The 113374-nt window shown below is 51.2% G+C and carries 113 protein-coding genes, 1 tRNA gene and 1 riboswitch (2 of these 115 only partly in view); of the genes, 63 read left to right on the forward strand and 51 right to left on the reverse strand.

The window, feature by feature from the left end:
• Positions 1-398, reverse strand: the 5' portion of a protein-coding gene (locus QWY82_RS04560; RefSeq protein WP_290260302.1) for an alpha/beta hydrolase. It extends 262 nt beyond the left edge of the window; 398 of the gene's 660 nt are visible here — the first part of the coding sequence; it begins with the start codon at positions 396-398; its stop codon lies off the left edge, out of view.
• Positions 399-435: 37 nt separating this feature from the next.
• Here QWY82_RS04560 and QWY82_RS04565 point away from each other — a divergent pair, with 37 nt between their 5' ends.
• From QWY82_RS04565 to QWY82_RS04595, 7 genes are all read left to right on the forward strand, one after another.
• The gene (locus QWY82_RS04565) at positions 436-1596 is read left to right on the forward strand and encodes a methyltransferase (protein WP_290260305.1); all 1161 of its coding nucleotides are present in this window, start codon (positions 436-438) and stop codon (positions 1594-1596) included.
• Positions 1597-1651: 55 nt separating this feature from the next.
• Positions 1652-2386, forward strand: coding sequence for a hypothetical protein (locus QWY82_RS04570; protein WP_290260307.1), 735 nt, complete (start codon positions 1652-1654; stop codon positions 2384-2386).
• 102 nt (positions 2387-2488) lie between these two features.
• On the forward strand, positions 2489-2803 hold the full coding sequence (locus tag QWY82_RS04575) for a hypothetical protein (RefSeq protein WP_290260309.1): 315 nt from the start codon (positions 2489-2491) through the stop codon (positions 2801-2803).
• A gap of 19 nt (positions 2804-2822) precedes the next feature.
• Complete coding sequence (locus tag QWY82_RS04580) at positions 2823-3512, forward strand: helix-turn-helix transcriptional regulator (protein ID WP_290260311.1); 690 nt, start codon at positions 2823-2825, stop codon at positions 3510-3512.
• A gap of 126 nt (positions 3513-3638) precedes the next feature.
• Positions 3639-4025, forward strand: coding sequence for an MAPEG family protein (locus tag QWY82_RS04585; RefSeq protein WP_290260313.1), 387 nt, complete (start codon positions 3639-3641; stop codon positions 4023-4025).
• Positions 4026-4051: 26 nt separating this feature from the next.
• On the forward strand, positions 4052-4588 hold the full coding sequence (locus tag QWY82_RS04590; RefSeq protein ID WP_290260315.1) for a DUF2058 domain-containing protein: 537 nt from the start codon (positions 4052-4054) through the stop codon (positions 4586-4588).
• A 5-nt stretch (positions 4589-4593) separates the two neighbouring features.
• Positions 4594-5142, forward strand: coding sequence for a DUF1415 domain-containing protein (locus QWY82_RS04595; RefSeq protein WP_290260316.1), 549 nt, complete (start codon positions 4594-4596; stop codon positions 5140-5142).
• Between the two features lie 2 nt (positions 5143-5144).
• Here QWY82_RS04595 and QWY82_RS04600 read toward each other — a convergent pair whose 3' ends face one another.
• Entirely contained in the window at positions 5145-5846 is a 702-nt protein-coding gene (locus tag QWY82_RS04600; protein ID WP_290260318.1) for a tRNA-uridine aminocarboxypropyltransferase, read from the reverse strand.
• Between the two features lie 80 nt (positions 5847-5926).
• Here QWY82_RS04600 and QWY82_RS04605 point away from each other — a divergent pair, with 80 nt between their 5' ends.
• Positions 5927-6817, forward strand: coding sequence for a DMT family transporter (locus QWY82_RS04605; protein ID WP_290260320.1), 891 nt, complete (start codon positions 5927-5929; stop codon positions 6815-6817).
• A 59-nt stretch (positions 6818-6876) separates the two neighbouring features.
• A complete protein-coding gene (locus QWY82_RS04610) occupies positions 6877-7593 on the forward strand; it encodes a ZIP family metal transporter (protein ID WP_290260321.1) in 717 nt (238 codons plus the stop codon).
• 13 nt (positions 7594-7606) lie between these two features.
• On the opposite strand, the gene QWY82_RS04615 is transcribed toward QWY82_RS04610, so the two are convergent.
• The 9 genes from QWY82_RS04615 to pgi all read right to left on the reverse strand — a co-directional run bounded on the left by QWY82_RS04615 (position 7607) and on the right by pgi (position 13437).
• Positions 7607-8542 (reverse strand): DMT family transporter, encoded by a 936-nt coding sequence (locus QWY82_RS04615; protein WP_290260323.1) that lies wholly within the window; start codon positions 8540-8542, stop codon positions 7607-7609.
• 57 nt (positions 8543-8599) lie between these two features.
• Positions 8600-8938, reverse strand: coding sequence for a tRNA-binding protein (locus QWY82_RS04620; protein WP_290260325.1), 339 nt, complete (start codon positions 8936-8938; stop codon positions 8600-8602).
• A 56-nt stretch (positions 8939-8994) separates the two neighbouring features.
• A complete protein-coding gene (locus QWY82_RS04625; RefSeq protein ID WP_290260327.1) occupies positions 8995-9216 on the reverse strand; it encodes a penicillin-binding protein in 222 nt (73 codons plus the stop codon).
• Between the two features lie 73 nt (positions 9217-9289).
• On the reverse strand, positions 9290-9448 hold the full coding sequence (locus tag QWY82_RS04630; protein WP_290260328.1) for a YqaE/Pmp3 family membrane protein: 159 nt from the start codon (positions 9446-9448) through the stop codon (positions 9290-9292).
• A gap of 91 nt (positions 9449-9539) precedes the next feature.
• Positions 9540-9764: a DUF2798 domain-containing protein gene (locus tag QWY82_RS04635; RefSeq protein WP_494338150.1), complete on the reverse strand. Its 225-nt coding sequence runs from the start codon at positions 9762-9764 to the stop codon at positions 9540-9542.
• Between the two features lie 52 nt (positions 9765-9816).
• Complete coding sequence (locus QWY82_RS04640; RefSeq protein WP_290260330.1) at positions 9817-10290, reverse strand: hypothetical protein; 474 nt, start codon at positions 10288-10290, stop codon at positions 9817-9819.
• Between the two features lie 144 nt (positions 10291-10434).
• The gene (locus QWY82_RS04645; protein WP_290260332.1) at positions 10435-10812 is read right to left on the reverse strand and encodes a VOC family protein; all 378 of its coding nucleotides are present in this window, start codon (positions 10810-10812) and stop codon (positions 10435-10437) included.
• 176 nt (positions 10813-10988) lie between these two features.
• Positions 10989-11741, reverse strand: coding sequence for an SDR family oxidoreductase (locus QWY82_RS04650; protein ID WP_290260334.1), 753 nt, complete (start codon positions 11739-11741; stop codon positions 10989-10991).
• A 34-nt stretch (positions 11742-11775) separates the two neighbouring features.
• Positions 11776-13437: a glucose-6-phosphate isomerase gene (gene pgi, locus QWY82_RS04655; protein WP_290260335.1), complete on the reverse strand. Its 1662-nt coding sequence runs from the start codon at positions 13435-13437 to the stop codon at positions 11776-11778.
• Positions 13438-13662: 225 nt separating this feature from the next.
• Between pgi and QWY82_RS04660 the strand changes: the two genes are divergently transcribed.
• On the forward strand, positions 13663-14478 hold the full coding sequence (locus tag QWY82_RS04660; RefSeq protein ID WP_290260336.1) for a mechanosensitive ion channel family protein: 816 nt from the start codon (positions 13663-13665) through the stop codon (positions 14476-14478).
• 151 nt (positions 14479-14629) lie between these two features.
• On the opposite strand, the gene QWY82_RS04665 is transcribed toward QWY82_RS04660, so the two are convergent.
• Positions 14630-15169 carry a carboxymuconolactone decarboxylase family protein gene (locus tag QWY82_RS04665; RefSeq protein ID WP_290260337.1) on the reverse strand — a complete coding sequence of 180 codons (540 nt, stop codon included), beginning with the start codon at positions 15167-15169 and terminating at the stop codon, positions 14630-14632.
• Between the two features lie 148 nt (positions 15170-15317).
• Between QWY82_RS04665 and QWY82_RS04670 the strand changes: the two genes are divergently transcribed.
• The 3 genes from QWY82_RS04670 (at position 15318) to QWY82_RS04680 (ending at position 17037) form a co-directional block, all read left to right on the forward strand.
• Positions 15318-16223 carry an AraC family transcriptional regulator gene (locus QWY82_RS04670; protein WP_290260338.1) on the forward strand — a complete coding sequence of 302 codons (906 nt, stop codon included), beginning with the start codon at positions 15318-15320 and terminating at the stop codon, positions 16221-16223.
• A 115-nt stretch (positions 16224-16338) separates the two neighbouring features.
• Positions 16339-16713 carry a PH domain-containing protein gene (locus QWY82_RS04675; protein ID WP_290260339.1) on the forward strand — a complete coding sequence of 125 codons (375 nt, stop codon included), beginning with the start codon at positions 16339-16341 and terminating at the stop codon, positions 16711-16713.
• Between the two features lie 15 nt (positions 16714-16728).
• Entirely contained in the window at positions 16729-17037 is a 309-nt protein-coding gene (locus QWY82_RS04680; RefSeq protein ID WP_290260340.1) for a hypothetical protein, read from the forward strand.
• Between the two features lie 324 nt (positions 17038-17361).
• Here QWY82_RS04680 and QWY82_RS04685 read toward each other — a convergent pair whose 3' ends face one another.
• The 9 genes from QWY82_RS04685 to QWY82_RS04725 all read right to left on the reverse strand — a co-directional run bounded on the left by QWY82_RS04685 (position 17362) and on the right by QWY82_RS04725 (position 24715).
• Complete coding sequence (locus QWY82_RS04685; protein WP_290260341.1) at positions 17362-18219, reverse strand: aminotransferase class IV; 858 nt, start codon at positions 18217-18219, stop codon at positions 17362-17364.
• Positions 18220-18338: 119 nt separating this feature from the next.
• Entirely contained in the window at positions 18339-19190 is an 852-nt protein-coding gene (locus QWY82_RS04690) for a DUF4392 domain-containing protein (RefSeq protein ID WP_290260342.1), read from the reverse strand.
• Positions 19187-20131, reverse strand: a complete 945-nt coding sequence (locus QWY82_RS04695) for a 5-oxoprolinase subunit C family protein (protein WP_290260345.1) — start codon at positions 20129-20131, stop codon at positions 19187-19189. Before QWY82_RS04695 ends, QWY82_RS04690 begins: the two co-directional genes overlap by 4 nt.
• Positions 20128-20841 (reverse strand): 5-oxoprolinase subunit PxpB, encoded by a 714-nt coding sequence (gene pxpB / locus QWY82_RS04700; protein ID WP_290260347.1) that lies wholly within the window; start codon positions 20839-20841, stop codon positions 20128-20130. The genes QWY82_RS04695 and pxpB overlap by 4 nt, the downstream gene beginning before the upstream one ends.
• Before the next feature lie 14 nt (positions 20842-20855).
• Complete coding sequence (locus QWY82_RS04705) at positions 20856-21590, reverse strand: 5-oxoprolinase subunit PxpA (RefSeq protein WP_290260350.1); 735 nt, start codon at positions 21588-21590, stop codon at positions 20856-20858.
• Positions 21591-21616: 26 nt separating this feature from the next.
• On the reverse strand, positions 21617-22420 hold the full coding sequence (locus QWY82_RS04710; protein ID WP_290260352.1) for a putative hydro-lyase: 804 nt from the start codon (positions 22418-22420) through the stop codon (positions 21617-21619).
• Positions 22421-22687: 267 nt separating this feature from the next.
• Positions 22688-23815 (reverse strand): sterol desaturase family protein, encoded by a 1128-nt coding sequence (locus QWY82_RS04715; RefSeq protein WP_290260353.1) that lies wholly within the window; start codon positions 23813-23815, stop codon positions 22688-22690.
• 35 nt (positions 23816-23850) lie between these two features.
• A complete protein-coding gene (locus QWY82_RS04720) occupies positions 23851-24432 on the reverse strand; it encodes a hypothetical protein (protein WP_290260355.1) in 582 nt (193 codons plus the stop codon).
• A 97-nt stretch (positions 24433-24529) separates the two neighbouring features.
• Positions 24530-24715 (reverse strand): CPXCG motif-containing cysteine-rich protein, encoded by a 186-nt coding sequence (locus tag QWY82_RS04725; protein WP_290260356.1) that lies wholly within the window; start codon positions 24713-24715, stop codon positions 24530-24532.
• A 49-nt stretch (positions 24716-24764) separates the two neighbouring features.
• On the opposite strand from QWY82_RS04725, the gene QWY82_RS04730 reads away from it, so the two are divergent.
• The 7 genes from QWY82_RS04730 to QWY82_RS04760 all read left to right on the forward strand — a co-directional run bounded on the left by QWY82_RS04730 (position 24765) and on the right by QWY82_RS04760 (position 32157).
• Complete coding sequence (locus QWY82_RS04730) at positions 24765-25805, forward strand: S66 peptidase family protein (protein ID WP_290260358.1); 1041 nt, start codon at positions 24765-24767, stop codon at positions 25803-25805.
• Positions 25806-25889: 84 nt separating this feature from the next.
• Entirely contained in the window at positions 25890-27287 is a 1398-nt protein-coding gene (locus QWY82_RS04735; RefSeq protein WP_290260360.1) for a Na+/H+ antiporter NhaC family protein, read from the forward strand.
• A gap of 30 nt (positions 27288-27317) precedes the next feature.
• Positions 27318-29249 (forward strand): aminotransferase class I/II-fold pyridoxal phosphate-dependent enzyme, encoded by a 1932-nt coding sequence (locus QWY82_RS04740; protein ID WP_290260362.1) that lies wholly within the window; start codon positions 27318-27320, stop codon positions 29247-29249.
• 423 nt (positions 29250-29672) lie between these two features.
• Positions 29673-30128, forward strand: coding sequence for a hypothetical protein (locus QWY82_RS04745; protein WP_290260364.1), 456 nt, complete (start codon positions 29673-29675; stop codon positions 30126-30128).
• 105 nt (positions 30129-30233) lie between these two features.
• Positions 30234-30650: a hypothetical protein gene (locus QWY82_RS04750; protein ID WP_290260366.1), complete on the forward strand. Its 417-nt coding sequence runs from the start codon at positions 30234-30236 to the stop codon at positions 30648-30650.
• A gap of 124 nt (positions 30651-30774) precedes the next feature.
• A complete protein-coding gene (locus tag QWY82_RS04755) occupies positions 30775-31236 on the forward strand; it encodes an ankyrin repeat domain-containing protein (protein ID WP_290260368.1) in 462 nt (153 codons plus the stop codon).
• A gap of 24 nt (positions 31237-31260) precedes the next feature.
• Positions 31261-32157, forward strand: coding sequence for an alpha/beta hydrolase family protein (locus tag QWY82_RS04760; RefSeq protein WP_290260370.1), 897 nt, complete (start codon positions 31261-31263; stop codon positions 32155-32157).
• Positions 32158-33381: 1224 nt separating this feature from the next.
• Here the strand turns inward: QWY82_RS04760 and QWY82_RS04765 are convergent.
• A tRNA-Arg gene (locus QWY82_RS04765) sits at positions 33382-33458 on the reverse strand.
• 386 nt (positions 33459-33844) lie between these two features.
• On the opposite strand from QWY82_RS04765, the gene QWY82_RS04770 reads away from it, so the two are divergent.
• The gene (locus QWY82_RS04770) at positions 33845-34258 is read left to right on the forward strand and encodes a c-type cytochrome (RefSeq protein WP_380736120.1); all 414 of its coding nucleotides are present in this window, start codon (positions 33845-33847) and stop codon (positions 34256-34258) included.
• 58 nt (positions 34259-34316) lie between these two features.
• Here QWY82_RS04770 and QWY82_RS04775 read toward each other — a convergent pair whose 3' ends face one another.
• The 11 genes from QWY82_RS04775 to argH form a co-directional block, all read right to left on the reverse strand.
• Positions 34317-34613 (reverse strand): winged helix-turn-helix domain-containing protein, encoded by a 297-nt coding sequence (locus QWY82_RS04775; protein WP_290260372.1) that lies wholly within the window; start codon positions 34611-34613, stop codon positions 34317-34319.
• A gap of 9 nt (positions 34614-34622) precedes the next feature.
• Positions 34623-35360 (reverse strand): HAD family hydrolase, encoded by a 738-nt coding sequence (locus tag QWY82_RS04780; RefSeq protein WP_290260374.1) that lies wholly within the window; start codon positions 35358-35360, stop codon positions 34623-34625.
• Between the two features lie 99 nt (positions 35361-35459).
• On the reverse strand, positions 35460-36431 hold the full coding sequence (gene xerC / locus QWY82_RS04785) for a tyrosine recombinase XerC (protein WP_290260376.1): 972 nt from the start codon (positions 36429-36431) through the stop codon (positions 35460-35462).
• 14 nt (positions 36432-36445) lie between these two features.
• Positions 36446-37117 carry a DUF484 family protein gene (locus tag QWY82_RS04790; protein ID WP_290260378.1) on the reverse strand — a complete coding sequence of 224 codons (672 nt, stop codon included), beginning with the start codon at positions 37115-37117 and terminating at the stop codon, positions 36446-36448.
• 18 nt (positions 37118-37135) lie between these two features.
• Positions 37136-37966, reverse strand: a complete 831-nt coding sequence (gene dapF / locus QWY82_RS04795; RefSeq protein ID WP_290260380.1) for a diaminopimelate epimerase — start codon at positions 37964-37966, stop codon at positions 37136-37138.
• A gap of 36 nt (positions 37967-38002) precedes the next feature.
• Positions 38003-39247, reverse strand: a complete 1245-nt coding sequence (gene lysA / locus QWY82_RS04800; RefSeq protein ID WP_290260381.1) for a diaminopimelate decarboxylase — start codon at positions 39245-39247, stop codon at positions 38003-38005.
• Between the two features lie 10 nt (positions 39248-39257).
• A complete protein-coding gene (gene lptM, locus QWY82_RS04805) occupies positions 39258-39386 on the reverse strand; it encodes an LPS translocon maturation chaperone LptM (RefSeq protein ID WP_290260383.1) in 129 nt (42 codons plus the stop codon).
• 91 nt (positions 39387-39477) lie between these two features.
• Positions 39478-42285 (reverse strand): class I adenylate cyclase, encoded by a 2808-nt coding sequence (locus QWY82_RS04810; protein WP_290260385.1) that lies wholly within the window; start codon positions 42283-42285, stop codon positions 39478-39480.
• Between the two features lie 22 nt (positions 42286-42307).
• Positions 42308-44953 carry a hybrid sensor histidine kinase/response regulator gene (locus QWY82_RS04815; RefSeq protein WP_290260387.1) on the reverse strand — a complete coding sequence of 882 codons (2646 nt, stop codon included), beginning with the start codon at positions 44951-44953 and terminating at the stop codon, positions 42308-42310.
• Between the two features lie 146 nt (positions 44954-45099).
• Positions 45100-48552 (reverse strand): response regulator, encoded by a 3453-nt coding sequence (locus QWY82_RS04820; RefSeq protein WP_290260389.1) that lies wholly within the window; start codon positions 48550-48552, stop codon positions 45100-45102.
• 295 nt (positions 48553-48847) lie between these two features.
• On the reverse strand, positions 48848-50242 hold the full coding sequence (gene argH, locus QWY82_RS04825; RefSeq protein WP_290260390.1) for an argininosuccinate lyase: 1395 nt from the start codon (positions 50240-50242) through the stop codon (positions 48848-48850).
• 271 nt (positions 50243-50513) lie between these two features.
• Here argH and QWY82_RS04830 point away from each other — a divergent pair, with 271 nt between their 5' ends.
• The 7 genes from QWY82_RS04830 (at position 50514) to QWY82_RS04860 (ending at position 57501) form a co-directional block, all read left to right on the forward strand.
• Entirely contained in the window at positions 50514-51542 is a 1029-nt protein-coding gene (locus tag QWY82_RS04830) for a sensor histidine kinase (RefSeq protein WP_290260393.1), read from the forward strand.
• Positions 51543-52277: a LytR/AlgR family response regulator transcription factor gene (locus QWY82_RS04835; RefSeq protein ID WP_290260394.1), complete on the forward strand. Its 735-nt coding sequence runs from the start codon at positions 51543-51545 to the stop codon at positions 52275-52277.
• 90 nt (positions 52278-52367) lie between these two features.
• Entirely contained in the window at positions 52368-53297 is a 930-nt protein-coding gene (gene hemC, locus QWY82_RS04840) for a hydroxymethylbilane synthase (protein WP_290260397.1), read from the forward strand.
• Positions 53294-54082 (forward strand): uroporphyrinogen-III synthase, encoded by a 789-nt coding sequence (locus QWY82_RS04845; protein ID WP_290260399.1) that lies wholly within the window; start codon positions 53294-53296, stop codon positions 54080-54082. The genes hemC and QWY82_RS04845 overlap by 4 nt, the downstream gene beginning before the upstream one ends.
• Before the next feature lie 29 nt (positions 54083-54111).
• Positions 54112-55257, forward strand: coding sequence for a uroporphyrinogen-III C-methyltransferase (locus QWY82_RS04850; RefSeq protein WP_290260401.1), 1146 nt, complete (start codon positions 54112-54114; stop codon positions 55255-55257).
• Positions 55254-56498 (forward strand): heme biosynthesis HemY N-terminal domain-containing protein, encoded by a 1245-nt coding sequence (locus tag QWY82_RS04855; RefSeq protein ID WP_290260402.1) that lies wholly within the window; start codon positions 55254-55256, stop codon positions 56496-56498. Before QWY82_RS04850 ends, QWY82_RS04855 begins: the two co-directional genes overlap by 4 nt.
• Positions 56499-56589: 91 nt before the next feature.
• Entirely contained in the window at positions 56590-57501 is a 912-nt protein-coding gene (locus tag QWY82_RS04860) for a hypothetical protein (protein ID WP_290260404.1), read from the forward strand.
• Positions 57502-57527: 26 nt separating this feature from the next.
• Here the strand turns inward: QWY82_RS04860 and znuB are convergent, their stop codons facing one another.
• The 3 genes from znuB to QWY82_RS04875 are packed head-to-tail and all read right to left on the reverse strand — an operon-like array spanning position 57528 to position 59605.
• Complete coding sequence (gene znuB / locus QWY82_RS04865) at positions 57528-58310, reverse strand: zinc ABC transporter permease subunit ZnuB (protein WP_290260406.1); 783 nt, start codon at positions 58308-58310, stop codon at positions 57528-57530.
• Complete coding sequence (gene znuC / locus QWY82_RS04870; RefSeq protein WP_290260408.1) at positions 58303-59103, reverse strand: zinc ABC transporter ATP-binding protein ZnuC; 801 nt, start codon at positions 59101-59103, stop codon at positions 58303-58305. Before znuC ends, znuB begins: the two co-directional genes overlap by 8 nt.
• Complete coding sequence (locus QWY82_RS04875; RefSeq protein ID WP_290260410.1) at positions 59096-59605, reverse strand: Fur family transcriptional regulator; 510 nt, start codon at positions 59603-59605, stop codon at positions 59096-59098. Before QWY82_RS04875 ends, znuC begins: the two co-directional genes overlap by 8 nt.
• A 68-nt stretch (positions 59606-59673) precedes the next feature.
• Here QWY82_RS04875 and QWY82_RS04880 point away from each other — a divergent pair, with 68 nt between their 5' ends.
• Positions 59674-60561: a metal ABC transporter solute-binding protein, Zn/Mn family gene (locus tag QWY82_RS04880; RefSeq protein ID WP_290260412.1), complete on the forward strand. Its 888-nt coding sequence runs from the start codon at positions 59674-59676 to the stop codon at positions 60559-60561.
• A gap of 424 nt (positions 60562-60985) precedes the next feature.
• Here QWY82_RS04880 and QWY82_RS04885 read toward each other — a convergent pair whose 3' ends face one another.
• Positions 60986-61240 (reverse strand): hypothetical protein, encoded by a 255-nt coding sequence (locus QWY82_RS04885; protein ID WP_290260414.1) that lies wholly within the window; start codon positions 61238-61240, stop codon positions 60986-60988.
• 338 nt (positions 61241-61578) lie between these two features.
• On the opposite strand from QWY82_RS04885, the gene polA reads away from it, so the two are divergent.
• The 3 genes from polA to QWY82_RS04900 all read left to right on the forward strand — a co-directional run bounded on the left by polA (position 61579) and on the right by QWY82_RS04900 (position 66325).
• The gene (gene polA, locus QWY82_RS04890) at positions 61579-64347 is read left to right on the forward strand and encodes a DNA polymerase I (protein ID WP_290260416.1); all 2769 of its coding nucleotides are present in this window, start codon (positions 61579-61581) and stop codon (positions 64345-64347) included.
• Positions 64348-64626: 279 nt separating this feature from the next.
• The gene (locus QWY82_RS04895; RefSeq protein WP_290259239.1) at positions 64627-65643 is read left to right on the forward strand and encodes an IS110 family RNA-guided transposase; all 1017 of its coding nucleotides are present in this window, start codon (positions 64627-64629) and stop codon (positions 65641-65643) included.
• A gap of 505 nt (positions 65644-66148) precedes the next feature.
• Positions 66149-66325: a hemin uptake protein HemP gene (locus QWY82_RS04900; RefSeq protein WP_290260418.1), complete on the forward strand. Its 177-nt coding sequence runs from the start codon at positions 66149-66151 to the stop codon at positions 66323-66325.
• Between the two features lie 924 nt (positions 66326-67249).
• Here the strand turns inward: QWY82_RS04900 and yihA are convergent.
• On the reverse strand, positions 67250-67879 hold the full coding sequence (gene yihA / locus QWY82_RS04905; protein WP_290260420.1) for a ribosome biogenesis GTP-binding protein YihA/YsxC: 630 nt from the start codon (positions 67877-67879) through the stop codon (positions 67250-67252).
• A 149-nt stretch (positions 67880-68028) separates the two neighbouring features.
• Between yihA and QWY82_RS04910 the strand changes: the two genes are divergently transcribed.
• The 4 genes from QWY82_RS04910 to QWY82_RS04925 all read left to right on the forward strand — a co-directional run bounded on the left by QWY82_RS04910 (position 68029) and on the right by QWY82_RS04925 (position 72394).
• Positions 68029-68679: a c-type cytochrome gene (locus QWY82_RS04910; protein WP_290260421.1), complete on the forward strand. Its 651-nt coding sequence runs from the start codon at positions 68029-68031 to the stop codon at positions 68677-68679.
• Positions 68680-68851: 172 nt separating this feature from the next.
• On the forward strand, positions 68852-69490 hold the full coding sequence (locus QWY82_RS04915; RefSeq protein WP_290260423.1) for a thiol:disulfide interchange protein DsbA/DsbL: 639 nt from the start codon (positions 68852-68854) through the stop codon (positions 69488-69490).
• 97 nt (positions 69491-69587) lie between these two features.
• Complete coding sequence (locus tag QWY82_RS04920; RefSeq protein ID WP_290260425.1) at positions 69588-71450, forward strand: GGDEF domain-containing protein; 1863 nt, start codon at positions 69588-69590, stop codon at positions 71448-71450.
• 71 nt (positions 71451-71521) lie between these two features.
• The gene (locus QWY82_RS04925) at positions 71522-72394 is read left to right on the forward strand and encodes an SMP-30/gluconolactonase/LRE family protein (RefSeq protein ID WP_290260427.1); all 873 of its coding nucleotides are present in this window, start codon (positions 71522-71524) and stop codon (positions 72392-72394) included.
• Between the two features lie 17 nt (positions 72395-72411).
• Here the strand turns inward: QWY82_RS04925 and QWY82_RS04930 are convergent, their stop codons facing one another.
• On the reverse strand, positions 72412-73428 hold the full coding sequence (locus tag QWY82_RS04930; RefSeq protein ID WP_290260428.1) for an AraC family transcriptional regulator: 1017 nt from the start codon (positions 73426-73428) through the stop codon (positions 72412-72414).
• A 152-nt stretch (positions 73429-73580) separates the two neighbouring features.
• Here QWY82_RS04930 and QWY82_RS04935 point away from each other — a divergent pair, with 152 nt between their 5' ends.
• From QWY82_RS04935 to QWY82_RS05010, 16 genes are all read left to right on the forward strand, one after another.
• Entirely contained in the window at positions 73581-75194 is a 1614-nt protein-coding gene (locus QWY82_RS04935) for a GMC family oxidoreductase (protein ID WP_290260429.1), read from the forward strand.
• Positions 75195-75265: 71 nt separating this feature from the next.
• On the forward strand, positions 75266-75919 hold the full coding sequence (locus tag QWY82_RS04940) for a DUF3313 family protein (protein ID WP_290260430.1): 654 nt from the start codon (positions 75266-75268) through the stop codon (positions 75917-75919).
• A 117-nt stretch (positions 75920-76036) separates the two neighbouring features.
• Entirely contained in the window at positions 76037-76615 is a 579-nt protein-coding gene (locus tag QWY82_RS04945) for a hypothetical protein (protein WP_290260431.1), read from the forward strand.
• Positions 76616-76708: 93 nt separating this feature from the next.
• A riboswitch (TPP riboswitch) is annotated at positions 76709-76806 on the forward strand.
• A gap of 87 nt (positions 76807-76893) precedes the next feature.
• Positions 76894-77703: a bifunctional hydroxymethylpyrimidine kinase/phosphomethylpyrimidine kinase gene (gene thiD, locus QWY82_RS04950; RefSeq protein WP_290260432.1), complete on the forward strand. Its 810-nt coding sequence runs from the start codon at positions 76894-76896 to the stop codon at positions 77701-77703.
• 12 nt (positions 77704-77715) lie between these two features.
• On the forward strand, positions 77716-79644 hold the full coding sequence (gene thiC, locus QWY82_RS04955) for a phosphomethylpyrimidine synthase ThiC (RefSeq protein ID WP_290260433.1): 1929 nt from the start codon (positions 77716-77718) through the stop codon (positions 79642-79644).
• A gap of 73 nt (positions 79645-79717) precedes the next feature.
• Positions 79718-80335, forward strand: a complete 618-nt coding sequence (locus QWY82_RS04960) for an NUDIX domain-containing protein (RefSeq protein WP_290260434.1) — start codon at positions 79718-79720, stop codon at positions 80333-80335.
• Positions 80336-80409: 74 nt separating this feature from the next.
• Positions 80410-80880, forward strand: a complete 471-nt coding sequence (locus tag QWY82_RS04965) for a DUF1249 domain-containing protein (protein ID WP_290260435.1) — start codon at positions 80410-80412, stop codon at positions 80878-80880.
• Between the two features lie 38 nt (positions 80881-80918).
• Positions 80919-81731, forward strand: coding sequence for a 3',5'-cyclic-AMP phosphodiesterase (gene cpdA, locus QWY82_RS04970; protein ID WP_290260436.1), 813 nt, complete (start codon positions 80919-80921; stop codon positions 81729-81731).
• Positions 81731-82303 carry a YqiA/YcfP family alpha/beta fold hydrolase gene (locus tag QWY82_RS04975; protein WP_290260437.1) on the forward strand — a complete coding sequence of 191 codons (573 nt, stop codon included), beginning with the start codon at positions 81731-81733 and terminating at the stop codon, positions 82301-82303. Before cpdA ends, QWY82_RS04975 begins: the two co-directional genes overlap by 1 nt.
• An 18-nt stretch (positions 82304-82321) precedes the next feature.
• Positions 82322-83386, forward strand: coding sequence for a phospholipase A (locus QWY82_RS04980; protein ID WP_290260438.1), 1065 nt, complete (start codon positions 82322-82324; stop codon positions 83384-83386).
• A gap of 145 nt (positions 83387-83531) precedes the next feature.
• Positions 83532-85418: a DNA topoisomerase IV subunit B gene (gene parE / locus QWY82_RS04985; protein WP_290260439.1), complete on the forward strand. Its 1887-nt coding sequence runs from the start codon at positions 83532-83534 to the stop codon at positions 85416-85418.
• Between the two features lie 22 nt (positions 85419-85440).
• A complete protein-coding gene (locus tag QWY82_RS04990; RefSeq protein ID WP_290260440.1) occupies positions 85441-86037 on the forward strand; it encodes a DUF4136 domain-containing protein in 597 nt (198 codons plus the stop codon).
• Between the two features lie 51 nt (positions 86038-86088).
• On the forward strand, positions 86089-86736 hold the full coding sequence (locus QWY82_RS04995; RefSeq protein WP_290260441.1) for an MBL fold metallo-hydrolase: 648 nt from the start codon (positions 86089-86091) through the stop codon (positions 86734-86736).
• The gene (locus tag QWY82_RS05000; RefSeq protein WP_290260442.1) at positions 86737-87174 is read left to right on the forward strand and encodes a hotdog fold thioesterase; all 438 of its coding nucleotides are present in this window, start codon (positions 86737-86739) and stop codon (positions 87172-87174) included.
• Positions 87171-87890, forward strand: coding sequence for a M48 family metallopeptidase (locus QWY82_RS05005; RefSeq protein WP_290260443.1), 720 nt, complete (start codon positions 87171-87173; stop codon positions 87888-87890). Before QWY82_RS05000 ends, QWY82_RS05005 begins: the two co-directional genes overlap by 4 nt.
• Before the next feature lie 85 nt (positions 87891-87975).
• On the forward strand, positions 87976-88338 hold the full coding sequence (locus QWY82_RS05010) for a DUF2750 domain-containing protein (protein WP_290260444.1): 363 nt from the start codon (positions 87976-87978) through the stop codon (positions 88336-88338).
• A 109-nt stretch (positions 88339-88447) separates the two neighbouring features.
• Here QWY82_RS05010 and QWY82_RS05015 read toward each other — a convergent pair whose 3' ends face one another.
• The 7 genes from QWY82_RS05015 to mnmH form a co-directional block, all read right to left on the reverse strand.
• On the reverse strand, positions 88448-88930 hold the full coding sequence (locus tag QWY82_RS05015) for a hypothetical protein (protein WP_290260445.1): 483 nt from the start codon (positions 88928-88930) through the stop codon (positions 88448-88450).
• A gap of 126 nt (positions 88931-89056) precedes the next feature.
• Positions 89057-91291 (reverse strand): selenide, water dikinase SelD, encoded by a 2235-nt coding sequence (selD, locus tag QWY82_RS05020; RefSeq protein WP_290260446.1) that lies wholly within the window; start codon positions 91289-91291, stop codon positions 89057-89059.
• 76 nt (positions 91292-91367) lie between these two features.
• On the reverse strand, positions 91368-91661 hold the full coding sequence (locus QWY82_RS05025) for a hypothetical protein (protein WP_290260447.1): 294 nt from the start codon (positions 91659-91661) through the stop codon (positions 91368-91370).
• Between the two features lie 240 nt (positions 91662-91901).
• A complete protein-coding gene (locus QWY82_RS05030; protein ID WP_290260448.1) occupies positions 91902-93383 on the reverse strand; it encodes a PhnE/PtxC family ABC transporter permease in 1482 nt (493 codons plus the stop codon).
• Between the two features lies 1 nt (position 93384).
• Entirely contained in the window at positions 93385-94053 is a 669-nt protein-coding gene (locus tag QWY82_RS05035) for an ATP-binding cassette domain-containing protein (RefSeq protein ID WP_290260449.1), read from the reverse strand.
• A gap of 4 nt (positions 94054-94057) precedes the next feature.
• Positions 94058-94927 (reverse strand): putative selenate ABC transporter substrate-binding protein, encoded by an 870-nt coding sequence (locus QWY82_RS05040; RefSeq protein WP_290260450.1) that lies wholly within the window; start codon positions 94925-94927, stop codon positions 94058-94060.
• A gap of 47 nt (positions 94928-94974) precedes the next feature.
• On the reverse strand, positions 94975-96108 hold the full coding sequence (gene mnmH, locus QWY82_RS05045) for a tRNA 2-selenouridine(34) synthase MnmH (protein ID WP_290260451.1): 1134 nt from the start codon (positions 96106-96108) through the stop codon (positions 94975-94977).
• Between the two features lie 210 nt (positions 96109-96318).
• On the opposite strand from mnmH, the gene ppc reads away from it, so the two are divergent.
• On the forward strand, positions 96319-98934 hold the full coding sequence (gene ppc, locus QWY82_RS05050) for a phosphoenolpyruvate carboxylase (protein ID WP_290260452.1): 2616 nt from the start codon (positions 96319-96321) through the stop codon (positions 98932-98934).
• Between the two features lie 672 nt (positions 98935-99606).
• Here ppc and gss read toward each other — a convergent pair.
• The gene (gene gss, locus QWY82_RS05055; protein ID WP_290260453.1) at positions 99607-101499 is read right to left on the reverse strand and encodes a bifunctional glutathionylspermidine amidase/synthase; all 1893 of its coding nucleotides are present in this window, start codon (positions 101497-101499) and stop codon (positions 99607-99609) included.
• A 324-nt stretch (positions 101500-101823) separates the two neighbouring features.
• On the opposite strand from gss, the gene QWY82_RS05060 reads away from it, so the two are divergent.
• From QWY82_RS05060 to QWY82_RS05100, 9 genes are all read left to right on the forward strand, one after another.
• Positions 101824-102726: a cation diffusion facilitator family transporter gene (locus QWY82_RS05060; RefSeq protein WP_290260454.1), complete on the forward strand. Its 903-nt coding sequence runs from the start codon at positions 101824-101826 to the stop codon at positions 102724-102726.
• 1575 nt (positions 102727-104301) lie between these two features.
• A complete protein-coding gene (locus QWY82_RS05065) occupies positions 104302-105234 on the forward strand; it encodes a hypothetical protein (protein WP_290260455.1) in 933 nt (310 codons plus the stop codon).
• A 63-nt stretch (positions 105235-105297) separates the two neighbouring features.
• Positions 105298-106869, forward strand: coding sequence for a GmrSD restriction endonuclease domain-containing protein (locus QWY82_RS05070; protein ID WP_290260456.1), 1572 nt, complete (start codon positions 105298-105300; stop codon positions 106867-106869).
• A gap of 301 nt (positions 106870-107170) precedes the next feature.
• On the forward strand, positions 107171-107647 hold the full coding sequence (locus QWY82_RS05075) for a hypothetical protein (protein WP_290260457.1): 477 nt from the start codon (positions 107171-107173) through the stop codon (positions 107645-107647).
• The gene (locus QWY82_RS05080) at positions 107644-107874 is read left to right on the forward strand and encodes a hypothetical protein (protein ID WP_290260458.1); all 231 of its coding nucleotides are present in this window, start codon (positions 107644-107646) and stop codon (positions 107872-107874) included. The genes QWY82_RS05075 and QWY82_RS05080 overlap by 4 nt, the downstream gene beginning before the upstream one ends.
• A 148-nt stretch (positions 107875-108022) precedes the next feature.
• Positions 108023-108268 carry a DUF2164 domain-containing protein gene (locus QWY82_RS05085; protein ID WP_290260459.1) on the forward strand — a complete coding sequence of 82 codons (246 nt, stop codon included), beginning with the start codon at positions 108023-108025 and terminating at the stop codon, positions 108266-108268.
• 108 nt (positions 108269-108376) lie between these two features.
• Positions 108377-108613, forward strand: coding sequence for a DUF3303 domain-containing protein (locus QWY82_RS05090; protein WP_290260460.1), 237 nt, complete (start codon positions 108377-108379; stop codon positions 108611-108613).
• 157 nt (positions 108614-108770) lie between these two features.
• A complete protein-coding gene (locus QWY82_RS05095) occupies positions 108771-109121 on the forward strand; it encodes a hypothetical protein (protein WP_290260461.1) in 351 nt (116 codons plus the stop codon).
• Positions 109122-109209: 88 nt separating this feature from the next.
• On the forward strand, positions 109210-109482 hold the full coding sequence (locus QWY82_RS05100) for a hypothetical protein (RefSeq protein WP_290260462.1): 273 nt from the start codon (positions 109210-109212) through the stop codon (positions 109480-109482).
• Positions 109483-109797: 315 nt separating this feature from the next.
• Here the strand turns inward: QWY82_RS05100 and QWY82_RS05105 are convergent, their stop codons facing one another.
• The 4 genes from QWY82_RS05105 to pyk form a co-directional block, all read right to left on the reverse strand.
• On the reverse strand, positions 109798-110124 hold the full coding sequence (locus QWY82_RS05105; protein WP_290260463.1) for an AzlD domain-containing protein: 327 nt from the start codon (positions 110122-110124) through the stop codon (positions 109798-109800).
• Complete coding sequence (locus QWY82_RS05110; RefSeq protein WP_290260464.1) at positions 110121-110822, reverse strand: AzlC family ABC transporter permease; 702 nt, start codon at positions 110820-110822, stop codon at positions 110121-110123. The genes QWY82_RS05105 and QWY82_RS05110 overlap by 4 nt, the downstream gene beginning before the upstream one ends.
• A 99-nt stretch (positions 110823-110921) precedes the next feature.
• Positions 110922-111494: a glutathione S-transferase family protein gene (locus tag QWY82_RS05115; protein ID WP_290260465.1), complete on the reverse strand. Its 573-nt coding sequence runs from the start codon at positions 111492-111494 to the stop codon at positions 110922-110924.
• A gap of 125 nt (positions 111495-111619) precedes the next feature.
• Positions 111620-113035, reverse strand: coding sequence for a pyruvate kinase (gene pyk, locus QWY82_RS05120; protein ID WP_290260466.1), 1416 nt, complete (start codon positions 113033-113035; stop codon positions 111620-111622).
• Between the two features lie 116 nt (positions 113036-113151).
• Between pyk and QWY82_RS05125 the strand changes: the two genes are divergently transcribed.
• On the forward strand, positions 113152-113374 hold the beginning of the coding sequence (locus QWY82_RS05125) for a tRNA/rRNA methyltransferase (RefSeq protein ID WP_290260467.1). The gene runs 452 nt beyond the window's last position; 223 of the gene's 675 nt are visible here — the first part of the coding sequence; it begins with the start codon at positions 113152-113154; the stop codon falls past the right edge of the window.

Consider the following 113374-nt stretch of genomic DNA (forward strand, 5'->3'; position numbering starts at 1 on the left):
GGTTGCTGAAAGCTAAGGCCGCAGTGATAAACCACCGCGCCGCCTTGGGAAAAGCCGGCCAGAATAATGCGTTGGCTGGGAATGCCGCGGCTAATTTCTCGCTCGATAAGTGCGCTAATGGCGTCACTCGATCGTTGAATTTGAGCCTCGTCAATCTTACGCTCGAAATCCATTTCTAAAATATCGTACCAAGCTGGCATCACATAGCCGCCGTTGATGGTGACGGGAATTTCCGGTGCGTGGGGGAAAATAAACCGGATTGCCAGACTAGCGGGTAGCTGCAAATGGGGCACTAAGGATTCAAAATCATGGCCGCTAGCGCCCAGTCCATGTAACCAAATAACCGCTGCATTGGGCTTTTCACCGGTTTCTACCGTAATGTGAGGCAGATAATTCATTTATACTGTCCTGAGTTTCTTCAAAAAGATGATCAACATGGTTAATGATAACGGCTTTTCCACTAGCTTTGGAGCATTTACGCTCTCGCGCTGGTCTCGCACGAATACGCCCAGCGAACAAAATCTACAGGCCTGGGATGCGGCAGACGAGTTGTTGCTCGAGCATTTGGCGCAAGTCAGCTTGCCAGAGAGTGCCAGGGTGTTGATTCTCAATGATCAATCTGGTGCTTTAGTGACGACTTTGGCGGCTGCAAAGGCGCCCGGCTGTAGTGTGCAGTTTGCTACGGATTCTTATCTTTCAACTCAGGCTGCGCAAAAAAATGTAACTGCCAACGGTGGCGACGTTACGCAAGTCACTTGGCTTAATAGTCTCGATCGGGCACAGGGTTCAATAGATGTGCTTTTGATTAAGCTACCGAAGAACCTGAGTCTGTTGGAGGATCAGCTCTATCGCTATCGCGATCAGTTAAACCCGCATACAAAAATTATAGCCGCCGGCATGGTTAAGCATATGGCAGCGGGTGTATTTAAGCTCTTCGAAGATATTCTTGGGGCAACGAAAACCTCGCTGGCCAAAAAGAAGGCGCGGTTAATTTTTTGCGAACTCGATAAAACCCAGTGGTTGCCAGCACCAGATCTGAATACACACTATGTGTTGGAAAATACCAATTATCAAATTACCAACTATCCCAATGTGTTTTCCCGCGAATCGCTGGATATTGGCACCCGATTTTTCTTGCAGCATTTTCCGAAAAAAATGCAGGTTGAAAAAATTGCGGATATCGGTTGTGGCAATGGCATTCTCGGCTTAGTGGCAACGGGCAAGTACCCAGAGGCGACTGTCGATTTTTACGATGAGTCCTACATGGCTGTGGCCTGTGCCGAGCAAAACTTTACCCGTGCCTGGCCGGATAGAATGGCAAGCTTTCGCACCGATGACGGCATGTCAAATGCATTGCCCGATAGTTACCAGTTGATAGTGTGTAATCCACCCTTTCATCAACACAATGTGGTTGGTGATTTCGTTGCTCTGCAAATGTTTCGCGATGCGAAATCAGCCTTGCAGCAGGGCGGTGAGTTCTGGCTGGTGGGCAATCGCCATTTGCCCTACAAGGACCACATCAAGCATCTCTTTGGTAACAGTATGGTGGTGGCGAGCAACCAAAAATTTGTGGTGTTAAAGGCGATTAAACGTTGAGAGATAACATATAAGCAGCTGTTAAGGACCAGAAAAATGTGTGGAGTTTGATGTTATGAAGCCCTGCCCTAAGTGCCAGTATATACGCCAAGCCAAAGATGCATCGGTACACCCGGATATTTGCCCCGCCTGTGGTATCGCCATGAATAAATGGCGGCCGCGGCCAATTGTAAATGACGACAGTGATGCCGTTATTGTGCCGGAACAACGGACGAGCCTGCGCGAGCATTTTATGCAGTTACCGAATCGTGTGGATAGCGGCAGCTTGTGGGGGCGGGGCGTTATTTGGTTGGGTTTAAGCTGTTGGGCCTTTTGGTTCTTGTTCAATGGCATTGACTGGCAGGTGATCGGCGGCTCGTTTATGCACAATATCAACCTGCCTTTTCATGAGTTTGGCCACGTTTTATTTATGCCTTTTGGTCGATTTATGGCCATTTTGGGTGGCAGCTTGTTTCAAATTTTGTTGCCGCTGGGTTTATGTATCGGTTTTAGTTTTTTTCACAATGACAACTTTGCTGCCAGCGTCACGCTTTGGTGGTGTGGCCAAAGCTTCGTCGATCTTGCCCCCTATATTGCCGATGCTGAATACCGACTCTTGCCCTTAGTTGGCGGTGGCGGTGAGGAGTCTCATGATTGGGGCAATCTCCTAACCTGGATGAACATGGTGGATTCGGCCCATACCATCGCCCGCGCCAGTTTTGTCATCGGTGGTGTGATTATGATGCTTGCGCTGGCCTGGGGTTTTCAATTGCTGCGTAAACAAAAAGCACTCGAAGCTCAAGGCTACTGACATAACGCTGTCAGTAGGGCAGTAGTAAGATGGCCTCACAAGTGCGCACTTGTTCCATTTATCAATCGCGCGAAAACCGCGTGCTCACACAAGGACAAGGTCATGAGTGATGTTATTGAAATAGTACAGTTTGAAACCAAAAAAGGCGTTCAAGCCACAGATTTTATCCGTGCAGCCGAGCCCATCGGTAGCTGGGTGATGGCGCAACCTGGCTTTCGCTATCGAAGCCTATCGCAAGATGAACAGGGGCTATGGCGCGACGTGGTGTATTGGAGCTCTATGGAAAATGCTAAAAAAGCGAGTGATGCTTTCATGCGCGATAATGCGCAATCTGACTTTATGGTGATGATTGAGGAATCGAGCCTAGTCATGAACCATAGCCGCGTTATGCAATCCCAAATGGCGGAATGTAGTTAGCCTTAGGCTATATCCTGTTATGAGAAAAGCTGAGCGCCTGTTTCAAATTATTACCTTATTGCGAGGCAGGCGCACAGTGATTACCGCTGAGCAGTTGGCGCTGGTGCTGGAAATATCCACTCGTACCCTGTATCGAGATATACAGGCATTACAACTCTCGGGTGTTCCCATCGAAGGCGAGGCCGGTGTTGGCTATCGGTTGCGGGCTGGTTTTGATTTACCGCCGCTGATGTTCACATCGGATGAAATGTTAGCGCTACTCGTGGGCGCGCGCATGGTGCGAGCTTTTACCGATCGGGAATTGGCGCAAGCCGCTGAAGCGGCGGAAATTAAGATCCGAGCAATACTGCCAGACAAGCTCATTCAGCGCGCCAATCAGCAACCCTACTGTATCCCCATTGTTGGCGAGGATGATCACTTTCGGTGTATACACCTCATTCTGCGCAATGGCTGCGAACAAAAACGCGCAGTGACTATCGACTACCTTAGCCTTAAATCAGCTAACACCCAGCGCTGTGTCTATCCCCTAGCGATTATTGGCTGGCGGCAAAGCTGGATGTTGTTGGCTTGGTGTGAGTTGCGCCAAGCCTATCGCAATTTTCGTATGGACCGGATAACACAGGCTAGCTTGCTCGATCAGACCTTTAGCACGGGGCCTGAACTCAGTTTGCGGCATTATCTACGCTCCGAGTTGCAAATGGATCATTGAGCCTAGCCGCACAATGTATTGAACGAGAGGGTAGCTGGCGAGCTTGCACCAAGGCGTGTTTCCGCACCAAGCGAATAAGCCCAAAAAGCTGTTATTCTTGTACTTCAGACTTATCTGGAGCGCCTTATGTCCATCGCTATTATTTGCCTCATTGCTGCTGCCGCACTTATTTATGTCACTAAAATCCCGGTCGCCATTGCTATGGCCAAGCTGGACGGAAATTACGATAATAGCCACCCGCGAGCCCAACAGAGTCGGTTAACGGGTTTTGGCGCCCGGGCTATGGGTGCGCACCAGAATGCCATAGAGGCATTTCCGCTATTTGCCGCTGGTGTGCTGGTGGCACTATGGGCCAACGCGCCTCAAGCGTCGGTGGATAATCTCTGTATTGTGTTTATTGCTGCACGTGTTATTTACATGTGCCTGTACTGGTTAAATTGGGACAAGTTGCGTTCTACCATCTGGGCTATTGGTCTAATGTGCAGCTTTTGGTTAATGGCCCTAGCGCTTTAACGTCACCTCTTATTTTTGGAACGACTATGACTTCGCTACAAGATCAACTGCTAAAAGCAGGCCTTATCGACGGCAAAAAAGCTAAGCAAATTGGCAAAGATAAACGCAAGCAAAACAAAGTGGCGAAAAAGTCTTCTCAGCCTCAGGTGGATGAAACCAAGTTAGCGGTAGAGCAAGCGCGCGCTGAAAAGGTCGCCAAAGATCGCGAGTTAAATGCCGAGAGAAATGCCCTAGCCCAACAAAAGGCCATTGCCGCGCAAATCAAGCAGTTGATTGCCAACAACAAGCAGCCAAAAGGCGGCGGCGATATTGCGTATAATTTTACCTTTGAGAAAAAGATTAAGAAGATCTACGTCTCGGCCGAGGTGCAATCGCATCTCATCGCCGGGCGATTGGTGATTGCCGGTATAGACGATAAATTTGAATTGGTGCCGCGGGTGATTGCCGAAAAAATTACCGAGCGCAACCCCGCTATGATCATTCAGCCGCCGGTGCAAAGTGAGCCGGATTTAGAAGATGATCCCTATGCGGACTATAAAATCCCCGATGACCTCATGTGGTAACACCTGTGAATAACACGCAAAGCCCCGTGATTACGGCAACGCAACAATGGTTAGCCGATGTGGTTATTGGTTTGAATCTATGCCCGTTTGCGCGCAAGCCGCAGCGCGCGAACCTCATTAGATTTACCGAGAGCCGTGCCAGCTCCGAACAGGCGTTGTTGGCCGAATTGCTAACCGAGCTGGAATACCTAGATGCAACCCACGCCGAACAACTAGAAACCACGCTCTTGATTATTCCAAATTTTTTACAGGACTTTGTCGATTACAATCAATTTCTTGATTTGGCCGATTGGTTATTAGAGCGTCATGATTACGAGGGTGTCTATCAATTGGCCACCTTTCATCCGCATTATCAATTTGCCGGCACGCGCGCCGACGACGCGGAAAATCTCACCAATCGTGCGCCCTACCCAATACTACATTTAATTCGCGAAGACAGCATCGAGCGAGTATTGGAGAACTATCCAGACCCTGAGGCGATACCGGAGAACAATATTCGGGCAGTGCAAAGTTTAACGCCTGAGCAGCGTAAAAAGTTATTTCCCTATGTGTAATGCTACAGAGTGAATGAGTCCACGGCTCTATTCTGTCGCATGGCGGCGTAGTGCAGGTTAAACACGGAAAAATAATCGAACAATAACTGGCTTGAGGCTAGTTGATTGGATATGGCCAAGGCTAAGGCGGCTGCCTCTGCAGTGCATAAATAATTATCAAATGCCGCTATTCTGCTCGAGTAGCGCGCTCTTTCCGCAGGGTCCAAATTCAGCGCCGGAATAGTCTGCAACCAAGGGCTGAGGTTGAACATGCGTCGGCCTTGCTTCCAGGTACCGTCTAATAAAATAAACGTCAGTAGTTTATTGCTCGCAGGCGGTTCGCTATAGACCTCGCGCCCCTCGCTTTCATCCGCGGGAAATATAATACAGCACTGCCGCTCTGGATCTTGCAGCAGGGTTAAGAGTGCTTGTGGCGGCGTGAGTCTGTCCCAACAAAACGCGTGAGTTTGTTTTGGGAAACAATCGGCAATCAGCCTGCCTGTGTTGGTTGGTTTAAACAATTCATCGCGGTGCAAAATAAGCACGAATTCGGCGTCAATCTGGCCCTCAGGGCGAAAAGTACAGATGCAGTGTGAGCTCTTCAACTGACAGCGCGTGCAGCGTATGGCGAGAATCCCTCTGGCCTTGTAGTCGCGAGTCGATGTCGCCATGACCTCGGCGCGCAAGCTCTGGTAGGCATTCATTGGTGCTATGGTTGATGACATAAATAAAGCTATTGGGTTGGAAACGGCATTGTAACCAGAGGCCGTGGTATGCTGCCAGCTCAAAACCAGCTGAGTAAACTATGGGCATTCGTATATTACTGATGACGGCCTTGGCGTTAGGTTTCTTTGCCGCTAATTCCGTGCTTTGTCGTATGGCGCTGGGCGATGGAAATAGCGACCCTTATGCCTTTACGATTTTGCGTTTGACTTCCGGCGCACTAACGTTGCTTGTTCTCTATGCTGGGTTGCAATATCGCTCGGCTAAAAAGCAAGGCGCTGTCAATTTATGGCAAGCAACAGTTGGTGCGGGAAGTTGGTGCGGCGGGTTGAGCCTATTTGTTTATGCGCTGTGCTTTTCATGGGCTTATCTCGAGCTCGAAACCGGTACGGGTGCGTTACTACTGTTTGGTGCAGTGCAAATCACGCTGATTATCTCGACTCTCTGGCGCGGCAATAGGTTGCGCCCGCAGGAATGGGTGGGTCTCTTGATGGCGTTTAGTGGCTTGGTTTATTTGATGTGGCCAAATTTACAAACGCCCGCTTGGAAGGCGTTGGTGGCAATGACTTTGTCCGGATTGGCATGGGGCCTCTACACACTAGTTGGCCAAAAGACCCGCTTGCCTCTTGTCGCTACCATGGGCAATTTTATTCGCAGCTTAGCTTTTTGTGCATTGCTTGTAGCCATTGCATTTGCGCACATGCAAATAAGCCCTAAAGGCATTTACTTGGCGCTTCTATCGGGTGCGCTTGCCTCCGGCCTTGGCTATGCCATTTGGTACAGCGCATTGGCCGGTTTGTCGGCAATACAGGCTGGTGTGGTACAACTTCTAGTGCCCATTTTAGCGGCTATAGGCGGCGCTCTATTCGTGTTCGAACCTATTGAGCTGAGATTGATCATCGCCTCAATCTGGGTGCTGGGGGGCATATTTTTTGTTTTGATGGCAAAAACTAAAATGAAGAGCATCGTCTAGCGTAAAAGCTGTAAAAAATAGTAAACATTATAAAAGGACGAATAGTTAAAGGAGATTCAATGGACACCACGCTGTTGACGTTGCTCGGGATGAGTTTGGCAGCAGGCATCGCGATGCCGATAGGGGCCATAGCGGCGCGCTTTGAACATATCCAAGCGCAATGGTTGGAATCTGAATTTCGCCACGGTGTTATCGCATTCGGTGGCGGTGCACTATTGAGTGCTGTGGCACTGATTCTGGTGCCGGAGGGAATGGCCGAGGTAAGCAGCTCCACTGCCGCAACCTGTTTGTTGTTAGGCGGGCTTTTATTGATGGGGCTAGAGCGTTGGCTCGATAAACATAAAACTTCTGCCGGTCAAATGTTGGCCATGATGTCGGATTTTATTCCAGAATCTATTGCCTTGGGCGCGATGATTGCGATGGGTGGTGAAGGCGTCGCGCTATTAGTATTGCTTATGGCACTGCAAAATTTACCGGAAGGCTTTAACGCCTACCGCGAGTTAAAGGAACACTCGAATCTTTCGGCTCAAACAATCATTACCTTATTCTCTATCATGGCCTTGTCCGGTCCGTTGGCGGCTTGGATGGGCTACACCCTGCTCGCCGATCAAGCAACGACACTAGCCGTCATTATGCTGGTTGCGGCCGGTGGTATTCTCTACTCAGTTTTTAGCGACATAGCTCCACAGGCAAAGTTGGAAAATCATCGCTTGCCGCCTATGGGGGCGGTGCTGGGCTTTACCGTTGGCGTGGTGGGGCAAATGCTTATTCAGTGATTGAGCCACTGGCTTAGCGCCGTTGGTATTTAACCAACAACACTAGGCCAGCTATTAATATCACTAGGCCGATCAGCGCCGAATGAGTGGGGAAACCTGCGTTCAAAAACAACATGCCGCCCGCGAGTGCGAAAATAACTTCTCCTGCCTGGGTTGCATCTATGGCGGCAAGCTCTGAGGTATTGGTCGCCTTTTGCCGCGCGTGCAAGAAAATCCCGGTTGCGATAACACCCGATAGCAGTGCTACAAGTCCGGTATTGAAAACCTGCGATAGACTAGGTGCTGGCGGTTGAATGAAGCTGCCGACGATTAGCCATAGCGGTACCGAGCCTAGTGACAGTAGAAAGACTTTTACTAGAGCGTTATCGAGCAAAGGAGAGTCAATTTTCGGAATTCTAGGGTTCTGCCCGCGCTTCGCTTCCCACACCATTTGATTACCGAGTGGATAGCAAAAGGCGGCGATGAGTACGGGTACGCCGCCAGATAAAAGAGTGGCGATATCTATATGTTCCGTATGGGAAAGATTGACCAGGCAAACACCGGTAAAAATGAAGCCGGAAAATAGCCATACTCGCCTAGGAATTTTATTGCCGAAAAACCAGTAGACAAACAGACTGGCTACTACGGTAAATTGCCAGGTAGCGGTGACAACCCAGGCTGGAGAAAAGTCGGCGGCATAGCAGATCAACAGATAGAATAAGCCAAACCCGAGACTGCCACTCAAGAGCCAAAAAGCCCAATGTTGTCGAAACAGTGCAATGAGCTCCAAAAATTGGCGCGTGCCGCCTTGATAAAACAACCAGGCTGAAAGAAAAATAACGGTAAAGAAATAGCGTAGAGAGGCCGACCAAAACCAATGGCCGCCAGCAAGGCTCATCACCTCGTTGAGAATAAAGGTGCTGCTAAAAAAGGCGGCGGCTAACAGCCCTAATAAAATTAATCTAAGCACTTTGTTGGCGGCCTACAACAAAGCGCGAAAAGTGTCGGAACAGATTTTCAATGAGGCTCAAGCGAGTCTAGTGCCATTCGGAACCGCGCCGTCTGGCACCGCTAAAACGACGGCGCCGTCTTCGCGGTGAAAGCCGGTTACTAAGCACTCGGACATTATTGGGCCAATTTGTTTGGCGGGAAAATTAACCACGGCCATTACCTGTTTGCCGAGCAAGTTATCTTTGCTATAGATGGTAGTGATTTGAGCGCTCGATTTTTTGATGCCGATACTCGAACCGAAATCAACGTGCAAAATATAGGCAGGCCTCTTTGCTTTAGGAAAATCCTGTACCTCAACAATAGTGCCGATGCGCAACTCAACCTTTTCGAAATCTTGCCAGCTGATGGTATCCATAGCGCTTCCGCCTAGTGTTGGGACTGTTTGCCAAGTATTGGTTCAGCTATTAAGCATTAGTAGCTGGAATTGGGTGTGCTTTCTGGGTTTATCTCGCCGTAAACCTCTTCTGGGTCTACATCATTCAGGAGCAGAACCTCTCGTACCGCTTCAATGTGTTCGAGTACTGACTCAGCGCGGTCACCGTATTCATATTTAGTCACTTCAATAGCCTTGGGCATATAGGTAAAGGCAATTTTAAGCGCATTCAGAGCGGAATCTGAAATTCTTTCCGACATAGTATCTCGCCTGATTTTTTGTAAATCACATCAGTTGCTGCGTTTATAACGATTCAACTAAATGTATAGGTTGTTAGCGCGTAATTAACCAAAGTGCATGCAAAATGCCGGGTAGGTAGAAAAATAAACACAGCACGATATTGATAATAAGATCCTTACCGGCTTTATGCTTTAGAAATACGGCAAGTGGTGGTAGCAGGATGGCGATTAAAATCAGAACAAGCTTGTTCATCGTAGTTCCTAAAAGTAGAAGTGATTACTTAATATCCTAAATGTCAAGACAAACTAGGCGCAACATCTGATTCTGTCAAGCTCAACACCAATCAGTCTTCAACCACCCAAGCCACCAGTCGCCGCACTAGGGGTGAAACCGCAATTACGGCAGGAAAAGCGATAACAAAAGCAAAGGCCCAAGCCTTTAGCCAAATGAGAAGGATATTATGCACCAAGCCTACATTAAACAAGCTGATAACGAATGACATTAGGCAGGACATCAATAGCGCCATGAAAAACGAGAAGACGTAGGGGGTAAATCGCTTAGGAATCAATATAGTTACTCGTAAAAGAGAGGGAATATTATCGTCAGTTAACCGGACGGACTTAAAAGCCTGTTGGGCTTAATGCGCGGCGTAAATCCAGTGCCGTTAGTTCACAAAACTCTGAAAGTTCATTTACCACGCCGAGTCGAATAGCCGCAGCGGCATTGGTGTCTTTTAGGGCGATGATGTCAGCTTCAAGAAAACTGCGCAGTTGATGGACTTCATTGGCGTGACTAGCTAATTGGTCCAAGCTGTCTGATTCTGCGCTGGCGCTAATAACCAATTGATTGGCGATTTCTAGGTGGGCTAACGATACTTTCAACTTAGTTAAAACTTTGACAGTTTCTGTTTCGTAGTCAGGTTTCTCTAGGGCTGTGTTGATAGCCGCATCTGCGCTCCTAATGGCGCTAGCCAAAGTGGGTGCAAGTAGCTCTGCTAAGGGAGATGGCTTTAGTGTCGCAGTTTCTACTTTTGGGTTGCAGGCACAAAGTAGTGTGAGAAGTGCCGCCATGCCCAGGCTAGTAAAATATTTCATATGAATTTATGGTTTGAGTTAATGGTAAAGAACTACAAAAATTTCATCGGGTTGCTGAGTCTAGCGATAGCGTTGGTACACTGTCGTTAGATTCAACGGCCAGTGGCTTATCCAGCCACAATCTTGGCTGGAAATTGTGTTAATTTACTTCTGCGAATGCAAGCCAAAAATGTTTCCTTCTGTATCCACCGCCAGCGTACAGAAACCATATTCACCGATAGACATTTTCGATTGCTGAATCTTTCCGCCCGCAGGCTGAACTTTGGCTTCTTCTGTCGCACAATCATCGCAAGAAAAGTACACAATGGTGCTATTCCCGCCAGCTGGGAATCCATCCATTTTTACAAGCGCACCTGAGGCGCCGTAGCTTTCGAAATCCGATGCGAAAGACCACATGTCTATATTTGAGTCGGTCGGGTCACTGAGTTGTACCAATTCTACGCCAAAGACTTTTTGGTAAAAGGCTTTGGCGCGGTTAATGTCGTTAACGTAGATTTCAAACCAGCCTATGGGGTTGTTCATTGCCTAGTCCTTTATTCTGCGGAGGGGAGACACAGTATAGTATTGGAGAATTTTTTTGCCGAACACAGGGCGCAGCTATGAACGATCCAATAATAGGGTGTGCCTGGTTAGGGTTGAGTTAGGTACAGTGGTGGATATAGAAGAGAAATTAAGCAATAAATACGATGCCCCTCTTCTTATAAGCCACCAGCGGCGTCGATAAAACTGCCAGTTACGTATGAAGCCTGTTCCGATGCTAGCCAAAAAATCGCCAGCGCCACCTCTTCAGGCTGGCCGCCTCTTAGCATTGGTATGTTTGATTTCAGGCGTGTGACACGATCGGCCTCGCCGCCGGATGCATGCATATCGGTATAAATAAGCGCAGGGCGAACCCCGTTAACCCTTATGCCCTCGCTGGCAACTTCTAGCGCAAGACCTCTCGTCAGCGTATCGACAGCGCCCTTGGACGCAGCATAATCAATATATTCATTAGGCGAGCCCGTTCTAGCAGCGAGTGAAGAAACATTGACGATAGCGCCGCCCGTGCCGCCGTGGCGGCTAGACATTCGCTTAACGGCTTCTTTGCAGCACAGAAAGCAACTCAATAGATTGGTTCGCAGCACATGACTAAATCGCGCTTCAGAAATATCTTCCAGCCTGCACTGGGTGCTCAATATCGCCGCATTGTTGACTAAAACGGTAATGCGGCCTAGTTCGGCGTCAATTCTACCAAAGAGTTTGCTAACATCCTCTGCGTTTGACACATCCGCTTTAACGCTTATGCAGCGACCGCCCCGCTGCACAATATGCTGTTCAATCTGTTCTGCCGCGGCGCTATTCGATAAATAGTTGATGCATACCGCGTAGCCGCGTTCGGCAAATAACATCGCAGTTGCGGCGCCTATGCCTCGGCTAGCGCCGGTAATCAGAGCGATTTTTTGAGCTGTCATTTAGCTGCCTTTCGTCTCCTGTTAGCAATAGGGTTCAACTTGCTTGCGGGTTTGCCGATTTATACAGTGCTATTAACGCATTGGTGGACGGATCGAATTTTTCGATGTCCGCCTGTGTAACTAATGCTGGGTGAATTTCACTGCACAGTTGCTTGCCTAACTCGACGCCCCATTGATCAAATGCGTTGATTCCCCAGATAACCGATTGTACGAAGACTTTATGTTCGTAAAGTGCAATCAGTGCGCCGAGGGTTTCCGGGTTCAGGCTATTAACAACGAGGGTGTTGCTGGGTCTGTTGCCGGGCATGACCTTATGGTGTGCGAGTTGTTTTGCTTCGGCAGCGCTGTAACCCATGGCCTTGAACTCCGCCGCTGCTTGCGTTTCATTTTTTCCGAGCATGAGTGCCCGGCTTTGGCTTAAGCAGTTGGCAAAGAGTTGTGAGTGGTGTTGGCCTAAAGGGTTATGGGAGGTGAGTGAAACAATGAAATCCGCCGGCACAAAGCGGGTGCCTTGGTGTAACAGTTGGTGAAAAGAATGTTGGCCATTGGTGCCCACCTCGCCCCAAATCACCGGGCCTGTGTGGTGCTCTAAATAGCCGCCATGTAAGTAGGCGCCTTTGCCGTTGCTTTCCATATCGAGCTGTTGAATATATTTCGTAAAGGCATTGAGATAGTGGTCGTAGGCTAAGATCGCCTGTGACTCAGCGCCCCAAAAATTGATATACCAAACCCCCAGCATGGCCATGATCACTGGCATATTTTCTGTAAGGGGTGCGCTGGCAAAGTGTTCGTCCATAGCTGCGGCGCCGGCGCGCAAGGCATTAAAATGATCCATGCCGCAGGCGAGGGCAATGGGCAAGCCGATAGCAGACCAAAGTGAATAGCGACCACCCACCCAATCCCACATGGGGAAGATATTGTTGGCATCTATGCCGAAGGCCTTTACCTTTTCAAGGTTCACACTAACGGCAACAAAATGTTTTGCTACGGCGGCCTCATCCGCTAGGCTCGATAGCAACCATTGGCGAGCGGAATTGGCATTGGTGAGTGTTTCGGTGGTGGTAAAGGTTTTTGACGCCACAATAAACAAGGTGCGCGCTGGGCTTAATTCTTTTAGCGTTTCGCTCAGGTCGGAGGCATCCACATTGGAGACAAAGTGCACGCGTAGACCTGGCTTATGAAAGGGCGTTAATGCCTGAGTAACCATGTTTGGGCCCAGGTCTGAGCCGCCTATGCCGATGTTCACCACATCGGTGATGGTCTCGCCCGTGAAGCCTTGCCATTGCCCCGAATGCACGGCAGCTACGAACTCCGTCATTTGCGCGATCACGGCATCAACGTCGCGCAGATGTTCGGGCAGTTCACCTAGCTGCGAGCGCAGCGCCACGTGCAGCACTTGGCGTTTCTCGGTGCTGTTAATGGTTTCACCCCGGTACATGGCCTTGACCCGCTCAGCTAGGCCGCGCTCTTTGGCTAGTTGGGCAAGGAGCGTCAGGCCGACATCATCTATGCGGTTCTTGGCGAAATCTAGGTGGATGCCTGCAGCTTTTAAACTGTATTTTTCAGCCCGCGCTGAATCCTGTGTAAATAAATCTGCGATGGGTTGATTTGAGATGGCCTTTTGATGAGCGGCGAGCGCCGACCAGCTCGGTGCCTGATTAGGGGCCTTTGCATCGGGGTTGGTTGAATTTGTCATGGGCTCTCCCTTTTGGCCTGCTAAACTCTGTGACTTATTTAACGTATAAGAAAATGTTGTGCTTGTGGATATTTATCAAGCCTAGCCAGTGAGTGGCACCTGATTGATGGTACCCGATTAATAGTACCCGATTAATAGTACCCGAGATGTTCGCCGCAAACAGCAAGGCGTGTGATTATTTAATACAATCGGCTTTTCGATCATGACAGAGGCAAGGGAACGACCATGGAAAGTGAACTCGAACAGATGACAGAAGTCTATAAAATGGCGACTGAGTTTTTAGTGAACTACAGCTTTCAGATCATTGGCGCCGTTATCATTCTGCTAATCGGGCTTTTCGTCGCCAGTAAAATTGGCAAGATAGTCCAGCGCTTGTGTTTGGCAAAAAATATTGATGTCACGCTAAGTCATTTTATTGGCAGCACGGTCAAGATTATTGTGATTGCCATGGTGGCCATTGTAGCGCTAGGTAAGCTCGGTATCAGTGTGACGCCGTTTGTGGCGGCCATAGGCGCATTAACCTTTGGTATATCGCTGGCTGCGCAGGGCTTAATTGCCAACTACGGCGCGGGTTTCAACATTATTATTGGCCGTCCCTTTGTGGTTGGCGATACCATTTCCGTTTGTGGCGTGAGTGGCCAAGTGACGCAAGTGAAACTGGGTTTAACCAAATTGGTAAATGAAGACAATATCACCATCACAATTCCCAACAAGCATATCATTGGCGAAATATTGCACAATTCAAACGCCTATACCTTGGTGGAGGCGTCGGTGGGCATCGCCTATGGCTCTGATCTAGACGCCGCATTAGCTGTGATTGACGCGGCGATCAAAAGCGTAAACACCATGCCCGAAGACATAAGCCCCCTAGTTGGCATAGAGAGTTTTGGCGATAGCAGTGTCAATATTGGCTATCGTTACAAGGTGCACACGGAAAAATTATTTCTATCGAAATTTGCTGTGAATAAAGCGATTTTTGCTGCGCTTAAGCAACACAATATTGAAATACCCTTCCCACAGCGCGAAGTGAAAATGTTGTAAACGCCTGTGAGCGAGGAAAACCAGATAGGAAGGATAGGAAGATCGAAGGGATAGGAAGATAAATAGGTAGACAGCTAAGCAGGCAAAACCTTAAAAAAAGGCGCTGAGTTTACTCGGCGCCTTTTTCGTTGAGTCCGCTCGACCTTATGTCTTACAACATAGCTACCAACTCGGGGTTAGCCTCTGGCTTAGCAAGGTGATTTGCGTAATTGCTTAACGTTTTAATGGTGACAATTAATATCAGATCATACACATTGCGTTTGCTGAAACCCGCAGCATAAAAAGCGCTAAGTTGCTCATCTTTGAGCCAGCCGCGCTGGTCGACAATGGCCTTCACTAAGTCGACTAACGCTCTATCCTTTGCGTCTTCAATGGTCGCCCCTTCGGTGATGGCCGTTATGGTTTGCGCCTTAGCCTTATGCATTTTGGCAAAAGCGCCATGTGCCACAGTGCAGAAATCACACTGGTTATACACACTCACGGCGAGCAACGCGACTTGTTGTTGGGGCGCGCTTAAGTCGGTTTTATCCAGTAAGTCGGTTAGGTAGGCGTAGGCATCAATGGTGTAGGGCGCCTCAGCCATGTAGCCGAATAAGTTAGGCACGAAGCCGTACTTAGCTTTGACGCCGGTCAGGACGGCTTTTGCATCGCCTTCGGCTGTTTCTGGGGTATAGAGGGTAAATGCGTTCATGCTGTTCTCCTATTACTTGGGGTTTGCGCGCTAGAGGCTGGGCGGTTGCAGCTGTCTAGGCGATCGCGCTATTGCAGGAGGGAATTTACGCTCTATAATTCGGACTATGAATGCTTATTAAGTCAGTTATCTTGCTAGAAAGTACATCATGCATCCTTTTTGTGATTTTGTTCGTCTGCTAAGGCTAAACGTCAGTATCTACCACAACGCCAAGGTGTGTGGCGCTTGGCATTTAAAGGCACATAACCTCGGTGCCACCTGTTTTCATATCGTTACCCTAGGTGAGTGTTTACTCTCGATACCGGGTCATCTGGACAAAGCCCTGTTAACAGCTGGGGATCTGGTGATTTTTCCGCGTGAATTTGATCATGTCATGGAGCCGATCAGCGTGGATGAGGGGATTAGCCCTGTGCCCCAGTGTCATGTCGCCTATGGCGATGGCCGTATCGGCACAGGGGTTTTGTGTGCTGAGGTGAGGTTATTTCACTTATATCGCGATCAATTACTGGATGCCCTGCCGCCTTATCTGTTGATACGCAATGATGAGCGCGCGCCGTGGCTGGCCGCTATAACGGGTTTGATAGTAGCCGAGAGCCGGCGCATAGACACGGCGCCGCCGGTCATTAGCAGCGTTGTGATTGATCGCTTATCGGAGCTGTTGTTCACCTATGCCTTGCGTGATCATCTAACCCAGACCGAACAGCCGCTAGGCTTTTTGGGTTTATATGCCCACCCGCAATTGAGTAAGGCCATCGCGGCAGTACATGCAGACCCGGCTTATCGCTGGGGCTTGGACAGCCTTGCTCAGCTCAGCGGTATGTCGCGCACCAGCTTTGCTGAGCACTTTAAATCGGTGAGTGGTTGGACGTTGAATCGATATCTGACCTGGTGGCGTATGCAGCTGGCCTGGGAGCAGTTGCACGCTGGGCAGAAAGTGCAGGTAGTGGCAGAGGCGGTGGGTTACCAGTCAGAGGCAGCTTTCTCTCGCGTATTCAGCAAGCAGTTTGGCGTGTCGGCGGGGCAGGTGCGGCGCGGTGAGATTGCTATTGCATAAGTTGCATAAGTTGCCTTTTCCGCAGGCCTGCCTTAGTGTGGCTCTTCAAGCAAGCGGGGCGGAATAACGCAGCGCTGTAGACCTATATTTTTGCTTTCTATTTTAAGGAATTATCATGAGTGACGCTCCCGCGCCGGGCACTAAATTTTCTGCTCATCCCGCCATGTTTAAGGCTCGCCCCTTTAGCTTCATTCTCTGCCTGTTGTTGTGCGCCGTTGGCGTGGGTATCTTGATATTAATGGTGTGGTACGTGAAGTGTAAATCCACCAAGCTGGAAATTGTCGATAATGAAGTGGTGCTTGAGCGCGGGCTGATGAGTAAAGAGCGTATTGAACTAGGCATCGCTAGTATTCGCTCGGTGCGCGTTTACCAGAGTTTCTTAAATCGCATTACGGGTGTTGGAAAAATAACGGTATTTACCGCAGGCGATAACCCTGAATTTGAAGTTGACGGTATTCCAGAGCCGAACAAATTTCGCGAGTTAACCTGATAGGCGCCTATTGTTATGACATCAGATATCAAAGACAAAAATGAAGCCAGAAAATTACTCATTTTTATTGTCATTATACTTTTTGCTGTTGCTGCAGCGCTATTTTTTATGGTGCCGATGATCAGTGATTTTGTGCAAACAGAATTGGAGCCGGGTGTTGGTGTTAAACAATCGGCAATTATTTCTTTTTTTATAACAGTTATCACGCTCGCGTTTTTTGCTATTACCGCAGGCGATGGCTTACTCGGCGAGCTGCAATTTATGCTGGCGGGTTTTTTTGCGTTCTTCGGCGTGCTGTGGTTTTTAATTGCTTGGGTTTTTTAAAGGCAGGGCAAGGCCACTGCTGTCCCACAAAAACGATATGACCATCATTAGGCTTTAAGCCTCACAATAGATGCGACATCTCGGCGTATACTTGGACATGAGTTTGGTGCCCGCACTAGCGACACGACGTGAATACATCCATGTAGTCTCAACACCCGCATCCATGCGGGTGACGGTCGCTAGTACGGGCACCAAACTCTCCCGCGACATAACTGTGGGACAGCAGTGGGGCAAGGCGGTAACAGCTAACAGTTTACAGGAAAAGCTGATCGGCTTTTGATTTGTCCTGTAAACTGTAAACTTACCATCCTGTAAGCTTCAATCTTAATAATCGTAACGATGGGCTTCAAAGGCTTTTTGGGCTTTTAACCACACGTCGCCAATTTGGCCAGTGCCCACAGCTTTGCCATCCACGCTAATGACGGGGGCCACTTCTTTAGAGGAGCTGGTGATCCACACTTCATCGGCCGCAGCCACTTCTTTCATGGTGACCACACGCTCTTCGACCTTAATGTCGGTGTACTTGCGCAAAATATCCAGCAACATTAAGCGGGTGATGCCCGGCAGTATTTGTGTGTCTAACGGCGGCGTGATGACCACGCCATTTTTTACAATAAAGGCATTGCAAGCACTGGCTTCGGTGAGTTCGTTGTTGGCGTTGTACAAAATGGTTTCGTTATTGCCCTCGGCGTAACCCTTTTGGAAGTGCATGACATTGCCAAGCAGCGCGGTTGACTTGATGTGACAACGACGCCAGCGTAAATCTTCCGTGGAGGAAACTTTGTAGCCTTTGGCTTTGGATTTGTCGGCCACCGGTGGTTGAGCAATTTCGAAGGTAAAGGCAAACAGCGTTGGTTCTACACCCTCTGGGTAAGCGTGGTAGCGCTTGGTATCGGCACCGCGGCTCACGTGTAAATAAATACCTAAATTGCCGTTGCCGTTTTTTGCCATGAGTTGCTGGCACAGGTCTTTCCACTGCGCGTGATCCCAATCGAAACCAATTTCAATGAGCGCCATGCCCTCTTGCATGCGATCGATATGCGGCCCAAAACCCACCAGCTTGCCGCCGTAAGAGGGAATGACCTCATAAATACCATCGCCAAACAAAAAGCCGCGATCTAAGGGCGAGATGCGCGCTTGGTCGAGGGGTAAATATTCACCGTTTAAATAGCAGATGGACATGATGTATTCCTATGATTCCAATAAAATTTTGTAGCTTGTAGCTTGTAGCTTGTAGCTTGTAGCTTGTAGCTTGTAGCTTGTAGCTTGTAGGGGGCGGCCATCCGCCTTGCAGCCTGTAGCTAGATAAACCCCGTCACCTTGCGCAGGTCTGCAATCAACTGCAAACCAATTTCAGGTGCGAGTCCGTCTTCGGTTAATTCATTTTTACGGGTGACGCCATCCACGCTGTTGCCGGCGGATAAGTATTCCAATATGGCAACCATGTCGATGTGGGCCAGTAAATCTTCTTTTCTGTGCCAACCTAAAAGTGCAATCAAACCGTGCGCGGCCCAGTTGGAAACGTCGGCTATGACTAGCTCGCTGACTTTGGTAGCAGCCGGAATTATGTCGAGCTTGGATAAAAAGTCGAAGACATTGCCCATGCCAATTTCATTGCCGCCATCGCCGATACCAATGGAGGGGCAGTTGGCCAATTCGATAAAGGTATCGAAGCGCGCCGTACCGGCGGAAATATCCTCGCCGCGCATGTTGTGGTAGTGACCGTTTTTCGCAAGCCCTGGGCGTTCAATGGCAATAATGAGCGACGGCTTGAGCTTATCGAGTGCGGCTAAAACCTTGGCTTCGTGCGCCTGTAAATCATCGGGTTTACCGACCGAAATTTCATGTACACGGTATTTTTTTGCCAGTTCAGTCGATAGCGGTTTGCCACACACTAACACCGGCGTTAAGCCAATGCGCGCCAAGGTATCGTACAGCGCGATGGCGCCCACGGGGCCGTCGGTTTCGAAGGTGCCCACCACCGGAAAACCGGTGGCTATGAGTACCGTGCCGGCAGCCTGCTGAATCAGTTGCACGGCGCGCTCGCAGTAGCCTGCGGTGAGTGCAGGCTGCAAGTCTTTCATGCCGCGCGGGTTGCGTCGCACCAACATATCTTCGATGGCTTGCGACAGAGTTAAAGCGTGATCGGTCATGGTGTGCCTTTGGTGAGCGCTTGTTGTTCGCGCCTGCGTTGTTCGAGTAGAAGTTCGGCTTGCGCTTGGTATATGTCCATAGCTTCAAAGTGTAGATTGGCGCCGGGCATTAGCTGGCCGAGTTTGTATAAATCGCCGCTAAATACCGCGCCTAATTTTGGGTAGCCGCCGATGGTTTGGCGATCGTGTAATAACACAATGGGCTGGCCATCGGCCGGCACTTGTATGGCACCTAAACAAATGCCTTCCGAGACGATGCCGCCAATTTCGCATTTAATGGCAGGCCCGGTTAAGCGATAACCCATGCGGTTGCACTGGTTGCTCACCTCGTAGCTGTTGCTGAAAAATAACGCCTTTTGCGCGGCGCTGAAATGCTGTTCTTGGTAACCCAAAATAACTCGCACGCTGATGTTCGAGGCGAAGGTTGGTTGGGCCTCTAGCGCTAAATACTGGTCGTCTATCGTGTTTACGGCTTGGCCCAACGCGAGCTGATCGCCGGCGGCTAAGGCCTTGCCATTCAGCCCGCCAATGCCTTCGCGCACCACGGTGGCGGTGCTGCCAAATTGTGGCTCGATATCGAAGCCGCCGGCCACCGCTAGATAGCAGCGCGCGCCCGCTGTGGCAAAGCCGAGCTTTATCTTGTCGCCGGTTCTAACGCTGTGGGTTGCCCAGAGCGGCTTGCTTTGGCCATTGATGGTTAGTGGCATATTGGCACCGGTAACCGCGAGGCTGGTGTTGGCAAGCGCCTCTAATTCTAGGCCGCCCACGCTGGCTTCAATCAGCGTCGTGTTATTCGGGTTCTGGCATAGGCGGTTGGCCCAGTAAAAACTGATCTCATCGAGTGGGCCGCCGGTGGTTAAACCTAGGCCGTGTTGGCCGAGGCGCCCGGCGTCCATGAGAAGGCTTAAAAAGCCGGGCTGGATAACCTTTAAGGCGCTCATAGTTTGCCGCCTAAGGCTAGGTATTCGGCCTCGTCAATGGCATAGAACTGCACCAAATCGCCACTCTGCACGGGCATGGTGGGCGTGGCCGTTGGCTTGAACATGGGCGTGGGGCAGCGGCCAATGAGGTTCCAGCCGCCGGGTGACTCGGCCGGGTAAACCGCGGTTTGGCGGTCGGCAATGGCAACGGCGCCCTTGGGTACTTTGGTGCGCGGGGTGCTCAAGCGCGGCGCGGCGATGCGTTCATCCACCTCGCCAAGATAGGCAAAACCGGGGGCGAAACCGATGGCGTAAACCCGGTAAGTGCTGGCTGTGTGAATCTCGATGACCTCAGCAATACTCAACTTGGCGCGCTCGGCTAAGTTGGCTAAGTCTGGCCCAGAGGCCTCGCTGTAGTAAACCGGCAGGCGCACGATTTGATCGCTACTCTGGTGGCTTTCGGTGTTTTGGGTGGCACAGGCACGTAGGGTTTGCTTCACCGCCAGCGGATCTGTGGTTAAGGGGTTAAAGACCACCAGCAGCGATGAATAAGACGGCACTAGGTCTATCAGCCAAGCCGGTGCCGCGCGCTTGAGCTGCGCGGTAAGCGCCGCCACTTGGCTGGCGGCGGCTTCGCTGATGCTGTGGGCGAAGTAGACGATGACCGCGTTGCTACCGGCAATGCAGATGTCTAAAGGTTGTGGCTGATCCGCAGCCGTGGGCTTGGTCATGTGATTGGCGGCCTCTAGTCTTGCAGCAGCGCGCGGATGTCGGCGATAGCCGCTACACCTTCGGAATTGTCGCCGTGTACGCACAGGGTGTCGACGACCAAGGTCAGGGTGTGCCCGCTCACCGTGGTGATGGTGCCGTGATTTTTGAGCTGTTGTACTTGGGCGAGCATTTTAGCTTTGCTGTGTACGGCGCCAGGTCTGGTGCGCGACAACAGTTTGCCATCGTCGGCGTAACAGCGGTCGGCAAAGGCCTCGAAATACAGTTCTATACCAAGGCGCTCGGCTTCGGCGCGGTGCTCGTCGGCCTGCGGTGTGGCCTGCAGCATTAAGCGCATCGGGCGATAGTAGCTTGCAACGGCTTCCATCATGGTTTCGCGCACCAGTGGGTTGGCCATCATGTCGTTGTATAACGCGCCGTGCGGCTTTACGTATTCCACTTGCTGACCGGTGCTCTGCGCCATGCCATCGAGGGCGGATAACTGATACAGCACCAAGGTGCGCATTTCATCAACCGAACAATTCATCGAGCGACGGCCGAAACCGACCAGATCTGGGTAGCTCGGGTGGGCGCCAATCATCACCCGATTATCGGCGGCGAGCTTCAAGGTTTTGCTCATGATCAGCGGGTCGCCGGCGTGAAAGCCGCAGGCGATATTGGCTTGGTCGATATGGGGCATAACCTGCTCGTCCATACCCATGGTCCAAGAGCCGAAGCTCTCGCCTAAATCGCAATTAAGTAGCAGTGTCATAGCGCTTCCAAGAATGTGGCTTGGCCTTAAAGAATGGCAAGCTTGGCGTTAGGAATGTCGGTTACCAGCATACAGCCGGGGCTGTGGGTAATACAAAAATCCGGTTTGGCCTGCATGATGGCGGCTTGAGGGGTGACGCCACAGGCGGTAAATACCGGTACCTCGCCGAGTTTAAAGGTGACGGCGTCGCCGTAGTCTGGTTGGTTGATGAGCCTGATACCAATGGCCGAGGGCTCGCCGAAATGCACCGGTGCGCCGTGCACCGAGGGGAAGCGCGAGCATATTTGAATCATGCGAATGGCATCGGCCGGCACAAAGGGGCGCATGCTCACCACCATGTTGCCGTGGAAGCGGCCGGCTGGCGCGCAGGCGATGTTGGTGTTGTACATGGGCACGTTCTTATTTTCGCTGATGTTGCGAATTTCTAATCCGTCGGCCACCAGTGCCTCTTCGAAGGAAAAGGAGCAGCCAATGAGAAAGGTGACTAGGTCATCGCGCCAGTGCTGGCTGATATCGGCCACTTCTTCAACCAGCTCACCCTTGCGCCAGATGCGGTAGCGGGGCAGGTCGGTGCGGATGTCGATATCTTGCCCAGCGCTGTCCATCATCGGGTTGCCCGGGGTATCGCTAACGGCTACCAAGGGGCAGGGCTTAGGGTTTTTTTGGCAAAACTGCAGAAACTCCATGGCCCAGTCTTTTGGCAATATGGCCAAATTACACTGCACAAAGCCGGGCGCTTGGCCGGAGGTATTGGCGTTGAACTGGTTGCTGCGAATGGCGGCGCGCAGCGCTTGTGGGTCTTTGAATATTTGAGTCACGGGTTGTGTCATAAGCCTATTCGTTGGTTAGCTGAAACAATTGAAACAGACGCTAGCCCTATAGCGTAGAGCCAGTGGCGCCTTTCGTACATGACCAGATTGGGTATCTGACCCCTAGGTGTGTTCGAGACCAGCCCCACGGGGGCTAAAGCCTTATGCAGGCTAGTTGCCAATATGCCTGAAATAACGCCGACATTGAAAGCGCATTTGTGGCGGGCGGCTGGATAAGGTAATGGGGGAGTAGCAAGGCGCAGCAGCGCTGGCCTTGCTCGCAAGCGCTTAAACGTCTTTGCGAAAGGGGTAAAAGAACTGGCCAAAAAAGGTGCGCGGCAAGCGCTTGGTGGTGCCGTATTCCGCTGGCCAGTGCTCAGTGGGCATGTGATAGGTGCCAAACAGTCGATCAAACAGCGGCGTGTGGGCGCTGTAGTTAGTGTCTATGGCTGGTTGCTCCGAGCTGTGATGCCAGTGGTGGTATTGCGGCGTCACCAATAGATACTTCAGCGGCCCAAACGGTATACCTAGGTTGCAATGAATGACGATGGCTTGCAGCGCAGCAAAGGTGACGTATAAATCCAGCGCGGCTTTATCGGGCCCGAGCAAATACAAGGGGATCATAGCCAGCGAGCGCTCGATAAAGGTTTGTACCACGTGGCTGCGCGACCCGGCCAGCCAGTCCATGGTTTCCACCGAATGGTGCACAGCATGAAAGGGCCACAGCCTCGGCACTTCGTGAAACAGGCGGTGCTCCCAATACAAGACAAAATCGGCACAGATAATTAACAGCACAAGTTGCGCCATCAGCGGCAGGCCTTGTACGGCGGCCTGCACTTCGGCATTGGCGGCAAAGTGGAAGTGGCTAACCACGTAATTGCCCACCAATATCACCGCCGAAATGAGCAGGTGATTAAAGCAAAAATAGAAAAAGTCCAAGCCCCACTCGTCGCGCAAGATGACTTGCTCTTTGTACTTGGGAAAGAGTTTTTCCAAGCTGGTAAAAATAACAGTGGAGCCTAAAAACGCGAGAATAAGCCAATCGATACCCAGCGATAGCGGCTTAGGCTCAACCGGCCCCACCGGAATCATATAGCCGCCGAGGGCGAAGCTGGCGCCCGTTAGCGCTATGCCCACGGCACCCATGCGCTTGCGTTTATTAATCAGGAAGGTCACAGCGCCAAAAAACAGTGAAAAATACATGCCGTACTTGAGCACATCTTGCAGAGCTCTAGCATCGTAGGCGGCGCGCAACTCGGTGGTGGTGAGGTAAGAGGGAAACAGGTAGGCCAATACCGCCGCGAGGCTCAGGGCGCCTAAAAAGATCGAGGCATAACCGCTGATGCGACCATCGCCAATGGCAAAGGCTTTGTTTGGGTTGGGGGTGACCTCGCGGGTTTTGTACTGATATTCCATATCAACGGCTTCCTAGGTAGCGCGGCAAAAGAGCGCTATTTTAAACCCACAACTAATTTGTCGTCGACGATTCGATAGTAGGGCACGTACATGTCCGGCACCTCGCGGTTTTGCGCCCGGCCAAACAGGTTAAATACCAATTTGTCTTGCCAGAATTCATCCAGACTTTGCGAGCACTTAAAGCCGCCTTGCACCACCTTGTCTTCGTTCATGAAGGCTTGGTTGATGTAGTGGAAGGAGGCGCAGGGCACGATGGCGTTGTACCATTTTTGGTAGCCGAACATTAAGTAGCCCTGGTTGCGATCGAACACAAATACCTTGTAGCTAAAGGTATCGCGGCCGGTGCGCTCGGGTGGGTCTACTACGTCTTTGCTCTTGTAAATGGACGAGTCCTCTTGGTCGGCGAGCAAGCTAGGGTTGGGCTGCACGATTAACACTTGCTGGCCGTGCCAGTCGGCGTAGTAGGGTTTGTCCACCTGAATATCGGCGAGTGGAATTTCTAATTCGTAGTGATCGGTGCCGCTAAAAATGGCGACGGCGATGGCGATGAGGGCAATCACCAGCGCCAGGCTGAGCACAATGAGGGCTGGGCTTTTGTGGGATGTTTGCGCGGTCAACGTAATAAATTCCAAGCGATTAGGGGTTAAGACGAACGAGGTTGGGATAATCCACCGTTAAAGGGTGCAATAGCCAGAAAATTCTCAGCCTTTGCGCTCAGCTCTCGTTCTCGTGTGCCAAGTAGAGTGAAAAGCCCTGTGCATGCACCTGCAGGCTGACATTGATCGGGCGACAGCAGACTTCACAATCTTCGATGTATTCCTGATCGCCCTCGCTAATGTCCACCAATAAAGTGATAGGCTCTGCGCAGTAGGGGCAATATTGATGCGACTCCGCCAGCATTGGCGCTCACTCCTTCACCTGTAACGTCGATGAAACCCGAGGATAACACATGCATAGGCGCGCTCTGTTCAAGCTAGCTTTAGCCGCCGGCGCTGTCGGTGCCAGCGGCTGGGCCGGAGCGAAGACAACACCAGCCCTGCTTAAACCCAAGGCCCTGCGCGCCGGTATGACGGTAGGTTTAGTGGCGCCCGCCAGCCCTGCGCCGGAGCGAGACGAGGTGCATTTCGGCTTAGATATTATTCGCTCGCTCGGTTTTAACGCGCAAGCGGGCAAGCATGTGTTTGAGAAAAACCAATACTTGGCGGGCTCAGATGAACAGCGCGCCGCCGATATCAACAGCTTCTTTGCCGACCCCTCAGTAGATGCCATTTTCTGCCTGCGCGGTGGCTACGGCTCGGCTCGATTGTTGCCGTTACTCGACTACCGGCGCATCGCGCAGAACCCGAAGGTGTTACTTGGCTATTCCGATATTACCGCGCTGTTAAATGGGCTTCAGCGCCAGACTGGGCTAGTGACCTTTCACGGCCCCGTGGCGGCACACGGGCTGACCGATTACAGCGTCGCGGAATTTCAAAAAGTGCTGCAACCGGCCCGTTTCACCGAGCCCTTGGTTATCGGTGCGGCGCCGGAATTTGAACCGCGCCCTGGTCGTTTAGATAAAGCCAATAGGCTGACGGTGATTCGGGGCGGCAAAGCGTCTGGGCGTTTGGTGGGCGGTAACTTAACCGTGCTGACCAGCTTGCTGGGCACACCCTTCGAACCAGAGGTGAAGGGCGCGATATTATTTTTAGAAGACATAGGCGAGGAGCCCTATCGCCTAGACAGGATGCTGACCCAGTGGTGGTTGGCCGGTAAGCTGCAGCAGCTTAATGGCATTGTGTTCGGCAAGTTCACCGAGGCGAAGGCCAGCGGCAACAGCTTTAGCATCGAGGACGTGTTGCGCTCGCGCTGTGAAGCTTTGGCAATTCCGGTGCTGCGTGGCACCATGATCGGCCATGTGGCGGACCAAACCACCGTGCCGTTAGGCGTTTTGGCAGAGTTGGATGCCGATGCCGGGCGTTTAACTTTACTAGAATCGGCAGTTAGTTAGCGCTAACTCCCTGAGCTGGCAGGCCAACCCTTGGCCCATCAGCCAGTGTTCACTCCACAATAATAAATGCATGCAGGAAATTTTATGACCGACCCAAGCTGGCTTTCGCTCTTGCCGCCGTTCCTCGCCATCGGTTTAGCGCTGGCGACACGACAGGTGTACTTGGCCCTATTCGCCGGTATTTGGCTGGGTTATTTCTTACTCAATGATGTCAACTTACTGGCTGCCTTGGCGCAAGCTATCGAGGCCTCCATTGCGGTGCTGGCCAGCCCCGGCGATGCCCGGGTGGTGGTGTTTACCCTGGTGGTGGGCGCTTTTATCCTCACCCTTGAGCGCAGTGGTGCGGTGACCGGTTTAGTTGCTTGGCTCGAGCGCGCGCGCTGGGTGAATAATGGCAAGCGCGCCCAGTGGCTGAGCTGGTGTATCGGTGTGGTCATCTTTATTGAATCTAATATCACCGTCTTGGTAGCCGGCACCGTGGCGCGACCCTTGTTCGATCGCTACAAAATTGCCCGGGAAAAGCTCGCCTACATCATCGATTCAACCTCCGCACCTATTTGTATTTTGATCCCGCTAAATGCCTGGGGCGCGTTTAATTTGGGCTTGCTTGAAGGCCTGGGGGTGGAAGATCCGCTGCAAGTGCTGCTAGCCAGCATCCCGTTGAATTTGTATGCCATTAGCGCCGTGGCGTTGGCCGCCTTTACCATTGCCCGCAACTACAACCCAGGGCCCATGGCCGAGGCCCAAGCGCGGGTCGAACGCGGTGAGTTAGTGGGCTTAGACGTGGTGGCCGCACCAGATCCAGCCGCCGCGCAAGCCCAGCCGCGAGCCGCCAATATGTTGGTGCCGGTGCTGACCCTAGTGTTGGCCATGCCCATAGGCTTATGGCTTACCGGCAATGGCAACCTGCTCGCCGGCTCAGGTTCCACCGCGGTGCTTTGGGCCAGCCTGTTGGCATTAATGGTCATTTCGGTGATGGCCTTGGTGCAGCGCCAGACCAATCTGGAAAAACTGTCGCACACTTGGCTCGAAGGTGCGGGGCGGATGTTGCCTATTGCTGTCGTGCTGGTGCTGGCACTGGCCTTGGGCACGGTAGCCAAGGCACTGGGAACGGGCGTTTATGTTGCCGGCTTGGTGGGCGATACGATTCCCGTGGCGCTGTTGCCCGCAGTGATCTTCTTGATTGCTGGGGTTATCGCCTTTTCTGTGGGTTCTAGTTGGGGCACCTTTTCGATCATGATGCCCATTGCCATACCCGTCGCCGTGGCGCTTGGGGCCGAGCCGGCGCTGTTTGTGGCGGCGGTGCTCTCGGGCGGTATTTTCGGCGATCACGCCTCACCCATTTCCGATACCACCATTGTTTCCAGCCTCGCCGCAGGCACCGAACATATCGACCACGTAAAAACCCAACTACCCTATGCGGGGCAGGCGGGGCTAATCAGTACTGTGGGTTTTGTGCTGCTGGGCGTCCTGATGCTGTGATTTTACGGTTGTAACCAAGAGGAAAGAGATATGGCGATTTGCCGCGTGGTACTGGTAACGGAAGAAACGAGCTTTGGTAACCGTTGGGTGAGCGAGCTCAAACAAGTGGCCGAGGCCGATACCAGTTCGCCCATTCGCCTGCGCTTCTCGCACTGCAAAGCCGAGCAGTTAAAGGAACAATTGTATAAAGGAGCAACGCAAATCATCGCCTTGGACGAAGGCAGCTTGGGCGAGGCGCACCTAGACGAATGTTACGACCTGGTGCGCGCCACCCGCGCTGAAATTGACTGCATTCTCATCACCACCAGTAAAATGCCCGATGAAGACGCCGATTTTGAAGGCGTGATCTCCCGTGCCGAATCTAACTACGGCGTGGTCTATCGCACCCTGCGGCGGGAACTGTTTGAGCGCACGGCAACGCCCTTTGCCGATGCGCTAAAAGAATATGTGTACGCGGCCAAAGACTCTTGGCACACCCCCGGCCACTCCAGCGGCGATAGCCTCAGCTCCAGCCCCTGGGTGGTGGATTTCTACCGCTTCATGGGCGAGCACATGTTCAACACCGACCTGTCGGTGAGCGTGAAAAATCTCGACTCCCTTATGGAGCCCGTGAGCGTGATACGCCAAGCGCAAAATTTAGCGGCGAAAACCTTTGGTGCGCGCCACACTTATTACGTCACCAATGGCACGTCCACCTCAAATAAAGTGGTGCTGCAATACTTAATGCGCCATGGCGATAAAGTCATCGTCGACCGAAACTGCCATAAGTCTGTACACCACGCCATGATCATGAGTGGCTCGGTGCCGGTGTATTTGGAATCTTCCGTTAATCAAACCTATGGCGTTTACGGCCCCGTCTCGAAAGCAAAAATTTTCGCCGCCATCGACGCCAACCCGGAATCGCGGTTGTTGATTTTAACCTCATGCACTTACGATGGTTTACGCTACGATCTAAAACCGATTATTGATTACGCGCACGAGCACGATATTCAAGTGCTGATTGATGAAGCTTGGTACGCGCACGGCAATTTCCACCCGGAACTGCGGCCCACGGCGTTAGAGTGTGGCGCCGATTTTGTCACCCATTCAACCCACAAAATGCTGTCGGCATTTTCGCAGGCCAGCATGATTCACATCGGCAATCAGGTAAAAGATTTCGATGCGCCGCGGTTTCGCGAAGACTTAAACATGCACACCTCAACCAGCCCGCAGTACGGCATGATTGCAAGTCTAGATGTGGCGCGCAAACAAATGAGTATCGAAGGCTTCGAAGTGCTGTCGCGCACGCTAAATTTCGCGCAGGAAATTCGCGACTATGTGGAGCAGCACACGCCGTTTAAATCTTTAGGCGCGCAAGACCTGTGCGATAAAGAAGTAAAAGATGACAACATCAAACTCGACACCACCAAGGTGACCATCGACGTTGGCTGTGCCGGTTTATCGGCGCCGAAAGTGCAAACCGAATTATTTAACGACTTCGGTATTCAGGTGGAGAAAAATACCCATAACACCATTACGTTGCTCGTCACCATTGGCACTACCGAAAGTAAAGTGCTGCGCCTGAAGCAGGCGCTGCACAAGCTATCGCAATCCGCACCGGGAAAGCCAATACAATACAAACACCAATCCATTCCCGCACTTAGCGCCATCCGCGTACTACCGCGCACCGCCTATTTTGGCGACGGCGAAAAATTATTGCTCAGCGCCGATGCCGGCAAGTCCGCCTTAGTGGGCCGTGTAGTGTGCGATGAAATCGTGCCCTATCCACCGGGTATCCCCTTGGTAGTGCCGGGACAAGAACTGAGCGCTGAAATCCTAGCCGCCATTGCGAACTATGTGTTCGAGCGTAAAGATTTAGAAATGCACGGCATTCAAACCTTAAACGGCCAGCCCCACATTCGCGTGATGAAAAAAGAGGCGGAGGAAAAGGGTAAGGCAGAGTTGGCTCAGCTACGGGCGTAAATAACGCTTGAGGTCATTTGTTAAATCGCGGTTATATACGCCTACATAGTTGTAGGCGTTTTTGTTTGTAAAACAGACAAAAATTTAGGTGCCACACCAAAATTCCGTTTCAGAGAAATCAATGGGATTTTGTACAGTAAACTAGTAGTTTTCAGAAAAATTGGCTCGAAAACAAACCGTGCCGGCACGGTTTCCACCCACCGCGAAAAATAACCCTAGGTAAAACAATGAGTTACGTATCTAGAAAAAAGGATACTGAGACCACGTGTTCTAGCTACCAAGCGCGCACGTTTTGCTTCGCCCATGCTATGATTCGAAAAATTTAAATAGGTAAATCAACAGCTTGTAGATGTTGATTTAGGCGCCAGCGAGCAAACCGAGCCGGCACAGAATTAAAATGTTAAGCATCCATTGGAGATCAAATTGAAAGCTATATATTTGCTCACGGTTGTACTTCTTGCCGGATGTGCTCAAGCTCCTGCTATATACAATCCCTCTTTCGTCGAAGAGTCGAAACTTGCAACGATCAATCAGTATAAACCAGAGAAAAACAATTATGAGCACTTGGCCTACGTTCATGAGGTTTATACGACTGAAAATATCAAAGTAATCAAGCCTATCCCAATAAATGCGTCCCATAAATCGATTCAACTACAAGCGGGAAATTATCGTTTTGTATTTAGGTGTGGAAACGGAGTTACATATTCCTTTCCTGAGCTAACAGCAACTATTGAAGCCGGGGTGGCTTATACAATGTATTGTGAGGAGGTTGTTAAGAAGGATGCATTTCTTAGTCTGGACTTAATTTCCATGCTTAAAATAAATTTAGTTAGAAGCAATGAATTTTCCACTGAATCAATCAAAACAATATACTACTAACTATCAAATGCTTAACAATTCAATCAATGTCGCCTTCGGCTGGACAACCTTCCGCTTCGCTCCAGGTTGCCCATTATTAAGGCGTTACATGCCCTAGAGGCCAATATGGTATTTAACGAAGAACAACGAAAAACAATTGCTTGTTCTATGAGGCAACTAGACGTGCTTCAGCCTGAATATGACGCATGCTATGATCAATATGAAGCTTCGAAAACCAAGTTTTATTGGTCTCTGTATATTTGTGGTGGCCTAATTGTGATGCTTATTTTCAAATCCTATGATGTTCAGTCTGCTATTGGAACCTTAGGAGTCGCAGCCTTACCTACGATCATCATTTGGTTGGGTGTTCTATTTTACAAAGCCCGAAATGCTTATCATCAAAAAATATCTGAGCAATGGGAGACAAGTAAGCCGCTTAGAGAAATTGGTCTTTCATATACAGCAAAGAGTAAGCACTTTAATGAGCCCTTTCTTACAGTGCTCGAAACACGTGAAGAGCTTGATATAAATGGATTCAAGTAATGCATGTAACAAGTTTGTCCAGTTGACGTTTTGGTCTACGCTCCGTTTTGGGGTGGCTTCGCCACTTTACCCCAAAACTCCACTACAACCAAAACGCAACTGACAAAGGCGTTAGGCATACGCAATGAAACAGGCTGTAAGAGACTTGCTGAATCAAGTCGAGAGTGTTCCAGATTTTTTTGGCGTCAACTTAAGCGATATAAATGACACGAACAGCTTCGGTGATAACGCTTTGCATTGTGTCTGCGTATGGGGGGATTTTGAAGCAGTCATGCTGCTTGTGGAAAATGGAATTAACATCCGACAGAAAGGTGAAGGCGGCTTCACTCCATTGAAAGTAGCGGACGACTTTGGGCATCAAGAAATAGTGAATTATCTAATTTCCAAAGGTGCAAATGTTAAGGAGCTGGATGCGCAATTTGAGTTCAATTCAAAAGCTGATGCCGAACACATGGAGAAGCTTCAGCAAGGCGTTGAAGAGCTGGAAAGTAAGTACGATCAGAGTGCGGAAAAAATGCCTAACAATCGCAGCCATTTGGATAAAGTTTCCGCTGCGCTTCAACTTTGCCCATGCTGCGGGCGTTAGCTGTTCATTGGAGAATTGCTACTCATGAATTACCTAAATATTGTGTTAAAAAGTTTTCTGTTATTTTTACTATTTTTTGCATCAGGTTGCACTACAATCGGCGAATATCAAAGTCGTTCTCCAAATCAGGCGAAGGACTCCATCTTGGTCAAAGAGATAGTTTTTGAAAGCGAAGGCGTTAAATTAGCTGGGAGCATATATGACCCTAAAGATGCTCAAGCCGCAGTTGTGTTAGTGCATGGTTCTGATCCAGTACCACGTATGACACAGTTGGCAGAGTTATTAGCCAAGAATGGTTTGCTAGTTTTGACCTATGACAAGCGCGGAGTTGGAGAGTCTGGTGGAGTTTATGTTGGACCGCAGGTGGGAACCAATAATATCAATGTTGATAATCTAACTCTGCTAGCAAAAGACGCAAGTGCAGCGATAAATGTTATTCACCAGCATAGCAAAAATTTGCCAATTGGTCTTGTTGGAGCAAGTCAAGCAGGCTGGATTATTCCAATCACCGCAGCTAGAAATCCGTTAGTAGAATTTATGGTCCTCTTTAGTAGTCCAACAATCACCACGCTAGAGCAGCTCAGATTTCAGTTCTATACCAATGGTCGAGAAGATTTTTGGGAAAATCATACTGATGAAGATGCGCGTTACCACACTGAAAATGACCCTGATAAATACCAGTTTAAAGCTACAGATCCAAAAATTTATTTGAGCACTCTGTCAATACCGAGTCTTTGGCTTTTTGGGGAACAAGATATACAGATCCCAGTCAAAATGTGTGTAGAGCACCTAAATGTACTAAAAGCCAAGGGCAGACCTTTTGAGTATGTTCTGTTTCCATCATTAGGACACGATACTAGTAAAACAGAACCACTGGAAATTGCGATACATTGGATAAAACAAAAAGCTCTGAGCCAATAACCTGCGATGATTGTTTTGAAGATGTCAGCAAAGCCGAGTGAGTACACAGCTAACGCTTCAAAGTGTGATAAATATCTCCTACATCCTTATTCCATTCGTAATCAATATCACCATTAGAGTAGGTGCAATGCACTAATTGCATTATCTTGTCAGTCATAGTTCATCCTTGCTTGTTGAGTTGAAATTGCAAAACAGTATTAATCAGCGACATGGTGTCGCCTTTCTTTCTGCGCTCACCCAACTGCGAAAGCCCTTCACCCAACCACTTCATGACACTTTCCTTGGACGTCCTGTCCACCAAGTGTACCTACGTCCTATAGGCAAGTCACATGGATGTGGCGCGAGCGACTCAGTGCATGGAAAGCACTGTTGGAGCGGTGAAGTGGTTGGGTGATGGGCGCCCTGCCGGCATTTCAGCAAGCAGCAGGATGGTCGGGCCCACGCGTTATGTTTTTTGTCGAATGTGAGTTTGAAAAAGCCGGCCTAATGCTTAACAGATGTTCACAGGAACTGCATTGGCTAAAAGCGCTGCCGTACTATTCGTTTCGTGAGGCAGAAAGGAGTTTAAATTTGACTGCGTTTTGGTGAGAGGAGGGGGATTAACTCATGGGCGTCCTGCCCATGCCCGCTTCGCGGCGCTATTGCGGTTCAAAATGTTCCAGATATTTTGTAACTCATGGGCGTCCTGCCCATGCCCGCTTCGCGGCTCTATTGCGGTTCAAAATGTTCCAGATATTTTGTAACTCATGGGCGTCCTGCCCATGCCCGCTTCGCGGCGCTATTGCGGTTCAAAATGTTCCAGATATTTTGTAACTCAGGTGCATCCTGCACCTGCCCGCTACGCGGCGCTGGCGCGGTTTAAATTGTTCCTGACAATTAGTAGCTCCCTTTGGTCGCTGGTCTCCGCTTCGCTCCGGCTCGAGCCGGGGGTTCTCATCAAATCCTTTGGGTGAACGAGGCGTCTATGCAGGGCTCCTGCATGCCGAGTGAACGCCATCGGTCAATTGACCAATGGCCGGCAATTTCGGTTAACGAAATTTGCCAAATAAAAAACCCCACGCTTGGTTAGGTGAGAGGCGTGGGTTGGGCACGAGTTTCCGTAGGGATGAGCTCCCTTTGGTCGCTGGTCTCCGCTTCGCTCCGGCTCGAACCGGGGGTTCTCATCAAATCCTCCGGATTTGCCAAATAAAAAACCCCACGCTTTTTGGCGTGGGGTTTTTTATTTGGCGCACCCGAAGGGATTCGAACCCCAGACCTCTGCCTCCGGAGGGCAGCGCTCTATCCAGCTGAGCTACGGGTGCTTAAACTTTTTCGTACGAGTCTGGATGCTCTCGTACGTTTTGAATCTTGTGCTGCTCAGCTAAGCGGATAGACCGCTACGCGCTCCCCTTCGGGGCCGGCCCGCCAGCATAGCTGTCGGTCGTTGCGCCGGGCGAAGCAGTGCTTCGCTGATTCCGGCTCCACCCAGCTGATCACAGCCCGGCTGAGCTATGGGTGCTTAAACTTCATTCATCCCACTGAGGCGAGCCGCGGTGTGGAAAGCGCGCATGATACGCATCCGGCGCGGCTTCGTCTATGGTTGGTGCGTTTACGGCGTTGTTTCCGCAGGGCACTCTTTGTGGCTATAATGCAGCCTTTCGGCCAATTGTGGCCATTGGGGAATAATAGGGGATTTTCAGTGAGCCAGTTGAAAAAGGTATTTAGTTTGCTTGCCGCCGCCGGTCTGGGTTTGAGTTTGTCGATGGTAACGTTGGCCGATCGCAACCAAGAGATTGCCGACCGTATCGCGCCCGCTGGTAAATCATGTTTGGAAGGCGAATCTTGTGCTGCGGCGCCAGTTGCTGCTGTGGCTTCAGGTCCGCGCACTGGCGAGCAAGTGTATTCGACTAAGTGCTTTACTTGTCATGCGACAGGTGCCGCCGGTGCGCCTAAGCTTGGCGATGTGGCGGCCTGGGCGCCGCGTATTGCACAAGGTACTGACGCGCTATACACCAACGCGATTAAGGGCCTGAACGGCATGCCAGCAAAGGGCTTGTGCATGGATTGTTCCGACGATGAGATCAAGGCCGCGGTCGATCACATGGTGACGGCGTCTAAGTAACTGCGATGAGTGTTAGAAAAAAGCCGAGCTAAGCTCGGCTTTTTTGTGTCCCGGGGTTTTATAGCGCGGGGTATTCGAGGGTGTGTTGAATCAGCCTTAGGTTGTCTATCAGCCACTGTTGGTTGATGGGCCCCCACTGGCGAATGCGATAGTGACCATCTTTGTTGGCGCCAACAAACTCACATTCGATACCGAGCTCGTGCAGTGCCGAAAGCGTGTCCTGAGCGGTGCGTCTGGGCATGCCGGTGGCCGCGGTTATGGCTGGTACCGTATTGATGCCTCGATCAATAAGATAGGCGATGTAGAGCCGCCGGTAGAAGCTGGTTTTGGTTTTACTGTGTTTCAGTTCTGCCATCTAAGCGGCTTAGGCTGATTGCGCTTGAAAGCTGTGATTGGGTTGTTCCAATTCAAAAATCGCGTTGGCCAGTTGGCTTAAGGTGGTCACCGTGCGATCGGGTTGAACTTCTGCCCTTGGCCAGGCTTGGTTGTTGCGGTTTAGCCAGATGGTTTTAATACCAAGGCTAGCGGCGGCGGCAACGTCATCTTTTGGGCAGTCGCCGACGTGAATCATTTGATCGGGGCTGATTGCCGCCATGGCCATGGCCAGTTCAAAGGGCTCTGGGCTGGGTTTGGCGGCGCCGACTTCCTCGGCACTCAAGTGAAAACTGAACTGATGCAAGCCCAAGCGCTTGGGGTTGGCGTTGCCATTGCTGATGGCCGCTAGTGTATAGCTGGGTGATAGTTGATTCAGGGTGGCGAGAGCGTCGTCGTAGAAGTGAATTTTATGGCGGGCGTCGAGGAAAATTTCCATGGCCATGTCGGCAAGTTCGATGGCGTCTAGCAGGCAGTAACCGGCTTCGATCATCTTAATGCGCAAGCTGTCGCGCCTAACGCGGGTGATGAGATGCCTAAATTCTGGGTGGTTGTGCCAGTACTCCATGCGCGCCTGGCGCAACTGCTCGGCGCTAAAGCGCTTGAACAATTTGGGGCAGAATTCTTCGAGCCAAGCTTGTGTGGTTGCTTCCGCGGCATGGAGAACAGGTTCCACGTCCCAAAGCGTGTTGTCTAAATCAAAGCTAATGAGTTTGATACCGCTGGTCAAATTACACCTACCCCAATGCAGACGTGTTTGTTGTTATGACTGTGCCAGCGCAAGCGCGTGGTCTTTTGACGTCTGTGCTATGAGACTAGCACGGTAGGCTCAGGGCTGGCTAGGGTCAAAGCCCGCGATTTCTGTGCGGTCTTTAGTGAATGTGCTGTCCTTCGTGGTTTTCGCTTGGGCGCGGGGGTGCGCTTGGTCGTAAACTTTGGCTAAGTGTTGGAAGTCGAGGTGGGTATAAATTTGTGTGGTGGCAATATTGGCGTGGCCCAGCAATTCTTGCACCGCGCGTAAATCGCCTGAAGATTCGAGCATGTGACTGGCGAAAGAGTGGCGCAGCATGTGCGGGTGTACGGATTTATCGAGGCTTTGTTGCAAGCTATAGGCGTGGAACAACTGCTGAATGCGGCGGTGGCTAATGCGCGTGCCGCGGCTGCTGACGAACAGGGCTGGTTGATCGCCGCTGGTAAATTGCCCGCGCTCCTTTAGCCACTGCTGCAAGGCGGCTTTAGCCAAGCGCCCCACCGGCAGTATGCGGGTTTTACGGCCCTTACCGGTGACGGTGACGGTGGCGTCGGCAAGATCTAAGTCGGTGAGATTTAAATTGGCTAACTCGGCCAAGCGCAGACCCGAGGAGTAGGTGAGCTCTAGCAGTGCCCGGTCGCGCGCACTGTGTTCATTGTCGCTGTTAAAGCTGAGTAGCTTACCCACTTCGTCCACATCGAGGGTGTTGGGTAATTTTTTGTCTACTTTGGGCGCGCTGATGCCGGCGCTGGGGTCGTGTTTTAACCAAGCTTGTTTAATCCCGTAGGCGAAGAAACTGCGCAGCGCCGATAGCCAGCGCCTGAGGCTTTTCCCGGTTAGCCCCTGCCGGTGCAGTTGCGCTAAGGCCCTGCGAAGATGGTGCACGGTGAGCCCAGTTAGGGCGAGATCTTGATCCTTAGCCCAGTGTTGCAGTTTGCTGAGGTCGCGCTGATAGGCGGCTACCGTGTGCAGGGATAGGTTGCGCTCGCGTTCAAGGTAGCGCAAAAAGCGCGATATTTCGTCGCTATATGGTAGTGGCGTGTCGGTCATGACGCGCCCATGGATCAATGATCCAGCTGGTAGGGCAGTGTGCGGTTGAGAATTTCCGCGATGTAATTCAGAAACAGGGTGCCCATGCTGGAGCGATAGTAGGTGGCGTCGCGATTGCCGATGGCCAGCAAGCCGAAGCAGGTGCCGTGAATAAGCGGTACCACGGCGGCCGAGCCTACCAGCGGTGCTTGCTCGCCAAATAAATAGGCCTTCTCTTCGTTGCCCAGTTGGCCGCAAATGGCCTTTTGGGTTTTTAGAATTTTCGCTAACGGAATTTTCGCATCGTGCAGGGTGACACAGCGGGCCTGGCCGATTTTGCCCGGTTGCGGCCGGAAGATAATCAAGCGTGTAAAGTGAATTTGGAATTCTTTGTCGAAACTGTAATACAGGGAATTAATAGTGTCCTCGGCTTTGCGACCTTCGAGCAGCGCTAAAACCAGGCGTTTGGTTTTGTCGAATAGCTTGTCGTTGTCGCGGGCATTGTCGAGCAACTTACTGAGCCGGTGGCGCATGTCCATATTGCGCTCGCGCAATACAGCGACTTGTCTTTCCACCAAAGAAATGGCGTTGCCGCTGTCGTGTGGCAGTAGCAGATCGGCTAAAAGCTCGCCGTGGCGCTCAAAAAAATCTGGCGTTTCAGAGAGGTATTTGGCTACTTCTGCGTCGCTAATGGCATGGTCAGACACAGTAAACAATCCTTGCTGTTATATTTTTACTTGGCCTTGAAAGACTTGCGCCGTTGGCCCGGTCATCAACACCGAACTTGCATCGCCCGCCCATTCAATGGTTAAGCTGCCGCCAGGAAGGTTGACAGTTACGCTTGAGTCTAACAGGTCGCGCAAGCGGCCGGCTACTACCGCAGCGCAGGCGCCAGTTCCGCAGGCGAGGGTTTCACCGGCACCGCGCTCGAATACCCGCAAATTGATCTCATTGCGCGACACCACTTCCATAAAACCGATGTTGGCTTTTTTAGGAAAATCTGGATGCGTTTCTAACAGCGGCCCTAGGCGCTCCACCTCGGCATTAGCTGCGCTCTCCACCACCAGCACGCAGTGAGGGTTGCCCATGGAGACGGCGCCAATGGTGAAGTGTTCGCTGCCTAAGGTAAGCGAGTAGCTAGGTGCTTGTGCCGGTGCGATAAAGGGGATTTCAGCGGGCGCTAAAATGGGCGCGCCCATGTCTACGCGCACTTCGTCGCCATTGGTTACATGCAGCTCCATGATGCCGGCCGAGGTTTCGACTTTAATGCTGTTCTTGCCGGTAAGCTTGCGCTCGCGCACGAAGGTTGCGAAGCAGCGCGCGCCGTTGCCGCAGTTTTCCACTTCAGAGCCATCGGCGTTGTAAATGCGATAGCGAAAATCCACATCGGGGTTGCTCGGTTCTTCCACAATCAGCACTTGATCGCAGCCTACGCCAAAGCGCCGGTCGGCTAACTTGCGCACTTTTTCAGGGCTCAACCGCACCTTTTGGCTAATGGCGTCAATCATGACGAAGTCATTGCCCAGACCGTGCATTTTACTAAAGCGCAAGCGCATGTTGTTTCCTAACCTTAAGTGTAAGGTGTGCGATGTTTAGGGCAGTAAAGACTCGCCACGGGTTAAATCTGCCAGCGTTTCGCGCTCGCGTACTAGATAAGCACGGTTGCCATCCACAATCACTTCGGCGGCGCGAGTCCGGCTGTTGTAATTCGAGCTCATGGTAAAACCATAGGCGCCTGTGGACATTACTGCGATCAAGTCACCGGCGGCAAGGGCTAGGGTGCGATCTTTGGCCAAAAAGTCGCCGGTTTCGCACACAGGGCCAACCAGATCCCAGGTTTTGGCCTCGGTCGTTTTCAGCTCTACCGGCTGAACATCCTGCCAGGCTTGATAGAGCGCGGGCCGAATGTTGTCGTTCATGGCGGCATCGATAATGGCAAAATTCTTGTGTTCGGTCGGCTTAAGAAACAACACTTCCGCTAACAAGACGCCGGCGTTGGCGCAAATGGACCGCCCGGGCTCCATCACTAGAGCGAGATTGCGGCCTTGCAACTTTTCTTTCACTTGCGCGATTAAGCTGCCGATGGGTGGTGGCGTTTCATCCCGGTAGGTGACGCCCAAGCCGCCGCCGATATCAATGTGTTTTAGCACGATGCCATCGGCCTTTAAGGTATCGATTAATGCTAATAGACGATCTAAGGCGTCGATAAAGGGCGTGAGCTGGGTTAACTGCGAGCCGATATGACAGTCGACACCGACGATGTTCAAGCTGCCCAGTGCCGCCGCTCTTTTATACACCTGCGGGGCGCGCTGAATATCGATACCGAATTTGTTTTCTTTCAGCCCAGTGGAAATATAGGGGTGGGTTTGGGCGTCCACGTCGGGGTTTACCCGCAGAGAAATCGGCGCTTTGGTGTCCAGCTGCTTAGCGATATCGGCCAATAACTCGAGTTCGGCCTCTGATTCGACGTTAAAGCAGTGCACGCCCACTTCTAACGCCTTGCGAATGGCGGTGGCGGTTTTGCCAACCCCGGAGAAGACGATGCGCTCGGGTTTGCCGCCAGCGAGCAGTACCCGCTCTAGCTCGCCTTCAGAAACGATATCGAAGCCCGCGCCTAAATCCGCTAATAGCCCGAGTACGCCGAGATTTGAATTGGCTTTAACGGCAAAGCACACTAGGCCGTCGTGATCGCCTAGGGCGGTCGCATATTGGTTGTAGGCGTCGGTTAACGCCGCGCGGCTATAAACATACGTTGGGGTGCCAAACTGCCGGGCAATGTCGGCTAGGGGCAGCGCTTCTGCATACAGGTGCGCCTGCTGCCGAGGAAAGTAAGACATGGTATTGAGCCTAGGGTGTCGGTTGGGTCTGGGTATTGTCGGATTGCTCGGGCTGCGGCACCACTAAAGGACCCTTTTGACCGCAAGCAGACAGGGTGAGGAGCGCTAACGCGAACAGTAGAAAGATTGCCTTGGACATGGGCAAACCCCTTAAAAAATAGGGCTGCAAGTATAGCGTTAGGCTAGGCATCCTCTCAACCTGCGAATTCAACGACTTTCGCGCAAAACTACTACAGGCTTTTTAGGGCGTGATTAAGCGCCCGCTCTAGTTGGAATTTCAGCTTGAGGTAATGACTGGTTTGCAGCTGATCGAAATGGGGCAGCTGGTGCTCACATAGGGATAAGTCTAAATCTGTGATGTAGCAGGGGTAGCGCTGACCGGATTGACGGTGGGATAAGATAGTGCGAGCCACAGTGTGGAACAAGCCCGCGCCGGTATCGGGTGCTATGGCCTCGCCGTTAAGCCAGGCCGACAATTGCCATTGGCTCGGCGCCAGCGCTAAATCCAAAGATTCGATGCAAAACTGTAAATCAAATAAACGCATATTGCCGATGGCACTGGTTGCATGTCGACGCTCCAGTTTTAGCGTCTCGGCGCGCTCCAGTACTTCATAAAACTCGATTGGAAAGATGCCAAACATTGGTTGCGCACCGCGAATCGGGTTTCTGTGCAGTACCGCGCGCAGAAAATGGTGTAGGGGTTTTAGTAGCGCATCTTGATCGTGAAAGGCTTGTTCGAAATAAAACAGGCTGCCGCGCTCATCTTTGCAGTAAACATGAGCGCTGGCACCATCGATGCGAAACAGTATTTGAATGCTATTCGAGCTGAGCTCGGTCAGCGGCGTTAAACCTGATGCTCGAATAAGTTTGTGATGGTGGCACGCAGGGTCGACAGTGAGCGAGCGGTAATTCGGCGCCGGTTGAGATAGTGCTTGCCATAGATCGCTGCTCGAGCCGAAGCTACTCACCTGCCAGCCATGATCGAAGTGAACTAAAAGAAATTTTTCATCGGCTAGGGTGACAAACAAATGATGAGCGTCTTTCTCCGGTGTATGTCTTCCTGTGTGCTGCAATAGGGTATCGCACAAGAGCTTTAACCGCTGCTCTATTAAGGCGGCGCTTTGTAGGCTGAGATTGCGAACTTGTACAGTGGCATTGGTGGTTGCTTGACCGACAAGCCAGTGCAGTAAGTCTTCGAGCTTTTCGCCAATCTTCTGTACCCGCACCTCAGCCCATGAATTAATTGATAAAACGCTAAAGTTTTTCACCAGTGATCCGTCACTGGTGTTAAGCGGGTCTAATTCGAAAGATTTTTCATTTAATCTGTTGTCGCGCTGCAAAAAGGTTGGGTCGTTGGTGAGTACGGCAACAAAACTCAATTGCGCCGGCTGAGTAAAGGCTGTATGTGTTGGGCTTAAATATCTATCTAACTCTAGGTTTGAAAATAGATTTACTAAGTAAGATACCTCTGGTGCCGTTAGATTGAGGTTGCCCTGAATTTTAATGCGAGTATTAATATCGATAATATTGTTGAGTAGGCCCCAGCAAAATAGTTCTGCAATGTTGCTGCTGACATTCATAGGCGACCTGGATTTTTCCCAGCGGCCATTGGTCAAATAGAGTTGCCAGTTACCTGCGGCTGTATCCCAGAGTAAGACCACGAACTTAGCCAGTATATCGTTGCTAATGTTTGGGTTAATAAGCTCAATTTTACCGGTGGTTCTGCTGAAGGCAGCGTGTAGCTTTCGCCCAAGGACGGTGATCTCTTGACTATTAACATTGATGCTTGGCTGTGAATGCCTAGCCATGTCTAAAAGACTTTTATAGCTGGCCGTCAGTTCATTTATCACGCTTCGTCTTTCGTTCATAACTTGTTGCGCGTTCCAGCTAGAGCTGGCATCTAGGTGTGCAAAACTTATGGGCTGCCATTGCCATTGTTCTATCGCGCGCAAAAGTTCGACGGCGCGCTTATCTTTTTCCAGTGATTGAAAGGACCTTTGCAACTTAAAATAGAAACACTGGCGCATGAGCTCTAGCCGCTCAAACTCCTTTCTCTCGATGAAGTAGGAGGATAGTTCGTTCAGAAGCATCAGGTAAGGGTCTAGCGAAGTGGTGTTGAACTGACCGGCATAAACAAACATTTTCATTCGATCGGAAAGTGTAAATACACGCGGGTATTTACTGAGGTAAACCTCAAGAATGAGTAGTTTTAGCAGGGATTTAAACGGTGAGGTAATTGATTTGTAGAGTTGCCAAATGGCAGCTGATACAAATTCAGAGGGCGGTACGTCGCCTACCGGGCCAAAATCCAGCCACTCGTGCGGGCGTAAAAACCCTTTTTCGATCATCGAGTCTTTGGCTTTGCGGTAGGCGTTTTTTTCTGTGGTTGTGATAAACCACCATAGCGGTATTTGGCCCGCCAGTAAGATGGCCGAGCGATAAAATTCGTCTAGCAACAAGAAATGTTGCGAACTGCCGGACCCTTCTTTCGATAGTTCACCGTGTTCGCCTTGACTGAAGGCCTCTGGTTGCATTAGAAAAAAATGCCAGTCTAGTTCAAAGTCCTTGGCCCACTGGGTTAGCGCGGCGCATTTTTTTTCCAGTTCAGCGAGTGCTGATTGTGGGATTTCTGCACTATGGCAAAGCCAAAAATCCATGTCGCTCTTATGGCTTTGTGCGATGGTGCCTGTGCTTCCCATCACATAAAGGGCGAGTAGTGGAGGCTTCCTAGCTTGGCTGGTATTCGCTTTAAAGCCTTTAGCCAATGATTTTGCCGCTTGGAGTTGTTGATTAGTTGGGCTGTAATTAGAAAAACCGCACGGCGTCGCTTTGCTTTGATAGCCGGGCAGCCTCGGGTGATTGAAATGTAATAGTAGAGGCAGTAGCTCGAGGCACTGTTGCTGCCTGGAGCTTAAATGCTGCTTAGCTTGTTGAAAACGCTGATCGTTGAGTGCGAGAAAGCGAACTTTCACTTGTGCAACCGTATCGCGGTCTAAACTAGTGGAGATTGGGTCGTGCGTTATCTCAACGGATCGCATGTTGTCAGTGATCGATATTCTATTAAAGCGTTTTTTGTTGTGATATTTGCTTTTGAATAAAAGTCGCGAGCGTATGGTATAGCAGTTCGGGCTTTACCGGTTTGGTAATATAGCCATCCATGCCCGCTTGCAGGCAGCGTTCTTTATCGCCTCGCATGGCGTGTGCGGTCATGGCGATGATGGGAATAGCTGCGCAGTGTTGCCCTGCTCTAATTTTTCGAGTTGCATCGTAGCCATCGATTTCGGGCATTTCCATATCCATTAATATTGCGTCAAATGTGTTGCAGGGGTTGTTGTTGAGATGCTCAATGGCCTCTTGGCCATTATTGGCGACAGTCACTTTCACTTTCATCTTCTTGAGAATGCCCACGGCAACTTTCTGATTGACAATGTTGTCTTCAGCCAAAAGAATGTGGCAGTTTTCCAGGGTTTCAGCGACTTTCTCGGCGGGAATTCTATCTTTGTCAGTTTCGAAAACACTGTCGCCAAAAACTTCAGCGATGGCATCAAATAAATGCGACTGGCTAATGGGTTTAGAGATAAAGTTCTCGACGCAGTCGCTGTTCTCGTTTTGAAATACTTCGTCCCGATGGTGGGCTGAAACCAAAATAATCGCAGGTATATGGCTGAGCTGGCACTCGTTTTTTATTACATGGCTTGCGGTTAGGCCGTCTATATGGGGCATTCTGTAATCCATGAGCACGAGATCAAACGGATTGATGCCGGAGCTGTCGGCTTGTTTTAAGAGATCGTAGGCTTCTTGGGCGCTGCCTGCGGCGGTAACGTTTAGGTCTAAATGGGTGGCAAGGTTGGTGAGAATTTGCCGAGCAGCTTTATTGTCGTCCACCACCAAGGTATTTAGATGGCGCAACCTTTGCGATTTGTCGCGCATGGGTATGGAGCCGATTTGGCTGTGGCCGAAGCGCGCGGTAAAAGAAAAAACACTGCCTTTGTTAACCTCGCTGGTGACAGCAATCTTACCGTGCATTAATTCAATCAGGTGTTTACTCACCGTTAGGCCGAGACCAGAGCCGCCAAATCGACGTCGGCTAGAGCCATCAACTTGCATGAAGGGCGTAAAAAGTTCGCTAATTTGTTGCGGATTCATACCGATGCCCGTGTCGCGCACTTCAAACTTTAAGGCGACATAATCTTTGTTGTTTTCCGCGCTGCTAATGTTGACTTGAATATCGCCTTGCTCGGTAAATTTTATGGCATTGTCGATCAGGTTTAATAGCGCCTGGCGCAGCCTTAGGGAATCGCCCTTGAGAAAGTGAGGCACCTCCGGCTCCATGTGAAATAACACCTCGAGACCTTTTTTCTCGGCTATTGGCGCGGTTTTTTTGGCAAGCTTGTTAAGCGTGTCGGCTAGATCAAAATGGGTGTGCTCTAACACAATGGTGCCGGCTTCAATTTTGGAGAAGTCCAAAATTTCATTGATTAGCGAGAGCAGGGCGTTTGCGGCTTGATCAATGTTGGTTAAATAGTCCTTTTGATCTCTATTGAGCCGAGTGTCGGAGAGTAGGTGGCCCATGCCGATAATGGCATTCATGGGGGTGCGAATTTCGTGGCTCATGCGGGCGAGAAATTCACTCTTGGCTTGGTTGGCCGAATCCGCTAGGGTTTTGGCAATGGACAGCTCTTCTTGAACGGCTTTAAATTTCGAGATGTCAGAATTTACGCCGACAATTCTGAGTGGCAAATTTTGGCTATCTGTATGAGTGAGCTTGGCGCGCACGAAGCACCAGATTGTTGTGCCATCCTTATGTTGAAAGCGGATTTCGCGCGTGGTGCCTGTGTGTTTAAATTTTCGCGTGCCATTGCCAAGGGCGATAAACTTCTTTAGCCACGGTCGTTCGTCCGGGTGAATGACCCGGGTTAAGTTTTCAAGCGATGCTGGGAATTCTTGTGGCTCATAACCCAGCATGCGATAAAAGCCATCACTCAGGTATATTTCATGGGTTAAAAGGTTCCATTCCCAAATGCCATCACGCGTTGCTGCCATGGCATTTTGAAACCGCTCTTGGCTGGTGCTCAAATCTAGCTTTGCTTGCTGCCGGCTCAGCGCTAGGGTTAAGACTGTGCCAAAGGTCTCCGCCACATGTATGTCGTTAGAGTGCCAATGCCGGGGTTTATCCCGTTGTAATACGGCTAAAAAGCTATGAAGTTTGCCGTGATGCAGCACGGGTACGGTGATGTAGGCGCCAATACCTAAATGGCTGATAAGCTTTTCAGCTCTGGCATTGGCGTAGCCACCGGCCAGTACATCGTTATCAATTCTGGCTTTACCTTGCAGCATGTTTTGGTGTGCTTCTGGCATGTGCGTGAGGTTAAGCTGGGCCAAGTCGCTGAGGCGTTGAGTGTCGGGTTGCTTTTGCCAGAATAATTGTACGGATAGGTCGGTTTCGTGCACGCGCGCGAGAATACACTCGTCCACCTCAAGGAAAGCGCCGAGAGCGCCGAGGGCATCATTGAGTGAGCCGGAGTCGTCTTTATCGAAGAGTTTTATGATGATACGACGCAACCAGCTCTCGGCATCCGCAAGCGCGATTGGGCCGTCTGGTTGTACAGAGGTCGGCTGACGCGCCGCTTTAAGCTCGGCTTCGAGCTCAGCGATACGGGCTTGCGCTTCGATAAGCGTTTGATTTTTAAGTGCTTTCTTATCCATGATGGGCACGGTTTCTCTTTATCTTGAGTGTTATCTTGTGTGCGTCACTACATCCTTTATGGCCAAGCAACACCCAAGGCCACAACATCCCAGACTATCTAGCTTAGTTTAAAAATTAAACTCATGTTTCATTGATTTAACCTGCCTTAGCGGCGAATTTGACTGGCTAAGGTATCGTACAAAACGGCCGGTTTAATCGGTTTATGGACGAAAGCGTTCATACCCGCATCTAGGCACTTTTGTTGATCGCTCTTCATCGCATGGGCCGTCATGGCAATAATAGGAAGGGCATGGAATTCTGGCTTCTGGCGGATAAACTGTGTTGCTTGATAGCCGTCGACCAATGGCATTTCCACGTCCATCAGCACGGCTTTGAAGTAGGCGGGATCGTGCGCCAACAGGATATCAATGGCCTCTTGCCCGTTGTTGGCGATGGTGATGTTCACTTGCTGCTTTTGCAGCAGGCCTTGAGCGACTTTTTGATTGACCGGGTTATCTTCAACGAGCAGCAGGTGTATATCTTTAAGTTGCGGCCAGCTGCGTTGGCTTTTCGCCGCTGATGTCTCCGGGCTAGGTTGAGTGCCCAGTACCCGCGTAATGGCGTTGTACAGTCGCGACTGGGTTATCGGCTTACTGACAAAGCCATCGATAATACCGCGGTTCGCGGCCGTCATAATCTGTTCCCTATCGCAAGCGGACACCATTATGATCATGGGTGGTGATTTTTGCGGTAGTTGTTTAATCGCTTTGCTGGCGCTGACGCCGTCCATATCGGGCATGGCGTAGTCCATGAGAATCAAGTCGTATTGGCCGCTATTATTTGCCATAGCAGACAACGCGCTCTTGCCATTGTTCATGATATGGGTGTCTAGTTTAAGTGACTTGGCGGTGGCGTTAATGACCTCGAGTGCCGTTGGGTTGTCGTCGACGATGAGGGTTCTGAGCGCGGACAATTTAGGAATATCTTGGCTGGGCATTGCCTCTTGCGTGCAAGGCATGAGATTGATATCGAACTCGAAACAGCTACCGCTACCTTCTTTGCTGTCGACGCGAATCTCGCCGCCCATTAAATTGACCAAGCGTTTGCAAATAGACAAGCCCAGGCCGGTGCCGCCAAAACGCCGAGTGGTTGAACCATCGGCTTGGGTAAAAGGGTTAAATAGTTGGGTTAGCTGCGCATCGGAAATGCCGATGCCGGAATCTTGTACGGAAAATTTTACGCGTATCTTGTCGGTTTCAATATTGATCAGTCTGGCCTTTACCAGTACCTGCCCTGTCTCGGTAAATTTAATGGCGTTAGTGACTAAATTTGTGAGTATCTGCCCGATTCTTAATGAGTCGCCCTCTAAATACTCGGGAATTTCTGGGTCTGGTTGAAACAACAATTCAAGACCCTTTTCGCTGGCTTTTAAACTGAGTAATTTGTCCAGTTGGTCGAATAGGGTTTCAAACCTAAAGGGCAGATACTCGAGTGAAAGTTTTCCCGCTTCAATTTTGGAGAAATCTAATACTTCATTAATGATGTGTAGCAGTGAGTGTGCAGCTTGATCAATGTGTTCGATGTAGGTGCTTTGCTGCTCATTGAGGTCTGTGTCTTTTGCTAGGTGCGCCATGCCGAGAATAGCGTTCATGGGCGTCCTTATCTCATGGCTCATGCGCGCCAGAAATTCTGTTTTTGCGGTGTTCGCCGCATCGGCAATTTTACGAGCCGCTTCTAGTGCCTCTTGTTGTTTGATAATTTTTGTGTGATCACTTACTACGGCGGCAAGCCGTTTTATGTTGCCCGCGTTATCCCGCTCTACACAGCGGGCTCGGCCGTACACCCACACTGTACGTCCGCTTTTATGTATCCAGCGGATGAGGCCTTCTTGGAAAGGTATTTCGTTGCGCTTTAATTTATCCATTTCGGCTTTTACCCGCGGTAATTCCTCGGGGTGGGAAAAACTGGCGAGGGTTTTACCTTTGTGCGGGAGTTCGTCGGCCTCGTAGCCGGCGATGCGCAGTAGGCCAGGGCTTAGGTAGACGGCATTAGTTTCTAAATCCCACTCCCAGATGCCATCCTGAGTTGTTTCCATGGCCTCGCGAAAGCGCTGCTCACTGCGAATGAGCTTTTTGGTTAGACGGGTGCGCACATAGTGAATGCCGAGTGCATCGGCGATGGTGGAGGCGAATCGTTTATCGATGTTACTCCATTCCCGACAATAGCTCACCCGCTCTAGCACAAGAAATGTGGCCATATTTCGAATGGCGTTTATCGGAATTATTAATGCCGATTGACAGTCGTCGCCAATGGGAATGAGCTTCCGGTTTTGCTCGGTAACCTGGTCGATGCCAATGGGCGAGCCATCGGAGAAGTAGGCCGAATTTTTATTGGGCAGACTCTTGAATAGGTCGCTTAGGCTTTTAATGCCCTCGGCGGTCCATTCGTAACGTAGACTTAATGCTTCATCGGCATTGGATCGCACGCAGATAAAGCATCGCTCGGCGGGCACTAAATTTACCAGCGAGCGCAGGGTAAATTGGTTGATGTCTGAATTAACGGCGTGGTCGGCATGAATCAGCGTCACGAGTTTAAATAGCTCGGATTCGAGCCGCCTTAGCCGCTTGCGCTCCTGCTTAGCTTGGTGTTCTTCGTCAATATTGATAAAGCTGCTAATGACCCTGCTAACTTTTCCATCGCTGTCTTTTCTGATGGTGCTGGCGTGCTGTTGATACCAGTGGATATTCTTATCTTTGTCGAGCACTCGATAAATAACTGAGTGGTTTAGCCCGGTTTTTATTGTGTGGGTTACTTTTTCGATAACGAGGGGCTGGTCATCGGGATGAATGTGCGAAAAGACGTCAATGTTCTCATGCTCGTGATAACCGAGTAACTTGGCACAGTTGGGTGAGTAGGTGGTGTCAACACTTTTTCTATCCCAAATTGCAAAACCAACCTTGGCCGATTCAAGCACGCTGCTGAGAACATCTGCGCTGATTGTTTGGTGGTCGAGTAAGCGTTGCTGCGCGATATGGCTAAAGGCGATTTTGGTAAAATCTTCCAGCAGTTTTATCTGAGGTGCTTGCCATTGGAAGCGGGCTTTATTGAGCCCGTAGGTGCCGATGCCAATGAGCCCATTGGCGCCAAAATGCGGGATGGCAACCAAAGATTCAATGTCGTGCGCTTTGAGCGTGTCGAAATCGATTTGCGCTTCTGGCGGTAGATCATCCCGGTGCTGAATAACCACCACCATATTTTTCAGCATGCGCTTGAATAGCCAAGGGTAATTTAACTTGGGCTTGGTTGCATCTGTCGCGGCTGGGTCTCTTGGTGGGTAGCCATGACAGTATTGAAAGGCGCTTTGCTCCGGTCGGAAATCAAATAGGGTTAGAAAATCAAGCGCTAGATGCAAATTGAGTGCGGCTAGGGCGAGGTGAATATCTTGATTAATTTCGGGCCTGGCTAATCGACTCGCCCATTGATCGAAAAAACGCTCGTGGCTGTCGCGCGATTGCAGCCCCTGTGCGTAGTTTTCAAGAGTCGCTTGCAACTGGCGATTTTCGGCCTTGAGCAATTCGATGGAGGTGAGAAGTTGTTGTACTTTTTCGTCGGCTGCCATGGTGTCACGCTAGTGGGGTCGCGTGCTCTAGTATAGGCAAGGGGGCGGCTGAGCGCCCCCTTAAATTGGCCTTAGCGCCACTGCTGTCCCACAGTTATGTCGCGGGAGAGTTTGGTGCCCGCACTAGTGACCGTCACCCGCAGGGATGCGGGTGTTGAGACTACATGGATCTATTCACGTCGTGTCGCTAGTGCGGGCACCAAACTCATGTCCAAATATACGCCCAGATGTCACATATGTTGTGAGGTTTAAAGCCTAACGATGGTCATGTCTTTTTTTGTGAGACAGCAGTGCCCTAGCGCCGGCTTAGCTTTTGCGCCGCTCGCTCGCTGGCTGCAGTCACTTGTGCGGGGGCTGTGCCGCCGATGTGATTGCGCGCGGCAACTGAGCCTTCGAGGGTTAAGACATTGAAGACATCTTGCTCGATGGTGTTACTAAACTGGCGCAGCTCCTCCAAGCTCATCTCAGATAAGTCTTTGCCGCTGTCGATGCCGTAAGCCACGCTCTTGCCGACAATTTCGTGCGCATCGCGGAAGGCGACACCTTTGCGCACAAGGTAGTCGGCGAGGTCTGTTGCGGTGGAGAATCCGCGCTTGGCGGCCTCGTACATCACGTCTTTGCTCGGTTGAATCGCGGGAATCATATCGGCGAAGGCGCGCAAGCAGTCTTTCACTGTATCGATGGCGTCGAACAGTGGCTCTTTGTCTTCTTGGTTGTCTTTGTTGTAGGCCAGCGGCTGGGACTTCATCAACGTGAGCAGTGCGATCAGGTGGCCATTGACTCGGCCAGTTTTACCGCGCACTAGCTCGGGTACATCGGGGTTTTTCTTCTGCGGCATTATCGAGCTGCCAGTGCAGAACCTGTCCGGTAAGTTAATGAAATTAAATTGTGCCGAGGTCCACAGCACCAGTTCTTCACTGGCGCGCGATAGGTGGGTCATGAGTAGGCTGGCAAAGGCGCAGAACTCAATGGCAAAATCGCGATCGGAGACAGAATCTAGTGAGTTCTCTGTGGGTGCCTCAAAGCCCAGTAATTGCGCTGTGTAGGCGCGATCGATGGGGTAAGTGGTGCCGGCTAGCGCGGCGGCGCCGAGGGGCGATTGATTGGCGCGCTTGCGGCAATCCATTAGGCGCTGGTAATCGCGCTCTAGCATTTCATTCCAGGCCAGTAAATGGTGGCCAAAGGTGACCGGTTGCGCTGTCTGCAGGTGGGTAAAGCCCGGCATGATGGTGCTGGCGTTGGTGCGAGCGAGCTCGACCAAGCCCTGTTGTAGACGGGTCAGCTCCTTGGCCACAGCGTCGATTTCGTCACGTAAATACAGACGAATGTCGGTTGCCACTTGATCATTGCGCGATCGGCCCGTATGAAGCTTCTTGCCGGTGATGCCGATGCGCGCCGTGAGTGCCGACTCTATGTTCATGTGCACGTCTTCGAGCTGCACCGACCACTGGAATTTTCCGGCGACTATCTCAGCGCGAATGGCTTCTAGGCCTTCGATAATTTGTTCGCGCTCGGCCTCGGTGAGTACGCCAACCTTCGCCAACATGGTGGCGTGGGCAATGGAACCGTTGATGTCGTGATGATATAGGCGCTGATCGAAGTTGACGGAGGCGGTAAAGCGCTCCACAAAAGCGTCGGTGGCTTCACTGAAGCGGCCGCCCCAAGGTTTGATGCTATTGTCGTTACTCATCGCGTTTGCCTATCGGTTCTGAAGTTGCTGAAATGGTATGCGTTACTGTTTCTGTACAGAAACAGCCAGGCCACTCTTCCGGCTAGCTAGTGTGTGAAAAAGGCGCGCATTATACCGGCTGTGGCGACCATAGGCGATGCAAGCGCGCAATATTTAGCCGCCAAGGGTGGAGCTACGCGCTAGTTTGGTCTGTTTGGGTGGCTCGCCGCTTTAGGTTGCGCAATATCTACAGTGCTTGTCGAATAATAATTTTAATGCAAGGAGAGGACGTTTGACTGCCAAGCAGCCAATTGAAGGCGCGACTTATCTACCCAACTTATGCACCGGCCCCTCGCTGTTGCGCCTGGTCGTCATCGCTGAGCTTTTGGCTATTTTGCTCGAGCTCAATAATGACGGCCTAGAGGGGCTGAATTGGATTGATTTAGCGCTGACCTCGCTGATGGTGCAGTGGGTCACCTTGGCCAGTGCTGGCTGTATCTGCCGATTGCGCGTGCTATTTGTGCGCTGGCCTCTGTGGTTAGCACTGCTGGCAAGTTATGGCTTGATCTTGGCGCTCACTTTTTGCTTCGCGCTGCTCGGGCAATGGTTTTTTCTGGGTTATTGGTGGAGCGAGCTGCCGATAGATTGGTCCTCCCTAGGCGCCGATCTGGTAGTGGCAGCGATATTTGCCGGTATTGGGTTGCACTATTTTTACCTGCAGCAGCAGCTGCAGCGGCGCGAAAGAGCCGAATTGGAGGCGCGTATTCAAGCGCTACAATCGCGTATCCGGCCGCATTTCTTATTTAACTCTATGAACAGTATTGCCAGCCTCATCGCCATGGATGCCAAGCGCGCCGAGCGCATGGTGGAGGATTTGTGCGCGCTGTTTCGGGCTAGCCTGTCGGAGGCGGCGTTGGTGCCAGTGGCTCAGGAGTTGGCGTTGGCGCATCGCTATTTAGATATGGAGTCGGCCCGTTTGGGCGAGCGCCTGCAAATCCATTGGCAAGTGGGCGACTTACCCGAGTCGGCATTAATTCCGAGCTTGCTGTTGCAGCCGCTGCTGGAGAATGCGCTCTACCACGGCATAGGTGCGCGGCGCGAGGGCGGGCTATTAGAAATAGACATACAAGGCGACGGCGGTCAAATGCGTCTAATGGTTCGCAATCCGCTCGGCCAAGCTGAGCCAACACCCGGAAATGGTATAGCATTGGCGAATATTCGCGAGCGCCTGGCTGTGCACTTTGGTCCAAGGGCGCGCTGTTTTGCCGGTGTTGAAAATGAGCACTTTGTGGTGCGTATAAATTACCCCCTGGAGGGATAGATGGATCTACTCATTGTTGATGACGAGCCCTTGGCGCGCGCACGTTTGCGCCGTTTGGTGGAGGAGCTGGCGGATTTCGACGTGGTGGCAGAAGCCGCCGATGGCGAGGCGGCCATGGCGGCCATCGAAGAGCACGATCCGGCCGTGGTGTTGCTCGACGTCCGTATGCCCGGCGAAGACGGAATTGCGGTGGCCAAGCGCATTGCCCAGCTCGATCACGCGCCGGCCATTATTTTTTGCACCGCCTATGATGAATATGCCTTGGATGCTTTCGGTACCGACGCCGTTGGCTATCTGTTAAAGCCGGTGCAGCAAGCCGACCTACAGAAGGTCTTGGATAAAGCGGTTAAGCTCAACCGCTTGCAGCTAGAAGCCATGAAAGAGGCGCCGGTAAAGCATTCGGGCCGCCAGCATATCAGTGCTAAAACTCGTCGCGGTGTGGAACTTATTAGCCTTGTGGACGTGCGCTTTTTCATTGCCGATCAAAAATATGTCACGGTGCATCACTTGGCTGGTGAGACCTTGATCGACGATACCTTAAAAGATTTGGAGGAAGAGTTTAGCGGTCGGTTTATACGGGTGCATCGCAATTCGCTGGTGGCGATTGAGTACATTGAGGCGATGGAGCGCAGTACTGATGGCCATTTTAAATTGCGCCTAACCGGCCTTGATACTAAGCCTGTGGTGAGTCGCCGACACGTGCCACAACTGAAGGAGCTGTTGTCCAAGCTCTAAGGCTAATCCCTACGGCTTTGGTGGTTCGCTCTGGTATGATAGCGCGCACAAACTTTTAAGCATGCCTGATCACCAGTAAGGAATAGCTCCATGACTCAACGCCTGCGCATCGCAACGCGCACTTCTGCTTTGGCACTTTGGCAAGCGAACGACGTAAAAGATCGTCTCGAAGCCCTGCATCCGTCGCTGCTTGTTGAACTGGTGCCCATGGTCAGTAAGGGCGACAAAATCCTCGATGTGCCCTTGGCGAAAGTGGGCGGAAAAGGCTTGTTCGTTAAAGAGTTAGAAACCGCCTTGTTGGACAATGAAGCCGATATTGCAGTGCACTCCATGAAGGATGTGCCGATGGAGTTTCCCGACGGGCTTGGTTTATCGGTTATCTGTCAGCGCGAAGATCCGCGCGATGCCTTTGTTTCAAACAGCTATGAAAAGCTAGCCGATTTGCCCCAGGGCAGTGTGGTGGGCACCTCGAGTTTGCGTCGCCAGGCGCAAATTTTGGCGCGTCGCCCAGATCTACAGATTCGATTTCTGCGCGGTAACGTCGGCACCCGCTTGGGCAAACTCGATGCCGGCGACTACGATGCCATTATCTTGGCCGCTGCGGGGCTGATTCGCCTAGGTGAAAGGGCGCGAATCAAAGAGTTTTTGCTCACCGATGATTCATTACCAGCGGGTGGCCAGGGCGCTGTGGGTATCGAATGCCGTACAGACGACAGTGCCATTCAGGCGTTAATCGCGCCGCTACATCATGAATTGTCTGCGCAGCAAGTGTTAGCCGAGCGGGCTATGAATAAGCGCTTAGAGGGCGGCTGCCAAGTGCCGATCGCCTGCTTTGCGATCCATCAAGAAGGGCAGTTGTGGCTAAGAGGTTTGGTTGCCAGTGTCGATGGAAAAAACCTGTTGCGCGATGACATTCGCGGCGATGTATCGCAGGCTGAGCAAATGGGTGTAGCCTTGGCCGAGCGTCTAATTGGTGCCGGTGCAGATAAAATTTTGGCCGAGGTGTACGCTAACGCATGAAGCCGAGGATTTGGCTAACGCGGCCGACAGCGCAGGCGGCAAAGACCCAATTGGCCTTCGAAAACTTGGGTTTTAAGGTGTTATCGGTGCCCGTGCTCGAGATAACGCCGGTCGATACGAGTGCGGCGGTACAGGCGATACGCCAGCGGATTTTAGACTTCGACCGCTATGATATGGCAATCTTTGTAAGCCAAAATGCGGTGCATTACGGTTGCGCATGGCTCGACCAATTTTGGCCGCAATTGCCGACGGCCTGCCAATTCTTTGCCATTGGCAGCGCAACGCGGGAAGCCCTACTCGACGCCGGTTTGCCGGTGGTTGGTGCCATGGCGGTGAGCGAAGCAATGAACAGCGAGTCGCTGCTGGCAACGGAGCAGATGGCGCAGGTTCGAGACCAACGTATCCTAATATTTAGGGGTGAAGGCGGGCGCACCCATCTTGGCGATAGTTTGCAAGCGCGAGGCGCCCAGGTAGATTATTGCGAGCTCTATCGTCGAGCCCTGCCCAGTGCTGCTGAGCAGGCTGTTGCGCAGGCCTTAAGCGAAGGTGATGCTTGGCTCAGTGTGCACAGCGGTGAATCACTGCAGAATGTGGTGTCGCTGTTACAGGCATCGAAGCCGACATCGCCACCCGACGCTTGGCTCTCTTGGCCCTTGCTCGTGCCCGGGCAGCGGGTCGGAGAGCTAGCGGCCCAGATGGGCTTTAGTCAAATATTGGTTGCCGAAAATGCAACCGATAGCGCCATGTGCGAGGCGCTAGAAAAGCAACTGGTGCAAAACAATTAAAACTTATAATTATTCGTAGAGGCCCTACTGTGGTTCAAACTACCGACGATTCAAATACCAAGCAACTAACCAACGAGCCCAAGGCGCCAGAGTTTGATTCGCTCGAACGCTCTAGGTCGGCGCCAAAACAGGCCGCCGGCGGAACTAAGTTACTTTGGTTGGCGCTGATCGTCGTCTTAGCTGGATCGGCTGCGAGTAGTTATTGGTTATTTCAACAGCTAACGCTGCAGCAGGAAAATCTGCTTTCCCTTGCGAGCACCGCGCAAACCTTGGAGCGTGAAAACCAAAGCTTGCAACAAGAGTTTGCTCAAGGTTTAAATCAGTTTTCCCAGATTCAGGCGCAAAACCAACAACAGTTTGGCGATTTTGTCACCAATGTGGAGGCCAAGTTAGCGTCGCAATCCCAGCGCTTAGCGCAAATGACCTCTAACCATCGCGTGCAATATTTGCTGAGCGAAGCGCAGTTCTTATTGCGTCAAGCCAATCAGCGCTTGCACTTGGAAAAGTCACCCAGCAATGCCATTGCCCTGTTCAAGCTTGGCGATGAAATATTGGCACGCGCCGCTACCGAGCTGGGCAATCCCTCTGGCTTGTTGATTGCTAGGAAGCAATTGGCGCAGGATTTAAACACGCTGTATCAACTCGATAACGTGGATTACACCGGGCTCTACTTCGCATTAGAAGGTGTGGTTGAACAAATTAACACCTTGGCCTTGGCGCTACCGCCACGCGAGTTTGCTAACGAAGAAGTAGAGCCTGCTGTTATCAAAAAAAATCCCGACAGTTTATGGTCGCGCATTACTGTGGGCTGGCGCAATTTTACCCGGCAACTGGGTAGCTATGTCAGGGTGCGTCGATTAGAGGAACCGGTGGAACCCCTGTTGGCGCCGGACCAAGAATTGCGCGTGCGAGAGAACTTAAAACTAAAACTGCAGGTAGCGCAGCTTGCGGTTATGCGCGCGGACACAGACTTATACCGCCGCAATTTACAGCTCGTAAACGAGTGGATGTTGGAGTATTTCCCCGTATCGGATGCCCGCAACGACCTCATGGCTCAGCTACAAATGCTCTCGGAAAAAACCGTTGAGGTGCAGTTGCCGGAAGTATCAGCCAGCGCCAGAGCCCTTGATACCTACATCAGCGAATACCGTCAGGAGTTGGGGGTGGCTCAATGAAGCGACTGTTATTTCTGGTAGGTATTGCGTTGCTGGTGGGTGGATTATTAATCACAGAATTAGCCAGAGACAGTGGCTACATGTTGATTTCCCTGTATGGCTACAGTTTGGAAACCAGCGTTTGGTTTGCGGTACTTATTTTGCTTCTTGCGAGCCTGCTGTTGTGGTTTGTATTGCGGGCTCTGTTCGCGATTATTAGTGCTTTTTTGGGCGTGACGCGCTTCGTGATCAAGGGTAGCGACGACAATAACCGAAAGTTGCTGGCGGCTGGCCTCGTGGATTTCATGGAGGGCAATTGGAAGCTGGCGCGCAAGAAGTTACTCAAGACCGCGGATTTCTCCATGGTGCCGGTTATCAATTATTTGGCGGCCGCGCGTTCCGCTTACGAGCTAGGCGATAGGGAGCAAGCGCAACTGCTGCTAGCTAAGGCCGAACAGTTTGGACCGCAATACACCTTGGCTACTGCGTTAGCACAAGCGCGCATGGAGCTGATGGATAAGCGCTACGAGCAATGTCTTTCGGCGCTGGAGCGCATTCGCGATGAAGTGCCAGATCATCCCGTGGTGTTGGATATTTTACGTCAAAGTTATGTGGCGCTAGAGGATTGGGCATCGCTGGAAAAATTATTGCCGCTGTTGAAAAAACATAAAACGGTAAGCGATAGCGAGCTGGCAAATTTAGAACGCCGCTGCTATGTGTTTCGACTAGAGCAATGTGCTGAGCGGGCATTCGGCGAAAATGCCATCGATGCGCTGGTAAAAACTTGGTCCAGTTTCGATGCGAAAACCCAACAGAATGCCGCGCTCATTTTGGCTTATGCTGAGTTGTTGGTGCGCTATAAGGGCGAAGACAAAGCGGAATTATTACTGCGTAAAAGTTTGCAGAAAAACTGGGACGATCGATTGCTGGATTGGTACGGCCGAGTGCATGGAGAGGATGTGGCGCGGCAATTATTAACTGCAGAGACCTGGCTTAAAGAACGGCCTCGCAATGCTATGCTGTTGCTCGCGCTTGGGCGACTCTCCTTGCGTAATCAATTGTGGGGTAAGGCGCGGGAATATTTTGAAGCCAGTTTAAAAGTTATTCAGCAACCGGAAACCTACGCTGAATTAGCCCGACTGATGGCGGCCTTAGGCGAGCATCAGCTCAGCACCAATTACTATCAAAAGGGTTTGGGTATGATAGCCCATAACCTACCTGAGCTGCCGGTGCCGACTACGGCGGTCAAGTTCGGTCAATAATAAATAGTTATAAATACCAATAATTTTCGAGCGAGAGAAAACGCGCTAACTAAAAAGCACTACACCCAAAGTGCCACAACGGGAACTATCTATGCGTTTTCAAATAGTATTTTTTTTACCTTTGCTGTTACTCCAATTTTCATGTGAACCCAAAGATCCGGCGCCCGCTGTTGATGCGGCGCTAGCCAGCGCTGAGTTGGAAGTGGGTAATTTAACGCTTCGTGTTGACCCACAAGCGGGCGGCCGCATCAGCTCATTGTTGTATCAAGACAGAGAGCTTTTGGCGCAGCCAAGTGCGTTAGATGCCGATAATTGGGGTTCAACACTGTGGGTTAGCCCGCAAGAAAGTTGGGGTTGGCCGCCACCAAAAAGTTTCGATAAGCGGCCCTATGCTGTGCAGCAAAACAGTGCGTCCCTGACGCTTACTGGCCCCGTTGACGAAGAGAAAACCGGTTTACAAATTGTTAAAAATATTCAACTTTTGGGCGCTGATCGGCTCGGTCTTGATTACAGTTTAGTAAACCCTTCCGAGCAGGCAAAGCAGTTTGCCGCTTGGGAGGTTACCCGGGTGCCGATTAAAGGTCTGGTGTTATTTGCCCATGAGTCGACGCCTTTATGGTGGAGTTTTGGCGAGTTCGCCTACCAAACCTATGGCGATATCACTTGGATAGACGCGCGCGAAAGCCAATTGAGCGAAGGTAAGCTAAATGCTAATGGCAGAGGCTGGTTGGCCTGGGTCGATGGGCGCACATTGCTGGTCAAAAAGTTTACCGACCTAGCGGAAGCCGAGCAGGCGCCCAAGGAAGCGGAAGTGCAAGTTTATATCAGCCCGCGTGGCTATATGGAGCTGGAGGCACAAAGTGCGTTTGCAACTATTGCTGCGCAGCAAAGCCTAACGTTTTCCACCGAGTGGCAAGTGCTTACGCTACCTGATCATATTGAGGTGGGCGTCGATTCACCCTCCCTATTAACCTATTTACAAACCTTGGGTTTAAAGCTTTAGCACTCATCCGCTTCGTCTTTATTGCGTTAGCGCTGTGGTTTTAACAGCGTTAGCGCAAACAAAGTGCTTGCACTTAGCACCACGCTTGGGCCTGCCGGTGTATCCCAAAAAAAAGATGTGATTAAGCCTGAGCTTACCGCAACTAAACCGAGTAGGCTTGCCACGCCGGCCATGTGTTCAGGTGTATGAGTAATGCGCCGAGCCGCGGCGGCGGGAATAATTAACAGGGCCGTAATTAATAAAACCCCCACAACTTTCATTGCAATAGCGATCACCAAGGCCATGGCTAGCATGAGCAGCATGCGCACTGCCTCAACCTTCACTCCTTCAACGCGGGCCAGTTCTTCGTGCACGGTGATTGAAATTAGCGAGCGCCAAAAGCCAATCACTAGCGCTAAAACGACGGCGGCTACTAGAGCGATGGTGATGACGTCCATGGGCGTAGCGGTGAGTAAGTCGCCAAATAAATAGGCTAGTAAATCAACCCGCGTATTGCCAAACAAACCAATGCAAACCAAACCAAGTGCAAGGGTTGAGTGAGATAAAATGCCGAGCAAGGTATCGGTCGCTAAGAGCCGGGTTTGTTGTAGCAGCACCAGTGCCACGGCCAGTATTAAGCAGCCGAGCGTTACCGCAATATTAATATTGATATCGAGCACTAAACCGAACACAACGCCAAGTAATGCCGAGTGTGCGAGAGTGTCGCCGAAATAGGCCATGCGTCGCCACACGGCAAAACTGCCTAAGGGGCCAGCGACGATTGCGACGGCGGCGCCCGCGAGCCATGCGTTAACCATAAAATCAGGCATGGGGCTTTTCCTTTTGCACTGGACGCAGTGACAGGCGGGGTTTGTGTGCTGCGTGATCGTGATCGCAAATCACATCGCCGTGTAGGTCGTGTTTGTGATCGTGGTTGTGGCTATAAACCGCCAGACTTTGCGCGGCTTTGGGCCCGAACAGATCGAGATAGGCGGGGTGTGCAGTGACACTTTCTGGGTGCCCGTGACAGCATACATGTTGGTTCAAACAAATGACGTCGTCGGTGTTAGCCATGACCAAATGTAAATCGTGCGACACCATGAGCACGCCGCAACCCTGCTCGTGGCGAATCTGATTGATCAAATCGTAAAGCGCCACCTGACCATTGACGTCGACACCTTGCACCGGCTCATCCAGCACCAATAAATGCGGTTTTCTTGCCAGCGCTCGGGTGAGTAATACGCGCTGCGTCTCGCCACCGGAAAGATTTTGCATGGCGCTGGTTTTCAATTTTTCGACCCCGGTTAATGCCAGTGCGCGATTGATATCGTTTGCACTGGCGCCACCAAGCTCTAAAAAGCGTTTTACCGTGAGCGGCAGGGATGAGTCGATGGTCAGTTTTTGCGGCATGTAACCGATACGCAACTTCGGCAGGCGCCACAAGTTACCGCTGCTGGGTTTTTGTAGGCCGAGCATGACCCGCACCAAGCTGGTTTTGCCGGCGCCGTTTGGGCCTATGAGGGTGGTGATATTTGCGCTGCTCAAACACAAGTCTATATTTTGCAGCACCTGTTTATCGCCGAAACGTAAATTCACAGCGGTTGCTTCCAGCAGTTTATCCATGTTCAGACTCTCCTTCGGCGCTGACTTGGCAGGTGGGGCAGAGGCCTGATAGTTCCAGCGATTGCTGCTCAATTAAAAAACCAACCGATGCCGCCAGTGCCTGTATAGGCGCCTTGATACTCGCTTCGTCGAGCTCGAGGGCAATACCGCAGCGCCGACAAATGACAAATTGACCGGCGTGACTCTCGCCTGGGCAGGGGCAGCCGATAAAGGCGTTAAGGCTGTTAATGCGGTGAATGAGCCTATGCTCCAGCAAGAATTCGAGGGCCCGATATACCGTTGGTGGTGCAACTTGTTTGCCGGTGGCGTCGGCCAGGGCGTCCATTAATTGATAGGCGCCAATCGGCTTATGGCTTTGCCAAATCAGACGCAATACTTGTTCTCGCTGCTTAGTAAAGCGCAGGTCCTTGTGCTCGGCGATGGCTTTCGCCTGCTTGAGTGCGTCGTTTATGCAGTGTTGATGGTTGTGCTGTCGCAGCGGCAGCGCGGATAGGGGCTTCATGGGCGACTTAGTGGCTGTGATAAAACGTTATGTTATCATATAGCATTTGCGTAACACCTCCCCCTCCTATGAACCTATTTCGTGCTTTAGTTTTTCTGCTTGCGCTGTCCGGCAGTCTGTCTGTGTTTGCCGCTAAGTTGGTAGTTTCCATTGAACCTTTGGCAATGTTGGTCGAGCCCTTACTTGGGCCAGACGACAGCTTGCGCGTATTGCTAAAACCGAACACGTCACCCCATCACTACAGTTTAAAGGCGTCGGATATGCGCGCTTTGCAGCAGGCTGATCTGATTTTATGGGTGGGGCCAGAGCTGGAGCAGTTCCTACAAAAGCCACTGGCGACCTTGCCGGCGGCGCTGCAGCTCGATCAGCTCGCGCAACTAAGCTGGCCCGATCAAGCGGAGCTATCTGAACCCCACCATTCACATGCACATACGGCACGCGATCCACATTTGTGGTTGAACCCGGATAATGCGCTTGCGGTGGCAAATGCGGTAGCTCAACGCTTGCAGGCGTTAGCCGGCGTTGACGGCGCTGTTGTGCAGGCGCGTCTCGCGGTGATGCAGACCCGTATTGCGGCGCTTAGTGTTGAGTTGGAGCGAGACTTAGGTGAATTGCGCGAACTGCAGTTTATGGTTTATCACCAAGCTTACGGGCACTGGAATCAGCGCTTTGGTTTAACTCAGCTCTCCGCCGTGAGTTTGACGCCGGAGCAAAAGCCCGGTGCCCGACATATCTACCAGCTAAAGGAGCGGGCTAAAGATGCGCAGTGTTTGCTGGCCGAGGCGTTTTATGACAACCAATCGACACAGCAATTAGCAAAAGAATTGGGTCTACCGCTGGTGTTGCTCGATCCCCTGGGGACGAATGTCGCACCGGGCGAGCATCGCTATGAGACTTTAATGCGCAATCTGGCTGCGGATATGAAGGCGTGTTTGAATCATCCAGCTAACAGTTAAACGGATGGCCGCCCCCAAAAACAGCTGCTCAATATTTATTCTACCCTGCGCCCTTCGGGGCCAACCACCAAGCCCAGCTTGATGGCGTTCAAGCGGTCTGACGATTCAAGTTCGCGCAAATAGCTATTTGCACTCGCTCCTCTCACCCAGGAGTGTCGGACCAATGCGCCCGCGGCATACGACCGCCATGGAAGGCGGAAGTGCCTAAACTGCAGGAGCATGTTTCGGCCCGCGCGTCCTTGTGCATATCCGCTCTTGCGCATCCATGCGCCCGCGGTATACAGCACGTCCTTGTGCATAAAAAAACGGCCAACCGGGTTTTGGAGAGCCGGTTGACCGTTGAGCGATGTAAAGCAATAAACTGACGAACAAATCCAGGTGAGCGCCTGGGGTACTACAAAAAATCTACTGCGTGTTACCGCAATTACTGAGCTTCGGCTTGATCGCGCAGACGCTGAGAAATCTTTTCGTTTAGGTCGGTGTTGATGGACTGACCAAGTGACAGTGTGGCGCGGTTCAGCGCCTTTAATTGTGTTGTATTGGCATTTTTGTCTACGTTTTCGGTAGTCCAGCTAGTGTCCACGCCAGCGGTAACCACAGATGTGGCGATGCTAGATTGTGGATTAGCGAATGTGACCGGTGCAGCTAATGCTAACAACAGAAAACCAAGCTTTTTCATAGTGAGGCCCTCCGTAAGGGTGTTAAGCGTGTTACCGGCCTTGGTGCCCATAACCCGCGAATTCGGTAAGTAAAACGTTGTTGTTTACTAATTGTTACGCATGGTAACAATTGACTAAAGATTAAGCTATCTATTTTTCAGAATTGTGACAGTTTTTCTTTAAGTTAAAGTTGTAACCTACCGTTTTTGTGAGATTTTCCCGTTTTAGGTAATTCGTCTGGTTAAAAATTAATCGGTAACATGCTAGGTAACACTCTTGTTCTAGAACGTGCGTGTTGGGCAAATCAGTCTTTCGGAATGGTGTATCCTTGCGACTTTGCACAATCGATGGATGAGTTATGGCTAACCCTGTGGTCTTGGTTGACGGATCTTCTTACCTATATCGGGCTTTTCACGCCTTGCCGCCGTTAAATAACAGTAAGGGTATGCCCACGGGGGCGGTAAAAGGCGTCATTAATATGCTGCGCCGGTTACAAAAGGATTACCCCGCAAGCCCCATCGTGGTGATCTTCGATGCCAAGGGAAAAACCTTTCGCGACGACATCTACGCCGACTACAAAGCTAATCGCCCAGCCATGCCCGATGATATGCGGCCTCAGGTTCAGCCTATACACGACATAGTGCGCGCCATGGGCTTACCGCTCTTGGTGGTCGAGGGGGTAGAGGCGGACGATGTGATCGGCACTTATTGTGCGCAAGCAGTGGCCGCGGGTATTGAAGTGGTGGTGTCCACCGGCGATAAGGATATGGCGCAGTTGGTCAACAGCCACGTGACCTTGGTTAATACCATGACCGACCTAGTGATGGACCCAGAGGGCGTGGTGGCAAAGTTTGGCATTCCGGCAAATTTAATCATCGATTACCTAGCCCTGATGGGTGACAAGGTGGATAACATTCCCGGCGTGCCTGGCGTAGGGGAAAAGACGGCGCTGGGTTTACTGCAGGGCCTAGGCGGCTTGGACGATATCTATGCCCAGCTCGACAAGGTTGCCGAGTTAAGTTTTCGCGGCGCTAAAACCATGGCGGCAAAGCTTGAGGAGCACAAAGATAAAGCCTACCTGTCCTATGAATTGGCCACCATAAAACTGGATGTGGATTTGCCCCAAGGCTTGTCTGAGCTGCAGAACCAAGCGCCAGATAGTGCGGCGCTGCGCAATCTGTTTGAAATGCTGGAGTTTAAATCTTGGGTGGCCGAATTAGACAATGCGCCGGCACCTTCAGCTAGCGCGACCGCTCCAGCCGTCCAATCCGAACCGGCATCCTCAGACTTAGGGTCAGAGTCAACCGCGCCGCCAGCGCGCGATTACGAGGTGATCTTGACCCAGGCCGATTTCCAGCGCTGGTTGGCCAAATTATCGCAAGCCCCCTTGTTTGCCTTCGATACCGAAACCACCAGCCTCGATTACATGCAGGCGCAAATCGTCGGCGTTTCCTTCGCCGTCGAAGCGGGCTCAGCGGCCTATGTCCCCGTTGCCCACGATTACATGGAGGCGCCGGTGCAACTCGAGCGCGATTGGGTGTTGGCGCAATTGAAGCCGCTGCTCGAAGACGAAGCGCGGGCTAAGGTGGGGCAAAATCTAAAATACGACGCCAGTGTTCTGGCTAATTACGGCATCTCACTGGCGGGGATTGCTTTTGACACCATGCTGGAATCCTACGTGCTGAACTCCACGGCCAGCCGCCATGACATGGATAGTCTGGCCAGTTTTTACCTCAATGAGAGCACTATTAAGTTTGAAGAGGTGGCGGGCAAGGGTGCCAAGCAACTCACCTTTAATCAGGTAGCGCTAGAGCAGGCTGGCCCCTATGCCGCGGAAGATGCCGATATTACCTTGAGGCTGCACTATGCCTTGGCGCCGCAATTGGATGTAGTGCCGAGCTTGAAGCAAGTGCTTACTAGCATTGAAATGCCCATGGTTAAGGTGTTGTCTGCGGTGGAGCGCACGGGCGCTTTAGTGGACGCCAAACTTTTGGGCGAGCAGAGCATTGAGTTGGGTGAGCGTTTGACCGAGCTGGAGCGGGAAGCTTTTGAACTCGCTGGCGAACCCTTTAACTTGAGCTCGCCCAAGCAGTTGGGCGCCATATTGTTTGAAAAGTTGGCCCTGCCGGTGTTGAAGAAAACCCCGAAGGGCGCGCCTTCCACAGCCGAAGAGGTGCTGCAGGAATTGGCCTTAGACTACCCGTTACCAAAAATATTGATGGAGTATCGCGGTCTAGCCAAGCTAAAAAGTACCTACACCGATAAGCTACCGCTGATGATTAACCCCGGCACGGGGCGCATTCATACCTCCTATCATCAAGCTGTTACCGCTACTGGGCGCCTGTCTTCCACCGATCCAAACTTGCAGAACATTCCCATTCGCACCGAAGAGGGGCGTCGTATTCGCCAGGCCTTTGTGGCGCCAAAAGGCTACAAATTAGTGGCGGCGGACTATTCCCAAATTGAGCTGCGGATTATGGCGCACCTGTCTGACGATGCCGGTTTGCTAGACGCCTTTAGCAAGGGCTTGGATGTGCATAAAGCGACTGCGGCAGAAGTGTTCGGCGTGCCTTTGGAGCAAGTCAGCCAAGATATGCGGCGCAGCGCCAAGGCCATTAACTTTGGCTTGATCTACGGCATGTCGGCCTTTGGCTTAGCCAAACAGTTACATATCGGCCGGCACGAAGCCCAGCAATACATCGATACCTATTTCGAGCGCTACCCAGGCGTGGCGCGTTACATGGATCAAACCCGCGCCTTAGCGCACGAGCAAGGCTATGTGGAAACCCTGTTTGGGCGTCGACTGCACCTGCCGGAAATTAACGATCGCAACAAAATGCGCCAACAAGCCGCCGAGCGAACCGCTATTAATGCACCTATGCAAGGTTCGGCGGCGGATATTATCAAACGCGCAATGGTGGATGTTTATCACTGGTTGCAAACCCCGGAAGCGCCAGATGCCCGCATCATCATGCAAGTACACGATGAATTAGTGCTAGAAGTGGCTGAGGCCGATGTCGAGACGCTAAAACTTGAGCTCTGCCAGCGCATGGCTAAAGCGGCGAGCCTTAAGGTGCCGCTATTGGTGGAAGCCGGTGACGGTGACAACTGGGATCAGGCGCATTAAAGGTTTTTCAAAATTAATGACAAATAGTTTGAACTAAGCGCGAAAGAGCCGGTCTATTTAATCAGTACCATGTGATGTAGTGCTCTCCCTTGGATTCCTCGATTGATGTTATGGAATTTTTAACCCCGCAACTGCGGGGTTTTTTTATGTACAGGAAGTACGGTATGCCGCGAGCGCATGGATAATGGTATGGACCCACTCCACTTCTAAAGCGGCTTCGCAATGAGCCAAAATGGAAGTTACGAACATACCATTTAACAGAATGAGGAGTGGGTCGAGATGAAGATTACAACGATTGGGCTGGATATCGCAAAGTCTGTTTTCCACTTAGTGGCTGTAAATTTACGAGGCAAGCCGTTAAAGAAGAAACAACTAAAACGGCATCAGCTCTTGGCTTACTTTGCCAAGCTAGAGAGTTGCTTGGTTGTTATGGAAGCTTGCGGCAGTGCCAACTATTGGGCAAGAGAGCTTCAAGCCTTGGGGCATGATGTGAAACTAATAGCGCCGCAGTACGTGAAACCGTATGTCAAAGGCAACAAGAACGACTACAACGATGCGGAGGCAATTGCTGAAGCAGCTCAACGCCCTACTATGCGCTTTGTGCCCATTAAGAATATTGAGCAGCAAGATGTTCAGAACATACATCGACAAAGAGAGCGTTTAAAGGGCGAGCGTACAGCCCTGTCGAACCAGATAAGAGGGTTATTAGCGGAGTATGGCGTAGCGATTCACAAGGGTATTGCTACCTTGAAACGAGAATTGCCATTGATACTCGAAGACGGGAGTAACGCTTTAACCGTAGGTGCTCGGGAACTGTTTGCAGAACTGTTCGATGAGCTCATAGCCATTAACGAACGCCTAGAGCGCTGCGAGCAACGTATAAAAGCGGTTAATCAGGGTAATGAACAGTGCCAGCGTTTAGATGAGGTGCTCGGTATTGGAGCTATTACCGCAAGTGCACTGTATGCAGCGGCTGGTGATGGTAGTGACTTTGTGAATGGCCGACACTTCTCCGCGTGGTTAGGCTTAGTACCGGGTCAGCACAGTACGGGTGGTAAGCCCGTGTTACTGGGTATCAGTAAGCGAGGTAATTGTTATTTGCGCACCTTGCTGATACATGGGGCACGCGCAGTACTGCGGTATTCTGCGGAGAAAACAGATCGCTTTAGCCGCTGGGCGCAATCGTTACTGGAGCGAAGAGGCCACAACCGAGCCTGCGTCGCCGTAGCAAATAAGTTAGCCAGAATTGCTTGGGTGATCATGGCAAAAGGCGAGCGCTATCGCCCTGCGGTATAGAGCAGCGTTTTATCACAGTACGCGATAGCGTACTGCAAGAGTTTAACCCGTCGCGTCAGTTGCAAAGATAGATTGATTGGATGGTGAGATAGGTCAGACCGGCTCGTTCAAAACCTGTTCCGTGCATTGGCTTTAATAAAGCCGTAGGGATGATGAGGAGGACGAGCGCAAATATCCATCGGGGCCAGGAGGACAAAAACTTCCACCAACAGGCCGGATATATGAGAGCAATGACTTTTATCCATTATCAGAATCAAATGTCTTGCAAACGGGGTGGGTCCATATATGCGCAGGAGCGGCGATGTACAGGACCTTGGTGCCCCTTGAGCGGTCCGACGTTTCGGGTAAGTACGGGCCGAAACATGCTCCTGCAGTTTCGGCACTTCCGCCTTCCATGGCGGTCGTATGTCGCAAGCGCCTTCAAGCTTAATGCCCCAAACGCTATTGACAATCATTATCATTTGTAAATAATAAGGCCTTTCCACTTACTTCCCGAGGCCACACCATGAACGCTAGCCCAAATCCAGCCCGCGCAGTGATTGTTAGGCAAGCCAACGGCACCCAGGCGCGTATTGCCAGCACCGAGCTGTTAGGAAGCGGTGCCTTAATCGTGATTGAGCATGCCGGGCACGATTATTTCTTGCGTCAAACCAAAGCTGGAAAATTAATCCTAACTAAATAGGTATTTTGGTTTTGTGGTAAACAAGCACCCCCTTGCGAGCTGCCACAAAGCTAAATGGGCACCGAGGCCCAGCCATGTCACTCCCAGGCAAAGCCACTCTCGACCTATTCCATTAATCGCTAGATAACCTCTGCTTAGCGTAAATAAGTGTGAAGTTTGGAACTTACACCCTCGGGATTACTCAAATCAGTGCTGATCGGGGTTCCCCAAGCTCCGGTCACATGATTGCTCCCGAACCCCAATAAGGGATCAATTATTCACCCCGGCAGCCCACAGCTCCCGGGGTTTTTTTATGTACAGGATGTACGGTATGCCGTGAGCGCAGGACGCGCAGGAGCGGCGATGTACAGGATGTACGGTATGCCGTGAGCGCATGGGTGAGAGGAGCGAGTGCAAATAGCTATTTGCGCGAACTTGAACGCCATCAAGCTGTGCTTGGTGGCTGGCCCCGAAGGGCGCAGGAGCGGCGATGGCCAAGGACCTTGGTGCCCCTTGAGCGGTCCGACGTTTCGGGTACGGCCGGGCCGAAACATGCTCCTGCAGTTTCGGCTCTTCCGCCTTCCGTGGCGGTCGTATGCCGCGGGGGCATTGGTTCGACACTTCGGGGCGAGAGGAGCGAGTGCAAATAGCTATTTGCGCGAACTCGAATCGTCGGACCGCTCGAATCTTCGGGCCGCTCGAACGCCATCAAGCTGTGCTTAGTGGCTGGCCCCAAAGGGCGCAGGAGCGGCGATGCACAGAGTAAAGGACTCCTACCGATTCGGCGCATCCATATTCGCTTTGGAACTGAATCGCGGGTGCATTAACCCGAAGGTTTAGGCCAAGTGAGGTGTTGGCAATCGGCGAGAGAAGGCTTTAGCCGAAATAAAAACGGGCCGACTTAGCGGCCCGTTCTAGTTGATTCTGCAAAGCGATTCAGTGGCGTTATTCAGCCTTCGCCGCGTCACCTAAAAACCAACGGTTGAGTACAATATTTAACTCCGGCAAGCCGGTGCGCTTAAGCGAGGAAAATAGCTGCACGCTAACGAGGTCATCGGCTTTGGCTTCTTTTAAATGCTTGCGCACATTCAGCAGCATGGTTTGCGCTGGGCCTTTTTTTAACTTATCGGCTTTGGTTAACAAAATATGCACCGGCATTTCCGCCGACACAGCCCAGTTAATCATCGTGGTATCGAACTCCTGCAGCGGGTGGCGCACGTCCATCATCAGCACCATCCCCGCCAAACTCTTGCGTTCCTGCAGATACTGGGACAGGTGTTTCTCCCATTCGATCTTCATGGCCAAGGGCACTTTGGCGTAGCCGTAGCCGGGTAAGTCGACGAGGCGTTGGTCCGGGTTACCCAAGGTGAAGAAGTTAATCATCTGGGTGCGACCGGGGGTTTTACTGGTGCGCGCGAGTTTACCGTTATTGGTTAGGGTGTTAATCGCAGAGGATTTACCGGCGTTGGATCGCCCTGCAAAACAGACCTCTACGCCCGTTTCGGGTGGACAAAGGGCGAGTGTTGGCGCGCTCATTAAATAGCTCGCCTTGTTGAAGTGCATTTGATCTGCCATGGAAATCCGTAAAATTGGTGTGTTATCAGACGGTTAGTATATAATGCCCGCCCAAAGCCTGCCCTTGTTTGTGGCCGGCAATTGTAGCCCGTGAGTACCGGCGTGGCTAACGCAGTGTTCAACTTACTAGCAAATGACGGATTAATCACATGAACAAGCTGATTAAGCAGATTGTAGCCACGCTAGGCCTTGTGGCCTTGTCTCAATTCGCCATGGCCGGCGATGTAAAAAATGGTGAATCTTTGTCCGCCACCTGTGGCGCTTGTCACGGAGCCGACGGCAATAGCTTGGCGCCAAACTTTCCGAAATTGGCTGGTTTGGGTGAAAAATACCTGCTCAAGCAGCTGCGCGATATCCAGTCGGGCGCGCGCAATATTCCTGAAATGACGGGCCTACTAACGGCGCTGTCCGATAGTGACTTAGCAGACTTGGCCGCTTATTACGATTCAAACTCGACCCAGCTATCTGGCTCTAAGAAAGACACCGAAGTGCAACTTGGCACGGGTGTTAAAGTGAATAGCTTGGCGCTAGGTGAGAAAACTTACCGCGGCGGCAACTTAGAAACTAACGTGCCGTCGTGCATGGGTTGTCATTCACCGGGAGGTACCGGTAATGATCCAGCTTCCTACCCGCGTTTGGGTGGTCAGCATGCGGCCTATATCGAAAAGCAGTTGAAAGATTTCCGCGCCGGCAATCGCACTAACGATGGCGATAACCAAATTATGCGCCAAGTTGCAGCGCAGCTGAGCGATGCAGAAATATCGGCTCTGGCGAACTATATCGCCGGCCTACATATCTAAATTATTAGCGATGCAGAAGGGCGGCTTAGGTCGCCTTTTTTATTGTTGTTAAGCTTCGGTTCAGAGTGGGGCTGGCACACTGTCTGACAGGACTCTCGGTTTGGCCGCTCAATACTTGCACCAGAGCGCGTAAACCCGAATAATTCGACAAAATTAACAAGCGGAGTGAGCTATGCGTATTTTCTTGGCCTTAATCGGTCTAATGGTCTCCTTAGTGGCATGTGCCGATGGCAATGCACCTGAAAAGTATCAAGCGGGCGTGCATTACACCGTGTTGGATGCGCCAGTGCGGACAGCTGATGCCAGCAAGATCGAAGTTACCGAGGTATTTTGGTATGGCTGTGGTCACTGCTATCACTTCGAGCCGCTGGTTCAGCCTTGGAAAAAGGCCTTGGCCGACGACGTTAACTTCGTACAGTCGCCCGCCATGTGGAACGGTGCCATGGAGCTACACGCCCGTGCCTTCTATGTCGCTAAAGCATTGGGTGTTAGCGAGCAGATGCACGGCCCCTTATTTGAAGCCATGAATGTGGCCGGTAAGCGCCTAGCCAACGAAGCGGAGATCCAAGAGATTTTCGTGGCCAATGGTGTTGACGCGGATAAATTTACCAAAGCCTTTAGCTCCTTCGGCGTAACCGGCCAAGTTCGTCAGGCCGATGCGCGGGCGCGTAGCTACCGTATTACGGGTACGCCGGAGTTGGTAGTGGAAGGTAAATATCGCATCTCGGCGAAAGAGGCTGGCGGTCAACCGCAAATGCTGGAAGTGGCCAGTTTCCTGATCGAGAAAGTGCGCGCCGAGCGGGCTAAGTAAATGCCCCGAGCAAGAGTGTGAAAAAGGAGGCTGAGGCCTCCTTTTTTGTCGTCGCTGTCTACACTTCTTAGCAAACTAACCGGTAAAGGCGCAGTTTGTGAGCGAAAAAGATGCAAATTATTGGCGCGGTAAATACCGCGAGCTATTAAAAGAACAGGAAAGGGTAACGGTTAAGGCCAATCCCGATGTGCAGATTGCGATTGAGCGCCTGGCCCAAACAGCGGCATTACTCGATAAAGATTTAGCCCAAGGGCTTAACCCCGTGTTTCAGCAAGCCAAGCGCAAGGAGTGGGGCCGGCCTGGTCAACTCGCCTTGCTAGAGCAAACTTTAGAGCTGTTTCAACGCCAGATAAAAATTACCCGCGAGCGCGAACTGTTAGCCGTGAAGCAAATGAGCCTAGCGCTCATGGAAATGCCCCTCGACGAGGCGAGCCGTAAAGTCTGCAAAAATATCCTGTCTGTTTACAAACGCCAGTCCTTCGCCAATGAGTGGGCACCACTGGTGGAAGCTATTAGCTCGCTAAAACCTAGGCCGCTGACGGCGGGTGAATACCCCAAAGAACCCGGGGTATTGGCAAAGCTGTTTGGCGCGTCTCAGCGCGATGAGAAAAGCCTGAGCGAAGAACAGTTGGGTGAGGACAGCAGCTCCGATGACTCAAATTCTACGGCACTTAACTCGGACGTTGATGGCGATACCTCAGCCTCACTGGCGTCGGCAAATCGCGCTGAGCAATACGATCAAGATGAACTTTCAGGCCTCGATCGAGCAGAGCAGATTCAGGCGATCAACCAAGCGACACAAAGCAGCGCGGCAAAGCAGGATCTCGAAGATTTAATGGGTTTGAGTGGCCAACTTATTCGCCGTGGCGAAGACACCGATCGCGAATTGCACGAACCCGCCTTCAGTAAAATAAGCGACAGAATTTCCATGGTCTTGGGCGATCTCCTCGCGCAAATTGAACCGCAAGAGACAGTGACCGACAAAGCGATTGCCGCCAAGTTGCGCATCGATAAAGGTCTCAATTGGTATGAGCTAGTGCCAACCCTGGAAGATATTCGCGATCTCGTTATGGCGCTAATCATTAGTGCCAAACAAGATTTTCAACAGTATCTTTTGCACTTGTTAGAGCAGATCAATCAACTCATTGCCATGACAGCGGACACAGCAAACAGCGTCATGGCGCGCGAGCGCGAAATGGTGATTGATATAGAAGTCGAAGTCAGTGCCTTGGCGCAAGCGGCCAAATCGGTCAACGACGTGGCTGAATTAAAGCAAGCCGTGGAAACGCGCGTGCAAGCCTTGGCCGGTGTTTTGAGTAAACGTCAGTCCACCGATGAAGCAGAAAATAAGGCGCTAAGGGAAATTAATTCACTGCAAAAGCAGGTGAATTTGTTACAAAAGGAGGCTGCAGAAAAACAGGCCGAGCTCGAACTCAATCGACAGAAAGCGCGCACCGACACGCTCACGGGTTTGGCCAATCGCGAAGCCTATAACGAGCGCATACACCATGAAATTGAACGTTTCCGCCGCTACCAAAGGCCATTAACCCTGATCGTTTGCGATATCGATCATTTTAAAAAATTCAATGACGACTACAGCCATCAAGTGGGCGACAGAGTATTGAAGGTGATCTCGAATGCCATTGAAAAGCAATTGCGCGATGTGGATTTTATGGCGCGCTACGGCGGCGAAGAGTTCGTGGTTTTGATGCCCGAGACAAGCGCCCAAGACGCGCTGATTAAAATGGATAGAATTCGCCTCGCGGTTGCAGCAACAAAATTCAAGTTCAAAGAGCACCAGCTATCGATTACCTTTTCCTCCGGGCTCGCGGCAATTCGAGACGGCGATACCGCGAGCACACTCTTTGCGCGCGCCGACAAGCTGCTCTACGAGGCGAAGCATAATGGTCGCAATTGTTGTGTCGCCGAACCAGTAAAAGAACCTGCTTCAAATTCATGATGGTCTTGTTGACTATAACATGGTAATTTAGTCATTTTTGTACAATTTAATTGCTAAAATGGCACAGCTCTATGGATGAAGTGACGTGTATTTGGGATGCGCAGGCAACCCTGGGCGAGGGGCCTCTATGGGTAGCGGCCGAGTCAAGCCTGTACTGGTTGGATATCAAGCAGTCGTGTGTGCACCGCTTAAATACTCAAACCGAGGCGCGCCAAAGTTGGCTGGTGCCAGAGCAGGTTACCAGTATTGCTAAACGAAAGTCTGGCGCTTTCGTAGCGACGATTCGCGATGGCTTTGTCGCCCTATCCTTAGGCGATCGCCATAGTATTGCCGCGTTGCATTTGGTAGAAGCTAACAGCCCCGATAACCGATTTAACGATGGCAAGGTCGATGTTAACGGTCGCTACTGGGCCGGCAGCATGGACGATAAGGAACAGCGCAGCACCGGCGCCTTGTATTGTCTCGATCTCAATGGTGCGGCGCGCTCAATGGATGCCGGTTATTGCATCAGCAACGGGCCGACCTTTTCGCCCGATGGTAAGCGTTTGTATCACACCAGCACGACCGAAAGAATCATCTATCAATTTGATTTGGATGCAGCCGGGGAGCTGAGTAACAAGCGCGTTTTTTACCGAGTGCCAGATCTCGACGGTTACCCGGATGGCATGACCGTGGATGCAGAAGGCTGCATTTGGCTGTGTCATTTTTTCGGTGGCAAAATTACTCGATTATCTCCCGCGGGTGAGGCGTTGCGTACAATTGCTTTACCGGTTTCCAATATTACTTCCTGTACCTTTGGTGGCGCCCAGTTGGATAAACTTTACATCACCACTGCGCGTTGGGGCTTGAGCGAACAGCAGTTACAAAGCCAACCGCTGGCGGGTGGATTATTTGTTTGTAGGCCAGGGGTAAAGGGTTTGGCGAGTAACGAATATTTAGGCTGAGCATACCGGCCAAAATATTACGAGGCTGGGGCTTTGTTGGTTTGCCGTTTGGTCATCTTCCAGCGCTGCGGTGACACACCAAACCAGCGCTTAAAACTTCGGGTAAATGCCGACAGTTCTGAATAACCCAGTAACACAGAAATATCCGTTAAACGATAATAGGGGTGTTCGATATAGTGCGTGGCCTGAGTGCGACGAACGGCTTCGACGAGTTGCTGAAAACTCGTGTCCAAGGCACTGAGGCGCCGCTGCAAGGTGCGTTTGCTGTAACCGATTGTATGAGCGACAGATTCTATTTGGCATTCATCGCAGGGTAAGGTCAAGGCAATCACGTGCCTGACCTGTTTAAGTAAATCGTCTTGATGGCGCTGCTCTAGATAGCGACGCAGTTTTTGCGGTAAGAGTCTCGCATCCGAATCGATACTGGTCTCGAGTATGGCAGCGTCAAATACTAACGCCAAATGGGTGTGATTGAATCCTATCGGACTGTGAAAAAAGTGCGCGTAAGGTTTTACATCAACAGGTGCTTGGTGTTGAAAATAAACCGCCCGCGGTAGCCACTGACTGCCGCAAAAAATCCGGACCAACTCGTAGGCTAACGCCAGTGCATGATCTTGGAAGGTCGTCGTGCTCGCGACGCGATCAAAATGGCCGACAATCGTGAGCTGGGCAAGTGGCCCCTGCTGCTCCAGTTTCAATTCAACAGTTTGTACCATCAATGAAATATGATTGCTAAAAATGTTAAGTGCCTGGCCCACCGTGGTACAACTACTCACCATGACCGCCAAGGGGCCGAAAATAGACAGCCCTTGGCGAGCGGCTAGCGCCAAACCGAAATGGGGGCACTTGAGCCGCTCAGCGGCGAGCATCAGCAGATGATTGTGTTGATCGAAGGGAACAAGGGTGTCGGGCCAGCGCAGCAGGTGGCTGTCAAATTGCGCTTTGTGAAACAGCGCGTTGGCGTCGATGCCGCCTTCCGCCAGTAGCTCTGAGTAACCCTCCAAGAAGTTATTACTGATCAGTGGATAGTGCATACGCGCAGGGCTCCCAGTGCGGATATTGCCCAATACTCCGCCTAATTGGCGCCCAAGGTCAATAAAATGGCGTTCAATGTCAAACTTGAAGCTTGTGCTAGATTAGACTCTGCTCTTACATGCTTACAGAATACTTAAAATAAGAGGTTGTCATGTCGAAGACCTATGATTACATCATTGTGGGTGCAGGTTCCGCCGGATGCGTGCTGGCTAACCGCTTGTCTGCCGATGAAAACGTTCAAGTTTGTTTGATTGAAGCCGGCGGCGACGATCGGAACCCTATTATTTATACGCCCATGGGCGTCATAGCAGCACTTGCGGGTGGGCTGTTTAACTGGCTGTTTCACACCAAAGCTCAGCCTACTATGGGCAACCGAAAGATCTATTGCCCGCGCGGCAAAGTACTGGGCGGCAGTAGCTCCATTAATGCCATGCTCTATGTGCGCGGTCAGCCCGAGGACTACGATGCCTGGGCCGAGGCAGGCAACGAAGGTTGGAGTTTTAAGGCGCTATTACCCTATTTTAAAAAGGCACAGCATCAAGAGCGTGGCGCAAGTGAGTTTCATGGCGTAGGTGGCCCGCTTAACGTTGCCGAAATAAGAAATCATCACAAGCTATGTGAAGCGTTCATTGCGGCGGGGGTGGAGCTTGGCGAAAAATACAACGACGATTTTAATGGCGCCGATCAAGAGGGCCTAGGTTGGTACCAAACCACGCAAAAAAATGGCCAGCGCCACAGCGCAGCAGCAGCCTATCTTCATCCCGTGTTAGCGCAACGCCGCAATCTAACCGTAATCACGAAAGCCTTAACCCGACGCGTGCTATTTGAGGGCAAGCGTGCCACCGGTGTAGAGGTGGAGGTTAAAGGCGAGCAATATATGCTGTCTGCGGCAAGGGAAGTGATAGTGTCTTGCGGCAGCTTTGGCTCCCCGCAACTGTTGTTACTGTCTGGCGTGGGCGCTAAGGCCAAGCTGGATAGCCAGGGTATAACGCAAGTGCATGAGCTAGCTGGCGTCGGTGAAAATCTGCAGGAGCATGTGGACGTTCTGGTGGTGGCGAAGGATAAAACGTCAACTTCGTGGGGCGTTTTACGGCCGCGTCAAATTGTGCGAAGTATTGGCGCTTTGGTTCAATACCTCACCAAGCGCAGTGGTATGTTGAGCTCCACCATTGCCGAGGCGGGCGGCTTTATCAAGTCTGATCCGAGTCTTACAACGCCGGATTTGCAATTGCACATAACCCCTATCGCCATGGATGATCACGGTCGGTCATTGAAGTATTACTTCCACTACGGCATGAGCGTGCACGTCTGCTATTTAAGGCCGCACAGTCGCGGCTCGGTGTCGCTGGCCAGTGCTGACCCCAGCGTCGATCCAGTTATCGACTTAAATATGTTAAGCGATGCCAGAGATGTAAAGGCATTGGTGGCGGGGGTAAAAAAGGTGCGCGCTATGTTCCGCGCCCAAGCCTTGCAGCATAGCTATGCTGGCGAGTTCTCACCGGGCGAGGAGCTGAGCAGCGATGCGGAGCTAGAAACCTTTTTACGTATGAAAGCTAACCATGTCTATCATCCGGTTGGCAGCTGTAAAATGGGCAGCGATCCTATGGCCGTTGTGGATGATCAATTGAGAGTGCATGGGTTGGAGGCTTTGCGGGTGGTGGATGCGTCAATTATGCCCAACATTATTTCTGGTAACACCAACGCCCCCACCATCATGATTGCAGAGAAGGCGGCAGACCTGATTTTAGGCAATCGATACAATTAACTGACTGATGGAACCAACGGCATAAGTTGGCGTCCAACAGCTAGATTTTGCTCACCTATGGAGAAAGCAACATGATGAACCTAGTGCGGTTAAGTACAGTTTGTATTGCATTAATGGCAGCGCCCTTGGTTACGGCTGCGGGCGTCGAAGCCAGCGCCAATGCGGGTATGGAAAAAGTCGAGGTCAAACGCTTAGACGAGGTGCTGGCAAAGCCAAATATCGATTGGGCCAAATACACCAGTGTCAGTATTACACCACTGGATATGTCGACCACGACAATCAAGGCGCCTAGTGGTACCCACAAACGAGATATTCCCGAGCTGACAGAGAAAATTCAGGCGCCGTTTAAAGATCTATACCTAAAAGCTTTCACACGCGAGTTTTCGGAAGACGGCTTGTTGGCAGAAGCGGGTTCCAAGAAATCCGGCACACTGAGAATTGACAGTAAAATTCTCGAGCTGGCGCCCACCTATATTCCAGACAGCACAATGAACGCCAGTGGCCGCAACCGCGCTTACACACAAACCGCTGGTAAAATTCAAATGCAGTTTGATATATACGATGCTGCCACGGGTGAACACCTAGCCACGGTCACAGATAAGCGCGAGGCCACCAAAATGTGGCGCGAAAATAACTCGGTGCAAAATCGCTCGCAAATAAACCAAATCATGGGTACTTGGGCACGTATTTTTCGTACACACCTAGATGATTTAGGCGAAAAGTAAAACGCTTCACCTGCCTTATTGCTAGCAGCGTCGGCGAATAACGCGGCGCTGTTGTAATTTACCCGCCGCACGTCCTGCTATACACTTCCTGCATCATTGAGCTAGAAGGACTGACCCATGACACGTTTTATTGCTTTAATTGCAATGTTGTTGCTCGCCGCCTGCGCGAGTGAGCCCGAGAAAGACCAAACTGCGTCGAAGGAGAAAGTTGATTTGGCTGCTTTCTCAGTCGTGGCAGTGACAGATCCGATGTTCAAGCCAGCGCGTGGCGATACGGTAAGCTGGGTTTCCGATGTTATTTTTGCGGGCAGCAAGGAAGAAACACCGCAGGATGAAGCCACTGTTGCGTTGATTCAAGCAGATATTGAACAGAGTTTAACTGGAAAAGGCTACACGCTGGGCCATGGTGTTGGCGTCGACTATCGCGTATTGGCATTGGTTCAAGTAGGTACCGAAGAGTTAGCCAAGGACATGCGCGAACTGTTCAGGCTCTATCCGAGCCTAGGCCATGATAGCCAGTTAAATAAAGGTATGTTAATTGTTGCTGTGGCGCGACCAGGCAGCGTGCAGGCGCTTTGGCGTGGTGCAATTCGGGTGTTTGTCGACGAAGATCAAGTGCTCACACAGGAACAGCAAAAGGAGCGACTAGCGCTTGCGGTGAAAAAAGTAATGGCTTCCATGCCAAAGGCACTCTGACCACACTGCTAACATTAAGCTCTAAAACGCCCGCTAACCGCGGGCTTTTTTTTTGGAAAAAATAGTAAAACGCGATGCCCCCTGTTAGACTTCGCGCATCTTGCGGGGTGCTCATATTTATATGTGGCTGAGAAATACCCGTTGACCTGATCCGGTTAGTACCGGCGTAGGGAACGAGATTTCAGTCAATAACACTATTGATTGTCTCTTTCTTGAAGCCGCTGCTTATTATTGAGATGCGCTTCATGGACTCCCTCAAAAATTTGCAGCCTGTCGTCATGACAATCGCGGGAAGCGATAGTGGCGCGGGCGCAGGTATCCAAGCTGACATTAAAACCTGCGCGGCGTTAGGCGTATATTGCACCTCCGTACTTACGGCCATCACGGCACAAAACACCCGGCGCATTACGGCGCTCGAATCACTGCCGACTAAAATTGTCGCGCAGCAATTTGAGGCGGTTATCGAAGACTTTAATGTCGCTGCAATAAAAGTCGGCATGATTGGCAGTGCAGAAAATTTGCACTATCTCGCCGCTCGACTATTGGACTACAAGCGTACAAACCCCCGCGTCTACATTGTGCTGGATACACCACTGCGCGCCAGCGTGGGCTTTAGCTTATTCGATGACGAAAATTTAGCGCCGCTGTGGAAAATGATTGGCGTCGCGGATTTGATCACACCGAACCTGTCCGAGGCCGGCCGTTTGCTTGGCTGTCAAGACGCTAGATCAAATGCCAATATGGAATTGCAGGCGCTGGAATTGATCAAGCGCGGCGCGCGCGCGGTGCTTATAAAAGGCGGGCATTTAATCGGAGCTGAGGCGTCGGACTATTATCTGAGTGTGGATGCGGCGATAAAGCCGATGTGGTTTTCGAGCGGCAAGCTTGCTGCCAAAAATAACCATGGCACCGGCTGCACACTAGCCAGCGCCATTGCGGCCCACATTGTATTGGGTTATTCCGCGCCTGAGGCCATCGCCTCGTCTAAGCGTTACCTTTATCTCCTGCTACAACAATCTCAGCACAGACAATATGGCCTGGGCGCAGGCCCGCTCGAGTGCCTGAATCAATCGCGTTTCACTGACTAAAAGGAATTCCTCATGACAGAAGTAGTAACCGAAAAAAAATTAAGTGACAGTGCCACGGTGGATGCAGCGTCGATTAAACCTTTTCCTGGCTCAAAGAAGATTTTTGTCCAAGGTTCGCAAGCCGATATCCTGGTGCCTATGCGGGAAATATCTTTAGCCGATACGGCAATGGAATTAGGCGCGGAAAAAAATCCACCGGTGCGCGTCTATGATACCTCTGGGCCCTACACAGATGAAAATATTGTTATCGACTTGCGCAAGGGGCTGGCTGAGATGCGGCGCAACTGGATTGATGCGCGGCTAGACACAGAGTATCTAAATGAAAAGTCTTCACTGTTTGCCAATCAACGGGCTCGAGATGAAGCCTTAGATAGATTGCGTTTTAATCATAAGCGCAAGATTCGGCGCGCGCTGGCAGGAAAAAACGTCACCCAAATGCATTACGCAAAACAGGGAATAATCACGCCTGAAATGGAATACATTGCTATTCGCGAGAACATGAGTTTACAGCAGGCTCGTGCTCAGGGTGTGCTAGAGCAGCAGCATCAAGGTATGGATTTTGGTGCCAATATTCCCGATGAAATAACACCGGAATTTGTCCGTAGTGAAGTGGCCAGGGGGCGTGCGATCATTCCCGCCAATATCAATCATCCTGAATTAGAGCCGATGATTATCGGTCGAAATTTTTTGGTCAAAGTAAATGGCAATATTGGCAATTCAGCGCTTGGCTCATCTATTGAAGAAGAGGTTGAGAAGTTAACCTGGGGCACCCGTTGGGGCGCCGACACCATTATGGATCTTTCAACCGGGAAAAATATCCACGAGACCAGAGAGTGGATTATTCGCAATTCCCATGTGCCCATCGGCACTGTGCCTATTTATCAAGCCTTAGAAAAGGTTAATGGTGTGGCGGAAGATTTAAGCTGGGAAATTTTCCGCGATACCTTAATCGAGCAAGCGGAGCAGGGCGTGGATTACTTCACCATTCACGCCGGCGTTTTGCTGCGCTATGTGCCATTAACGGCGAAGCGAGTTACCGGCATAGTGTCCCGCGGCGGCTCCATCATGGCCAAGTGGTGCTTGGCGCACCACAAAGAAAATTTCTTGTACACCCATTTCGAAGATATCTGCGAAATCATGAAGGCCTATGATGTGTCGTTCTCACTGGGTGATGGGCTCAGACCGGGCTCGGTGGCCGACGCCAATGACGCCGCACAATTTGGCGAGCTAGAAACCTTGGGCGAGCTGACCAAGATTGCCTGGAAGCACGATATTCAAACCATGATTGAAGGGCCTGGCCACGTGCCAATGCATTTGATTAAAGAAAATATGGATAAACAATTGCGCGAGTGTGGCGAGGCTCCTTTCTACACTTTGGGCCCGTTAACCACCGATATTGCGCCTGGCTACGATCACATTACCTCCGGCATTGGTGCCGCCATGATTGCTTGGTATGGTTGCGCCATGCTGTGCTACGTCACACCGAAAGAGCATTTAGGCTTGCCCAATAAGGATGACGTCAAGGTGGGTATTATCACCTACAAAATAGCCGCCCATGCTGCCGATTTAGCGAAGGGGCATCCAGGCTCTCAGCTGCGCGACAATGCGCTGTCGAAAGCGCGCTTCGAATTTCGTTGGGAAGATCAATTTAACTTAGGTTTAGACTCGGACACCGCGCGCAGCTTTCACGATGAAACGCTGCCCAAAGAGTCCGCTAAAGTGGCGCATTTCTGCTCCATGTGTGGGCCCAAGTTTTGCTCCATGAAAATCACTCAGGAGGTGCGCGAATACGCGGCGAATTTAGGTGCGGATTTAAGTGCAGAGCTGGGTGAGGCGCTAGGCGAGGAAAGTGTTGTGCGCATGGTGGATGTGGAGGCCGAGATGGCAACCAAGGCGGCCGAATTTCGCGCCCAGGGCACAAAACTTTATAGCAAAGTCTAGAGCCCTTGTGATGGCTGTGTGACAATCAGGAATTATTATCACAACCAGTTCGTCGTTTCATAGGGAAGTTTTTATGCCGATACCAGAGAGCCAGTTTATCGCCGCCGATGTAGAGGTGGCGCAAACCGAGGTTGGCTACCAGGGTTTTTTTCGCCTAGAGCGGTTGAAACTGCGGCATAAATTATTTCGCGGCGGTTGGAGCCAGTGGTTTAACCGCGAACTGTTTGTGCGCGGCGACGCCGTGGCCGCCATTTTGTATGATCCGGCCACCGATCAGATTGGCTTTATCGAGCAGTTTAGGGTGGGCGCTTTAAAAGAGCCCTATGGCCCGTGGTGCTTAGAAGTGGTTGCCGGTATCTCTGAGCCGGGTGAAAGCCCTGCGCAGGTGATTGAGCGAGAGATAGAAGAAGAGGCCGGGATCAAGGCTGTCGAACTTGTTTCAATTTGCCAGTATCTATCTAGCCCCGGCGGTTCGGACGAGCGGCTGCACCTTTTTTGCGCTCTGTGTGACCTTAGCCGTGCTGGCGGAGTTTTTGGCCTGGCGGACGAAAATGAAGATATTCGGCTACATCTGGCGCCGGCGTCGGAGGTTTTCGCAGCTATGTACACCAGTCGCTTTAACAACGCTGCCACCCTCTTGTGCTTACAGTGGTTACACATTAACCACGCCAGACTGCGGAGCCGGTCATAGATAGCGCCTTGAGAGCGTGAGTTTGTATTAAAGCTGTGCCATGCTTAGGCCATCTAACCCATTTGGCTAGCCCTATGATTGAACGATCGAGCATTCGCACGCGCCGGCGCTACCAAGTTAACTTGGTGGAGCAGCAGGCCTTGGGCGATTTGAACTATGTTCGATTGATGCGGCTGATGCCGGATTTGCACCAGGCCAGCCAATGGAGTTTTCGGATTTCGGCGCCTCGGGGCGATTGGCGGGTAACGCTCAGTGTTGAGGAACGTGCCAGATTCACAACCAGCGTGTTAATATCCCGCCACCAAGGCGACTGCGAATGGACCCGTTTCCCGGCCCTACGAGTCAGGCTCTATCACGATGCGAGCATGGCAGAGGTCATTGCCTGGGAGCGGCACAGAGTAAAATTAGGCCGCTACAGTTACCCGAATAATAAGATGTATCAATGTGACGAGAAGGCGCAATTGAATCGCTTTCTCGGCGAGTGGTTGAGCCACTGTTTGGCGCAAGGCAAGGCCAACGCAGTTAACTTGAAGCTTACCGGCTAGGCCGGTTGCATTTGACCAAATAGGACTGGTTCACCGGCATGGACTTCCCAGATCACATAGCATTTCCCAAAGGCAGACCGCTGCGCCTGCTGCAGATTACCGATTGCCATCTGGGCGAATACCCAGGCGAGGAGCTATTAGGCTTAAATACAGATTTAAGTTTGCACGATGTGCTGAAGCTGGTAGCCACTGAACCTGCAGACATGATTATCAATACCGGCGATGTTTCTAGCCATGGCCACGTGGGCTCTTATGCGCGCTATCAGAAGTTGGTTGATAGCTACGTCACGCTTCCCCACGCATGGATTCCCGGCAATCATGATTTGCCCAGTGCCATGGACGCCTCGGTGGCCTCGGGTGTGAGCCCAAAAATAATCGATGCCGGTCCTTGGCAGCTTATTCTGTTAAATTCCTACGTGCCTGGCCACGAGTACGGTGATTTTACTCAGGCCGAATTAGATTTTCTGGCGCAAACGCTGGCCGCGTCCGATAAACCCGCTTTGGTGTTTTTACATCATCAGCCGCAGGCCGTCGGCAGCGCTTGGATTGATCAATACACGGTAAAAGCGCATCAAGCGTTTTTGGCCTTAGTTGACGCCAGCCCTCGGGTAAAAGCTGTGATTTGGGGGCATGTACACCAGGCCTACGATAAAAAGCGCGGCCATATTCGCATGTTAGCCAGCCCCTCCACCTGCATTCAATTTTTACCCAATAGCGATGACTTCGCCCTAGATCGCGCTATGCCCGGTCTGCGTTGGTTCGAATTGCACGCCGACGGCAGCTTTACAACCGGTGTGAAACGCATCGAACAAAAAGAGTACCCGATAGATTTCAACTCTACGGGTTACTGATGCCGACATTGTTGTATATCCACGGCTTTTTGAGCTCGCCCCAATCCCACAAAGCCGTGCAAGTTAAAACCTGGTTGCAACAGTATCGCGCTGATATTAACTACCTATGTCCAGCACTATCGCCCTACCCAGATGCAGCGAAACAGACGCTGCTATCGGCTTTGGCAACGGCCGATGCACCGGTTGGGTTGATGGGCTCCTCCCTCGGTGGCTTTTGGGCCACTTGGCTGGCCGAACAATTTGATCTTCGAGCTGCCCTGATTAACCCCTCGGTAAATCCTATGGCGATGCTTCCCGCTTATATTGGCAAGCCGGTGAAAAACTACCACACCGAGGAATGCTATGAGCTAGGGGCTGAACACCTGCAACAATTGCGCGAAGTTGATACGCCATCTGTTGAGCGAGTTAACAACTATTGGCTGTTTGCCCAAACCGGCGATGAGGTTCTGGACTACCGGCTGGCGGAAAAAAAGTACGCCGGCTGTAAGCAAACCATCGAGTCAGGTGGCGATCACGCTTTCCAAGGTTTTGATCGTCACCTTGCAAGTTCCATAGAGTTTCTTTTTGATTAGACAGCGAAGGCCGTTTCTATGATGTATAAATTAGCACCACTCGTTTTAGCGCAGGTGCTGAGTCTTGGCTTCTGTTCTGTGGCTTTGGCCGACTCATCCACCGAGTTAACGGAGGCAGAGGCAAACACTACTAGCGCTATAAGCAGCTATAAAGCCAGCAAAGAGTATCAAGATTGTCTAATCAGCAAAATGCAAACGGCCGGTGCAGAACTGCCGGTGGGCGAATTGCGCGCCAGCTGTGAAAAAATTGAGCAGTTGCAAAATGCTCAGGCAGAAATTGAAGCAGCGTCGGGCGAAAGAAGCGTGGTGGCTCAGCGTTTAATTGCCGAAGAAAAGGCCTTGGACAACCCCTTCGAAATATCGTCTTACCGCAGAAACTATGTGCTTTTTGCGTCATATAACGACACACCCAATACGGAAATCTGGAAACTTGATCATCCGGAACAGGACATCAACAAGGTTGAAGTCAAGTTTCAGCTGTCATTTAAAGCGCTGGTTGCCCGCGGCGTGTTAGGCGGCGATTTGTGGGGTGCCTACACCCAGCAGTCATGGTGGCAGCTTTACGCCGAGGAGTCTGCACCGTTTCGAGAAACCAATTACGAGCCAGAGCTAATGCTGCGCTGGGACACAGATCTAGCCGCGCTGGGTTTTAACATGCGGGTCTGGAGCTTTGGCTATAACCATGAATCTAATGGTCGATCCGGCGACTTTTCTCGCAGCTGGAATCGCCTGATGGCTCACGCTGTGGTCGACCGTGGCAATCTGATTATCGTGCCGCGGGTATGGTGGCGCTTTCCGGAAGACGAAGCCACAGACGACAACCCCGATATCGACGATTACTTGGGTTATGGCGACGTGGCCATCGCCTACAAGTGGGGCAGCAACCTGTTTTCCACCACCATTAAGGGCAACTTCCGCCGAGAATCACCGCGTATGGGGGTGCAACTGGAGTGGACCTTCCCCGTGGCCGACCGGTTCAAAGGCTATATCCAGTACTATGACGGCTATGGCGAAAGCTTGATTGACTACAATCACCGCAGCAAGCGGATAGGATTCGGGGTTTTGCTTAATGACTTCATCTAGCGTGGTTGGTTAAGGCGCGCTAATACCGCGGCATGGGTGGCTTAAGCGCCGACCTTTTCCGGCCACACGGCTAAACACGCGGGTAGAAACTGGGGTATAGTGGAGCCCAGCAATTCCTCCCTAATCTCACTAAGCACGATGGCAGATGTCTAACTATAACGCCCAAGATATTGAAGTTTTAACGGGCCTAGACCCCGTTAAAAAGCGCCCGGGTATGTACACCGAAACTACCCGCCCCAATCACCTCGCCCAGGAAGTTATCGATAACTCGGTGGATGAGGCACTGGCCGGCCACGCTCGGCAAATTGATGTAACACTGCATAAAAATCAGTCGATTACGATTGTCGATGATGGTCGCGGCATGCCGGTGGATATGCACCCAGAGCAGAAGAAGCCGGGTGTCGAAGTGATTTTGTCGACCCTGCATGCGGGTGGAAAGTTTTCCAATAAAAACTACCAGTTCTCCGGCGGCTTGCACGGTGTTGGTATTTCTGTCGTCAATGCCTTGTCCGATCTGCTGGTTGTGACTATTCGTCGCGATGGTCAGGTTTACCAAATTAAATTTAGCAATGGCGATAAAACCCACGATCTCGAAGTGATCGATACCTGTGGCAAGCGCAACACCGGCACCAGTGTGCACTTCATGCCCAACCCGAGTTATTTTGATTCGGCCAAATTTTCAGTTACTCGGCTGCGCCATGTACTGCGGGCAAAGGCGGTTTTGTGCCCAGGCTTGAAAGTCACCTTTAAAGATGAGCAGTCAGGCGAAACCGATGAATGGTTTTATGAAGATGGCCTGTCGGATTATTTAAACGCGGCAACCCAGGGTTGGGAAACGCTACCGGCCACGCCTTTCGTCGGTACTTTTAGTGGCACCACCGAAGCCTGTGATTGGGCCGTGCAGTGGTTACCTGAAGGTGGTGAAGCGATTCAGGAAAGCTACGTTAACTTGATTCCAACTGCGCAAGGTGGCACCCATGTTAACGGCTTGCGCACCGGTCTATTGGAGGCCATGCGCGAGTTCTGTGAGTTCCGAAACTTGCTGCCGCGCGGGGTCAAGTTGGCGCCAGAGGATATTTGGAGTGCCTGCTGTTTTGTTTTGTCCTACAAGCATGCCGATCCACAGTTTTCCGGCCAAACCAAAGAGCGCTTATCGTCGCGCGAAGCGGCGGCGTTTGTCGCCGGTGTGGCCAAAGATAGTTTTAGTTTGTGGTTAAACCAGCACACCGAAGAGGGCGATCGGCTTGCCGAGGTGTGTATTACTAACGCACAAAAACGCGTGCGCTCGAGTAAAAAGGTTGCCCGCAAGCGCATAACTCAAGGCCCGGCACTACCCGGAAAGCTGGCTGATTGTTCGAGCGGCGAGCCCGAGCGCGGTGAGTTATTTTTGGTGGAAGGCGACTCAGCTGGTGGTTCTGCCAAGCAGGCGCGCGATCGCGAGTTTCAGGCCATCATGCCGCTGCGCGGCAAAATATTGAACACTTGGGAAGTGGATTCCACGGAAATTTTAGCCAGCCAAGAAGTCGACAATATAGCGGTGGCGCTCGGCGTTGAGCCAGCCAACGAAGACATCAGCGGTTTGCGCTACCATAAAATTTGCATTCTGGCCGATGCCGACTCAGACGGCTTACACATCGCAACGCTCTTGTGTGCGCTATTTTTACGGCACTTCCCTGCGCTAGTTAGGGCCGGTCATATTTATGTCGCCATGCCGCCGCTATACCGAATCGATTTGGGTAAGGAAGTTTTTTACGCACTAGATGATGCGGAGAAGCAGGGCATCTTAGATCGCCTGGTTGCGGAAAATAAAAAGGGCAAGCCGAATGTGCAGCGCTTTAAAGGTTTGGGTGAAATGAACCCGCTGCAATTGCGTGAAACCACCATGGCACCGGATACCCGGCGTCTCGTGCAATTGTTTGTCGACGGCGATGACGATACCCTACAGGTAATGGACATGATGCTGGCGAAAAAGCGCGCGAGTGATCGTAAACAGTGGTTAGAGGATAAAGGTAACCTGGCAGATATTGCCTAAGTCACAATTCATGGAGAAAAGTATGAAAGCGATAACGTTATTTTTTGTTGGGGTGATACTGGCGGCATTGTCGGCCTGTACCTCACTGCCCAGTGCGGAAACGGATTGGGATCAAAAATTCGATTTTACCAAGGTCAAAACCTATAGCTTTATCGATCGCGAAAAGCTTCGATCAATGACGCCCTTAACGGACGATATTACCCGCAACCGGATCGAGAATGCCATCGAGAAAAAAATGGCGGCGCAGGGCATCACCTTTGAGAAAGATCGCAGTAAAGCTGACACTCTGGTGAGCTACCACGTTACCACTAAAGATAAGCAAGACATTCAAACCTACAATGTGGGCGTCAATCATTGCTGGAATTGCGGCTGGGGTCGCGGTATGGGCATGGGAATGGGTGTTGGCACCACAGACGTGCGCGTGAAGGATTACACCGAGGGCACGTTAATTATTGACATGATTGACCCTTCAATTAATGAAGCGGTTTGGCGCGGTCAGCTCAGTGCCAAAATCAGCAATCTGAAAACTCAGCAAGAGCGTATCGATGCCATTAACTATGCGGTCGATACTATTTTGCAAACCTATCCGCCAGTACCTGATGCAGCGGCGGCAAAGTAATAAGTTTGATTGTGAAAAGGCCCTAGCGGCCTTTTTTAATGAGTAGATTTTATGTTGCAATATCGAATCATTCCGGTCACACCCTTTCAGCAAAATTGTTCCCTCGTGTGGTGTGATCAGACCAACAAAGCCGCGCTCGTCGATCCCGGTGGCGATGTGCATTTATTAAAACGCGCGGTGGCCGATGTCGGCGTGGAGTTAGAAAAAATCCTGTTAACTCACGGTCATTTAGATCATGTGGGCGGCACGGCACAGCTGGTACAAGAGCTGCAGTTGCCGGTTGAAGGGCCGCACAAAGAAGATGCTTTTTGGATAAACCAGTTACCCATGCAATGCCAAATGATGAACTTTCCGTTGGTACAAAATTTTACCCCCGACCGCTGGTTAGAGGGTAGAGATCAGGTCAGTGTGGGCAAGGAAGTGCTCGAAGTTCGATTCTGCCCCGGCCACACCCCGGGCCACGTGGTGTTCTATCACGCCGGGCGCAAGCTCGCCTTTGTTGGCGATGTATTATTTGCCGGTTCTATTGGCCGCACGGATTTTCCGCGCGGCGATTATGATACTTTAGTAAACGCGATTCGCCAGCAGCTCTGGCCGCTTGGCGACGAGGTGCAATTTGTGCCCGGCCATGGCCCTATGTCGACCTTTGGCCACGAGCGAAAAACCAACCCCTTTGTAGCTGATCACAGGTTTGGATAAATGAACGAACCCATCTGGAAAAGTGTGGCAACGCCGGCGCAGCTAAACGAACTGAATCGCAATACGGCGGCAGAATTTTTAGGCATCGAAGTGACAGAAGTCGGCACCGATTTTATTCGCGGCACCATGCCGGTTAACGAGCGCACGGTGCAGCCCATGGGGCTAGTGCACGGCGGCGTCAATGTCGTTTTAGCTGAAACGCTGGGTTCCATGGCGGCCAATATGGCGGTGGATACGCAAAAATATTTTTGCGTTGGGCAAGAGGTGAACGCCAATCACTTGCGCGGTGTGCGCGGCGGTTTGGTGACGGCCACGGCGCGTATGCGCTATCTGGGTCGCACCTCGCAGGTATGGGAAATTGAACTGTGCGACGAGCGAGGTCGGCTGAGCTGCATCTCGCGCCTGACCATGGCCGTAGTGGCACACGCTAAGTCATGAACGCAATGGCCTTACCCGACGCCGTGTTAGAGCGCTTGCAGATTAGCAGTTCAAGCCGGCGCAAAAGCATCGGCATAAAGGTTGGGCCAGAGGGCGTGCGGGTGCTGAAACCTAGCTCTGTGAGCCGCGCCGATGTCATGCGCTTGCTGCAGGGGCGTCGGCAATGGCTGCTAGAAAAGTTAGCGCTGCAACAACAGCGCCTAGACGAGCGGCCAGATCATCACTACGGCGATGGCGATAGTTTCGCTTTTTTGGGCCAGAATTTAAGCCTAAAAATTAGCCAGGGCGCGCGCGAAAACCGGGTTGTGCGCGAGGGCGATATACTCCTGATAAACCTGTCCTCCAGAGGCCGGAAGCCGGCAGCCGAAAGAGTGCGCGAGTTGCTTTGCCAGTGGTATATGGCGCAGGCCTTAGAGTATCTCGGGGCCTTGAGCCTCCGCTACGCCGAGCAGATAGGCCAGCGCGTGGGCAGTGTTAAGGTGAAACTTACCCGCTCTAAGTGGGGTCATTGCAGCCGCGCCGGTGACTTGCAATACAATTGGCTCATACTCTTAGCGCCGGTGCCGGTGATCGAATACCTGGTTGCCCACGAAGTGAGCCACCTAGTGCACATGAATCACAGCCGCGACTTCTGGCAGCAAGTGGCCGAGCTTTGCCCGGATTATTTAGCGTCGAGACGTTGGCTCAAACAGCAGGGTCATCGCTTGGTGATTTAATTCTCGGCTTGAATAGTGGTGCTGTTGCAGCGGGCATCAGTTATAGTAGCGGCGCGTACAATTTTTTAGTTTATGGGCAGTGCTGATGACCGATTTGAGCGATGATTTTGATGAAAATTACGACCGCTTCATTGCTGAAGTTGCCGAAAATGGCATCGTTTGGGGTTTAGAGGGCGAAGATGGTTTCGCGGTCTGCCCGTCATTGCGCCATGAAGATACCGACGTCATGCCCTTCTGGTCTAGTCAAGCGTTGGCCGAAGCTGTGTGCGTGGACGAGTGGGCGGTTTATAAACCGGTGCCTATCGATCTCGAAGAGTTTTTAGATGATTGGCTACCCGGTATGCACGAAGATATTATCATCGTCGGCGTTAACTGGAATGAAGACTTAGAGGGCGCCGAAGAAGAGCCGCTCGATTTGCTCGAAGACCTAGACGAAGAGTTGGGCTAGGTTTTTTTTCTACAGCAGGTGCAGCCTGTGCATCTGCTGCGCTCACTCAGAGCGCGTTTCCGATTTTATCGGTTCCGTTTTATCTCGCGTTTCGGTCACTCTTCACTCGTCATTGCTGTGAATGCGCAGTTTCGGTGCTTAAGGTTTCCCGCATTTCATCGAGTAATTGTTCAATCTCTTCGCTTTCTAGGTTGGGCCTAATCGGCTTTCTCAGCACTATCTGCTTGCGCTGGTTCACCAGAATTACTTTCGATTGTGTGTTCACCCCGTAGTGGCGCGATACAGACAGGGCATTGTTCAGTTGCTGTAACTCATTGGGTAGTTCGCCCAGCGGGCTTTGGCGCCACCCCGGCGTGGTTTTCAGTAGATACATTTTTACTTGCAGACGTTGCGCTTGTTGGTAGAGCTGGGTGACTTCGGTGTTGCAGGATTGGTCGCAGGCGGGGGTCCAAAAAAACAGCAGGCTGGCCTGCCCTTGGCTGTCGTTGTAAAACGAAATCGTCTGGCCACTTTGTTCTACCAGCAACCAATCAGGTGCACTGCGCAGCTCCTGAGCCGTCGCGGGCAAGCAGGCAAACAAAAAAAATTGCACAATCGAAAAGGTTATTAATCTACCGCCGCACCGCACCTTTACAACCTCATATACATCCGCGTTTCACATAGGTGTTTAGAGCCTAAAGCGACGCCAAAGTTCCGGTTAAAAACTTGTTTGCCAAGCTTAGACTTGCGGATATTTAAGGCTCACTAGATGCTTGGCGGCGGGCGTGACCTTGCCAATGACACTGGCGTTATAGCCGGCCTCAATAAGCGCTGCTAAGGCGCCGGCAGCTTGATTCGCCGGCAACCCGGCGAGCAGCCCGCCCGAAGTTTGCGGGTCGAACAGCAATTGCACGCGTGGCTTGGCGAGCTGTTGTTCAACCGCCTCTATGCCCGCCTGCAAACGCAAGTTGTGTGGTTGCAGGCTGCTGGTGATGCCCTCGGTCACGCAGGCCAGGGCGCCATCGAGTAAGGGGATTGCATCCAGCGTTAAGCGGGCAGAGAGGTGCGATGCTTTCAACATTTCCATCAAATGGCCGGCTAGGCCAAAGCCAGTCACATCGGTGCAGGCATGAGCACCCTTGGCGTGCAAAATATCCGCCGCGGCGCGGTTCGATTGCGCCATGTAAAACAGCGCCTGTGCAATCCACGGCCCTTGGCTAAAGCCGCGCGCCCGCGCGGCGAACAAGGCACCGGTGCCCAAGGGCTGGGTTAGGATCAGGTGGTCGCCCACCTCCAAGCCGGCCTTGGTCAGCATGCGGGTGTTGGCAATGCCGTTAACGGCAAAACCCATGCTGGCTTCTAAGCCCTCGCTGGTGTGGCCGCCGGTGAGCTGGCAGTTTTCCGCATTCAGAACTTTGAGCGCGCCCGCCATCAGCTGGCTGAGATCGCGCGCGGTGATGGCATCGCGGGCAAAGGGTAATGTCACCAGCGCCTGAGCGCTGTGGGGCGAGGCGTGCATGGCGTGTAAGTCACTGAGCGCGTGGTGCGCCGCTATTTGCCCCTGTAAGAACGGGTCGTCGATGATGGCGCGAAACTGATCGACGCTTTGCACGATGGTGGTGTCGGCATCAAAGCGCAGTGCGGCGGCGTCGTCCGGGTCGTCTAGGCCAATCAATACCTCGGGCCGGTTAACGGTTTCCAGCTCGGCTACCACTTTAGATAGGATATCGGCTCCCACTTTAGCGCCGCAGCCACCGCAGCGCATGGCCAGCTCACTCAAGGGCGGCGCGGCATCGTCGCCATCGCGCCACAGCGCCGGGGCGATGCTGCTAGCCTGCTGCGCTGGCATTGGCGCCAGCGCGCTAAACATGGCCATAAACTTGCGATCAATGCGATCTTTCCAGCGCCACACCCAGCGCCCGCTCAGCGTTGGCATAACGCCATTGGCGCGAGTGGCCATAGCGCTGCCGTCGCCGAGGGACAAGATACTCAAAAAGCTGGCTTGGGCTCGGTAGGCGCGCAGCGGTTGCTTGAGCAGCGTCGCTATTAGGTTGTTGAACAACACGGGCGCTTGGCGCACCGCGAACACCCCGGCCTTCGGGCGGGGCTGGTCGACCAGCGCCGCCGCATCGCCAGCGACAAACACATTATCGTGACTGGTGGATTGCAGGTGTTGGTTGACCTGGATAAAGCCCTGTGGGTCTAGCGCTAGGCCGCTATCGGCGAACCAAGGCGCCGCACTGGCGTTGGTACACCAGAAAATTTCGTCGGCCGCGTGGCTGTTATCGCGCTGGTCGATAAGCAAGTTAGGTTCCACCCGAGCGATAGCGTGATCGGGGAACAGCTTGACTCGCAAGCGCTCCAGTTGACGCTGCATCTTGGTTCGAAAGCTGGCACCGTAGCCCGGCAGTGGTTGCTGCTCGGGGAAGAACAAGGCTAGCTGAGCCTTTGGTGCTCGGGCGCGCAGTGCTGCACAAATCTCCACTGCCGCCGCGCCACCGCCCACCACAGCAATGGCCATGCTTGGGTTAGCGTGCAAGCGCTCGAGCAGTGTCAACCAGCGCGGGTACAAAGCGCTTATGGGCTTAACCGGCAGGCTGAACTGGGCGCTGCCGGGCACGCTGAGGCTGGGCGAGGCGCCGGTATTGATAGATAGCAGGTCAAATTCGAGCGCGGGCCGGTCGGCAAAGCGGATTTTCTTCGCCTCGAGATCGAGGCCAGTGCAGGCGGCACGAATAAAGCGCACCCCGGCGGCGCTGCAGAGCCGGTCCAAATCAATGTGGGCTTGTTCGAAACTATAGAGGCCGGCCATCAGGCCGGGCAGCATGCCGGAGTAGGGTGTGTACATCTCTGGCGACACCAGTGTCAGGCGAATGCCGGCGGTTGGCTGCATGCGCCAATAGCTAATCAGCAGGGCGTGGGCGTGGCCGCCGCCCAGCAGTACGAGGTCTTGCGCTATGGGTGTGTTATTCATGGCGCCGATTATAGCGCCACCGGGCCGGTGCAGCTGCTGTAAAGGCAGCGGTTAACGCAAATGTTAGCGCAATGGCTCAGTGCGCTGCCGGTGCGTCGAACACATAGTTGTGCAGAATATCCACTAGGTGGCTACACACATGGCTTTCCAAAAGCTCTAGCTGGCTGAACGCCGGTGTAATTTGGCGCTCTTGATTTTGCTCTTGGATGGTTAGGCGAAAGCTGTCGTAACCTTCTGCGGGCGACTGCATAACCTGAAAATTAAAATCTGTGCACAAGCGGCTTAGATGCGGGAAAGCAGACTCCTGTCTGGTCGCGATCTGAACTTCCCTGTCCCCTGCATGATGCTGAATTTGCTGGGAGAGCGGCATGTCGGTTTCACCCTTGGTGGCTAATTGAGTGGTCGGTTGCGATTGTTATGCTGGGCTAGCCTCTGCTCGCCGAGCTTGTGCTTTTAGATGTTTTCGCTCTAAAAAAGCAGGTTTTATATGTAAAGCAAACCGACACCGATACTAACACTGGAGCAAAAAGAACTGCAATGAGGACCCCTTGGTCAGCGCATAAAGCAACAGCTTTGCTGCATAAATGTACAAAAATCCCAGTTTTTGGGGTTATTCGTTGGTCTCCGGAGTGGTTTTTAACGCTAAAAAGCCCCTGAGTTTATGGGCGAAGTGATCTGCGCCTAGGGTTAGCAGGCTAGAGACGGCAATCAGTATCCACGCCACGTCAAAGCGCAGGGCCTCGAAGGCCGAATCGATATAAAAGCCAAGGGTTGGGATGCCCAAAATACCCAGCATCGCCGTTTCCCGGATGATGATTTCCCAGCGGTAGAGTAGATAGGCGAGAAAGGAGCGGTAGAGCGACGGAACCACGTAAAAACAAAAGCGGCTGAAGGTATTGGTGTCAAAACTGGCGGCCGGCAAACCCGAGCTGTGCTGGCCGAGTAAGTGGGCAATGATGGCGCCGTTGTGCAACCCCATGGCCAGTATGGCCGGTAGCATCGAGGGCCCAAGTAAGAGCAGGCCCAAAAAATTCAACAGGTATTCGGGCAGCGTGCGCAGCAAAATTAACCAGGCATCGCCTACTCGACGCAGGCCCGGCCGCAGAAAAAGCGGCGAATTTAACGGCAGCCAAAGCAGGCTCAGGATGCCGGTTAGCAGCAAGACAATTTGCGCCAGCAATACGGTGTTAAACAGCCCCGGTAAAATTTGTTGGGCGGAAATCTTCAGCCACCATTGCAGCGATTGCGCGGGCGACAATTCATAGCGCCAAGGGGTTGGCAGCAAATCTCCTAAGAACTGTTGCGCCATGCGCACATCCCAATGGAATTCGATCGGCACCAAGTAAAACAACGCTGGAATGGCGAATAAAAGCATTAGCGGCTTTAACCAAAAGCGCAGGCTCACTACCAAGCAAATTAGCGCGTAAATTAGCGCGCTGGCGTGGCTATAGTTACCTTGGCGCAGCGCCGTTTCGAGCAAAAAGCCGAGTGTGGGCAGCCCGATAAACCCGAGCACGATGGATGAGCGCAGTGCGCACTCCAACCGATAGCTGGTGTAGTGGCGCATGGGCGCCCACACCAACGGCAACTTGGTAAATAAAAAATGGCTGAAACTTTGTTGCGCCGTGAGTGCGCAGGCGAGCGCGGGTTTGGGATCAATTTCTTCGAGTTGCTCGCCATAAATTTTCGTCAGCGTGCCGGTATAGGGCAACACTAGGGCGAGCAAACCCGCTAGCGATGTTAAACCGAAAATTTGAATGAATAGCAGCGCCCAAAAAACTTCGTGAATAGAGCGTAGAAACGCCGCCATTAAACGAATGGCTTTTTTTCGATACCAAAGTGCGAGGGTAAAACCGGCCATGGCCGCAAGGGTAATACCTTGCACGGCGAAGGCGAGGGTGTTGAGCAGCGCCTGAAAAAACCTTGGCCAGTGTTGAACACTCGGGCTGATAAATCCCCGAGCCATAGCGCCCACTTCATGCCAAGGATTAACATGGGTGATATCAATATCGGCAAAGGCTAAACACACCAAGCCGATCAGCGCGAAGTATAAGCTGACCTGTCTTAAGCTGCGTGCCGCGGGCGCCGTCATGTTATTGATAAAGCTGTGTTAGATCTTGCAGCTGCAAAGATTTACTCGCCGCGTCGAGCACAATTTTTCCATCGGCTAAACCGATAACCCGATCGCACAAACTAAGCGCCAGCTCTACGTGGTGTAAGGCGATAACGCTGGTATCGTGTTGCGCTAAAAAAGACGTTAACAGCAAGCGCCCCTGTTCGGCATCGAGTGCCGATACCGGTTCGTCGGCCAGCAGAGCGCGCCGGCGTTGATACAGGGCCCGGCCTATGCCAACCCGCTGTTGTTGCCCGCCGGATAACTCGCCGGCCTTTTGCCAAAGCTGTTGTTGCAACTGCAGTTGGCTGGCAATGGCGCCTATCTCTTGTTGCACTATCGCGCTGGGGAAAAACAGATTGCGTAAATTGGTTAGGTTGCTGTGCCGCGTTAAGCCGCCGGCATAGATGTTGTGAAACAAGCTGAGTTGTGCCACCAAGGCGGGTTGTTGCGGGCACCAGGCACATTGGTTAAGTAGCTGCTCGCGCAGGTAACCGAGCAAGGTGCTTTTGCCGCTGCCGCTCTTGCCCAGCAGCGCAACGCGCTCGCCCTGACGAATACTCAAGGAAATATCCTCGAGTACCGTCAGTGGCTCGGCGCTATTGCCATAGCGCAGCCTGGCACCTTGGCACTTGAAAAAAACGCTCACAGTGTTACCAGTCGTTCATCAAATCCAGCGCTTTTGCCGTGGTTTCGATGGGCTGATAAAAATCGTTATTGGTGGGCACAAATTTTGTGCGCGGAAAACTGTTTAACAATTTTTCATCGCTCAAGGTTAGCAGCGCCTGACTGAGCTTGGCGCTAAAACCTTGGCCATACTGCGCGTCCACGTCGCCGCGCAGGCTCCATTGGTAATCTGGGTAGGTGGGGGTGGTCCAAATAACCTGTACTTGTTGGGTGTCGACTTCGCCATTGGCCAGCGCTTGATCCCAAACAGAATAATTCAACGCGCCCACTTGGTAAGCGCCCGATTGCACCAGCGCTAGCGTGCGCGAGTGATCACCGCTGAAACCGACGCGGGAAAAAATCGCCTCCGGTGCCGCAGAAAACGCTTCGCGCAAATAAAACTCCGGCATTAACCGGCCAGAGGTGGAGCCTTTAGAGCCGAAGGTAAAGGTTTTGCCTTTCAACGCCGGGCTTAAGGTGTCACTGGCAGATAGGCCGGCGCTTTGGTGGGCAATAAAATAGGTTTTGAAAAATTGATCTTCATAACCTTGCGCGATAGCGACAGAGCCGGGTACCAAGGCTCTAGCTTGAACGCCAGACAAGCCACCAAACCAAGCCAATTGCACTTGATTGTTACGGAAGGCGGTAATGGCCGCTGGGTAGCTTTTCACCGGAATGTATTTTACCTCTACACCTAATTCGGCACTGAGATATTTCGCCATTTCGCCAAAGCGCTCAATGAGTTGGCTTTCGTTTTGATCGGGAATAGCAGTAAAGGTAAAAACAGGCTGGGTTTTCTCGGCAGCGGAGAGGCCAAGAGAAACGAGCAGCGCTGCTAAAGCAGTCAATAACCGCACGGTACTTCTCCTTAGTTGGGGATAAAACTTTTTTTGTTAAATACAATTTAACTATTCAGTAACGGGTGATTCTCCAATTGGATGAATTCGTTGGCCCACTCGATATACTCTTTGGCCGGGCCACGGAAAATTTCTCGGCCCTGGCGCAAGCCCTTTTGATAATCGTACATAGGGTCGTAATAATCCACCAGCAAGGTTTCAATGCCGGGCCTGAAGCCGTCGGTATCACCGGTGCGGAAAAACAACGCGAGGGCCGCGCTAAATTGGCTAAACAGTAGATCGAACTTGTCGCCGCCAAGGCGCTTGCGAATGCGCGACAAATTATCGAGTACCTGAGCCCGAAAAGCCTGTTCGGCCAGCGCCGCGTCTTGGTCAAAAAAAGCAAGATACTTTGGCCAGGCCTCGGTTACATAATCGGCCAGCGCAATATCAATGCGCTCGTCAATGGGCGTTTCCAGTATCGCTAGAGGCGATTGCTGCATGCGCGCTTTCAGGTTTAATGGCAGCGAAATACGGCCGATGAGTTTGCCTTCATCTTCAACGAAGACGGCCTGCTTGTGGTTCCAGTTGAGCAATTTCATTAGGCCGATGCTGACCTGGTTTTCAAAATCAATTTGGCTGGGTTGGTCGTCCACTTGGCGGCCGAAGGCGCTGCCGCGATGATTCGCCAACGCCTCTAAATCGAGTTGGCGCTGCAAGTGCGAGAGCAGCAAGGTTTTGCCGCTGCCGGTGCGGCCGCTGACTAACACCAAAGGCGCAATGGCTGTGTTGGTTTCTAACTCGTCGATCAGGAAGCGACGCATGGCTTTGTAGCCACCCACCACCAGTGGATAGTCTAATCCAGCTTCCTTGAGCAGCTGCTGTGAGAGTCGCGAGCGCAAGCCGCCGCGAAAACAGTAGAGAAAGCCGCTGGGGTGAGCTTGTGCGTGTGCTAACCAAGCCGCTTGGCGTGCGGCTTTTATCTCTGGTGTGGCAATTTGCCAGCCGAGGGCGATAGCCGCATCTTGGCCCTGCTCTTTATAGCGGGTGCCCACATCGGCGCGCTGGTTGTTGTCCAGCAGGGGGATATTAACCGAGCTAGGAAAGGCCCCGCGGTCAAATTCAACCGGCGCACGCACGTCCATCAAGGGCAGATCCTCGAGGAATAGACGGCGATAATCGTCGGTATTGGGGCGCGTCATAGCATGGGTCGGCAGTATATTAGGCGGCTGAGTTTACTGAATCGAACTGTCCAGCACCAGCACACTGCGAAAACGCGGCAGCGCTGGTACAATGCGCTCGCCCAAAAAAAAGGGCAGTTTGCATGGGCGAGACGTGTAAACCCGATACAAGCTCCGCTAGAGGGCGTCATTTTTCACAGGAATGAGTCGCAAGGCTCGCAGGAGTAAGTCATGAGCGCGCTGCGCAATCAGGTAAAGGCACTGGGCACCCTATTGGGGCAAACCATTGCTGAAGACAAAGGGCCAGAGTGTTTAGCTCTCATTGAATCTATCCGCTTGCAAGGCAAGGCGATCGACGGTGGCGATCAAAAAGCGCTGCTGTCGTTGATGGGAAAAATTTCCGAAGGCGATGATGAAACGCTGCTAACCATCGCGCGCGCCTTTAGCCAGTTTCTCAACATGGCCAATATTGCCGAACAAATTTACACAGTGTCGGATGAGGCGCAGAGCCTCATTGACAGGCCCGATCCTTTCGCCAGCTTGCAAGCGCAGTTCGACGCCAAGCACTGGCATAAATCAGATTTCGCCAAGGCCATGGCGAGCTTGCATATCGACCTAGTGCTCACCGCGCACCCAACGGAAGTGACACGCCGCACCCTCATTCACAAATACCGGGAAATTGAAGCCCAGCTGCGCCGTGGCGCCGATGCCGATAATGAGCGCATTCAAGAGCTGATGGCGCAAGACTGGCACACCAACTCTATTCGCCGCATTCGCCCCACCCCGGTGGACGAAGCCTCTTGGGGTTTGGCGGTAATCGAAGATTCGCTCTGGACTGCATTGCCACTGTTCATGCGCCAGCTCGACCAACATGCGCAGGCTATCACCGGCGAGCCATTACCTTTGGCCACCGCGCCGGTGCGCATGAGCTCATGGATGGGCGGCGATAGAGACGGCAACCCCTTTGTGACCGCCAAGCTCACCCGCGAAGTGATTGCCATGTCGCGCGCCAAAGCGGCTGAGCTGTACGGCAAAGATTTAGAGCAGCTGTCCATGGAATTATCCATGATGGACGCGAGCCCCGGTTTGATTGCCGCGCTGCCTGAAGAACATAAAAATTCCGAGCAACCCTATCGCGAATTAATTCGCCCGCTGCGCAAATTATTGGCTGTTACCCGCGAGCAAATGGAAGCGCAGGCGCGCACCGGCAAAGCGACCAACACGCAGGTACCGTTGCTTGAAAACGCGCAGGAACTTATTGCGCCGCTGCATTTGTGTTACCACAGTTTGATGGAATGCAATCTCGCCAGCATCGCGCGCGGTAATTTGCTCGACGTGATTCGCCGCATTCAATGTTTTGGTGTGGGTCTGATTCGCTTAGACATTCGCCAGCACTCAGAGCGCCATAACGATGTGCTATCAGAGCTAACGCAATTCTTGGGCTTGGGCGACTACTTAAATTGGAGCGAGGCCGAGCGTCAAACTTTCTTGCGCGCAGAATTAGATAATCGTCGACCACTGGTGCCGGCCGATTGGGCGCCGAGTTCCGATGTGGCCGAAGTGTTGGATACCATTTCCGTCATCGCGCAAACGCCGGCAGAAATGATGGGCATTTACATCATCTCCATGGCCAGCCAGCCGTCTGATGTACTATTGGTGCAACTGCTGCAAAAAGCTTGCGGCATTCGCGCGCCGCTGCCGGTGGCGCCATTATTTGAAACCCTCGAAGATTTGGATAACGCCGAGCAAGTCATGACCGACTTGCTGGCCATGCCCGGTTACAAAGAGCGCAGCAAAGGCCATCAATATGTGATGATTGGCTATTCAGATTCGGCCAAAGATGCCGGCGTGTTAGCCGCCTCTTGGGCGCAATATCGTGCGCAAGATGCGTTAATTAAATTGCACCAACGGGAAGATTTAAAACTCACCTTGTTCCATGGTCGCGGCGGCGCTATCGGCCGTGGCGGCGGCCCGGCACACGGCGCGATTTTATCCCAGCCACCGGGTTCGGTGACTGGTGGTTTGCGTGTTACCGAACAGGGCGAAACTATTCGCTATAAATTTGGTATGCCGAAACTTGCGGTGCGCAGTCTATCGCTCTACGCCAGCGCCATTCTCGAAGCCTTATTGGCGCCGCCACCAGAGCCAAAACCCGAGTGGCGCGATTTGATGGACAGCATGTCGGAAAAAGCCTGCAAAACTTACCGCAGTTATGTGCGCGAGCAGCCAGACTTTGTGCGTTATTTCCGCCAGGGCACACCCGAGCAAGAACTGGCGCAATTGCCCTTGGGCAGCCGCCCGGCGAAACGCAAATCCACCGGCGGCATCGAATCTCTGCGCGCCATCCCGTGGATTTTCGCCTGGACCCAAAACCGCCTCATGCTGCCAAGCTGGTTAGGTTTTGGCACCGCCTTGGAAGACGCATTGCAACATAACGCCGAGCCACTGCTGAAAGATATGCAAGCGCATTGGCCCTTCTTCCGCTCGCGTTTAGCGATGATGGAAATGGTGTACAGCAAATCTAATGCAAAAATCTCCGCACTCTACGATGCCAAGTTAGTTGAAAAAGAACTGATAGGCATGGGTGAAGATTTGCGCAATTTGTTAACCACGGATATCAGTACGCTACTCAAGTTTTTGGGCCAATCGACGCTGTTAGAAAAAGATGGCTGGGGCCAGCAATCGCTGGATGTGCGCCAGAGTTATTTAGTGCCTTTGCATTTGCTGCAGATAGAATTGCTCGCGCGGGTGCGCGCCAGTCACGATGAAAATCAGGTCAGCGACTGCAACAGAGCGCTCATGGTATCCATGACCGGTATTGCGGCTGGTATGCGCAACACGGGTTAATCGATTGCAGCTGATGTAAAAAAGCCGCGCTAAGTGCGCGGTCAGTCTGTTGAAAAAGGGGTGTTACTTTACGTGAGAGGGCGGGCAATAGGACAAACATTTTGGGGGCGCGTAAATACGTCCCTGTAGCTCGACGGCGCCGTCCATGGCGCCAACGCCCCAAAATATTCATCCTATTACCCGCCCCGAATTTTCAAACTTTGGGTGCTATACCGAATTTAGCCGCGCACTTAGCGCGGCTTTTTTCTGAAAAAGGGGTGTTACTTTACGTGAGCGGGCGGGCAATAGGACAAACATTTCGGGGACACGTAAATACGTCCCTGTAGCTCGACGGCGCCGTCCATGGCGCCAACGCCCCGAAATATTCATCTTATTACCCGCCCCGAATTTTCAAACTTTGGTTGCTATACCGAATTTAGCCGCGCACTTAGCGCGGCTTTTTTCTGAAAAAGGGGTGTTACTTTACGTGAGCGGGCGGGCAATAGGACAAACATTTCGGGGACGCGTAAATACGTCCCTGTAGCTCGACGGCGCCGTCCATGGCGCCAACGCCCCAAAATATTCATCCTATTACCCGCCCCGAATTTTCAAACTTTGGGTGCTATACCGAATTTAGCCGCGCACTTAGCGCGGCTTTTTTCTGGAAAATTTTTAACTTGAGACGCTTTTCTTCTATAAGTCGTCATCTTCCACCAGGCGCAGCGGCAGCAAATCGCTATTGGTGGTAATGATTAAGGATTTATCAACCCTTACGCAGGCGCCGGCGTATTTTCCCGCCACGGAAAACGTGCACACTTGGGTTTTATAGCCATCTATTTCCGGTAGTTTATACAGCGCTTGGTAAATTTGATCTTGCGAGTCGAATTTGCCTTCCGTTTCTTTTAATACCTGCGCATTTTTATCGAATAAACTGATGTTATAACCGCAGCGCCCGGCGATGGGTTTAGTCACATAGCCTTGGCTGGCGAGTTCATCGGTGAGGCTAAACTGTGAATTCAATAGGTAGGGGTGGTTGGGAAATATATGCCACAGAATCGGCAATATGGCTTTGTTGCTGGGAATTAACGTCCAAAAAGGTTCGTACACCATCACGTCTGGCCGCAGCAGTAAGTCGACTAAACGCGGTGCGAGATGTTCATCATCGGCATGGCGCAGTTGTGGCTGTCGATCATCGGCTTCGCATTCGGCCCGTATTTGATCCAGCGCCGTTTCCCACGCCCAGGTTTTCCACACGCAGCGAATGGCTTCGCCGTCTGTGTCAATAATATCGCCGGTATCATTCCAGCGTAAATCCGTCATGCCTTTAACGACTTTGGTGCGAATGCCGGCGGCGGTTGCCGTGGCGCGAATAAACTGCGCGTGATAGGTCTCTTCTAAATCTGTGTCTTGCAGAATGTGCAGCCCAGAGTCGATGCCGCTGTTGGCCCAGGCCTGTTGCAGTTGCGCGGCGAGGTTTGCGCCTGGGTCTGTGCCTTCGGTCACGCCAAAGTGCGCCGCCCATTTACCTTGGATGCGCCCAGCTTCCGTGTGGCAAGAGGCCGAGTCGGCGTTGTATTCGTAAACCTTAATGCCTTTATCTGTCACGCAAAAATCAAACCGGCCGGTAATCATTTGGCCTTTGCGGTTATCCCAAGACTTGCGCAAGCGCGGCCATAAGCATTTAGGAATATTAAATTTTTCGAGCAGGGCATCGTCTTGCAGCACCGCTTGGGTGGCATGCATGAACATTAAATGCAGCTCGTTGGTGGCGCGGGTGAGTTCCTGCTCGGCCGTTTCAGACAGTCGAAAATACCGATACTGCTCCTGTTCAATGCCAGAGGAATTTAGCAGGTGCCCGTGCATGGCGCTGATATAAGCGGCCTCGGTTTTGTCTTGCGGATCGAGCCAGGGCTTGGTGTGTTGGCCAGCCATGGTTGCAAGGGTTGTGTTTAAGTTAAATAGCAACGGCTGCCGAATTGTGCGGGGCGCAGCATGACGATCATCGCCGGTTTGAATAACCCAGCCGAGCACCTGGGTGTTTGCAAAGCTTGCTTCAATATAAAAGCCGCCGTCCGCATTGCGCGATAGTTTCAGCTCCCGCGACCAATGTTGCTGCTCAGGTAATTTTAAGTGGCCGACATTTTGTTCGGCGAAGCGAATGCAATCGTCGAATACATCGGTTACCACCGCAACGTGGCCAGTCACTTCAAACTCGCCACCCTCGCGCCAAATTAATAAGCAACCGGGCTCCGGTGGCCGCTGGCTGCCATTGGCAAACGAGTGTAGTGGTAATAGCTCGTTATCTGTCAGCCGGGTCACGTGGTGTAAATCGAAGATGTCATAGGCCATGGCAACGTCGTCAAACACATAGCCGTAATTAACATAGAGCCAGCGCCGGGCGAATTCCACGCACTGCCATTTGTAACCCATGTAAACGCCATCCAGTTCGCTGCGGTAGGCGGCGCGGCTTGGGTATTCGCGTTTATCGGCACTTGGGTAGTGGGAGGAATAGATAGCAACGTGGCCAGGCGAGTAGCCTAATAGCGTGCCAAATTTTTCCGGTACTAGCGGGGCTTGATCAGACATAAATGCACCTCAATGGTGGCTCGCATCATCAGCAATTTGCCGAGACTCTTCAAGTAGCTGAGGCATTACATTTGGCTGAGGCTCTTTAGTAGGCTGAGGCTCTTTAGTAAGCTGACGTCCTTCAGTTGGCTGAGGGCAAAGTAGCTGGGCTACAAATGGCCTAGAAATCTATGCGCAAATTGAAGGGGGGTGGTTGTCTAGTTCAGCCAAGCAAAAAGCGGTTTGTACCAGCCTCTACATTTGGGTTAGTTTAATCTGCCTAGGGGTGTTCTACACTGTCGCTATGCATAGCCCAAGGGGAGGGGTGTTGTGAAAGAAAAACGCATGAGAAAAGAACAGAAGGCGCTGCGCATATCTCTATTCGGCGTCGTCTTCTTTGTCGCCCTCGCCTTGGGCTTCGCCGTTTATACCGGCTCAGACGCCATCCTGTTTGACGGTATCTATTCGCTGGTGTCTTTCGCCACCGCGCTGTTAACCATTAAAGTGGCGAAGCTGGCCGAGCGGCCAGACGACGACAACTTCCACTTTGGCTACACCACCCTCGAGCCAACGCTGAATTTATTCAAATCTTTAATCACTATTGTGGTGTGTGTTTACGCAGCCGTGGAGGCTTTGCAACGGTTCTTAACCGGCGGCACCGAGGCCGAATACGGCTGGGCTGTGGTCTACGGTTTACTGGCAACTTCAGGCTGTTTTATTGTTGCCATGCTGTTGCGCAAATACGGCCGCGATAGCCGTTCAGACTTAGTCAATGTGGAATCAAAGGCGTGGTTTGTGGATGCGCTGTTAAGCGCCTCTGTGTTGTTAGGCTTCATCTTTGCCTGGACAATTTCCAAATCCAGCTACGCCCATTACGCGCCCTATGTAGACCCACTGTTGTTAATGATCATAGTGGCGCTGGCGCTGCCCATACCCGGCAAAATATTCCTCAACAGCCTGCGCGAAGTCATCGTCATGGCACCGCCACCAGATGTGGTTGATGAAATAGGCGAGCGCCTCATCCCAACCCTCGCCCACGTCCCACACGACCTGATCGAATACCGCGTCAACAAACGCGGCCGCAACACATATCTATTGGTGCACGTATTGGTGTCTGATGAGTTTGAATTACACTCAATAGAAAAGCTCGATGACATCCGGCGCAAGAGCAGCGCGCAGATGAAGGAATGGAATCCAGAAATAGTCATGGATGTATTGTTTGTTAAGGATAAAACCCTCATTTATTAATCGACAAACGCGCTCGGTATTGAATCGCTAGATATAAACGCTAGGAAGCGATTTTGGCACACCTATAACACGTTACATAAAAACATCTTATTGCATCTGTCTTATGCGATCATTCAACCATAGTGCCGGCTACCCAATACCTATGGAGCTAGCCACTGAGCGCCGGCATTTTCGCTAAAACCGAGGCTCAGCCAAACTGCGCACCCCATACGTACACTGGCCTAGGAAGTCTTATTTTTTTATACCCCCAATCCAACATACTTTGTATCTCAGCAAAATCTGGATCATGAATTCGATTCCAACGCGTTAGGCCGGAATTTGGATCAAAAAGAACGGTTCCTTCATCGCTATGCCATAAAAGACAGGCATGATTTCCAAACCAAGAGAATACATTCACGTAACTAAGTATTGAGTACCGAGTGCAGTAGCCAGCATTTGCATTGATATTACACATGACAATAATCGGACGACTGCTCTCCAGAGGTGGCTTGGTATTAGTGCGTCGATCCTGGTCTTCATGCTTTTGCTTAGAAATCCCTGAATTCATTACTCTTGATATTTTGTTTCTAAGTTCGCTAGAGATGGTATTGTAGACAGTATCAATATCGCGTTTATGCCTAATGGTCTTCGCAAGGTATGCGCACATTCCATAGCAAATGCCTCCTCCAATTGTTACATTCTGTCTGCCCTGTTCAAACCTTAAGTACTCATCCGGCCTTATCATAGAACCTCCTTTTTCAATGAAAACATTATTGCTCTACGACAACATTGTGTAGGTGCCGCCTAAACTATAATCTAGCGTGCTGTACGCACCATTCACTCCTTTAGTAAGGTCAAAGGATTGGTTTGATCTTAAAATCCAAAATGCCGTGAGTATGGCGATGCGGCGTAGGCGTTATACGTTGAAGCGTTCCCGAAACGAAGTTTTTATTCACTACCCATAGTAGGCAGTAAATGCAGATTAGAACACGCTAACATTGTCTGCAATCCTAGGATTTAATAAACCAAACTTTATCATTATCGATAAACCGTGTTGCTCCTATAACCAAACACAATCATCGCACTTCTCGCTTCAATTATTCCAGAAGATAATTAAGGTACTTTGTGCTGATCTATTTAACGGAAATAACGAATTATCTGCTTAGGTCAGAAGGAAAGATCTGGCCAATTTCTCCTAATAAACGCTAGCGCTGGCGGGCTATAGGGCTGCCTGACCAAATGACCATACTAGCTCAAGGCCAGTGTGCTCATGGCGCCTAAAACCTCTTTTCTATAATCAGGTGTGTCGAATGCCTCCGGATAAAGCTAAAAGCACGGCGCGTAAATTCAGAATCTACGAGCGCGACGATGGTCTTTTTGAGACTTTTCTGGCGAATGAATGCTGGGCGTAAAAAACCGAGCTAGATTTCGGCTCATAAACACAATATATTCCTTTAAAAGACGGTACTCAGGGAAGGTGATACCGGCATGTCTGCAACCACCTCCCTAGTTCAACAACTTAAGCCGGCCGGGCGTAGATGTCAGATTAAATTGAGAGGTCGGTTTGTTAAGCGTTAAATTCTAAAGGAGTACTGAGTGCAATCTGTAAAATTCGCAAATATGCTAGCGGCAGCCTGGAGAACTGAATCTAGTAAATCCAACTTTTCCGAGGTTCAGCAGTTCAGAGCATTAATGAGAAGTTTTGCTACGTTACGTGGGCCATTCAAAATCGAAGAGTTTCACGGAATGAAACATCAAGTGGTTTTTAATGGTACAGGTAGTTGGGGGCGTCCATCCGCAAGATGCGAAATTTCTGATTTGCTTATTGTATCGTATAAGAAGAACCCTGAATTTCAAGCCAGAGTCACGTTATTGCAAGCAAAGAAATCAAACGAAAAGCACCAAAGTTTGTGTGGTGGCTTCGCTCAATCCATTCCTTATACAGACTTTAAAGCGAACCTAGAGCAGTGGGACTTATTATCTCGTCGGCCCAATGTGCTTCCATTCCCGCCTTTTGATTGCCATCCCGATATTCTAAGTGGGGCAATACTGCCATCAATTGGTTCTCTAGGCGTCTTTCACAGATACTCAGGTAAAAGCTATGGTTTCTTTTACATGTCTGCGGATTCGGCTGAGCCTTTAAGCTCTCCAAAGCGTAAACACGCAAAATTGAAAACTAAGAAAACTACAAAATATAGAAGTTTACATGGATACGCCGAATGCACTTACGCGTGCTGTTTGCCTAAATTTGCAAGAGCGCTATATGAGATGGAAATAGGTACTCCTATTGAGCCGCAGAATGTTACAAGCAAAAAGGATGAGAACTACAGAAGTATTTTTAGGGGTTGGTTACGCACGGTTTTATATAGTCACATAGAAATGACTGCTAATAACTCTGAATTGGCTAGAGACTTACTTAGTCAAATTGACTCAGAGTATGAAGGGGAGTTCATGAGAGAACCACCTTCGTTGTTGCTCCTCAACTGTGAGGACATCGAATTTAACAGGGAAAGGCAATCGGCCGCGTAAACGCGTCGCTGCTTTGAGCGTTCAACTCATAACGAAAATAAGACTATACAAAGGATACTTTTAATGGCAGCAACAACAAAGATAACGCCATCAAGCCCGCGTTTGGCATCTCTATTGTCTGATGTTGAAAGGGGAAATATAAAGATTCCAGTTTTTCAGCGGCAGTATATTTGGAACGATGAGCAAATAATTAGTCTGCTGGATTCGATATATAGAGGGTTTCCTGTAGGTTCGCTATTGATGTGGTCAACCAAAGAAGAATTAAAGCACGAAAGGAACGTTGGCGGGTTCAAACTACCCTTAACACCAGAAGATTATCCAGTGAACTATATTCTTGATGGGCAGCAAAGATTAACTACCTTGTATGGAGTATTTAATTCAGACCAGAATACATCTGATGTGGAGCTAGCAGAGAGATTCAATATTTGCTATTTACCAGATGAGGATGTTTTTGCACACATCTCTGCAACTTCGAACAAAGATAGAATACAGCTTAACAAGATACTTGATACGACTAAACTTTTAGTCGAACTTCCTAAGTTTAATGATGAGCAGAAGGTAAAAATAGCTAGATTGACAGAGGCATTCAAAGATTACGAATTTCCAATTGTCACTATAAGGGAAAGAAGCAATAAAGAGGTGTGCAGTATCTTTCAAAGGATTAATTCCTCTGGTACGCCATTGAGCAGCATGGAATTGCTCACCGCTTGGACTTGGTCTGATAAGTTTGATCTAAGGCGCGAGATTGAGTCGCTTTTAGACCGGTTGGCTGACAAAGGTTATGAAAAAATTGACCAGCCGATACTCATGCGAATGCTCGCATCAATAACCATTGGATCAATTGATGAAAATGACTTGGTTGATGTTGATCCCGAAGTGCTAGTTGACGGAGTTAATGAGCTAAAACTAGCGATATTTTCCGCGGTTGATTTCCTTGAGGGACAATTAAAGATAAAGAATATCGTATTTGTTCCATTTCCAATAATGATTATCCCTATAGTGTATTTTTATGCGAAAATCAGGAAGCCAACTGCGAACCAATTTTCACAATTAAAAAAGTGGTTTTGGCAGTGTGCTCTAACACAAAGGTACAAAGCCGGTACCAATAGATTGGTTCTGGAAGATCTGTCCAAGATTGAGCGGGTATTTGAAGCAGAAAATCCGTTCAATGATTCAAAAATTGAGATTAAGGATGATGTTTTCAAAAGTTCTTGGCGAATTAATTCCACATCGGCAAAGGCAGCTCTATGCCTGATGGCCCAGTTAAGACCAAAGTCATTTTTAACCGGCTCAGAGGTTGATCTAGGTTCAGTTCTTTCAGCATACAATGCCCGACAGTTCCATCACATATACCCAAAAGCACACCTAAATAACCTAGGGGTTTCATTTCACGAGGCCAATGTAATCGCGAATATTTGCTTCTTGTCGGCGTCGGAGAATAATGCAATCAGTGATGCAGCGCCAGAAAACTACTTTCAGAGGATACCTAGAGATCAAGCTGAGCCGATTTTTTCCGCGGCCTTAATACCTGAAGCTGCTCGCGATGGAAGGCTTTCATTCAAAGAGTTTATTGAGCTTCGCACAAAAGAATTGACAAGGGTTGCTCAGTTGCTAGTCGACCACGGATCTATTTAAAAGCCGAACAAGGCATTGCGCTGAATAGGCCCAGTTTTAGGTCAGTGTATAATTTATTTGCAGTTGGTTAATTATAAGCGGCGTCAGATGAAAATTAAGGCGCACCAATCAACCGATCGAAGTTAAAAATCAGAAAGAAATCTATTGGTGGTTAGCTATTTCATGAGGTAAATGAAACAAACTTCTTTAGTGGTAATAACGAATTCTCTGATAGATTGCCGCAAGTCAATACGTCTCGTTTTTGGGTGGCCGCTAATGCCACAGCTAGTTAAAGAATACTAATCACAAGAAGGGAAATCCTGTGCTTACTCATTTTAAGACATTAGATGATTTAAAAGAAATCATCTTGGAATACGAAAAAATTTTGCTGAGGCCAACACGTAATCTAAGCCATCCAAAACTCTACCGGCGAAGGGATATTGGTAAAAGCGAAAGGATGATCAAAGGCATCCGAGTTAAGGATTGGTTCATGAGTGTGGATGAGAAATGGGTTATTCCTCATGACCAAATGGGGCTTTCTTTTTCGTCTAATTATAAGAACCTAAAGAGTGTATATAAGCTAAAGCAACGGCACAATCCTAGTTCAAAAATTCATGTGTTCTGGGTTTTAGAAGAGGCGGATATTCCTGCTGGTTTGAAGTTCATGCCTGACAGAGAGAAGAAAGGCCATTATTTTCTAACGGTAACAGAACAGATGCTTCTTTCCGTATTGGTGTCAAAGCTTAAGTTGATAGCTCAACGAATGTCTATCATTCGTGATGGAGGAGAGATTATATGATCAAATATCGGTTCGAAGAAGAATCAAAATATCTAGATTACCACCTAGAGAAGATGGGTGACGTTCGGGCCAAGGAAATAGTAGCCTCTGAAAACATCATTTCAGAAGAAGACGCCGAATACTTGGCTACCTTTTTTGGAAAATGGTTGATTTTTCAATCAAGGAAGAAAAATATAATGTGGATCTACCTTGGCCAGAAAGTCGAGAATTCTGGAATGAAAAGTTAATGTATAGCATCTCAAGCTTTATTGAATCTCAAGGCTTCGATGAGGTGTGGGATAAGGTGGTAGATCAGCAGTAGCGTAAGTGTTACCGAATTGGTACATATCATTCAACTGATTAACCCAACAATTAGCGATTACCCAGAGGCGCCGAATGAGCGATATCAAATTCTCAAGAGACGAAACTGACAGAATAGTTGGCAAGATAAAAGCCCACTTCAATGACGAGCTAGATCAAGAAATCGGCGGCTTCGAAGCGGAATTCCTAATCGAATTCTTCGCCAAGGAAATAGGCCCCTATTTCTATAATCGCGGTCTAGCAGATGCCCAAACTCTCTTTTCAGAAAAGCTCGAAGAGGCCGGTTATCTGGTTCAGGAATTAGAAAAACCTACCATTTGAACTGTATCTATTAGGAAATACGAGCGAACATCTTTGGCTTGTTGTTCAGTTAGATTTAAAAGGATTTTAGCAATGTTGATTTAACAAATTTTTTCTATAGGGTATAAATTGAAAAAATATATGGTTGTCGAAAACTTCAAGCCTGGACTAATGGACGAAAACTATCGCGTCTATAACGCCAAAGGCCGCCAGTTTCCCGATGGGTTGTACTATCTGAATTCATGGGCTAACGCGGAAAAGAACATCTGCTTTCAACTTATGGAATCTAATGATGAGGCGCTTTTCTACGAATGGTTCAAAAAATGGGAGCAATTCGTTGACTTTGAGCTGTTCCCGTTAGACTAAACAGCTGTAAAAGATGATTTAAATGCTTATTAATTTGTGTAGCTATAACTTTTTTAGTTATGCCGAGTTATCTGTTTATAGACGGTAAGTGGAGCTCTCGTGTTTCGCTGTGCTAGATTAAATCGACAGACCGCATTCTAGATGTTTGGTGAAAGCTTTGTACAAAATTGTGTTTAACGGCGTTGTTATTGGTGCTTCCCTGCTAGAGGCAGGTGATCCTCCAGTGGGTCGCGTTTCGGGGATCATAAAGCATATAAAGAATACTGATGAGTTTTCCTTTTTTATCCTTCAGTGTGGTGGCACCGAAAGCAGCGAAGAATATCGTTTAGAGCTAAACAGCCATTTCTTAGTAGTATCTGCCGATGATTCTACAATTCCATACGCTGGTGGCTATATTTTGTGGTATCCAGAACTTGATGAAGCAATTATCGAGTTGGTGGGTATTCCTTACCCTGAGTATGGAGAGCTATTTCCGGAGCATGTGGCGAAGTATAAGAAGCAGCTCTAATTATGCTTGTAAACGCAACCTGCCAGATTATTAATTGATTGCGCCCAAGGTAAGCTGCAAGTAAAGATGTTATATCGAAGGTAAAAAAATGGAAGACATTAAACACGATATCAAAGTAGGATTTTCCCCTCAACCTGATGGAGGGTATTTCTACTTTTCAGGCGAAGAGAAATCATTGAAACTGCTCGATAGTACACTTCATGTCTTGAACGATTGGGCTGAAGTGTCAAGCGGCTACCGCCGCCTCAATGTTAGCGGCACCGATCTCGATCCTTATGCTCTTGCCTATGAAATTAACGATGCAGCGGGTTTCAGGGTCATATCCATCCATATGCTTGTAGGCTTAGGTCGCGCTTATTAAACAGCAAATGGTAGTTGCCCGATTTTTGGCTGATAAAAAACTAGCAGATTCGCTTTCTGAACATGTGATTAAAATTTAGTTAGGTGTGGCTACGTGTGCAGCTCTTTAACCCCCTTGCGCAGCGGTGAGCGGAGAGCGAATTTTGGGGGTTAAATGGGCGTCCCTCCCATTTGCCCCCGAAAAATCACCTTAAAATTGGTCGCTCCGAAAGGGGAATGAAAGGCGCGGCTTCGCCGTTATGCAGCAAGATCTTAAAAGTAAAATTGGGGTGTATTTATCTAAATAAACAACTTCCTTTTAAGAACTACCAAATAACTACCCCAACAAATACTGCGCACCATACAACCCCACCATCCCCGAAAAAACCGCTCCCACCACACTCTTAAAATACCAACCAACAAAAAACGCTGCTGCCGCTGCGATTAAACGCGAGGGATCGGTTTCACCGTTGGTGGCTGAGGGCCAGAGTATGAGTGGCGCGATGAGGGCCGGTAGTACGGCGGTGGCCACGTAGCGTAGGTGGCGCAAGATCCATTCGGGTATGGGTCTGTCGCCGACAAAACCTAAAAAAGACAGGCGCAATAAATAGGTGCCGAGCCCGAGGCCAATGATGATGATCCAAATTTCTAGATGCGCATTCATGGCTTGCGCCGCTCCAGCCAATACTCAGTTTGTGCGCCTGCCATCATGGCGAGTAGGGCGGAGATTAACAGCCAGATGTTGTACGGCAGCCAGCTTAAACACAGGGCAACCGTTACCGACACCAGCAGGGTGACTAAGTGCGGTAGGTTGCGAATCATCGGTGCGATGATGGCGATAAAGCAGATGGGTATGGCGAAATCCAGTGAATAGGATTTCGGAATGGCTTCGCCTATAACGGCGCCTAAATAGGTGCTGCAATACCAGAATGGGCAAACAATAGCGGCGCTGCCAAAGTAATAAGATAGCTTTTCGGCAGAGCTCCACGCGGGTGTGGCGTCGTATTGTTTAACGGCCACGGCAAAGGTTTGATCAATCATGAAGTAGGCCGCTAACGCGCGCCAACGCATGGGTGCTTCACCAAAATGCGGCACCAGTGCCGCTGAGTACATAGCCATTCTTAAATTCACCGCCAGTGAGGCGATGATAATGATGAGCGTCGGCGCGTGCTCGCTCAGCAAGGCCAGCGCAGTGAATTGCGAGGCGCCGGCGATGACTAGAATGGTCATGGCCAGCGTTTCAATAATAGTCAGCCCCGCCTCGGCGGCAACCACACCAAACAGCAAGCCAAAAGGCGCAATGACCAATAGAAAAGGGCTGCCGTGCAAAGCGCCCTTGAAGAAAATATTGCGGTTAAACATTCGGATATAACCGTTGCCTGAACAGCCGAAGGCTCTCTACGTTGATAGGCGCACGGCTATGCTTAACCCTGCTCGCTAGGAAAAATGTTTCAGCTTGCGTCAAACGCGTGGGTCCGTGGCAGTAATTTCCGGCCTGGCGGCGTGTTGCTGATGGAAGCTGTTGATATGGCTAAAGGCTTTGAGGTCGTACAGCTTTCTGAATTCAGCCCAGTCTATTAAACAGTAGAGGCTGATGCTGGCGTAGTTCCAATTGTTAAAGAGGCCATTTGCCACTTGCTTATCGAGTTCTTCAAACAGCTCCTGCAGCCGCTCGCGCTGTAATTTGAAAAACATGATATCGGCGTGGGTATCCAGATTTGAGCGGTCGCACAGCAGCAGCTGAATTAGCGAATCGCTGGCCGCGTTTATCATGGTGAGTTGATTTTCCTGATCCCAGGTGAGGTGCGGGATAGAAAACTTTTCCTCCAGGTAGCGGTAGATCACGTTGGAATCGAACACCACTTGATCGCCATCTTCAAACATGGGAATTTTTAGCGTTGGGTTCTTTTTCTTTAACAGGCTGCGGCCTTCGCTGGAGAAGATATCGATGTTGACATAGGTAAACTCTCGGTCGCTTAGCCAGATACGCAAGCGGCGAACATAGGGCGAGGTGTTTGATCCGTATAATTTCATGGCGCACCTGTTGTCGATAAAATAATGTAAAAAAATAACATGGCTAGCTCGCCCAAATAAACGCGAGCCTAGTTCATATTCATGGCCTGGTCGAGAGGCACATAGGCTAGTTTAGAAACGACAAGCTAGCCAAGGGTTCTTACCTGAATCGCTTCAATGCCAACCCCGGCATCGGCATCGTAGTGGCCTAGGGTATCCGAAATCACCACCACTTGGTCGCTCGGCTTTAAGCCGCTCATTAGCAGCAGGTCGAAGGCCTTTTTTAAGGTTTTCTCTGGGTCTTTACTGAACATTAGCTTGTGTGCGACTACGTTGCGATTTAGCGCCAGCTGCCGGCGCGTTCGGCCGTCGTTGGTGAAGGCGTGAATGGGCGAGTGCTGTGGGTGGCAGTTGGTCACGTAGTTGGCCATGCGGCCGCGCCGGGTAATCACGATAATGGCCTTGGCTTTCAGTGATTCGGCCAAGTGCACGGCGCTGGCGGCTAGGTTTTGTTTGTGGTCTCGGGTTTCGAGCTCGGCGGTAAAATTCAAACCGCGGTGTTTCTCGATGGTGATGGCGATGTTGTGCATGGCCTCCACACATTTCACTGGGTATTTACCCACGGTGGTTTCACCCGACAACATAATGGCATCGGCCTCTTCGTACACCGCGTTGGCAACGTCTGTCACCTCCGCGCGCGTGGGCATGGGGTTGTCTATCATGCTTTCTAATAAGTGCGTGGCCACAATCACGCGCTTGCCCTGCTGGGCGCAGGAGCGCACGATGCGGCGCTGAATGTTGGGCAGCTCCCAGAAATCCACTTCGCAACCTAGGTCGCCGCGCGCCACCATAATGCCGTCGGCGGCGTCGATAATGGCATCGATATTCTCTACGCCTTCTTGGTTTTCAATTTTCGCGATGACTTTTATTTTGCCGGCTTTATCTCCCAGCAGCGTGTTTAATTGCGCTATGTCGCTGGCTTCTCGAACGAAAGACAGGGCAATGAAATCCACATCCATGTCCATGCCAAATAAAATATCGCTGCGATCTTTCTCGGTGATGGCGGGTAAGTTGACGCGAATGCCGGGCAGGTTCACATGGCGTTTACTTTTCAGCACGCCGCCATCTATGACCTTGCAGCGCATAATGCGCTCGTGCTTTTCCAAAATTTCCAGATTGATCAGGCCGTTGTCGACGGTGAGTTTATCGCCTACGTCCATATCGCTGATCAGATCGGCGTAGTTGACCATGAGCGAGTGCTCTTCCACATCTTGGGTGCCGCGCGCCACCACGGAAATAATATCGCCAGTTTGTAAGTTGAGGTCGTTATCGCGCTCGCCGGTGCGTATTTCAGGGCCCTGGGTGTCGAGCAGCACCGCCACAGGCTGCGGCAGCTCCTTATTCAAGCGCTTGATGGCATTGATCACTTTGGTGTGGCTTGCGTGATCGCCGTGTGACATATTCAAGCGCACGACATTCATGCCCGCGAGCGCCAAGCTTTTGAGCATGGCAAAGCTGTCTGTGGCGGGGCCGATGGTGCAGATAATTTTGGTTTTACGCATGGGGTGGCTTCCGTCGCCAAGGTGATGGGCAAAGCCTAGCAGACCGGCAGGGCGGACAGAATACCCTCGGCGTTGATTGCAGCCGTAGAATAACCAGCATTGAGTAGGTGAATGCGATGGATGTGGTTTTCATTTTGGTGGCACCGGCGGTGCCGGAAAACATTGGCGCTAGTTGTCGCGCCTTGAAAACCATGGGTTTCGAGGCCTTGCGCTTGGTTGCGACCGAGGCGCATAGGCACAAGCCCGCGCGTATAGTGGCCCATGGCTCGGGCGATATTCTTGAGGCGGCGCAACACTACCCAACCTTAACGGAGGCGCTAGCGGACCTAGATTTGGTGA

It is taken from the genome of Simiduia curdlanivorans, from assembly GCF_030409605.1.
GTDB lineage: Bacteria > Pseudomonadota > Gammaproteobacteria > Pseudomonadales > Cellvibrionaceae > Simiduia > Simiduia curdlanivorans.

Excerpts from the sequence above, each read along its gene's own strand:
- QWY82_RS04995 (WP_290260441.1), top strand. The coding sequence starts at position 86,089 with ATGTTGCAATATCGAATCATTCCGGTCACACCCTTTCAGCAAAATTGT.
- QWY82_RS05005 (WP_290260443.1), top strand. The coding sequence starts at position 87,171 with ATGAACGCAATGGCCTTACCCGACGCCGTGTTAGAGCGCTTGCAGATT.
- thiD (WP_290260432.1), top strand. The coding sequence starts at position 76,894 with ATGACAATCGCGGGAAGCGATAGTGGCGCGGGCGCAGGTATCCAAGCT.
- QWY82_RS04900 (WP_290260418.1), top strand. The coding sequence starts at position 66,149 with ATGAACGCTAGCCCAAATCCAGCCCGCGCAGTGATTGTTAGGCAAGCC.
- QWY82_RS04885 (WP_290260414.1), bottom strand. The coding sequence starts at position 61,240 with ATGAAAAAGCTTGGTTTTCTGTTGTTAGCATTAGCTGCACCGGTCACA.
- QWY82_RS05010 (WP_290260444.1), top strand. The coding sequence starts at position 87,976 with ATGACCGATTTGAGCGATGATTTTGATGAAAATTACGACCGCTTCATT.
- argH (WP_290260390.1), bottom strand. The coding sequence starts at position 50,242 with ATGAGTAACGACAATAGCATCAAACCTTGGGGCGGCCGCTTCAGTGAA.
- QWY82_RS04690 (WP_290260342.1), bottom strand. The coding sequence starts at position 19,190 with ATGACCGATCACGCTTTAACTCTGTCGCAAGCCATCGAAGATATGTTG.
- QWY82_RS04835 (WP_290260394.1), top strand. The coding sequence starts at position 51,543 with ATGGATCTACTCATTGTTGATGACGAGCCCTTGGCGCGCGCACGTTTG.
- QWY82_RS04820 (WP_290260389.1), bottom strand. The coding sequence starts at position 48,552 with ATGGCAGCCGACGAAAAAGTACAACAACTTCTCACCTCCATCGAATTG.
- QWY82_RS05115 (WP_290260465.1), bottom strand. The coding sequence starts at position 111,494 with ATGAAATTATACGGATCAAACACCTCGCCCTATGTTCGCCGCTTGCGT.
- mnmH (WP_290260451.1), bottom strand. The coding sequence starts at position 96,108 with ATGACGCGCCCCAATACCGACGATTATCGCCGTCTATTCCTCGAGGAT.
- hemC (WP_290260397.1), top strand. The coding sequence starts at position 52,368 with ATGACTCAACGCCTGCGCATCGCAACGCGCACTTCTGCTTTGGCACTT.
- QWY82_RS04860 (WP_290260404.1), top strand. The coding sequence starts at position 56,590 with ATGCGTTTTCAAATAGTATTTTTTTTACCTTTGCTGTTACTCCAATTT.
- QWY82_RS04925 (WP_290260427.1), top strand. The coding sequence starts at position 71,522 with ATGGATGAAGTGACGTGTATTTGGGATGCGCAGGCAACCCTGGGCGAG.
- cpdA (WP_290260436.1), top strand. The coding sequence starts at position 80,919 with ATGGACTTCCCAGATCACATAGCATTTCCCAAAGGCAGACCGCTGCGC.
- ppc (WP_290260452.1), top strand. The coding sequence starts at position 96,319 with ATGAGCGCGCTGCGCAATCAGGTAAAGGCACTGGGCACCCTATTGGGG.
- QWY82_RS05105 (WP_290260463.1), bottom strand. The coding sequence starts at position 110,124 with ATGAATGCGCATCTAGAAATTTGGATCATCATCATTGGCCTCGGGCTC.
- pxpB (WP_290260347.1), bottom strand. The coding sequence starts at position 20,841 with ATGACCAAGCCCACGGCTGCGGATCAGCCACAACCTTTAGACATCTGC.
- QWY82_RS05085 (WP_290260459.1), top strand. The coding sequence starts at position 108,023 with ATGAGCGATATCAAATTCTCAAGAGACGAAACTGACAGAATAGTTGGC.
- znuB (WP_290260406.1), bottom strand. The coding sequence starts at position 58,310 with ATGCCTGATTTTATGGTTAACGCATGGCTCGCGGGCGCCGCCGTCGCA.
- QWY82_RS04960 (WP_290260434.1), top strand. The coding sequence starts at position 79,718 with ATGCCGATACCAGAGAGCCAGTTTATCGCCGCCGATGTAGAGGTGGCG.
- QWY82_RS04735 (WP_290260360.1), top strand. The coding sequence starts at position 25,890 with ATGACCGACCCAAGCTGGCTTTCGCTCTTGCCGCCGTTCCTCGCCATC.
- lysA (WP_290260381.1), bottom strand. The coding sequence starts at position 39,247 with ATGTCTTACTTTCCTCGGCAGCAGGCGCACCTGTATGCAGAAGCGCTG.
- pgi (WP_290260335.1), bottom strand. The coding sequence starts at position 13,437 with ATGACAAATTCAACCAACCCCGATGCAAAGGCCCCTAATCAGGCACCG.
- QWY82_RS04680 (WP_290260340.1), top strand. The coding sequence starts at position 16,729 with ATGACATCAGATATCAAAGACAAAAATGAAGCCAGAAAATTACTCATT.
- QWY82_RS05110 (WP_290260464.1), bottom strand. The coding sequence starts at position 110,822 with ATGTTTAACCGCAATATTTTCTTCAAGGGCGCTTTGCACGGCAGCCCT.
- polA (WP_290260416.1), top strand. The coding sequence starts at position 61,579 with ATGGCTAACCCTGTGGTCTTGGTTGACGGATCTTCTTACCTATATCGG.
- QWY82_RS04730 (WP_290260358.1), top strand. The coding sequence starts at position 24,765 with ATGCATAGGCGCGCTCTGTTCAAGCTAGCTTTAGCCGCCGGCGCTGTC.
- QWY82_RS04875 (WP_290260410.1), bottom strand. The coding sequence starts at position 59,605 with ATGAAGCCCCTATCCGCGCTGCCGCTGCGACAGCACAACCATCAACAC.
- QWY82_RS04610 (WP_290260321.1), top strand. The coding sequence starts at position 6,877 with ATGGACACCACGCTGTTGACGTTGCTCGGGATGAGTTTGGCAGCAGGC.
- QWY82_RS04915 (WP_290260423.1), top strand. The coding sequence starts at position 68,852 with ATGCGTATTTTCTTGGCCTTAATCGGTCTAATGGTCTCCTTAGTGGCA.
- QWY82_RS04625 (WP_290260327.1), bottom strand. The coding sequence starts at position 9,216 with ATGTCGGAAAGAATTTCAGATTCCGCTCTGAATGCGCTTAAAATTGCC.
- QWY82_RS04705 (WP_290260350.1), bottom strand. The coding sequence starts at position 21,590 with ATGACACTGCTACTTAATTGCGATTTAGGCGAGAGCTTCGGCTCTTGG.
- QWY82_RS04695 (WP_290260345.1), bottom strand. The coding sequence starts at position 20,131 with ATGAGCGCCTTAAAGGTTATCCAGCCCGGCTTTTTAAGCCTTCTCATG.
- QWY82_RS04755 (WP_290260368.1), top strand. The coding sequence starts at position 30,775 with ATGAAACAGGCTGTAAGAGACTTGCTGAATCAAGTCGAGAGTGTTCCA.
- QWY82_RS05000 (WP_290260442.1), top strand. The coding sequence starts at position 86,737 with ATGAACGAACCCATCTGGAAAAGTGTGGCAACGCCGGCGCAGCTAAAC.
- xerC (WP_290260376.1), bottom strand. The coding sequence starts at position 36,431 with ATGACCGACACGCCACTACCATATAGCGACGAAATATCGCGCTTTTTG.
- znuC (WP_290260408.1), bottom strand. The coding sequence starts at position 59,103 with ATGGATAAACTGCTGGAAGCAACCGCTGTGAATTTACGTTTCGGCGAT.
- QWY82_RS04965 (WP_290260435.1), top strand. The coding sequence starts at position 80,410 with ATGATTGAACGATCGAGCATTCGCACGCGCCGGCGCTACCAAGTTAAC.
- QWY82_RS04750 (WP_290260366.1), top strand. The coding sequence starts at position 30,234 with ATGGTATTTAACGAAGAACAACGAAAAACAATTGCTTGTTCTATGAGG.
- QWY82_RS04845 (WP_290260399.1), top strand. The coding sequence starts at position 53,294 with ATGAAGCCGAGGATTTGGCTAACGCGGCCGACAGCGCAGGCGGCAAAG.
- QWY82_RS05025 (WP_290260447.1), bottom strand. The coding sequence starts at position 91,661 with ATGCCGCTCTCCCAGCAAATTCAGCATCATGCAGGGGACAGGGAAGTT.
- QWY82_RS05070 (WP_290260456.1), top strand. The coding sequence starts at position 105,298 with ATGGCAGCAACAACAAAGATAACGCCATCAAGCCCGCGTTTGGCATCT.
- QWY82_RS04580 (WP_290260311.1), top strand. The coding sequence starts at position 2,823 with ATGAGAAAAGCTGAGCGCCTGTTTCAAATTATTACCTTATTGCGAGGC.
- QWY82_RS04715 (WP_290260353.1), bottom strand. The coding sequence starts at position 23,815 with ATGGAATATCAGTACAAAACCCGCGAGGTCACCCCCAACCCAAACAAA.
- QWY82_RS04620 (WP_290260325.1), bottom strand. The coding sequence starts at position 8,938 with ATGGATACCATCAGCTGGCAAGATTTCGAAAAGGTTGAGTTGCGCATC.
- QWY82_RS04645 (WP_290260332.1), bottom strand. The coding sequence starts at position 10,812 with ATGAACAACCCCATAGGCTGGTTTGAAATCTACGTTAACGACATTAAC.
- parE (WP_290260439.1), top strand. The coding sequence starts at position 83,532 with ATGTCTAACTATAACGCCCAAGATATTGAAGTTTTAACGGGCCTAGAC.
- selD (WP_290260446.1), bottom strand. The coding sequence starts at position 91,291 with ATGAATAACACACCCATAGCGCAAGACCTCGTACTGCTGGGCGGCGGC.
- QWY82_RS04945 (WP_290260431.1), top strand. The coding sequence starts at position 76,037 with ATGACACGTTTTATTGCTTTAATTGCAATGTTGTTGCTCGCCGCCTGC.
- yihA (WP_290260420.1), bottom strand. The coding sequence starts at position 67,879 with ATGGCAGATCAAATGCACTTCAACAAGGCGAGCTATTTAATGAGCGCG.
- QWY82_RS04930 (WP_290260428.1), bottom strand. The coding sequence starts at position 73,428 with ATGCACTATCCACTGATCAGTAATAACTTCTTGGAGGGTTACTCAGAG.
- QWY82_RS04895 (WP_290259239.1), top strand. The coding sequence starts at position 64,627 with ATGAAGATTACAACGATTGGGCTGGATATCGCAAAGTCTGTTTTCCAC.
- QWY82_RS04670 (WP_290260338.1), top strand. The coding sequence starts at position 15,318 with ATGCATCCTTTTTGTGATTTTGTTCGTCTGCTAAGGCTAAACGTCAGT.
- QWY82_RS04710 (WP_290260352.1), bottom strand. The coding sequence starts at position 22,420 with ATGACACAACCCGTGACTCAAATATTCAAAGACCCACAAGCGCTGCGC.
- QWY82_RS04940 (WP_290260430.1), top strand. The coding sequence starts at position 75,266 with ATGATGAACCTAGTGCGGTTAAGTACAGTTTGTATTGCATTAATGGCA.
- QWY82_RS04605 (WP_290260320.1), top strand. The coding sequence starts at position 5,927 with ATGGGCATTCGTATATTACTGATGACGGCCTTGGCGTTAGGTTTCTTT.
- QWY82_RS04660 (WP_290260336.1), top strand. The coding sequence starts at position 13,663 with ATGGAAAGTGAACTCGAACAGATGACAGAAGTCTATAAAATGGCGACT.
- QWY82_RS04810 (WP_290260385.1), bottom strand. The coding sequence starts at position 42,285 with ATGCGATCCGTTGAGATAACGCACGACCCAATCTCCACTAGTTTAGAC.
- QWY82_RS04590 (WP_290260315.1), top strand. The coding sequence starts at position 4,052 with ATGACTTCGCTACAAGATCAACTGCTAAAAGCAGGCCTTATCGACGGC.
- QWY82_RS04575 (WP_290260309.1), top strand. The coding sequence starts at position 2,489 with ATGAGTGATGTTATTGAAATAGTACAGTTTGAAACCAAAAAAGGCGTT.
- QWY82_RS04725 (WP_290260356.1), bottom strand. The coding sequence starts at position 24,715 with ATGCTGGCGGAGTCGCATCAATATTGCCCCTACTGCGCAGAGCCTATC.
- QWY82_RS04880 (WP_290260412.1), top strand. The coding sequence starts at position 59,674 with ATGAACCTATTTCGTGCTTTAGTTTTTCTGCTTGCGCTGTCCGGCAGT.
- QWY82_RS04815 (WP_290260387.1), bottom strand. The coding sequence starts at position 44,953 with ATGGATAAGAAAGCACTTAAAAATCAAACGCTTATCGAAGCGCAAGCC.
- QWY82_RS04640 (WP_290260330.1), bottom strand. The coding sequence starts at position 10,290 with ATGAAATATTTTACTAGCCTGGGCATGGCGGCACTTCTCACACTACTT.
- QWY82_RS04570 (WP_290260307.1), top strand. The coding sequence starts at position 1,652 with ATGAAGCCCTGCCCTAAGTGCCAGTATATACGCCAAGCCAAAGATGCA.
- QWY82_RS05080 (WP_290260458.1), top strand. The coding sequence starts at position 107,644 with ATGATCAAATATCGGTTCGAAGAAGAATCAAAATATCTAGATTACCAC.
- QWY82_RS04675 (WP_290260339.1), top strand. The coding sequence starts at position 16,339 with ATGAGTGACGCTCCCGCGCCGGGCACTAAATTTTCTGCTCATCCCGCC.
- QWY82_RS05060 (WP_290260454.1), top strand. The coding sequence starts at position 101,824 with ATGAGAAAAGAACAGAAGGCGCTGCGCATATCTCTATTCGGCGTCGTC.
- QWY82_RS04650 (WP_290260334.1), bottom strand. The coding sequence starts at position 11,741 with ATGACAGCTCAAAAAATCGCTCTGATTACCGGCGCTAGCCGAGGCATA.
- QWY82_RS04980 (WP_290260438.1), top strand. The coding sequence starts at position 82,322 with ATGATGTATAAATTAGCACCACTCGTTTTAGCGCAGGTGCTGAGTCTT.
- QWY82_RS04740 (WP_290260362.1), top strand. The coding sequence starts at position 27,318 with ATGGCGATTTGCCGCGTGGTACTGGTAACGGAAGAAACGAGCTTTGGT.
- QWY82_RS04565 (WP_290260305.1), top strand. The coding sequence starts at position 436 with ATGGTTAATGATAACGGCTTTTCCACTAGCTTTGGAGCATTTACGCTC.
- dapF (WP_290260380.1), bottom strand. The coding sequence starts at position 37,966 with ATGCGCTTGCGCTTTAGTAAAATGCACGGTCTGGGCAATGACTTCGTC.
- QWY82_RS05100 (WP_290260462.1), top strand. The coding sequence starts at position 109,210 with ATGGAAGACATTAAACACGATATCAAAGTAGGATTTTCCCCTCAACCT.
- QWY82_RS04910 (WP_290260421.1), top strand. The coding sequence starts at position 68,029 with ATGAACAAGCTGATTAAGCAGATTGTAGCCACGCTAGGCCTTGTGGCC.
- QWY82_RS04585 (WP_290260313.1), top strand. The coding sequence starts at position 3,639 with ATGTCCATCGCTATTATTTGCCTCATTGCTGCTGCCGCACTTATTTAT.
- QWY82_RS04600 (WP_290260318.1), bottom strand. The coding sequence starts at position 5,846 with ATGTCATCAACCATAGCACCAATGAATGCCTACCAGAGCTTGCGCGCC.
- pyk (WP_290260466.1), bottom strand. The coding sequence starts at position 113,035 with ATGCGTAAAACCAAAATTATCTGCACCATCGGCCCCGCCACAGACAGC.
- QWY82_RS04775 (WP_290260372.1), bottom strand. The coding sequence starts at position 34,613 with ATGGCAGAACTGAAACACAGTAAAACCAAAACCAGCTTCTACCGGCGG.
- QWY82_RS04630 (WP_290260328.1), bottom strand. The coding sequence starts at position 9,448 with ATGAACAAGCTTGTTCTGATTTTAATCGCCATCCTGCTACCACCACTT.
- QWY82_RS04665 (WP_290260337.1), bottom strand. The coding sequence starts at position 15,169 with ATGAACGCATTTACCCTCTATACCCCAGAAACAGCCGAAGGCGATGCA.
- QWY82_RS05030 (WP_290260448.1), bottom strand. The coding sequence starts at position 93,383 with ATGACGGCGCCCGCGGCACGCAGCTTAAGACAGGTCAGCTTATACTTC.
- QWY82_RS04935 (WP_290260429.1), top strand. The coding sequence starts at position 73,581 with ATGTCGAAGACCTATGATTACATCATTGTGGGTGCAGGTTCCGCCGGA.
- thiC (WP_290260433.1), top strand. The coding sequence starts at position 77,716 with ATGACAGAAGTAGTAACCGAAAAAAAATTAAGTGACAGTGCCACGGTG.
- lptM (WP_290260383.1), bottom strand. The coding sequence starts at position 39,386 with ATGTCCAAGGCAATCTTTCTACTGTTCGCGTTAGCGCTCCTCACCCTG.
- gss (WP_290260453.1), bottom strand. The coding sequence starts at position 101,499 with ATGTCTGATCAAGCCCCGCTAGTACCGGAAAAATTTGGCACGCTATTA.
- QWY82_RS04685 (WP_290260341.1), bottom strand. The coding sequence starts at position 18,219 with ATGTCCATCTGCTATTTAAACGGTGAATATTTACCCCTCGACCAAGCG.
- QWY82_RS04855 (WP_290260402.1), top strand. The coding sequence starts at position 55,254 with ATGAAGCGACTGTTATTTCTGGTAGGTATTGCGTTGCTGGTGGGTGGA.
- QWY82_RS04975 (WP_290260437.1), top strand. The coding sequence starts at position 81,731 with ATGCCGACATTGTTGTATATCCACGGCTTTTTGAGCTCGCCCCAATCC.
- QWY82_RS04760 (WP_290260370.1), top strand. The coding sequence starts at position 31,261 with ATGAATTACCTAAATATTGTGTTAAAAAGTTTTCTGTTATTTTTACTA.
- QWY82_RS04990 (WP_290260440.1), top strand. The coding sequence starts at position 85,441 with ATGAAAGCGATAACGTTATTTTTTGTTGGGGTGATACTGGCGGCATTG.